Source organism: Pseudomonas sp. TAE6080, assembly GCF_018732265.1.
Classification (GTDB): domain Bacteria; phylum Pseudomonadota; class Gammaproteobacteria; order Pseudomonadales; family Pseudomonadaceae; genus Aquipseudomonas; species Aquipseudomonas brenneri.
In genome coordinates this window covers 1-115,343 of the sequence record NZ_JAHIDY010000016.1, presented here as the reverse complement: position 1 = coordinate 115,343, position 115,343 = coordinate 1, and the positions used below count along the sequence as shown (strand labels likewise).

Sequence of the window (115,343 nt, the reverse complement as noted above, 5' to 3'; positions counted from 1 at the left end):
TCGCCCTGGACACCGCCCAGCACCAGTACGTCGAAGGGGTGGTGGATTTCGTCAACGTGCTCACGGTGCAGAGCGCCTTGCTGGCGACCCAGGAGCAATGGGTGGAAAGCTCCACCGGCGTGTCTCTGGCCATGGTCGGCTTGTACAAGGCGCTGGGCGGAGGTTGGGAATCGGTGTACCCGTTGCAGACCGCCGGGCGGTAACTGATAAAGTTTTTTGCCAGTCGCGATACAAGCTGTAATGATAATTGCTCTCAATAGTGTATCCGGGCGATTCATGGACACCGCGACTGACGGCCAGCAACAGCTTCATCTCCTGTACCGCGACCATCATGGCTGGCTGCAAGGCTGGCTGCGCAAGCGCTTGGGTGACCGCGAGCACGCCGCCGATGTGGCGCAGGACACGTTCCTGCGCCTGTTGGTGTCTGGGCGTTTTCCCGGGGCCAGGGAAAGTCGCAGCTACCTGACGCAGATTGCGCGCAACCTGATGATCGACCAATGGCGCCGCCTGCGCATCGAGCGCGCCTATCTGGAAAGCATCGCCCACTTGCCGGAGCCGGAGTCGCCGTCACTGGAGACCCGCGCACTGATCCTCGAAACCCTGATGCAGATCGACGCCATGCTCGACCGCATGCCCGAGAACGTGCGCCGTGCGTTCCTGTTGTCGCAGTTCGAAGGCCTGACCTACGCGCAGATCGCCGAACGCCTGGGGGTGACGATCAGCTCGGTGCAGAAGTACATGACCCGCGCGATCATTGCTTGCTACCAGGTGGCCTACGAAGAATGAGAACCCGCCATGACGCACCGATTGCCCAGGCGGTGGTCGAGCAGGCCAGTGAGTGGTTAATGCTGCAATGGGGCGGCGAATTCGACGGGGCCCAGCGCCAGGCCTTTGCCCATTGGCAGGCCGCCGACCCGGAGCATCGTCGCGCCTGGCAGCGTTTGCAGCAGTTGCAGCAGACCTTGGGCGGTGTGCCCGCCGACAGCGCCCGTGCGGTGTTGCGCGACGCGCCAGATCCCCAGCGCCGGGCCGCGCTGAAACTGCTTGGGTTGCTGCTGGTGGCCGGTGGCAGCGGTTACTGGGTCCAGGGCAGCCAGTCCTGGCAGGCGGCCTTTGCCGAGCATCGCACTGCCACCGGCGAGATTCGCCACCTGACCTTGAGCGACGGCACCCACCTGGACCTCAACAGCGACAGCGCCATCGACCTGCGCTTCAGTGCCACTGAGCGGCGCATCCGCCTGATTCGTGGCGAGATCCTGCTGACCAGCGGCCACGACCCATCTCGCCCGTTGATCGTCGAAACCGCAGCGGGCGATATCCAGGCCCTGGGCACCCGGTTTGCCGTGCGCGAACTGGACGATGGTAGCCGCGTCGATCTGTATGAAGGGCGTGTGCAGGTGCGCCCGGTGCAGGGTGTGCCGGTGCTGATGAATGCGGGGGACAGCCTGTGGTTCAGCGCAACGCAGACCTCGGCGGTGACCGCGCTGGATGCCAACGCCAGCAGTTGGACCCACAATCGCCTGATCGCCGAGCGCCAGCCGTTGGGGCAGTTTGTCGCGGAACTGAGCCGCTATCGGCCTGGGGTTTTGCGTTGCGATAAATCGGTAGCGGGCCTGTTGCTGACCGGCGTATTTCCCCTGAATGACACTGACGCGATCCTTGCGGCGCTGGAGCGCTCGCTACCGGTGCAGGTACAGGCGGTGACCCGTTACTGGGTCACCCTCAAACCCAGGGCCTGATTCCCACAGGGTTTTGTGTCTGGGTTGAGGGCCAAGGATAAATTTTTGTTTTTCTTTTGTCGGTTTTCCATCCCCGTCCGGGATACCTCTTGAAAGCCAATCAAGAAGCGTTCTCACGGGGAGTCCTGCAATGCCGCACCACCCAATCCAACCTCTGGCCCGCGCCCTGCGCCGTGGCCTGTTTATCAGTGTGCTGGCGACTGTGCCGGTCGTCCCGAGCATGGTTCAGGCCCAGGAGAGCGCCGGCGAAGCCTTGCGCCAATACAACATCCCCGCCGGCAGCCTGGACCAGGCGTTGAACCGTTTCGCCAGCGCCTCGGGGATTTTGCTCTCGGTGGACGCGGCGCTGACTTCAGGCAAACGCAGCCCTGGCTTGCAGGGCCGTTATGCCACCGGGCCTGGGTTGGAGCAGTTGTTGGCGGGCAGCGGCCTGGTGGCGATGCAGTCCGGTGGTGGCTGGTCGGTGCAGGCCATTTCGGGGGGCGGCTCGGTGCAATTGGGCGCGACCCGGATCAGCGCCCAGCAGGCCCAGGAAAACGCCTGGGGCCCGGTCGACGGCATCGTCGCCACGCGGAGCGCCACGGGCAGCAAGACCGATGCGGCACTGGTGGAAATCCCCCAGACCATCAACGTCATCACCGCCGGCGAAATCAAGGCGCGGGGTGCGCAAAGCGTGACCCAGGCGTTGCTCTACACCCCTGGCATGAGCGCCGGTGGTTTCTCTGACCGAGTGAAGCTGTTCGATGAGCCGACCTCCCGTGGCTTCTCGCCGACGCCCCTGTACCTTGACGGCCTGCACCTGCCTTACGGTGGCGGCAGTACCGGCGGTGCGTTGCAGATCGAGCCCTATTCCCTGGAGCGCATCGAAGTGCTCAAGGGCCCGGCATCGGTGCTGTACGGGCACAACCAGCCGGGCGGCATCGTCAATATGGTCAGCAAGCGCCCCAGCGAGACCCCGGTGCGCCAGGTGGTGCTTGAAGCCGGCACCTACGAGCACAAGAGCGCGGCCATCGACCTCAGCGGCCCGCTGGATGACCAAGGCCAATTCTTCTATCGCCTCACAGGGCGACTCAAGGACGAACAGGGCGAGATCGACTACTTCGAAAACAAGCGGCAATTCATCGCGCCCAGCCTGACGTGGCGACCCAATGACGACACCAGCCTGACCCTGTTCGCCCAATATCAGAAAGACAAGGGCGTGCCCGAAGCCCAGGGGCTGCCGGCCTCCGGGACGATCTGGAACAACCCCAACGGCAAGATCGACCGTGATCTGTTTATCGGTGAACCGGGCGTCAACCAATACAACCGCGAACAGGTCGCCTTCGGCTACGAGTTGTCCCATCGTTTGAACGACACCTGGACCCTCAAGCAAAACGCACGCTATGCCGAAGTGGATGACCGCTACGTGGCGCCGTTGCACGGCTATCGGTTTGTCGCCAACCCGGCCACCGGGGCCATGGATCAACGCTACTTGCAGCGCTTTGGTGTGGACTGGAAGCAGAACAACAAAGTCATCGGCGTGGATAACATCGCCCAGGCCGAGTTCAACACTGGCGAGTTCTCCCATACGCTGATCGTGGGCCTGGATTACTACCACTCCAACTCCAGGTTCCTCGGCCTCTATGACCGCAACCCACCGATCATCGATCTGTTCAACCCGGTGTATGGCCAGCCGCTGAATTTTGGCCAGCCGTACCGCTGGGACAACACCATCACCCAGACCGGCCTGTATGTGCAGGACCAGATCAAGTGGGACAAGTGGGCGCTGGTGCTGGGCGGGCGTTATGACTGGGCCAACGTGGTCAACAAGGTGCCGCTGAGCGGCGACCGCACCAGCAGCAAGGACCAGGCATTCACCGGTCGCGCGGGCCTGGTGTACCTGTTCGATAACGGCCTGGCGCCGTTTATCAGTTACTCGGAATCCTTCCTGCCGCTGTCCGGCACCGATGCCAACCAGAAGCCCTTCGACCCGTCCACCGGCAACCAGTATGAAGTCGGCGTGAAGTACCAGCCGCCGGGCCAGGAAAGTTTTGTGCAGGTCTCGGTCTACCAACTGGACCAGGAAAATATCCTGACGGCCATTCCGCTGACCAACTTCAGCAGCCAGAGCGGGGCCATGCGTTCGCGCGGCGTCGAGTTCGAAGCCAAGGCGGTGCTGAGCGACGCTTGGGATGTGGTCGCTTCGGCCGCGCGCAACGACATCAAGTACACCAAGGACGACGAAGGTCGCGAAGGCCGCCACCCGGCGGGCATCTCACCCCTGACGGCGGCGTTGTGGGTCAACTACACGGTGATCGGCGACAGCCCCCTGGCCGGCCTCGGCGCAGGTCTTGGCGCGCGTTACTCGCGCAAAAGTCTTGGCGACTACTACGCCGGCGCGTTCAGTGTGCCGTCCTACACCGTCTACGATGCGAGCCTGAGCTACGACCTGGGCGCCTCGCCCCTGAAGCTCAAAGGCGTCAAGTTGGCGATGAATGTGCAGAACCTCGACAACAAAACCTACGTCTCACAGTGCACCAGCGACCTGGATTGCTACTACGGCGAAGGGCGCACGGTGGTGTCGAGCCTGACGTACGATTGGTAAGGCTCTCAAGGAGAGTCTGCTGTGGCGGCCGGGCAAGCTCGGCCTCTACATCGCAGGCGTACTGCAGGAGGCCACTGCACCTCTAGTCGGATTACGCGGCCATTCGCTGTCCTGCCGGTTGACGGTGTTGGCGAGTTTCTCCCAAGATAACTCATTGCAAACTTAATCTGGTGAGACCGCCCCATGAGCGCTCAACTTTCCCCCATTGTGTCCGAGTTCGAAACTGAAGATCAGGCGGCCAGTTACGACCGCTGGTTTCGTGAGAAAGTCTTGGAGGCAATGAACAGCGACAAGCCCCGCTTGCCTCATGACGAAGCAATGGCCAAGGTTCAGTCTGCTCTAGACGAGCGTAGGAAGTCCCGTGCAAGTAGTGCGCTGGACTGAAGAAGCTACCACCGACCTGGTGGAAATCATCGACTACATAGATCAGCGCAATCCTCTTGCAGCCGAGGTGTTGTATAGCACCATTTTGAGGGCAGTCGAAGGCCTGCCATCGGCCCCTTATTTGTTCAGGCCAGGTAGGGTTCCTGGATCTCGTGAGTGTGTGGTGCATCCCAATTACCTGGTGGTTTACCAGATAGTGACCGATAGCATCGACGTACTTCGCGTACTTCACGCCCGCCGTGAGTATCCCTGATCCACCGATCGTCTTTAATGACCGCGCTTAGGTTCATGGATTCTGCAAAAACACCACATACCCGCCAAACCACTCATTCTCCTTCAAATACTCCGGCTCCTGCCAATCCCCGCCCTGGATCAAGCCGATCTTGAACGGTAGCCCCAGCCGGTTCATCCGTGGCAGGTACGCCGCGTAATCGGGGATGCTGTGGCGCCCCTGGTAGGTCTGCACCACCACTTCATCCACCACCCCTTTGAGCTGGGCGATGGCGGCCGGGTCGGCGTTGCTGCTCCAGTCCATCAGGCCGGTGATGCTCAGGCGCAGATCCTTTGGCAGGCGCTGGCGCAGGTCCTTGAGGAAGTCGACGTATTCGTGCAGGTATTGGGTGCGGGCGTCGAAGTCGATCTGGATACCCACCACCGGGTTGCCCGCGGCTTTCCAGCGCTGCACCTGCCCCAGCAATTTTGTGTAGACCGGCTCTGGCCAACGCAGGGTGTGGGCGCGGTAGACCACCCACACCTGGCCCTGGCGGATACGCGGCACGCTCATGCCCTGGGCGATGAACTGCACGCCACGTTCGGGCTGGCGGCGGGTCGAGTTGATCTGGCCCTGGAGGATGTACAGGGTCCTGGCCTGCTTGAGCACCGGCTGTGGTGCAACGCCGCTCCACAGCCAGAAAGCGTCATAGTCGCGGGCGTCGACGGTGGCGAAGGCCGGGCTCGCCAACAGCAGCAAGCCTAGCCACAGGTGTTTCACCAGTAGTACTGCAGCGACTTGCCCCACTGCGTGTCGGCAAACCCGCTTTTCAACTGGCGGAACCAGCCCTTGCGCACCGCCTTGTCCACGTCCTCACCACCGCAGCTGTTATAGCCCGAAGGCGCGTAACAGTTGATCGCCCGGAACAGCGCATAGGCCTTGTCGTCACGGGGCGCCTTGGGGTTGGCGATCACCTGTTGATAACCATCGAGCCGCGAGAAGGTTTCACCGGTGAAGCCCGATGCGGTACTGCCCAGGCTGCCGGCCGAGCGCGCTTCTTCCAGGGGCATGCCGTCCAGGCCGTTACGCAGGATGAACTCACCTAGGCAGTTGAGGCCGTGTGGGTTTTTCGCGTCGTTTTGCAAGGTGCTGGCGGTTTGCGCGATGGTCGGGCACGCGTAGCCCGAGGCTGCTTTGTCGCCGCTCCAGCGGAACAAGGTCAGCGCCTGGCCGCCGTCGTACACGTAGCCCAGGCTGGTGCCGATCTTGTCTGCGGCAGGGGAGGCCGGCAGTTGCTGCAAATCCTCGGCGAAAGTTGCGAACTGGCCGCGCAGCAGGTCTTTGTAGAGCAACACAAATTGCGCGGTGCTGCGCTCCAGCGGGTCGCTGGCCTGGCTGATCTGCTGGCGCAACAACTCTGGGCCGGCCACGCTGCGCAGCAGGATATAGCGCACTTGCGGGGTCTGGATCGGCGAGTCGGCGGTGAACACCTTGGCCAATTGGCCGCTGCGCTCGTAGTTCATCGCCAGGGCCAGTTCCAGTTGCTCGCGCTGCAAAGGCAGCTTGGCGTGCGGCAGCAGTTGCAGCCAAAGGGTGGCAGCGCCTTGCCAGTCTTGCTTGGCTTCCAGGGCCAGGCCGCGCAGGGTTTGCTGGCTGAATGCCAAGTAATCCAGGCTTGCGGGTAGCGCTGGCGGCAGATGTTTCAACGCCGCGTCTGGCTGGTGCTCGACATACAGGGCAAACGCCGCCTGCAGGTAGTCGTACAGCGCAGGCTCATTGGCAAACGCGGCCTTTTGCCCGTCGAGGATGGCGCGGGTCAGCTTGGGCGGGTTGTTGGCGCGCATCCACATCAGGTCGTTGATCGCCAGCAGCAACGGGTTGCGGATGGTCTCGGCGTAGCTGGTCAGCAGCTTGTTGTCGGTTTCTTCCACCAGTTCATCGATAGACCCATTGCGCTCGGCATCGCTGGCCTCGGTCAGTTGCCAGGCGTAGTCGTCGGCCAGCCTGGTCGCATCGCCCGCCAGCCAGTGGACCCGACGCAGCAGGCCGCGAGCGGAGGCCGCATAGTCGCCCTGTGGATAAGTTTTCAGGTAGCTGAGGAAGCTGTGCTCGGCCTCGCCCAGGGCGGACTTATCCACAGCCTTGCGCTGGGGCATGCCGTATTCGTCGAAGGCGTTTTCCTGGGCTTGGTTGAGCGACGCGCGGGCGATCATGTACACCGCCGTTTCTTTCAGCCAGGGCAGCGTTGTGACGGTGACCGCGGCAAACCCGCGCTCGGCATACACAAAGCGCCCGCTGTAAAAGTCGGATGCGGCGAGCAAATAGGTGGTCAGTTCCCGACCCTGGGTCGATGTCATCAGCTGCGGCTCCAGTAGCACTTCGCCCTTCCAGTCACAGGTGCCAAGCAACTTCAAGCGTGCATTGGCCAGCAGCACCCGTTCATTTGCCGGCACATCGGCCTTGATCACTTGGCGTACAAAGTCGGTGGCACTCTGCACATTGTTGCTGCGACAGCGGCTGCCTTCGCCCCACAGGAACTGGTCGCCCGCTGGCGCCGTCGTGGTATCGCGCTGGATACCCAGCGAGGCCAGTAATTGCGTCAACTCGGCGCCTTGTTCCTCGGCCGATTCTGCGGCAACTGGGGCAGGGACTAGGCGATACACCGGGAACGGCACCGGGCCGAATCCCTGGGCCAGGTCATCTGCGCCCAGCGCATTGGGCGTCAGCGGCGCATTCTTTTTGGCCGCGAGCAACAGGCGCAAGTTGGTCCGACTGTCATTGCCGGGGCTCAGGAAGGGCACGTTGCTGCACGCGGTCAGCGAGTCCTGGGACACGCGCCAGTCGGGGTAGCACGAGTCGTCGACACTGGCCTGGGCCTGTAGGGATACGCCGGCACACAGTGCCAGGGTCAGGGATGACAAAAGACCGATGCGCATGAATTGTCCTTATTCCGGGAGTCCGCGAATGCCGCTGGGCGAAAGGTGAAGATGATAGCGTGAACATTGCAAAATGTTGCACAGAAGGCCGTCAATCTGTGGGTTTTATCGGTCTAGACTGTAGTCAATCACCTAGTCTCGGAGTTGTTATGGAATCGCCTGTCCACACCCTGCCGTCGTTGTTCAAACAGCTCGGGCTGCCCGATGACGCCACCAGCATTGAGCGTTTTGTCGCCGTGCATTCACCGCTCAAGCCGGAATTGAAGCTCGAAGATGCGTTTTTCTGGACGCCCAGCCAACAGGCGTTTTTGCGTGAAGAAATTCTGGAAGATGCGGATTGGGCTGAAGTGGTGGATGAGTTGAATCTGCTGTTGCGCCGCAGTCGTTTGTAGGAGCGAGCTTGCTCGCGAAAAACCTGAGAGCGCCGTGGGAATTCAGGCTTCCCGCGTTATCGTTGACGTTTTTCGCGAGCAAGCTCGCTCCTACAGGGGGGCCACCTATCTACAAAATTGTTTCAAAAGTTGACGAGATTCCATTCCTCGATCATATTGATAGTTAGCAAACTAACTGTATGCGAACTATCCCGTGTCCCAATCCCTCGAACACCTTCACATGAGCCTCAGCAGCAGCATGGTGGCTGGCGCCCGCCACTGGCGCAAAATCTGCCAGAGCACCCTGGTGAGCTACGGTATTTCCGAAGCCTGCGCAGTGCCTTTACTGATGATCGGCCGTCTCGGCGACGGTGTGCATCAAGTCAAGGTGGCCCAGGCCTCGGGGATGGAAAGCCCGTCCCTGGTGCGCCTGCTCGACCAACTGTGCAGCAGTGGTTATGTGTGCCGCACCGAAGATATCCACGACCGCCGCGCCAAGGCCTTGAGCCTCACCGCGCGCGGTCGTGAGCTGGTGCAAGCGGTGGAAGCACAACTGGTGCGCCTGCGCCGTGAAGTGCTGGCCGATATTGCGCCTGCCGATATGGAAGCCGCGCTGCGTGTGCTGCGCGCCTTTGAGGCGGCGACACTTTGAACGGATTTTTCAGCGGTTTCCCGCCCGCCCGCGACTGGTTCTACGGTGTGCGTACCTTCGCCGCCTCGATGATCGCGTTGTACATCGCCATGCTCATGCAGATGCCGCGTCCGTATTGGGCGATGGCCACGGTGTATATCGTCTCCAGCCCGTTTGTCGGCCCCACCAGTTCCAAGGCGTTGTACCGCGCCATCGGCACCTTGATGGGCGCGGCGGCAGCGGTGTTTTTTGTGCCGATGTTTGTGCAGTCGCCCTACATTCTGGTGGTGGTGATCGCATTGTGGACGGGCACTTTGCTGTTCCTCTCCATGCACCTGCGCACGGCCAATAACTACGCCTTGATGCTGGCCGGCTACACCCTGCCGCTGATCGCCCTGCCGGTAGTGGATAACCCCCTGGCGGTGTGGGATGTGGCCGAGGCGCGGACCGAAGAAATTTTCCTCGGCATCGCAGTGGCCGCCGTGGTGGGCGCGATGTTCTGGCCGCGCCGCCTGATGCCGGTGTTCGATGGCTCGGTGGCCAAGTGGTTTGCCGATGCCCAGGTCTACAGCCAGCGCTTTCTGATGCGCAATGTGCAGCCTGAAGAAGTCAGCAACCTGCGCGGCGCTATGGTCGCCACCTTCAACACCCTCGAATTGATGATCGGCCAATTGCCCCACGAAGGCGCACGGCCGCAGACAGTGCGTAACACCAAGGAACTGCGTGGGCGCATGATCCACCTGCTGCCGGTGGTGGATGCACTGGATGATGCGTTGTACGCCATCGAACATCGTGCCCCGCAGTTTCTCGATCGCCTCACGCCGATACTCCAAGCCACCCAGCAATGGCTGGAAGACACCCGACAAAGCGCACCGCCGGAAAGCTGGCGCGCCTTGCGTGACCAGCTAGACGCCCTGCAACCCCAAGGCGAAGCGCTGGACGATCGCCACACCCTGCTGTTTTCCAACGCGTTGTACCGCCTTGGTGAGTGGATCGATTTGTGGCAAGACTGCCGCAGCCTGCAAGCCGCCATCGAGTGCGAAAGCCAGGACACCTGGCGCGCCGTCTACCGTCACTGGCGGCTGGGCCGGCTCACGCCATTTCTTGACCGTGGCCTGATGTTTTACTCGGCGTTCTCCACCGTCACCGCGATCATCGTCGCCTCGGTGCTGTGGATTCTGCTGGGCTGGACCGACGGTGGCAGTGCGGTGATTCTGGCAGCGGTGGCGTGCAGCTTCTTCGCCTCGATGGACGACCCGGCGCCGCAGATTTATCGGTTCTTTTTCTGGACGGCGATGTCGGTGCTGTTCGCCAGCCTCTACCTGTTTCTGGTACTGCCCAACCTGCACGATTTCCCGATGCTGGTGCTGGCGTTCGCCGTACCGTTTATCTGCATCGGCACCCTCACCGTGCAGCCGCGTTTTTACCTGGGCATGTTGCTGACGCTGGTGAACACCTCGTCATTCATCAGTATCCAGGGGGCCTATGACGCGGACTTCCTCAACTTCGCCAACGTCAACCTGGCCGGTCCTGTGGGCCTGCTGTTTGCCTTTGTGTGGACGCTGATCGCCCGGCCCTTTGGCGCCGAACTGGCGGCCAAGCGCCTGACCCGCTTCAGCTGGCGCGACATTGTCGGCCTCACCGAACCTGCGACCCTGGCCGAGCACCGGCACATGGCCGTGCAAATGCTCGACCGCCTGATGCAGCACCTGCCGCGCCTGGCCCTCACCGGCCAGGACACCGGCATTGCCCTGCGTGATTTGCGGGTGGCGCTGAACCTGCTCGACCTGCTGGCCTACTCGCCGCGCATCCTTGGCGTACCACGGGTGTTGCTCAACCAAGTGGTCGAAGGCGTCGGGGCTTACTTCAAGGCCTGCCTTAAAGCCGGTGAGCGCTTGCCCGCGCCCAGCGGCCTGCTGATGACCCTCGATCGCACCCGCCGCGCGCTCAACGGCCAGGGCCTGCAAGGCGAGGACGATACCCGCCTGCACCTGTTGCACGCCTTGGCCGGCCTGCGCCTGGCGCTGTTGCCTGGGGTTGAATTCATTGGCGGCGCCGAGATGCAAGCGCCGCTGCCTGATGGAGCACCTCTATGATCGGTGACCTGGACATCAGCGGGGTGTTCCTGCCCACGCTGCTGGTGCTGATGGGCATTACGTATGGCTTTTACCTGGTGGTGCACGGGCTGTTGACCCGCGTCCACTTCTATCGCCTGGTCTGGCACCGGGCATTGTTCAATGTGGCTCTCTACGCGCTGTTGCTGGGCGCTGTGGACTCACTCAGTCGATACCTGATGACATGAAAAAACCTTTTTTGACGATTGGCCGTGTGGTCCTGACGCTGTTGGTAGTGACCTTTGCCTGCGTCGTGGTCTGGCGCATGGTGATGTACTACATGTTTGCCCCCTGGACCCGCGACGGGCATATCCGTGCCGATATCGTGCAGATCGCCCCGGACGTGTCCGGGCTGATTCAGCAAGTGGACGTGCGCGACAACCAGTTGGTGACCCGTGGCCAAGTGTTGTTTGCCGTCGACCAGGACCGCTTCAAGCTCGCCTTGCGCCAGGCCCAGGCCGCTGTGGCCGACCGCCAGGAAACCCTGGCCCAGGCCCAACGCGAAGCCAAGCGCAACCGTGGCCTGGGCAACCTGGTAGCCAGCGAGCAACTGGAAGAAAGCCAGTCCCGCGTGGCCCGCGCCCAGTCGGCCCTGGCCGAAGCGCAGGTGACGGTGGACAGCGCCCAGCTCAACCTTGACCGCTCGGTGATCCGCAGCCCGGTGGACGGCTACGTCAACGACCGCGCGCCCCGGGCCCAGGAGTTTGTCACCGCCGGGCGCCCGGTGCTGTCGGTGGTGGACAGCAATTCCTTCCATATCGACGGCTATTTTGAAGAGACCAAGCTGGACGGCATTCATGTCGGCCAGAGCGTGGATATCCGCGTGGTCGGTGATAACGCGCGCTTGCGCGGCCATGTGCAGAGCATCGTCGCCGGGATCGAAGACCGCGACCGCACCAGCGGCGCCAACCTGCTGCCCAACGTCAACCCGGCGTTCAGTTGGGTGCGCCTGGCCCAGCGGATCCCGGTGCGCATTGCCTTTGACGATGTGCCGGCGGACTTCCGCATGATTGCCGGGCGCACCGCCACCGTGTCGATCATCGCGGACCAGCCCAAACCCGGAGACCAGCCATGAAGCGACTGCTGGCGACCGCCGGGCTGGGGTTGTTGCTGTCCGCCTGCCAGGTGGCCGGCCCGGACTATCACCTGCCGGACGAAGCCGCCGTGAACCGTGGCGACCTGCAAGGCCAACTGGCCGGACAGGGCAACAACGTTGTGTCGGCCCCGGTGCCCGCCGACTGGTGGAAGTTGTACCAGGACCCGCGCCTGGATGAGCTGGTGCGCCAGGCCATGGCCTCCAACACCGACTTGCGCGTGGCGGCGGCCAACCTGCAACGGGCGCGTTTCCAGGTACAGGAAGCGCAATCGGCGGGCGGTTGGAGCGGTGGCGTCAAGCTTGGCGCCCAACGTTTGCAGGAGTCCGGCGAAGCCTTTTTGCTGGCGGACAAGGTACCGGTGGCCAATGTCGGTGATATCGGCATCACCACTTCTTATCAGTTCGACCTGTTCGGCACCTTGCAGCGCGGCATCGAAGGCGCCCAGGCCAATGCCGATGCGACCCAGGCCGCCGTCGATACCGCGCGCATCACTCTGGTGGCGGACGTGGTGCGCTCCTACACCCAGGTCTGCGCAGCCAACGAAGAGCTGGAAATTGCCCGCCATTCCCTCGACCTGCAAGCCCAAGGCACGCGCCTGACCCAGCGCCTGCGTGACGCTGGGCGCGGTGATGAAACCCAAGTCACCCGTTCGCAAACCCAGTTCAAGTCGCTGCGTGCCGAACTGCCACGCTTTGAGGCCGCGCGCCAGGCCGGGTTGTTCCGCCTGTCGATGCTGCTGGCCAAGCCCGTGGACCAACTGCCCGCCGGCACCCGTGAGTGCGCCGAGCTGCCGCATATTGCCCAATTGCTGCCGGTGGGCGATGGTGCGGCCCTGCTCAAGCGCCGGCCGGATGTACGCCAGGCCGAGCGCCGGCTGGCGGCCTCGACGGCGGGCATCGGCGTCGCCACCGGCGAGCTGTACCCGGACATCAGCATCGGTGCCTCCATCGGCACCGTCGGCATTATCGACAACCTTGGCAAACCGGCCACCAACCGTTGGGGCTTCGGCCCGCTGTTGAGCTGGACGGTGCCGTCCAACGGCTCACGCGCACGCATCCATGAAGCCGAAGCCGCGGCCCAGGGCGCCTTGGCGCATTTTGACGGGGTGGTGCTCAACGCTATCCGCGAGACCCAGACCGGCCTGGCGCAATACACCGCGCAACTGCAGCGCCGCGATGCCCTGGCCGAGGCCGAGCAGTCGGCGCAACAGGCCGCCGACCAGACGCACCGCTTTTTCCAGGCGGGGCGTGAGTCGTTCCTCGCCGACTTGCAAGCCACCCGCACCTACACCGACATGCGCGCCCAACTGGCGCAGGCCAACACCCAGGTGGCGATGAGCCAGATCGACTTGTTCCTGGCCCTGGGTGGCGGCTGGGAAAGCGGACGAACGCACGGTGCAGAACCCGGCAAACCCTGAGGCGATTGCTATGCTTTGATCAGACGGGCTTTCGTGATGGCCCGCTGATCACTGCCTGCGTTGTTCATGGGGATTCCAATAATGAAAAACCCTTATGCTCCCGCTTTCTGGTGCGTGCTTTTCGCCCTGGTGTTGTTATCGGCGACGTACTTCTATGGCGTCATGCTGGCCCATCAACTCGACAAGGCCATGGTGTTCCTCGACAGCGCCTGTGCGCTGATCGCCGCGTTATCCGTGGGCGTGGTGGCCTGGGCGTCCTACCAGAGCCAGCGCACCCAGAAAAAACTCCTCGACCAAGGCAAGACACGGGTGGCGATCTGGGATACCAAGGTCGCCCTGCGCCGGGTCGAGACTGTGTTCGACCGCTATTTCTGGGGCAGCTACTGGCAACCTGGGCGCACGTTCCAGGAAGTCATGGGCGAGCTGACCGGCACACCGCTGGAAAAAAGCCTCGAAGCCTTGAAAAAACAATGCGTGGTACTCGACCGGCAAGTGGCCGAAGGGCGGCATTGGCTGAACAACGCCCGGGAGCTGTCCGACGTCGCCACCGCCATGGCTCGTGAGCGTTACCAGTTGGACTTCTACGATCCCAAGGCCGACACGCCGGGCAATGCGGTGATCCATCGCGAGTTTGAAGTGCTGGTGTACACCTGGACCGCGCGCCTCAAAAGCTTCGACCACCAACTCGATGAGATCGAAACCGAATACCTGGAGCGCCCGTAGCCGGGTGGTCGGCCAGTCAAGGGCATTGCGCCATGCCCCCCTGCCAGTGCTAACCTTGCCCGGTTTCCGGCGGGCTTGAGCCGACACTCCACTTCGGAGGTCAGGGAAGACAGCCCACATCGCACAGGATTGGATCAGGTCACTTCATGAATAAATCAGCCGTTGTACTCTTGGGTTTTGTTGCCGCCGTCGGCGTGGTCAGTGCCGGTGGTGCCTGGTACACCGGCAGCCAGTTGGAAGGGGTGTTGAAAACCTCGATCGAAGACGCGAACAAGGAAATGGAACGCTCCCTGGCCGGCGTCGATGGCCGCATGACCCTGGAGATGGTCTCCCTGGATCGTGGCTGGTTCAGCAGCACCGGCCACTTCCGCCTCAAGGCGCAAGGCGCGGTGTTCGGTGAGCAGTTCAAAGACAGTGAGTTGTTGTTTGTCGACAATATCGAACACGGCCCGCTGCCGTTTTCGCGCCTGATGAGCCTCAAGTTGTGGCCGGTGCTGGCTTCCAGCCATCTGGCCCTTGAGAAAAACCCGACCACCGAAAAATGGTTCGCTGCCACCAAAGACGTATCGCCTATCAAAGGTGTGGCCAACATCGGCTTCAACCGTTCGGTGAACGGCACGCTGGAACTGCTGCCCCTGGAGTTCAAGGACGCCACCAACAGCGTCAACTTCTCCGGCATGAAGCTCGACTTCTTCAACACTGCCAAAGGCGAAGAGATCAAGGTTGACGGCTATATGGACGCCTTCAAGATCTCCCTGGTCGACCCCAAAGGCGCACCGTTCCAGGCCGAGCTCAATGGCCTGACGCTGGCGAGCAACCTGTCCAAGACCAACTTCGGGTTCTACATCGGCAAGAACACCGTCGGGCTGAGCAACAGCAAGTTCACTTTTGGCCCGCAGCAAGCTGTGCTGAACATCAAGGGCTTCGAGCAGAAAGACAGCAGCGACACCCAAGACAACAACATGCAGGGTCGCGTTGATTACAAAATCACCGAGATCACTTACCAGGGCAAACCCGTGGGTTCGGCAGCCATGGCGATCAGCATGAAAAACATCGACGTGCCGGCGGCGATGGTGCTGACCAAGCTGTATCAGGACAAGATGCAACCGGTGCAGGCCGCTCAAGCGGCTGGGCAGCCGATCCCCGAGCTGCAACTGAGCGAAGCCGAGCAAGCGCTGGCCCAGGCCAACGTCGAACAACTGTTGGCCGCCAAGCCACAAGTGGCCCTGGAAAACTTGTCCCTCAAGACCGCCAATGGCGAAAGCCGCTTCAGCCTGGTGGTGGACATGACCAAACCGACCACCATGGAGCTGCCACCTGTTGAGCTGGGCAAGCAGATCATCACGCTGCTCGATGCCAACCTGACCCTGTCCAAGCCGATGATTGGCGATGTTGCCGCCCTGCAAGCGCAGATCGATGGCGTGACCGACCCGAAAGCCATTGAGCAGCAGTCCCAGATGGCCAGCGAGATGCTCAGCGGCATGGCTGTCGGCACGCAATTGGCGACCCTGGAAGGCAACGACATCCTGGCCAAGCTGCACTACGCCAACAATGAAGTGACCTTCAACGGCCAGAAAATGACCGTCGAGCAGTTCATCGGCGGCGTACTGGGCAAGCTGGGTGCGGTCAGCGGCGCGCAATAAGCCCACCAACCCCTGTAGGAACACGGTTTGTGTAGGAGCTGGCTTGCCTGCGATGGCATCACCTCTGTCTTACTGACGCACAGAGGTGATGCCATCGCAGGCAAGCCAGCTCCCACACAAGCCCCACATCTGATCTCCATTGGCTTATAGGACGATTCTGAACAATTGTCCTGATTTGCCCTATTCCATACCCTTCTCAGGGATATTGCGCACAGGAAAGCTTGACCGGGTCATCAGACACCGGCGGCCTGATGCGTGTTGTACAGGCGAACCTATCGCTACAGCTTTCCAAGTAAGGAAGCTGACGACATGCTGCGTAACCTCTCACCCACCGGCCCTGGCCGATTGCGTCTACTGATCGGCGCTGCCTTGCTGCTGCCGACCCTGGCCGTGGCCGATCCTGCCTATGATTCCCTGATTCGCCAGGCCCGCACCGGCAACTACACCCCGGCACTCAACCTGCTGCGCCAATTGCCTGCCGAACGCCAGACCTCCGGCCAGGTCAGCGACCACCTGCTGATCGCCAGTTGGGCGCGCCAGGATGACGAAGTACTCAAGGTCTATGAGACCCAGGGTCGCCAGCGCCAACTGACCACCCAAGCATTGACCACCGTGGCCCGCACCTATCGCAATCAACAGCGCTGGGCGCCTGCCGAGGCTGTGTATCGCCAGGCATTGCTGCGTGAACCGAACAATCCGGACCTGCAACTGGGCCTGGCCCTGACCCTGGCTGACGGCGGCAAGACCCCCGAAGCCGTACAGCGTGCCCGCACTTTGGTAGCGGCCAAGCCCGAGGATGTGGAACGGCGCATGGCGCTGGGCTACGCGTTGTCCCGGGCCGGGCAGACCTTCGACTCATTGTTCGAGTTTGACCAAGCCTTTATCCGCGCAGGCAACCGGCCTGACGTGGTGCGCGAATACCTGATCGCCCTGCAACGTGCACGTATGCCGGAACCGGCCCTGCGCCTGAGTGCGCGCCACCCCGGCCTGCTGGACCCGGTGACCCAGCGCCGCCTGGAAGGTGACCTGGCGGCCGAACGCGTGCGCCTGGCTGAATTCCCTACGCGCAGTGAAAGCGAACGTTTTGTGATCGCCGACCGCGCCCTCAAGGATTACGACCGACTGATCGCCACCTGGGCCCCGGACGCCAGTGCCCATGACGATGTGGTGCGCTGGCGCATCGACCGGATGGGTGCGCTCAAGGCCCGTGCACGTACCGCCGAGGTGATCCACGACTACGAAGCCTTGCAAGCTCAAGGCGTGCAACTGCCCGGCTACGCCCTGCGCTGGGTGGCCGCCGCCTACCTCGATCAACGCCTGCCGGAAAAGGCTGCGCCGCTGTTTCGCCAAGCGGTGGCAGCGCCAGACGCCGACCCCAGCAACCAAGTGGTAGACAGCACCGCTTTGTACTACTCCCTGCTGGAAAACGATCAGACCGGCGAGGCCCGCGCCGTCGCAAACGACCTGGCGAGCACGCAAAAGCCTCGGGTTGAACTCAAGGGGCTGCCCCTCGGCAATCCCAACGACGCGTGGCTGGCCGCCCAGCAACTGGCGGCCCAGGCCGCGACCTACGGCGCCGATCTGCCCACCAGTGAAAAAAGCCTGGAGAACCTGGTGCGCACCTCGCCCGGCAATGTCGGCATGCGTGTGGCCCAGGCGGACATGTTCCGCGCCCGCGCCTGGCCACGGCGTGCCGAGATTGCCCTCAAGGACGCGGAAAACCAGAACCCTCGCCATATCGACCTGGAAGTCTCCCAAGGCTACAACGCGCTGGAGCTGCAGGAGTGGCGCCAGCTTGATGCGCTCGCCGATGACGTGGTCGAACGCGCCCCGGACAATCGCCAGGTCCAACGCCTCCAGCGACTGCGCAAGGTGCATGAGATGGCCGAGCTGCGCATCGAAGCCGAGACCGGTAAAAGTCATGGCGGCGGGGCGGTGTCGGGTAGCCGCGACTGGGGGATTGAAACCCTGCTCTACAGCCCGCCCATCGATGAAGACTGGCGGATATTCGGCGGTATCGGCTACGCCACCGCCGATTTTGAAGAAGGCACTGGCCACCACCGCTGGCAGCGCCTGGGTGTGGAGCGGCGCACCCGCGACATGACCCTGGAGGCCGAAGTCTCCAATCACTCCTACGGCAAAGGCACCAAGCAGGGCGCGCGCCTGGCGATTGCGCGTGACATCAACGACCACTGGCAGTACGGGGGCAGTCTTGACTACCTGGCCGCCAGCACACCGTTGCGTGCGCTCAATGCCAACGTCACGGCCAATGGCGGCAGCGGGTTTATCCGCTGGCGCGCCAACGAGAGCCGTGAGTGGAGACTGGCGCTGAGCCCGTCCCACTTCAGCGACGGCAACGACCGTGTCGAGGCGCTGCTCAGCGGCCGTGAGGGCGTCTACCGCTCGCCGGGCGTGCAAGTGGACCTTGGCCTGGAAGTCGCCGCCAGCCGCAACAGCAAGGAAGAAGCCGCGTATTTCAACCCGCGTTCAGACTTCAGCGTGCTCCCCACGGTGAGCGTCAACCATGTGCTCTATCACCGCTACGAAACCCAGTGGAGTCAGCAGTTCCAGGCCGGTGCGGGCACCTACAGCCAGCGCGATTACTCAACCGGCGCCATTGGTTTGCTCAGTTACGGCCAGCGTTATCGCTGGAACGACGTACTGGAAACCGGCGCCAACCTGAGCTGGATCAACCGACCTTATGACGGTCAGCGCGAAAGCGATGTGCGCCTGCTCGTCGACCTCACTTACCGTTTCTAGAAGAGTCCGATCATGACCCTTGTTTCCCGTTGCCTGCTGGCCCTGGGTTTTTTGCTGAGCAGTGCCTGTGCCCAGTCCCCCGCGCCTTTTACGCCACCTGCTGAACGACTCAAACCGGTCAACGAAGCGCCGTGGCCGAAAAACCATTTCCTGGGCATTGCCTACCACGATGTCAACGACCGTGATCCCGACCAGAGAGTGGTGGCGGTGCGTACCGAACGCCTGATCGAACAGTTGTCCTGGCTGCGCGAGAACGGTTACCAGGCGGTCAGCGTCGACCAGGTCCTCACCGCCCGCGCCGGCGGGCCACCGCTGCCGCCCAAAGCCGTCATGCTTAGTTTCGACGATGGCTATTCGAGCTTCTACACCCGCGTGATGCCAATCCTGCGTGCCTACCAGTGGCCGGCCGTGCTGGCGCCGGTGGGCAGTTGGGTCGACACGCCGTTGAACCAACCGGTGGATTTTGCCGGCGTGCCGCGTGAGCGCGGGGAGTTTTTGACCTGGCAACAAGTGCGCGAAGTGGCGCAATCGGGCCTGGTGGAAATCGCCGCGCATACCGACGCCCTTCACAAAGGTGTGCTGGCCAACCCCCAGGGCAACATGGAGCCGGCTGCGGCTACCCGGCGCTATGACCCGGTCACCCGCAGTTATGAGCCCGAAGCGCAGTTCCAGGCGCGGATGCGCGCCGACGTCGCGGCGATTTCCAATAAGATCCGCGCCGTTACCGGCAAGGCCCCGCGCGTGTGGGTCTGGCCATACGGGGCGGCGGACGGCACCTCCTTGGCGGTGGTGGGCGAGCAGGGTTACCAGATGGCCCTGACCCTGGAGGACGGCCTCGACAACCTCGGCAACTTGATGAGCAGCCCGCGCTTTCTGGTGGACAACGACCCGTACGGCGAGGACTTCGCCAACAGCATGGTCTCGGCGCAGGTCAAAGCGCCGATGCGCGTGCTGCATGTGGACCTGGACCAGGTCTACGACCCGGACAAGGCGCAAGAAGTGCGCAACCTCGACGCATTGGTCCAGCGCGTGCTGGATATGGGCGTCGACACCGTGTTCCTGCAGGCGTTCGCTGATCCCAAGGGCGATGGCCTGGCGCGTTCGCTGTACTTCCCCAACCGCCATCTGCCGATGCGTGCCGACCTGTTCAACCGTGTCAGCTGGCAGTTGCACACCCGTGGCGGCCTGGTCAAAGTCTACGCATGGATGCCGGTGCTCAGCTTTGCCCTGGACCCCAAGCTGCCCCGCGTCAGCCGTTGGGACCCGGCCACCGGCAAGGTGGCCGTCGACCCGAAACAGTACCAGCGGCTGTCGCCGTTCGATCCCAAGGTGCGCAAAATCATCGGTGAGATCTACGAAGACCTCGCCCGTACCAGCGCTATCCACGGCGTATTGTTCCACGACGACGCCGTGCTTTCGGACTTTGAAGACGCCAGCCCCCAAGCCCTGAAAACCTACGCAGCCAACGGCCTGCCGGGCAGCATCCAGGCACTGCGCGCCGACCCTGAAGTGATGCAGCGCTGGACCCGTTTCAAGAGCCGCTACCTGATCGACTTCACCCATGAGCTGACCGCCAAGGTCCGCACCCTGCGCGGGCCGGAAGTGCTCACCGCGCGCAACATCTTCGCCGAACCGATGCTCAACCCGGCCAGCGAAGCCTGGTTTGCACAGAACCTCGACGACTTCCTCCAGCACTACGACTGGACCGCGCCGATGGCGATGCCATTGATGGAAGGTCAGTCGCTGAAAAACTCCAACGCGTGGCTGGAAAAACTCGTGGCCACGGTCAAGGCCCGGCCCGGCGCGATGCAGCGCACGGTCTTCGAGTTGCAGGCCAAGGATTGGCGCACCCCGGCCGCACCGGATCTTTCCGGCGCGCAAATGGCCGAGTGGATGGGCGTGCTCAAGCGCCAGGGCGCCAGCAGTTTTGGCTACTACCCCGACAACTTCCTGGAGAATTCGCCGGATCTGAACACCGTGCGTCCGGCCCTTTCCAACAAATGGAATCCTTGACTCATGTTCGACAGAATCCTAGCTCTTCTCGTTTTGGCATTGGTGTTGGGTGTGCCCCTGGGCCTGATTTTCCTGGTCACCGGGCAGTTCCTGATGGAATTCGTGTTTTTCTACCCGTTGTTCATGTCCGGGCTGTGGATCGCCGGCGGCCTGTACTTCTGGCTGCACTGGGAACGCCACTGGCCATGGGCCGATGACACCCCGGCGCCGGTGCTCAAGGGCGAACCGCTGATCTCGATCCTGATCCCTTGCTACAACGAAGGCGACAACGCCGCCGAGACCATCGGCGCGGCGCTGGCCCAGCAGTACCGCAACATCGAAGTGATCGCGATCAATGACGGCTCCAGCGACAACACCGCTGCCGTACTCGACGCCCTGGCGTTGAATGAGCCGCGCTTGCGCGTGCTGCATCTGGCGCAAAACCAGGGCAAGGCCGTGGCCCTGCGCATGGGCGCCGTGGCGGCCCACAGTGAATACCTGGTGTGCATCGACGGCGACGCCTTGCTCGACCGCAACGCGGCGGCTTACCTGGTGGCGCCGATGCTCGACAACCCACGGCTTGGCGCGGTCACCGGCAACCCACGGATCCGCACGCGCTCGACCTTGATCGGTCGGGTGCAGGTGGGCGAGTTCTCTTCGATCATCGGCTTGATCAAGCGTACCCAGCGGGTGTTTGGGCGGATCTTCACCGTCTCCGGTGTGGTGGTGGCGTTTCGGCGGGCGGCCCTGGACCGGGTCGACTACTGGAGCACCGACATGATCACCGAAGACATCGACGTCAGTTGGAAGCTGCAACTGGACCACTGGAGCATCTTCTACGAGCCGCGTGCGCTGTGCTGGATTCTCATGCCGGAAACCCTCGGCGGCCTGTGGAAACAGCGCCTGCGCTGGGCCCAGGGCGGCGCCGAAGTGCTGTTCAAGAACATCCGTGGGATCTGGCAATGGCGCCACCGCTACCTGTGGCCGCTGCTGTTCGAATACTGCCTGTCCACCGGCTGGGCCTTCACCTTCCTGTTGTCGGTGATCTTCTGGGGCGTGGGCAAAGTCGTGCCGTTGCCCGAGGCGATTGCCGTCGGCTCGCTGATGCCACCGGCCTTCACCGGCTTGCTGCTGGCGGTGGTGTGCCTGGTGCAATTTGCCGTGAGCATCATGATCGACCGGCGCTACGAGCGCGGCCTGTGGAAAACCCTGTTCTGGACCGTCTGGTACCCGCTGGTGTTCTGGTTGGTGAGCCTGTTCACCACCCTGGTCAGCTTCCCCAAAGTCCTGTTCCGCCAACATCAGAAACGCGCGCGCTGGGTCAGCCCGGATCGCGGCATCAAGGCACCTGCCAAGGAAGTGAACCCATGAACCTGATCCGCACCCCACAGCGGCCTGTGATGCAGGCCATCGATATCTTCCTGACCCTGATGGCCTGGGCCGGCCTGGTGCTCCTGCTGGTGCGCGGGTTGGTGCCGATGCTCGATAGCAACGGCGGCCCACGTATCGATGCACCGATCTTCGCCGCGCTGAACACCTTGCAGATCTACCTGTGGATCGCCCTGTTCAATGCGGTGCTGCTGATCAGTTGGGCGCGTTATCAGCAACGGCGCGGCAAGCAGTTTGCCCAACGGCGTGCGGCGACCAAGGCGTTGAGTGATCACGGCTTGAGCGAGAGTTTCCGCCTGGCGGCGGGTGAGCTTGAGCAACTGCGCCGGCCGGGGGTGTTGGTGATTCATAACGATCAGGAGGGCGGGGTGCAGGCGGTGACGTCGCATGATTCCCGTGAGGTGCGGCGGCCAGAGTTGAAACTTGTAGTAGGGCAGGAAAATTAATATTTAGCCGTGGGAAATTTCCTAATTCTTTTAGGGAGTTTCCTATGTAGTTTTTTCAGCAATCCCAAGACAATTCAAATCGAGGGCTGATGCTGGACTGATTGCTCGTAAAAAAGCCCATCAAAAACTGTATCAGTTTTGATACCACTGGTCTGAAAATGGGTTTGAATTTCAAACGAAATTCTTTCCTATTTATAATTTATTGATATTTATTAATAAGTTATATGTTTTTAAGCTAGCAATTAAAGCTCAGCCAAAATATTGGCTCGCAATTCCTTCGATGTTATTTTGCCATCCCTCGCAATTCGATGGAGCGAATATGTCTTTTTTAGTGCCAAGGACTCGGCTGCTGCTGGGCGTCTGCTTGCTGGCGTGCGTTGCTCTGAATAGTGCAACGGCCGCCACGTTTGCTGGCGATCAAGAGCTGATCCGCGAGCGGCAAAATCGCTTGCTGGAAGAACAGCAACGCCGCCTTGAAGAGCTCAAGAGCCTGCCCGGTAAATCGGCTGAGCCGGCGGCTTCTGTTGTGCCAGTGGATACTCGCTGCTTCCCCATCAAGGACATCGAACTCAAGGGCGCCGACAGCCTGTCCGCGGCTGACCGCGAACGCTTGCTCAAGCCTTATATCGACCAATGCCTGGGCGTCTCGCAACTCAACGCCGTGCTCAAGGCGATCACCGATTACTACATCGACAAGGGCATGGTCACCAGCCGTGCCTATCTGCCACAACAGGACCTGTCCACCGGGCACCTGCAAGTGTTGGTGGTGGAAGGCAAGCTCGAAGGCTTGAAAGGCGCGGACAATAGCCAACTGTCGGATCGCGAACTGGCCATGGCCTTTCCTGGCAAAAACGGCGAGCTGCTGAACCTGCGGGAAATCGAGCAGGCCATCGACCAGCTCAACCGTTTGCCGTCCAACCAGGCCCAAATGGAACTGGCGCCCGGCGATGCCGTGGGCGGCAGTTCGGTGCTGGTGAAAAACACTCCGCAAAAGCCTTGGCGCGTCAGCCTGTCGCGCAATAACGACGGGCAGAAAAGCTCTGGTGAACAGCAATGGGGCACTGGTTTTGAATGGGACAGCCCTCTGGGGCTAGCGGATCAGCTGATCCTGCGCGGTGGCCACGACGCCATCAGCGATCATCAGAAAACCTCGAAAAACGCCATGCTGTATTACAACGTGCCGTGGGGCTGGTGGAACTTCAACTACAGCTACAACCAGAGCGATACCCGCTCGCTGATCCAGGGCGACGGGTTTGACTTCAAGCAAACCGGCGACAGCCAGAACCACCAACTGCGGGCCGAGCGGGTGGTGCATCGTGATTCTCTGAGCAAAACCTCACTCAGTGTTGGCTTGGCTCATCTGCGTACCAACAACTACATCGAAGGCAGTCGCCTGGCTGTCAGCAGTCATCGCCTCAGCGAACTGCAATGGGGCATCAACCACGGGCGGCGGGTCGGCAACGCCTTTGTCAACGTCGACCTGGGCATGCAAAGCGGTATCGGCTTGCTCGATGCCCAGGCCCAGGATGAACGTGGCGAATTCGGCAGTCGCCAGCCCAATTCGCGCTACCGCAAATACACCGCCACCGCCAGCTACCTGCAACCGTTCACGTTGTGGGGCGAGTCGTTCAGCTTCACTAGCCTTGCCACCGGCCAACGCAGTGAAGACATGCTGTTCAGCCCGCAGCGCATGAGCCTTGGCGGTTCGTCTTCAGTGCGCGGGTTCAAGGATCAGCAACTGACCGGCGACAGCGGCGGCTACTGGCGCAACGACCTGCGCTGGTCGCGCCCGGTGCTGGTGGACTGGCTGCGCCCGGCCTTCGGCGAATACGGCGTGAGCCTGGGTTACGACCAGGGCGTGATCCGCAACGACCGCTACAACCGCGAAGTACATGGCCGTGTCTCCAGCAACTCCGTGGAGCTGTTCGCCCGCGGCAAGCATGTCAGTACCAGCGTGACCTTTGCCCACTCTTTGGAACGTCCGGCCGCCATGAACGAGCGCGAAGCGCCGGTCTATTTCCGGATGGATTTCTACCTGTAATTCAACGCCTAGCCGCATCGAGAATTTGACATGGATGTCCGACAGTTTGCCTTCCTCGCCCGCCAGCCCTCTTCGGCCTTGAAGCGTCGTGACACCTTCTGTGGCGTGCCCAAAAGTGGCCTGGCGCTGATCCTGGCCAACGCGCTGTTCTGGCAGCCGCTGCTGGTCCAGGCCGAAGGCATCGTGGTCAGCGGCCCCGGCACCACGCTGGGCGCGGCAGGCAATGGCGTGCCGGTGGTGAACATCGCCACCCCCAATGGCAGCGGCCTGTCCCACAACCAGTTCAAGGACTACAACGTCGGCGCCAACGGCCTGATCCTCAACAACGCCACGGGCCGTACGCAAGAAACGCAACTGGGCGGGATCATCCTCGGCAACCCCAACCTCAAGGGCGGCGCCGCCAACATCATCCTCAACGAAGTCAACGGGGGCAGCCCCAGCCAGTTGCGCGGCTACACCGAAGTCGCGGGCCAATCGGCCAAAGTCATCGTCGCCAACCCCTACGGCATCACCTGTAACGGTTGCGGCTTTATCAACACCCCCAACGTCACCCTGACCACCGGCAAACCCATCCTCGACAACGGCCGCCTGGACCGCTACCAGGTCGATGGCGGCGCGGTGAGCATCGACGGCCAGGGCTTGAATGCCGACAACGTCGACCGCTTCGAAATCATCACCCGCTCGGCCAAGATCAACGCGCAGATCAATGCACGCAACCTGACCGTGATCGCCGGGCGCAATGACGTGAATGCGCAGACCTTGGACGCCACGGCGCGTGCCGATGATGGCAGTGCCAAGCCAACACTGGCGATCGACTCCTCGGCGCTGGGTGGGATGTATGCGGGGGCGATTCGGTTGGTGGGGACTGAGGCTGGGGTGGGGGTGAAGCTGGATGGCACCCTGGCGGCCAGTGGTGGTGATATCCAGTTGGATGCCAGTGGGCGGTTGACTATGGCGCAGGCCAAAACCGAAAGCGGCGCGATCAACATCAAGGCCGCCAGCGTGCAGACCCAAGGGGCGGTTCATGCTGCCACCACCCTGGATGTGCAAAGCGCTGGCGATCTGCACAACCAGAACAACCTGAGTGCCCGGGACCGCATTACGTTGACCAGCGGCGGGCAGCTGACTAACAGCGGGATTGTCGAGGCTGGGGTCAACCTGGACCTGAGTCGCAACACCTCCGGCGACCTCAGCCTCAGCGCGCAAGCGATCAATAACAACGGCAGTAGTCTGGTCGCCAGCCGCAACCTGAGCGTCAGCGCGGCACAAGCCCTGAACAACCAGGGTGCAACCATGAGCGCTAAACAGCACGCCACCATTAGCGCGGGGATCCTGGACAACCAGAATAAAGGCCGGGTACTGAGCACGGGCAACCTGAGCCTGAATGCCAGTCAATTGCTCAACGACCAAGGTGGGCTGGTCACCAGCAACGGGCCTTTGACCGCGACAGTCGGCCAGTTGAGCAATCGCAGCGGCGAAGTTTCAAGCCTGGGCGCGGCCACGTTGAACATAACCTCGCTGGACAACGTCGCAGGCCTGGTTACTGCCAACCAGGGACTGCGTATCACTGCCAGCGGAGCCATCAATAACCAAGGCGGGAAACTAACCAGCCTGGATACCTTGACCCTCACCGCAGGTGCTGTTGATAACAGTGCCACAGGGCTTATCACCAGCAACCAGGCGTTGACTGCCAACGTTGCCAACCTGAACAACCACACCGGTCAACTGACCAGCGTCAAGGGCCTGACCCTGGACGTGAACAAGGGGCAGTTGAACAACCAGGGCGGCTTGATCCGTGGATCGACGCTGGCCTTGAACAACCTCGTCGACGTCGGCAACCAGAGCGGTGAAATCTCTAGCGCCGAGGCGTTCACTTTCGCCGCCAATAGCCTGGACAACACTGGCGGCAAGTTGCTCAGCGATCAGGGCCTGACCCTGCGCCTGGACCAGGCGTTGACCAACGTCAAAGGCCTGGTCTCGGCCAACGGGCTTGATGTCCGTGCGTTCAGTGTGAACAACAGCACGGGTACGCTCACCAGTGATGCCAGCCTGTCGCTGAACCTGGACGGGGCCCTGGCCAACGACCTCGGCGAAGTTTCCAGCGCCAGCGCCACGCAAGTGCAGGCTGCAAGCCTGGATAACAGCGGCGGCAAGGTCACGGGCAATACCGCGTTGAACGTCGATGTACGTGGCGCGTTGAACAACCGCCAGGGTGTGCTTGGTAGCGGCCAAACGGCATCGATCAAAGCCGCCAGCCTGGATAACCGCGACACCGGCAAAGTGCTCAGTGACGGTAGCCTCACCACGCGTATCGCAGGGCTGCTGGATAACCAGAATAACGGCCTGCTTTCTGCCAAAAGCGCGATGGATGTGCAGGCGGGCAGCCTCGATAACCGTGGCGGTAGTTTGAGTGGCAAAGACCTGTTGACCCTGAACACGGCCAGCCTGGATAACCGTGGGGGCAAGGTCAGTGCCGACAAGGACATGCAACTCAATGTCGGTCAGTTGGACAACCAGGCAAAGGGCCTGATCAGTGGGCAGGCGGCGATCCATTACTTGGGCACGACCCTGCGTAACCAAGACGGTTTGCTCAGTGGTGTAGGGCCGGTACGCATCGACGCGACGACCGTGGAAAACGCCAGTGGGCGTATCTCCAGCCAAGGCGATCTAACGGCCAACGTCACCCATTTCAATCAGCAAAAAGGTGAGCTGGTTGCACAAGGCAATTTGCGCCTGACTGGCAGCACGCTCAACAACAGCAGCGGTGGCCTGATTGGCGCGACAAAAGCGCTAACCCTGACCGTCGATGACATCAACAACCAGGCCGGGGCAATCTCCAGCGCCATGGACGTGAGCCTTGCGGGCAGCCATTTGAACAACAGCAGCGGCAAGCTGTTGGCCGGTACCGACCTGGGACTCAAGGTGGCGCAAGTCATCAACCAGAGTGCAGGTTTGTTGTTCGGTAAAGGCAAGGTGACCCTGCAAGGCCAGAGCCTGGACAACAGCGGCGGCACGGTTTCTGGTCAGCAAAGCCAGAGCCTGACGTTGAGCGGTGATCTGAATAACACCGGCGGTCTGCTCACCAGCGAAGGCACTATCACCGTCACGAGCGCCGGGCTGAACAATACGTCGGGCCAGGTATCGAGTGCCGGGGCCATGGCGTTGAGCACCACAGGTACATTGACTAACCAAAAGGGCGCAGTGACCAGCGGCCAGGGCTTGACTCTTAACAGCGCGAGCCTGGACAACCGTACCGGCACAATCAGCGCCAAGGCCGCTGCGGGTATTACCACCGGGGCCTTTGACAATAGCCAGGCCGGCAAACTGATCAGCAATGACACCCTTGATCTGAAGGCCGCACAAGTAAGCAATGGTGCGGGCAGCCGCATCGCCAGCGATAACGCGCTGACCGCCAGTGTCAGTGGGTTCGACCAGCAGGGCGGGCAGATCTACAGCAAGACTTCACTGAGCCTGGACCTCAATAACGGCCAACTGAACAACCAGTTGGGCTTGATCAACGCGCCGTTGCTGATGCTTAAAAACCTCAACGGGGTCAACAACCAGGGCGGTGAGATTTCCAGCGCCCAGGCGTTCGCCCTGACCAGTAAAAACCTGGATAACAGCAACGGCAAACTCATCAGCACTCAGGCTCTGACGCTGCGCATCGATCAGGCCCTGAGTAACATCAAAGGCTTGATTTCTGCTGCTGCGCTAAAGGTCCATGGCGCCAGCCTGGACAACAGCAGCGGCATGCTCAGCAGCCGTGGGGAGTTGGGGGTTGCGGTCGGTGGCGCTTTCAAGAACCAAAGCGGCTCGGCGATTGGTGATGGCAACGTGCAACTTGCAGCTGCCAGTCTGGATAACCGCGATGGGAAGATTTCCAGCAAAGCTGATCTCACGTCGAACATCGCGGCAATCACCAACCAAAACGGCGCCCTGATCGCTCAAGGTGCGCTCGCCCTTACAGGCCAGACGCTGGACAATCAAAAAAATGGGTTTGTGGGCGCCAACCAACGTGCCGACATCAACGTGGGCGCTGTGGATAACCGCGGTGGTGAGATATCCAGCAAAGCTGCCGTACAGCTCACCGGTCAGCGGCTGGATAACAGTGATGGCGGCCTGGTGCTCGCGGCAACTGACCTGAAACTGAATGTGGACAACGTGCTCAACCGTAACAAGGGCCAACTCAGCGGCCAGAGCGGTGTGAGCCTGACAGGCGCCAGTCTGGACAACAGCGGCGGCAGCCTTGTCAGCCAGAAAGACCTTGGCCTTGAACTCAGTGGCGAGCTGAACAACAAACAAGGTCAGGTGAGCAGTGAAGGCCTCCTGACTGTTGACGCCGCCAGCTTGAACAACCGTCAAGGTCGCGTGTCCAGTGCTGGCGCGTTGAACGTCACCACCACAGGCGCCCTGGATAACCAAGGCGGGGAACTGGTCACCGATGCAGGCTTGACGCTGAACAGTGCCAGCCTCGATAACAGCCAGAAAGGCACCCTCAGCAGCACTTCAGCCCTGAACATCACCACCGGCGCGTTCGACAATAGCCACGCCGGCAACGTCAGCACCAGTGACACCCTCGACATCAGTGCAGGGCAATTGACCAACCAGGATGGCGGCCGCCTGACCAGTAACAAGGCCCTGACCGCCAAGGTAAGCGGCCTGGACCAACAGGGCGGAAAACTGTTCAGCAATACCTCTGTTGCGCTGGACCTGAACCACGGTCAATTGAACAACCAGGGCGGTCTGATCAACGGCCCGCTGTTGATGCTGAAAAACCTCAAGGGCGTGAACAACCAGGGCGGTGAAATCTCCAGTGCCCAGGTGTTCACCCTGGCTGCAAACAGCCTGGATAACGCCAGCGGCAAACTGCTCAGCAACCAGGCGCTGACCTTGCGCATCAACCAGGTGCTGAACAACGTCAAAGGCCTGATCGCCGCCCAGTCCATCGACGGCCGCGCCGCCAGCCTGGACAACGGTGGCGGCACCCTGACCAGTCGTGGCGACACGTTGTTGAATGTCGACGGCCAGTTCAGCAACCAGAACCAGGGACTGATCAACGCGGCTAACGTTCTGACCCTCAACAGCACCGGCCTGAACAATCAGGGCGGCTCTGTACTGGGCAAGTCCATTGCCATCGACCTTGGCAGTGCCACCGGCGACTTGAACAACACGTCCGGCCTGATCACCACCGACGGCCTACTGACCATCAAGCACCTGCGGGACCTGAGCAACCAGGGCGGCGAAATCTCCACCGCGCAGAACCTCAACCTCAGTGGTCGCACGTTGGATAACAGCGCCGGCAAACTGATCAGCAACAACCTGCTGACCCTGAGCGGCAATAAGCTGGTCAACCAGGGCGGCCTGATGTCCGGCTGGCAGGGTGTCAGTGTCAGTGGTGTCGACCTGGACAACCGCAACCAAGGCACCGTTTCCAGCCGTTATGGCAACGTCGATGCCACCCTGAGCAACAGCCTGCTCAACAGCGGTGCCGGTGCGCTGGTCAGCCAAAAAGTTCTGAACGTCACCGCAGCCAGCCTCGACAACAGCGACAAAGGCATCCTTTCCAGTGCTGGCGGGCAAACCGTCACCGTCACCGGTCTGCTCAACAATGCCCAAGGTGGGCTGATCGACAGCGGCGCCGCCCTTGACCTGCAAGTGCAAACGCTCAACAACGCAGGCGGCACGGTCAATGCGCAACAGGCCCTGGGCCTGACCGGCACCACCCTCGACAACAGCGCCGGCGCCCTGATCGGCAACGGCGCTGTGACCCTCGACCTGCTTGGCGACCTGACCAACACCAACGGCAAACTCGCCAGTGCTGGTGCGCTGCTGCTCAAACGCGCCAGTCAGATCAACAACCAGGGCGGTCAACTGGTGAGTCAAAGCCTGCTGACCCTGTTCGCGGGCAGCCTGGACAACCGCAACCGTGGCACCGTCGCCGCCAACGGTACAGTGACCGTCACCACCACGGGCGTCGTGCAAAACAACAATGATGGCCTGATCTACAGCCAGAACGCCGACCTGAAACTCAAGGCCGCCAGCCTTGACAACGCCAAAGGCTCGATCCAAAGCCAGACCGCCCTGAACCTCGACATCAGCGGCGCCCTCGACAACCAGAGCGGTAAAGTCATCGCCCAGACCGGCGATGTGGACATCAGCGCCGCGACCATCGACAACCGTGGCGGTACCCTGGCCAGCCTCAAAGGTGCCCTGCAAGCCAAGGCGCTTGGCGGCTGGTTGCGCAACGACTTTGACCTGAACAACAACCGCCAGGCTGGCACCATCCAGGCACAAAGCCTGAACCTGAGTAGCACCAGCCTCAATAACAACGGTGGGCGCATTGCCGCGCAAACCGGCGACACCGACGTCACCACCGGTGCCTTCGACAACCGCGATGGCGGGCTGTACGCCAAAGGGATGGTCAAGGTCATCGGCAGCAGTTTTGATAACAGCGGTGATGTACGCGGCCAGGTGGCAGGCGGGCAGGTTGACCTCAAGCTCAATGGCGGGGCGCTGAACAACCAGAAAGGCATTATTGAAAGTGACACCACCCTGAGCGTCAGCGCGGGCAGTGTGGATAACCAGAAGGGCCAGTTGCGGGCGCTGGGGACGAGTGGCAAGACCGGGTTTCAGATTGGCGGGGTGTTTGATAACCGTGATGGCAGCCTGGAAACCGCCAACAGCGACCTGACGTTGAACGCTGGCAGCTTCCAGAACGTGGGCGGCAGTGTCTTGCACGTAGGGGCCGGTACGTTTGATATCAGTACCGCCAACCTGACCAATACGGGCGGCAACGTTGTCACCCGTGGCGGCCTGACCCTGACGGCTGACAACTGGACCAACAGCAGCGTGATCCAGGCGGGACGGTTGATGGTCAACGTCAACACCCTCAACCAAACGGCAGGGGGCCAGTTGCTGGCTTCCAATAGCTTGGTAGGTAACGGCGGCAACTGGAGCAACGACGGGCTGATTGCCAGTGACGGCAGCCTCCAGTTGACGTTGGGCGGGACCTATAGCGGCAGTGGCCGGGCCAGCAGCCAGGGCACCTTTGGGTTGAGTGCCACGCAGGTAAGCCTGGCCATTCCTGGGAGCCTGGCGGGGGGCGGGACTACATCGATTGATGTGGGACAACTGATTAACCGTGGCCGGATCACTTCTGTCTCTGACCTGAATATCAAAGCCGGTACCGTTCAGAATATTGGCACCTTGGGTGCGGCTGAAGACCTCACTATCACTGCCCAAAGCCTGATCAATGATCGCGACGCGGCAGATCTCAATATTCGTGGTTTCGCCTTCAGTGGTGAAAGCTCGACGTTCAACGTCAATGACTTCACAAATAATTACGGTGAAGTCGTCAGCCTGGGTGGCCTGACAGTGGCAGGTTTTTCCGCAGGTACCTCGGCACAAAGTTTTCGTAACACATCGGGTAATATTCAAAGCACGGGTGATATGACCCTTGCAGCGAATGAAGTGGTGAACGAGCGTGAGAAGTTCCAGCTCAATCAGAAGCTGACATCCGCCAGTCTCAGCATCACTTGCATACAACATTGCGGAGGAGGCTGGAGCGACAGGAGAACCCAGTTAACCCTGAACCGCACAATTGACAGTGTGATCGAGGAAGACTCTCCGTCGGCGACCCTTAGTACCGGGCGTAACCTGAGTATCACCAGCCAAAACTTTTCCAATAAATACAGTGTGGTATCCGCTACCAATGATCTCTCTATTCAGGGCGTAAACATTGTTAATCAGGCGGCGATAGGGGGTTCTGGAACGGGCAATGGTGTGTACACGGCTGCGCCGAAGATTCCCAAGGGCCAGCACAATGCTCTGGTTCAAGCGGTCGCGATCTACAATCGTGATCACCCGCCCAGCTCACCGGTGGATGAGGCCGCCCTTGCAGCACTCCTGGCGAAATTCAATCCGGTGATCTTTGCCGGTATCAATAATCCCATTGAAATAAAAACCAACGGGGTCATCGCCGCCCCCGCCATTATCCAGGCTGCTGGCAACGCCAAACTCAGTGCCAGTAACGACATCAGTAACATCAACGTGCTCAAGACTGCTCTGGCAGTCAACGGTCGCGCGCTCGACACCGCTGTGGGCGATCACAAGACCGCTGTGGTAGTTGTTAATGCACAACTTCCTCCAGATCTTGCCCAGCAACAAATCAACCCAATAACGCTTCCCGGTTTCGATTTGCCCTCGGGCCAGAACGGGCTGTTCCGCCTGAGTCAGCAAGAGAGTAGCGCGCCGGCCACCCTTGCCCCACAAAGCTGGAGCATGGGCAGTGCTGTCATCAATACCGAACAGCGTCAGCAAGCATTACCTATCAGTCCTGGGCGCGAAATTCAGTTGAGTGACGCCAGTCAGGCATCGGCCAGCACCCTGGAGCAGGTTCAGGCCATTCGTCAAAAGATCGATGTTGTCGCAGGTATCGATTCACTCAACGTTGTCGCGCCGGCTGCACCGCTTAGCGACGCTGAACTTCCAGGTCGCACGGTTGCGGCCGATCCTCTGCAAGCGGCGCCCGTAGGGATTCTGGCAACTGCTGCTGATACACAAACCATCAACCGTGTTCAGGGCCTGCCCACCAACCTAGTGTCGTCGCAGCCGCACAAGTACCTGATCGAAACCAATCCGGCCCTTACCAACCTCAAGCAGTTCATGAGCTCGGACTACTTGCTGTCCAAATTGGGCTACAACCCTGATGACAGTTGGAAGCGTTTGGGCGATGGCTTCTATGAGCAGCGACTGATCCAGCAGGCCGTAGTGGCCCGTACCGGGCAACGTTTCCTGGCCGGTGTTAACACCGACGAGCAGTTGTTCAAGTACTTGATGGATAACGCCCTCAAGAGCAAACAGACGTTGGATTTGGCCGTGGGCGTAAGCCTGATGTCAGAGCAGGTTGCAGCCCTGACCCATGACATTGTCTGGCTTGAAAAAAACCTAGTGAACGGTGAGGAAGTGTTGGTCCCGGTGCTGTACCTGGCGCACTCCAATAACCGTCTGGCACCTAACGGTGCGTTGATTGCCGGTAATGACCTCAGCTTGATTGCCGGGAAAAACCTTGATAACGCCGGCACCCTGCGTGCGAGCAACAACCTATCTGCCCAAGCCGATAACGATCTGACCAACAGTGGGCTGATCGAGGCCGGTAATCGTCTGGATCTGCTGGCGGGCAACAACATCGTCAACAAATCTGGCGGCATTATTGCAGGCCGTGATGTGAGCCTGAAGGCGATCAACGGTGATGTGATCAACGAACGCACGATTACCACCTACCGGGAAGATCATGGTAACAACCGCCAACTTCAGCAAGGTTATGCAGACAGCGCGGCGCGGATTGAAGTGGCTAACAATCTGAGCGTTGGGGCGGGGCGCGACGTCAACAACCAGGGTGGTGTTCTGAGGAGTGGTGCCGACATCACTATTCAGGGCGGGCGTGACGTCAACATAACCTCGGCTGAACAGATGAGTCGGGTGAACCTGAACAGCAAAATCAGTAGCCAGGACATCAAGCAATTTGGCTCCGCGCTAGAGGCTGGGCGCGACCTGAAGGTCGGTGCCGGTCGTGATATCAATGCCATCGCCAGCCAGATCGACGCCAAGCGCGACATTGCCATGGCGGCTACGGATAACCTGACCTTGGCGTCGGCGGCGAACGAGCAGCACTCTGGGTATAACTCCAAGAAGCTCAAGATCCAGGAAGACCACGTTCAGCAGGTATCCACCACGCTGAAGGCCGGTGGAGACGTGGCGCTGAGCGCCGGGCAGGATTTGGCACTGATCGCCAGCCGGGTCACTGCGGGTGATGAAGCCTATCTCGTGTCTGGGAAAAACCTTGAACTCAAGTCCGCTGAGGACCAGGACTACAGCTTCTACAGCAAGACCAAGAAGAGTTCATCGGGTAAAAAATTCCGCCTGGATGAAACCGACAGCACCACCAACATTGGCAGCCTGGTGACCTCCGGTGGCAACAGCACGCTGGTTGCCGGGGAAAACCTGCTACTGGCCGGTAGCGGGGTGAATGCCGAGAAAGGCACGGCGAAGTTGGTCGCGGGTGAGGATGTACAGATCCTCGCGGTGAGCGATTCCGACAGCGCCCGCCATGAGCGCAAGCAGAGCAAAAGCAGTTGGGGCGGCTTCAAGTCGAGCAAGGTCCAGGACAAGGTCGCCGAGACGCGTACCACTGCAGTGGGCAGCATGGTCTCCGGTGAAACGGTCAGTGTGGCGGGCGGGCAAGACGTAACAGTCACCGGCTCGGCGCTGGTCAGTACCGCTGACCTGACGGTACAGGCCGGGCGTGACCTGACCATCGACGCAGCACAGAACACCTTCTCGCGCACGGACATGCACAAAGAGAAAAGCCGCGACCTGACCGGGGTGTTGACGGGTAACAAGTTGGGCCTGGACGACATCACGGGCAATCAACACCTGTCGATCAGCAGTCAGAAGCGCAACGGGACGGCACAGGAAACAACCCTGACCGGCAGCACTGTCGGCTCCAGCGCCGGCAACGTCTCGCTGACGGGCGGGCGTACGTTGAGTGTGGTGGCCAGTGATTTGGTCAGCACTAAAGATATGGCACTGGGTGGCTCTGATGTGACCATTGCCGCAGGCACGCAGACGGCCAGCCAAACCACCCAGGAAAGCTCCAGGAGCCTGGCTGTGGGACGAGTTATCGGTGGAACGGTTGTAGATACTGCCAGAAGCATTCGTGACGGAATCGAAGCCGCCAAGGATGCCGATGATCCGCGTCTCAAAGCCGTGAAGCTGGCCCAGGTGGCCTTGAACGCCTACAACCTGGGTGGCCAGGCCATCGATGCCAATGGTCAGAGCTCGGGTTTCAAGGACAAGCAAGGCGGCACGGCCAGCAACGGTTCGCTGATCAAGATCGGCACCGAACTGAGCAATACCCGCAGCAAAAGCAGCAGCGAGTACCACAGTGAAACGGCACGGCAGAGCACGCTCAATGCAGGCCAGGCACTGTCGATTGTGGCCACCGGCAAGGCTGCTGAAACGCAAGGGGATATCCATGTCATTGGCAGTGAGCTGAAGGCGGCCAATACCACGTTGGAGGCTAAAAACGACATCACCCTGCAAAGCGCTCAGAACATCAGCGAGCGGAAAAACGACAGTAAAAACGACAAAACCAGCATCGGCGCCAGCTTCAACATTGGCGAGCAAAACGGCTTCACCCTGGATCTTGGCGCACAAATCGCCAAAAACATGGGCTCTGGCAGCTCCGTGACCCAGGTCAACACCACGCTGGAGACCGGCGCGCTGGTGCTGAACAGCGGCCAGGACACCACGCTGGCTGGCGCCCAGGTACGTGCGGACAGCATCAAGGCGGATGTCGGCCGCGACCTCAACATCGCTTCGCGCCAGGACATCGACACGCAGAAGAGCAAGCAAAGCAGCGCCGGCGCGGGGGCGAGTATCTGCGTGCCGCCGTTCTGCTATGGCACGACAGTCGCGGCGTCCGGCAGCGTGGCAGCCGGGAACATGAACAGCGACTACAAGGCGGTTACCGACCAGACCGGGTTGTACGCGGGCCAGGGTGGTTATGACATCAACGTTGGCAAAACCACCACGTTGCAAGGTGCTGTGATTGCCAGTGAGGCCAGTGCCGACAAGAACCACCTCGACACCGACCGCCTGCTGACCAGCGATATCAAGAACACCAGCAAGATCAAAAGTACCTCGGCGAGCGCGGGCATCTCTGGCAGCAGCAGTAGCGGGCTTTTGATGGCCCCGCCGATGGGCGCCGTGCTGAGTGAATCCGACAGCAGCAAAACCCGGGCAGCCGTCAGCGAAGGCACGATTGTGGTGCGCAACCCCGAGGGCGCCAGCGACCTGGTCGGCCTCAACCGCGACACGCAAAACGCCAACAAGCACCTCGACAAGCCGGATGAAAAGGCCATGCGCGAACGCGTGGACCTGATCAACAGCTCTGCGGACCTGGCGCGCACCATTGGCAGCACCATCGCCAAGGCAAAAGTTGACGAGTCTGAAGACCCCAACAGCGACATCGGCAAAGCGGCCCGGCAGAAGTTGCGGGAAAGTGGGATCACCGAGCCCACCACCTTGCAAGTGAGGCAGCAGGCCGAGCGTGATTACGGTATGGGGAGCAGTTTCCAGCGCACGACGCAAACCGTAACCGCCATCGTGCAGGGGATTGCCGGCGGCAACGTAGGCGCGGCCATCGCGGGCGCTAGTGCGCCCCACCTGGCGCAGTTGGTCAAGGACATGACGCCGGACGATGACGCCGCCAACCTCATGGCACACGCGGTGTTAGGGGCGGTGTTGGCCAGGGCCAGTGGTAACTCGGCACTGGTTGGGGCGAGTGGTGCGGTGGCGGCTGAGGCTACGGCGAAGTTGATCCGTAATCAGCTGTATGGAGATGTGAGTAATGACCAGCTGACAGCGGAGCAGAAACAGACGATCTCGGCGTTGTCGACGTTAGTGGCAGGGGTTGCGGGTTCTGCGGTGGGCAAGGATGCGCTGAGTGCGGTGGCGGCGGCGCAGGTTGGGAAGAATGCGGTTGAGAATAATGCGCTTAGTGATTTGGTGGACGCGGCATCGCAGGGTAAGACGCCCCAGCAGGTCGCTGACGAGCGCGTCGAAGCACAAAACGAACGCTACAAGCAGCAAAACTGTGCCGGAATGAGCGCGGAAGCGTGCTCGGTGAAAATGTATACCCAGCGCCAGGAAGAACTGAAAGATATCCTCACTACAGGTGCGGATTTCGTGCCGGTGGTCGGGGATATCAAGAGTTTTGCCGAAGCTCATAGCGCTCTGGATTACCTAGCAGCAACGATTGGTATAATACCTGGCGCCGGTGATGTTGCCGGAAAACTCATAAAAGGTGCAGAAAAGGCCCTGAAAGCTGGAGATATCGATACAGCGTCGAAACTGCTTAATCGGGCCAGTAATGAGATTCAGGGTGCAAAAGGCGCAGGGCAAGCTTTACGGGAAGTTGAAATTAGTTCTGGTGGTAAAGGTGCGTGGAATAAAGAGTTGAATAAGCCTGTGCCGAATACCGTATATAAAGTCGATGGAAATAAAACCTTCCAAACAGATGGCTTGGGCCGCGTTGAGAAAGTCGAGTCAAATCTTTCATTGACTAAAAATGATCGGAATACATATCAGCAATGTGTGGCAGGAAAGTGTGGCGTCACTGGGGACGAGGGTGGGCACTTGATTGCTAGTATATTCAACGGACCTGGGGAGAGATTGAACCTCCTTCCCATGAATGGGAACTTGAATAAAGGTACTTGGAAAACTATGGAGAATACATGGGCGTCCGCACTTAAGGAGGGCAAACAGGTTAGCGTGAAGATTGAGCCTGTGTATTCTGGCAAAAGTGTTCGGCCAGATAGCTTTAATGTCGAGTATTCAATAGGCGGTGCTCGTCCAAAAGAGATTGTATTTAAAAACTCACCAGGTGGAAATTGATGCGTAATGATGATGATATCTACAATGACATTGGGGGAATTTTATTTGAGATTGCTCCCGACGGAGCCTGTAAAATTATAATGCGCGCACAGCTATCCCAAGAGCTAGATAGCTGTGAGTATGAGTATGACTACGTTGATGAACAAGGTAACGTTGCCTGGTTCACGGCAGGCGGGCGAGCCAATACAGATATTTTAGACCTTTTAACAGAACTGCGTAGTTGGTATGTTGAGAATAAACTTACAGGAGGGCTGCCAGCGTGGAGTGGCTGTGAGGTGACCTTGGACTTAGTTAAAGTTAAAATTAGTATAGACTTTATTTATCCTTGAGAACTAAGTGGCAGGTTTAGATGTAGGGGCTGAGGCTGAATGTGGGGTGTTTTTGAAGTAGAAAAGAGAAAAGGGGACGGATTTATTTTTGCTTCGAGGGTGGCGGAGTCTGATTACGATTTTTCTGGGGTTGTTTTTAAGGGAGATGATTGTCTTGCGGCTTGCGTAGCTTTGCTCTTTAATAATTTGGTTTTGTTTTTGTGTATTCGGAGGTTTATTTTAACTAAGCCATTCGACTAAAATCCGACCTTTTTTGTGATGCTTATATGCTGTAGCAGAAAAAGAAAAATTTATTTTTGTCCCTTTGCTAGGCTATAAGCTCTTAAGGAAGGAGGTTCATTATGCCTAGGATGGGACGTGTCGTTCTACCAAACTATCCGCACCATATTGTTCAACGTGGTCACAATCGTCAGGTTGTATTTGCCGCGCCAGAAGATTACCAACGCTATGTAGGGGATCTTCGGGAACTGAAGGAGGCATTTGGCGTAAAAGTATATGCCTATTGTTTAATGACCAATCATATTCATTTGTTAGTCGCACCAAGCGAGTCGGTTGCTGGTTTGGGGCAGCTTATGAAGGCGCTTGCAGCACGAGCTACTCGTTATCGGAACCGGATAGAAGGGCGGACAGGTACTTTATGGGAGGGTCGCTATAAGTCGAGCGTGGTGCAGTCCGAAAGTTATTTTCTGGCGTGCTGTCGATATATCGAGCTGAATCCTGTTCGTGCCGATATGGTGGCGAGTGCGGCAGACTACCCATGGTCAAGTTATAACGCTCGAGTCGGCTGTTCTCCTGATAACGATTGGTTAGATATTGATGATTACTTTGATGTGCCGGGTGATACAAAGCAGGACAGGCATGAAAGTTACAAGAGCTTCGTAAATCAGGCTGTTTCAAACGATGAGTTGAAAACGATACGTCTGGCTCTACAGCGCGGGCAACTTACTGGAACTACTCGCTTCACCGATGAGGTCGAGCGTATCGCAGGAATCCGAATCGCATCTCGAGGGCAAGGTAGGCCACGGCGCGATAGATAAAAATAAATCTGTCCCCTTTTTTCTGCTTTTTTCTGTCCCCTTTTTTCTTTTTTGTCCAATACATCTTGCCTGATGGTTCGCGAGTTCGGGTGATGCAGGCGGATGGTCGAAGTCCCCAGCGCGCATCATTCGAGAACGCTAATGGCGGACCTGTTGATCCGACTACTGGAAAGCCGCCGCAGCCCCCGCAAGGTTTATCGAAGGCTGAACGGAAGCAGTGGATTAGAGAGCGTACGCATATTGAACAGGTGGACTAAATGATGAATACACTCTTGCAGGCTGTGGCTCTTTTGTTGCCTATGAAAATTGAAAGAGTATTTTGGGATGGCGATACTTTTATGCTTTTTTCGGCGGGTTGGAGCTTTCGGACTGAGAGTGCGTGGCGTGTGTCTAAGGGGGGGAGTTGCTGTTCGCTTGTTGGGATGACGATGCCCTTGACCATGTTTCTGAGTTTTTAGGCTTATCCATTGTTGAGGTAGGTTGGCTTATTGATGCTCAGCCAATTGATCCATTTTTTAAATTATCTGACGGCCGCGTCTTGAATGCATTTTGTTCGTCATCAACTGAGCCTTGGCTTATGGAGTTCTCGGATGGGGCCGTTTATTTAGGGAATACTTAATTTTATAAAGTTTTCTTGGTGCAAAAGGCGTTAACACACCACTAGGCTTGGACTAAAAGGGGACAAGGGGACAGATTTATTATTAGGAGTAAGAAAAATTATTTTATGGAGTGGGATTTTTCCTTAATTTTTTAGGAAATTTCCTATTTTGCTTGCTCGTCATTCCTACGACAATCGCGCGGTTAACCCGCCTTCCCAAGCGTATTTTTAACACTGAATTATGATTTTTGTTATTAATCAATCGGTTAGTTGGCTCTCCGGATGAGCCTTTCACGAGATTAAAAAACGCAGTGCCAACAACCTGCCCGCCACTGATCGCGAACCAATTGTGCAGGCCATTGATCAGCTCAATACACAGGTCGCCGGGTAGCGGCAGGCGAGGGCCAATTAGGCCATTACGGTTTTACACCTGCAACCACCGAGATAGTGGGCGGATTTGCCCGTCATACATGGAGTTTTACATGAAGCCAAAGCCGTTTAAAAAAAGCCTGCTGGCTTTGATCGTTGGGGCAATCAGTACCCAAGTGCTGGCCGTTGAAGTGGATGTTGGCCAAGGCAAAAGTACCTTGAGCGGCGGGATATTTAGTGAATCACTGACCTTCACCGGAACGGTGACTCAGCCCACGAACGTGACCGCTAGCCAAGGCATTAGCAATTGGATGGGAGTGAGTGTCGCCGATACGAGAATTCAGGGTTCGTTGATCAATCGTGCAGATATTATTTTGGATGGTCAGGGTCGCGATATCCGAGGGTTTGCCGTGGACCCATCGCTGCAACTGACTGCCAATCCAGGGAGTAGCACCGTCACTGGTGATGTTATCCAGGCAGCTAACATCACCCAGAGTAACGGGGCGTTTCAAGCTTTTGAGATTGGTGCTACTACGATTGGCGGGAGCGTGATCAACTCCGGGACCATCCAGTCCACAGCCCCAGTATCCAATCCCTGGACTTTTCGCGATGGTATTCGGTTGCATGGCACCACGGTGGCGGGGGACGTTTCCAATACCGGCGTGGTACGAATGACGGGCGTTAACTCGCTTGCTATGGTGCTGGACCGAGGAGGCCTCTCCCCAATCAGCATCGGCGGCAAGATTCTCAACTCCGGTACGTTGTCTGTCACGGGCGACGACTCCTGGGCTTTCGAGGTGGAAACCCCTACATCTCCCTTGAGGATCGAAAACAGTGGCCTGATTTCCGCGAACGGCGCAGCTACCGCTGGAGTGGTGTTTTATGACGGCACTGTCGATTACATCCTCAACACCGGCACGATCGAAGCAAAAGGCGAAAAGGCTGATGCTTTTGACTTCCACGGAGCAACTTTCGCTCAGAACAGTGCGCCCGGCTCTCGCGGTATCGTCAACCGAGGCATCATCAGTGCCGATGGCGTAGCCATTTATGCCGATATTGACGAGCAAACCTCCCCCTTCGAAATCAACCAGCAAGCCGGTGAAATTCGCAGCAATTCCGGCACGGCCATCGATGCTGCCAACCTGGCGAGCCTGAACTGGAGTGGCGGTAAAATCGTCGGTGATGTGCTCGGTGTCACGGGTGTGAATATCACCGGTCAGGCGGACTTTACCGGCAAGAGTATTGCCAGCCCGGTGTCGATCAATGCAGGTTCGTTGAACCTGTCTGACGCCGGCACCGCGATCACTGGCGGCCTGAATGTGGCCAGCGGTGCCGGGGTGGATATGCGCCTGTCCAACAGTGTCGTGCCGACCACGCCTTATTTGACGGTCAACGGCGCGGCGAATTTCGCCCAAGGCTCCAACGTGACCTTGAGCGCCAAGCCCGGTGATTTCACCGCCGTGCCTAGTGGTATTGAATACACCCTGCTGCAAGCCTCCAGCGTGCAAAACAATGGCCTGACGGTCGCCAGTAGCTCGTCGTTGCTGGATGTATTCAGCTACTCGGCTGATGCGCAAACCGTCAAGGCGGTGGTGGGCTTGAAGAGCGATGAGCAGGTGCAGGAGGATCTGGGGGGCGTAGGTGCTGGCGCGGCGTCGGTCACTGCACTCAACGAGCTGAAGAACGAGGTGTTGGGGCAACTGAGCGAGGACGACGCGGTGTTCCAGGCCGTGGCCAACGCCGGCACTGCCCAGCAACTGGCGCAGATTGGCGAGCAGCTCAAGCCGGACGTGAACCGTGGCGCGCTGGACGTGGCGTTGTCTGGGCAGACCGTGATCAACGGCGCGATCCTCAATCGCCTGGCCGGTCAGCGCGATGGCAGTGAGCGTGGCGGTGTATGGGTGCAAGGCCTGAGCAGCAACATGGACCAGGACGGTCGCGGTGGCGACAACGGCTACTCGGCCAACAGCAGCGGTATGGCGGTAGGTGTGGACGGTCGCTTGAACGACGCCACCACTGTGGGGGCGGCGTACAGCTACCTCAACTCCAACATTCACTCGGACCTGGGCAACAAGACCGAAGTGCAGGGCAATGCCCTGTCGCTGTACGGCAACTGGTCGCTGCAAAACTGGTTTGTCGATGGCAGCCTGAGCTACGGCTTCAACGACAACGACAGCAAGCGCCACGTTGCTGGCACCACGGCCAAGGGCAGCTACGACAGCCGGGCGTTGTCGGCCAGCGTGCTGGGCGGCTACAGCTTCAAGCCGTCGGACAGGGTGCTGATCGAACCGCGTGTAGCGGCGCGTTATTCCAGCGTGCGTATGGATGGTTTCAATGAGAAGGGCTCTTCGGCAGCGCTCAGCACTGGTTCGCAGCGCTATGAAGTGGGCGAGTTGGGGGCGGGCGTGCGCTTGGCGGGCAACCTGCCGTTGGGCGCCGGTACCCTGCAACCGGAAGCGACCTTGATGGCCTATCACGACCTGATGGGTGGTCGCGTGGCGCAGACGTCGAGCTTTGTGATGGGTGGTTCGGCGTTTACCGTCACGGGCGCTTCGGTGGCACGCAACAGCTACGAAGCCAGCCTGGGCCTGAATTATCAAGTGTCGGCGCTGACGGTGGGTGCCAGCTATACCCGTCAGGCGCGTAGCGGGTTTGACGCGGATGGGGTGATGGTCAAGGCGCGGTATGCGTTTTAAATAGACAGCGGGGAGCAGACCACGGTTGAGTTTTGACTCGTGGTCGGATCCCTGTTTTCGCCCCGTTGTAATTCGTTGGAAGAAGCCAACAAAATGCCGAGTCCACCGGTGGACCCGTCATCGTTACGGAAAACCCTCATGAGAAAAGTTGCCTTTATCCTCTCGGCCCTGATCCTCGCGGGCTGTCACTCCAATGCCCGTGACTCGTCGCCCAGCCTGCTCAAAAACGGCGTGCAGTTGCAGCAAGATAAGGTCGTGGCCGATGCCGAGCACGCCAAGGTGATCATGCGGGCCACCGGTTTTACCTACCCTGTGCAGTTCTCCGTGCGCCGTGGCGGTGATGCCGATCAGCGGCCGGAGATCCTCGGCACGGTGGTGGATTCGGGCCGGGGCAAGGTGTTCGGCTGGATCGCCAAGATGAGTGAGGTGGCCAATAGCGCGGCGGTCAAGCGCTTCCCGCAGTTGGAAGTGCTGGCCGATCCGGGGCAGACAATCGAGGTGTTGGGCGAGTCGCGGGTGTATGACCCGAACAACTACCACTACGGCGTAAAGATTGTCTATTCCTGTGGCCCTATGAGCTCGGCGTTCAAGCCGCAGAAGCAGAAGGTTTACCTGGTGGAATTCGTGATCGTCGGCGCGGGCTGTGAGCAGCATGTGTATGACGTCACCGACCCTGCGCAGCGCATTCCCGTCCCCGCAACCCTGTAGGAGCGAGCTTGCTCGCGAAGAACGTAAACGATAACGCTCACTTGTCGAATGCACGCGTCGCCTGGGCGTTTTTCGCGAGCAAGCTCGCTCCTACAGGAATCTGCCCGCTGCACCTACCAGGACGAAACAACTTGAGAACCGCTCTCAACTCCGTAAAATGCCACAGCACTTAATCAGGGATGAATTCGAAGATGCGCGTTTTTGCCTTACTGCTGGCTCTCTCCTTCCTGGCTGGCTGTGCTTCCAAGCCTGCGTACTACATCTCTCCAGCGCCCGTGACCATTCCCAAGAACGCCACGTATTGGCTCGATACCTTCGACGTTGAGGTGGTGGGCAAGAACGAACGCTTCCTGTCGGATGACAAGGTTCGCCAGCAACTGGGTATCGACCTGGTCGACCGCTTGCTCAAGGCCAAGCGCTACGCCACGAGCAAGGAAAAGGCCGACTACCTGTTGGATGTGAGCGTTATCTATACGCGGCGTATTCAAGATACGAAGGGCGGTTTCATGACGACCATCGTCGATGACAACACCATCCTGGCCAGTGTCGATTTCAACTATCAGGTCAAGGTCAAGAAGGCCGATGCCCAGGTGCTGCATTTTTCCCAGGCTCGCCAAGGGCTGATGCCATCTGGGTACAAGGGCGACTGGCAGAACATGAAAACCATGGCCGGGGTGCTGACCAACAGCGGCAACTCTAATGTAGAGACCTTCTACACCGGCGCGCTTAGCCGTTTTATCGTTGACGATCTGCGCGGTATTCCATCGCGATAGCGTTACCTGCGGCCTCGATTTACCACTTAGGAGCACTACGTGAAATCACTCTCAAAAATCCTGCTGTCAGGCTTTGCCGGCGCAGCGCTGCTGGCGCTGGCCGGTTGCGCCACTGAAAGCTCCCGCGCACTGCCGATCGAAAAAGTCGCCAGCGCCAGCGTTGTCTATTCGGGCGTACGTGTGCCGATCGCCGTGGGCAAGTTCGATAACCGCTCCAGCTACATGCGCGGGATCTTCTCCGACGGCGTGGACCGCCTCGGTGGCCAGGCCAAGACCATCCTGATCACCCACTTGCAGCAGACCAACCGCTTCAGCGTGCTGGACCGCGACAACATGGGCGAAATCTCCCAGGAAGCGAAAATCAAAGGCACTGCGCAGAAGCTCAAGGGCGCTGACTTCGTCGTGACCGGCGATGTGACCGAGTTCGGCCGCAAAGAAACCGGCGACCGCCAACTGTTCGGCATCCTCGGCCGTGGCAAGACCCAGGTGGCCTACGCCAAGATCAACCTGAACATCGTCAACATCAGCACCTCCGAAGTGGTGTATTCCACCCAGGGCGCCGGTGAATACGCGCTGTCGAACCGTGAAGTAGTGGGCTTTGGCGGCACCGCCAGCTACGACTCCACCCTCAATGGCAAGGTCCTGGACCTGGCCATGCGCGAAGCGATCAATCGCCTGGTCGACGGCATCAACGCCGGCGCCTGGAACCCGCGTAACTGATTCACGTGTTTTCAAGGAGCAGTACACGGATGAGCAAGGCAGTGAAGTTATCGCTGATGCTGACAGCAACCGCGCTGGTTGCAGGGTGCCAGACGGCACCCAAGCCCCTGTATCAATGGGAAAGCTATCAGCCGCAGGTTTATGAGTATTTCAAGGGTGAGCCCAAGGAAGCCCAGGTCGAAGCGCTGGAGCGCGACCTGCAAAAGATCAACGCCAGTGGCCGCCAGGCCCCGCCGGGCTACCACGCCCACTTGGGCATGCTGTACCTGAGCATGGGCAAGGATGACCAGATGGTGCAGCAGTTCCGCACCGAGAAGGCGTTGTTCCCCGAGTCTGCTGCCTACATGGACTTTTTGCTGAGAAACGCCAAGGCCCCGGAGGTGAAGAAATGAGCCTGTTGAAACTCACCGGTGCCTTACTGGCCCTGGCGTTGCTGGGCGGCTGCGCGGCGCCCAAGACTTTTGATTACGCGGCGTACAAGCAGGCGCGACCGAAGTCGATCCTGGTCTTGCCACCGATCAATGAATCCCCTGAAGTGCAGGCGTCCTACAGCCTGGTATCGCAGGTGACCTACCCATTGGCGGAAGCCGGCTACTACGTGATGCCGATTGCCCTGGTGGACGAAACCTTCCGCCAGAACGGCCTGACCACCGCCAACGATATCCAGGCCGTGGCACCGGGCAAGCTGCATGAGATCTTCGGTGCGGACGCGGCGTTGTACATCACTGTCAGCGAGTACGGCACCAAGTACATGCTGGTCACCAGCGACACCTCGGTGACGGCCTCGGCCAAACTGGTCGACCTGCGTACCGGCACCACCTTGTGGACCGGTTCTGCACGGGCTTCCAGCGAGGAAGGCAACAACAACGGTGGCGGCCTGGTGGGCATGCTGATCACGGCAGCGGTCAAGCAAGTGATCAACAGCTCCACCGACGCAGCGCACCCGATTGCCGGCATCACCAGCGCACGCCTGCTGTCGGCCGGGCAACGCACCGGTATCCTGTACGGCCCGCGCTCGCCCAAATACGGCTCGGACTGATCCGCGCAAATCCAATGTAGGAGCGGGCTTGTGTGGGAGCTGGCTTGCCTGCGATAGCGGTGGCTCAGTCGATACATACGGCGACTTGACCCACCGCTATCGCGAGCAAGCCCGCTTCCACCTGGATCGAGTGATCGCACGCTAACCCGAATCCCGACGCTCTTACGTCTGACCTTGTGAACGGATCATTCACTCACGAGGTTCAGCCCATGTCCCGTCCTCTTCTCTTCCTACGCCCCGCTGCCCAGGGCTTTGCCGTGACCTTGCTGGTGGCGCTTGCCGGGTGTGGGCTGTCGTCTCGTGACGAGGCCAAGGCGCCCGAAGCGGTGGCTATCCCCGAACTGCAAAGTGCGCCCATCCAGGCTCAGGGCGCCATGCTCAAACGAATGGCGATGCCGGCACCGATGGCCATGCATGACGCGGTGGCCATGGAATATCGCGCCGAGCCGCGCGAGCAGTATCAGAACCTGCCGGACAACCCGGTGCACAGCGTTGCCCAAACCCCGGTCTCGACCTTCAGCGTCGATGTCGACACGGGCAGCTACGCCAACGTCAGACGCTTCCTCAATCAAGGTCGCCTGCCGCCCGAAGGTGCCGTGCGACTTGAGGAAATGGTCAATTACTTCCCCTACGACTACGCGCTGCCGACCGATGGTTCTCCCTTCGGCGTGACCACTGAAGTCGCCTCGACCCCCTGGAACCCCAACACGCGCCTGCTGCGTATTGGCATCAAGGCATCCGAGCGGGCCGTGGCCGAACTGGCGCCGGCCAACCTGGTGTTTCTGGTGGACGTTTCCGGCTCCATGGACCGTCGCGAAGGTTTGCCGTTGGTCAAAAGCACCCTCAAGCTGCTGGTGGACAAACTGCGTGCTCAGGACCGCGTGTCTCTGGTGGTGTATGCCGGCGAATCGCGGGTAGTGCTCAAGCCCACATCCGGGCGCGACAAGGCAAAAATCCGCAACGCCATCGACCAGTTGACCGCCGGCGGCTCGACAGCCGGTGCATCGGGCATCGAACTGGCCTATCAAATGGCCCGCGAAGGGTTTATCGACCAGGGTATCAACCGCATCCTGCTGGCCACCGATGGTGACTTCAACGTCGGCATCAGCGACTTCGACAGCCTCAAGCAAATGGCCGTGGACCAGCGCAAAAGTGGGGTATCCCTGACCACCCTGGGGTTTGGCGTGGATAACTACAACGAACACCTGATGGAGCAACTGGCCGACGCGGGCGATGGCAACTACGCCTACATCGACAACCTGCGCGAAGCCCGCAAGGTGTTGGTGGAGCAGCTCAGCTCGACCCTGGCCGTGGTGGCGCGGGATGTGAAACTGCAGGTGGAATTCAACCCGGCCCAAGTCAGCGAATATCGCCTGCTGGGCTACGAAAACCGGGCCTTGAAACGTGAGGATTTCAACAACGACAAGGTAGACGCCGGCGAGATCGGTGCCGGGCATACTGTGACGGCGTTGTATGAAATTGTACCGAAGGGTACAAAAGGCTGGCTGGAACCGCTGCGCTATACGTCGGCACCTGCTGCCGAGGGCAATGCCGCAGAGCTGGCCATGTTGCGGGTACGCTACAAGCCGGCGGCGGGCGGCAGCAGTCGCTTGATCGAACACCCGATCAATAACGCCCGGCACGCGGCCAGCGACGACCTGCGCTTCGCCGCTGCCGTGGCTGCTTTCGCCCAACAGCTCAAGGGCGATGGCCGCTACACTGGCAGCATGAGCCTGAAGGACACCGCCACCCTGGCCCGCTCGGCCCGTGGTGATGATCCCTACGGCCTGCGCAATGAATTCGTACAACTGGTGGAGCTGGCCCAAAGCCTCAAACACTGATCTTGCCCATGACCGAGATCCCTGTTGGAGCTGGCATTAGTTCAGCCCGGCTCCCACAGGTAATCTGCATTGATCCATCGAAAGGAGTTCGTCACCCACTATGCCCGCTCCAAATGATCCACCCAGCGACGAATCGCTGCTGGCCCGCTACCGCACCGGCGATGCCGCTGCGTTCGAGGTCCTGTACGCCCGGCACCGCCAGGGCCTCTACCGGTTTCTCGTGGGCTTGAGCAACAAGGCCGAACTGGCTGAGGAAATCTACCAGGACACCTGGCTCAGCCTGATCCGCAGCACCACCCAGCCACAGGGCCGGGCGAGTTTTCGTACCTGGTTGTTCCAGATTGCCCGCAACCGCCTGATCGATCACTGGCGCAAGCACGGCATCCACAACCCGTTGCACGACAGCTACGACGAACAGCTTCATGCCCAACTCGACGACAGCGCCGGCCCCGAGCAGCAACTGAGCCTGAGCCGTGACCAGGGCCGCCTGGAGGCTGCTCTGCAAGACCTGCCTGAAGACCAGCGCGAAGTGTTCATGCTGCGCCTGCACGGCGACCTGGAACTGCCACAAATCGCCGCCCTGACCGGCAGCCCACTGGAAACGGTAAAAAGCCGCTTGCGTTACGCCCAGCAGAAACTGCGTCGGCTGCTGGCCGAGGAGGTACCCGTATGACTGACTCCCGACACTCCCAGGATCCGATTGACGAAGGACTGATCCAGCACTTTCGCCAACATACCAGTGGCGAACCGCCTGCGTCCCTCGACGCCTTTATCCTCGCCGCCGCCCGCCGCGAAGCCCCAGCGCCCGCGCCGAGCTTGTGGCAACGCTGGCTGCAAGCCTGCCAACGGCCACGCTGGCAGATGGCTTTTGCTACCGTCGCCGGGATCGCGCTATTGATTGGCGTGGTGATGCGCTCGCCAGTGCCGGACATCAACCTGCCTGAAACCGCCCAGTACGCCGCCGCGCCACCGCCACAGGCACTGTCTGCCCCGGCCGCTCCTGCGCCGATGGCTCGTCTGGCGATGGCACCGCAGGCGGATAGCGCGCCAATCCAGGCCCAGGCCCAGGCCGAGATGGCGATGGCCGATGAGCCTGTGGCAACAATGAGCAAGCAGATGGCCGCCAAACCGCAGTCCCTGGAACAAGGGCTTGAGGAAATTGTGCGTCTGCGCCAGGCGGGTGAGAGCAGGGCGGCGGATGAGAAGCTGCTGGCCTTGTACAAGCGCTTTCCCGACGAAAACCTGCCAGCCCGGCTGGAGGCGCTGCAAAAGCGTTGAACCAGCGCCCACAAAAAAGCCCCAGGTCTTGCGACCTGGGGCTTTTCGTCTGTATCTACTGTCCCCGGCCTGGTTTGAACTGAGACCTACAGGCACCAGTTTTATAGGCTGTCTTGATACGTCACGACTTGGTCTTTGAGCCAGCTGTGCAGGGAGGTTAATTGCGCCGAACGTTTAATCCCCAGTGGCCAGACCAGGTAGTAGCTCGAAGAATGCGCCGGTTCGATGTCGGTGAGTTTGACCAGCTCCCCACGTTGAATCAGTGAATGGGCTATCGAGCGGCGCGTCAATGCGACGCCGTGCCCGAGCCGTACCGCTTCGAGCAGCAATGTTGAATCGGTGAACTCCAGCGAGGCGTGAGGGCGTTGCCCCTCCACGCCCGCTGCGCACAGCCAGGTTGCCCAGCTTTCACTGGCGTGCAGCAGTGGCTGCTCCAGGATGGCGTGCGGCGTGTCTGGCAGTACACCGTGGTTGAAGTCGCGAGCAGCGACCACCAGCAATGAGTCGGTCATCAGTGTTTCGCAATGCATATCGGGCCATTGGCCGTGGCCGAAGCGGATTGCGCAATTGACCAGGCCCTGTTCTAAACCAGCGAACGCCATGGTCGATTCCAATTTCAGGCGCAGCCCGGGATGGGCACTCATGAAACCGTGCAAGCGTGGCAATAACCAGTGCATGGCATAGGAGGGCAGCACCGACAGGGTCAGTTGCGGGAAATTGGTTCTCGTCAGAAATTTCTCTGTGACCCCGGCTATTTCACCCAGCGCCTGCCTGATCTGGTAGGCATAAATGCGGCCCTCTTCCGTCAACACCAGGGAACGTCCGCTGCGCATCACCAAGGCAATACCCAAATACTCTTCAAGAGAGCCAATCTGATGGCTGACGGCACTGTGGGTGACGTGCAACTCAATGGCCGCCAAATTCACCTTGCCCAGCCGGGCCAAAGCCTCGAAGGCGCGCAATGCGGCGAGTGGAGGGAGCTTCAATAGGTGAATTCCTTTCACGGAAAAGTCTAATAATAGCCGCTATACGTGAAGTGAGCGAGATGCCGATAATAGCGACGATTTAATTATTTAAATAACGTCGTGCTTATAAAGCGGGAGTTGTTCGCCATGATCAATGAAATCCAGTCGTTTCTGAAAAACTACTTTGATGTGCTGCAAACCCAGGACTTGAATCTGTTCGATCGGGTCTTTCATCGGGGTTGCGTGTTATATAGCGCGCAAGATTCGACCGTGATCGTCCGGTCTTTTGATGAGTACAGGGCCATGGTTCAAAGCCGTCAGTCGCCAAAAGAAGGTGGTTTTCCACAACTTGATGAAGTGTTGATGATTGATGTGATGTCTGCGGAAATGGCCATCGTTAAAGTGCGTTTGCGCCTATTCAATAACGTCATGGTCGACTACTTGAATTTGATGAAAGTCGATGGCCACTGGATGATCTTCGCCAAACTCTTTCACAAGGCTGATTAAGTGACAACTCGGTAAGCTAACCGCCAGATGCAAAATGAGAACAATTTTATGTAGTGCAATCTTCGCGTCGCCAGTTTACTCACTCCGACTTACAACGGAAAAGCGCTTTACCTAGTTGGATATGGCCGTCAGAAGAGTCTTTGTGATGGAAGTGAAACCAACTTCCTCGCCTTCCCACCGCTATCTGAAACCATTGCTCCCTCCTGAAGATAGGTCAGAAGGTGTAAACCTTATTCAGGACGGGACAGCGCCCACAAAAAAGCCCCAGGTCTTGCGACCTGGGGCTTTTTATCTGTATCTGGTGCCCCGGCGTGCTTATTACACGATCAGTAAGCTATTGATATTTATAGAATTAATTATTTATTTTTTTTTGGGGATACACCTGGGGATACACCTCGGCAGTCACCAACGACAAATCCACGCCAACGCAGAGGCTATGCAGTAGGTGACGCACGTACAGATTTATAGAGATGCTGCTTCACTGCGATGTCAAAAAGAGCTCAACGTGTGAGTTCGTCGATGAAACGAGATCTTCTTTGAAGCTTGACATCACCCCACGGCATCATCCTTCGAATTGGGTACGTTATATATATCCAACGTCGCGCCCTGGTGATTGCCACAAATGCGTTGTTCCGTTCCTCATCAATTTCCTGTTTGCTTTTCGCTCGGTAATCGGGAAAGATTCCGTCACACATCCCAATCACAAAGACTATGTCTTTTTCAAGGCCCTTCATGGTGTGTACAGTGCTTAGGGTTAGTCCGGTTTTTTGCACAGGCTCTGATAATTGTCCCAAAGCCATCGCGTTTCGGAACGCAATTAAGCTAGTGCCTAAACCTTTTCGCCTAAAAGTAGTCCAGGAGTCTCTAAAGTCAACTAGATCGAACAAGGAAAGCTCTATCTCTATTCCTATGTCATCTGAGTTGTTTGTATGATGGTTTTTTAGCTCGCTTTCAAATGCAAGAACAAGTTTTGGTATGTTTGGTCCTTCAATGTCCAAGCTTGAAACGAACATTAAAAGCTTTGAGTATATGTCTGATAGTGGCGCAGAAGGTATGTCTGAGGCGAGTTTTTCTAATAGTAGACGGTCTCCCCAATCTTGAGCTGTGTTCAGATTAAGTAGCGCGCATAGTTTTTGGCCATCAATCCAGTCTTTTGGATTTAATTTTAAGCGAATTGCTAAGTCTAGCGCTTTGCCAAATCGTGAGGAGGGAGGTTGACGTAGCTCTCCTTTCTTCAAGAAGTAGGGGATTTGTAAGGTTTTTAGCTTGCTTTCTAATGTCTTAAATACAAATCGGTTTCTTCCGATAACAACAATATTGTTAAGCGTTATATCCCCTTCGATTTCGGCGTGTTGTTTGAGGTCAATAATTTTATTAACCACGTCGCATATTACAGCCGCTTCATGCTCTTCATCAGCGCATTCATGAATCTGACTGTAACCAGGTAGAGCGGCGGTCATGCCGAGTTGTGAGCCTGGTTTGAGTTTGTTAGCCCATTCTACAACTGCTATAGAACTGCGGTAGTTTTCTACAAGACTATATTTTACTGCGGGGAAATCTTCTAGAAAAGCTGTGCACAAAAACTCTTGAGACGAGCTATTGAAACCGTAAATCATTTGGTTCGGATCGCCCACCATCATCACGCTTGTAAGCTTGCCGCCTGCTAAAGCTTTAATGAACTCATACTGGGCCTTGTTTAAGTCCTGTGCTTCGTCTACGCATATGTGCTTGTATTTTGCTCTATATATGTCGCCGCACCATGGTTGCTCTATCAATATTTTGTGAGCATATACCAAAATGTCGTCAAAATCGATTCCGCCGCTGTTGAGTAGGGCTTCTTGATACTTTCTGTATATGGAGATAAATGTTGGATTTTGCGCGTGCCGGGAGATAATGTCACTTTCGCTCAGCAAGCTTCTCTTTATACTTGAAAAAGCATCCATATATTTCTGGATTATTTTTGATCTATCTGCCGTTCGTTGGTGCGTGTCAAAAATCTCATCAATATCGATACCGTCATCGATGAGTGATTGGATAAATACTGTTTTTCTATCCTCATCCCGCTCATATAGATGCAGTTCGGAGGGTAGCCCTATCACATGACCGTATTGATCTACTATCCGCTGTGCAATAGAGTGTATCGTAGCTATCCAGCAGCGCTCTTGGATGTCTGGTAGGTCATCCAATCGTTCATTCATTTCCTCGGCTGCTTTATTGGTGAAAGTTAGACCGATAACACCTTCTTTTTTAGTGCTATTAAGTATGTGGCGAATTCTTTCAGTCAATACTCGTGTTTTGCCAGATCCCGCCGATGCCAGTACTTGCATGGCCTCGCCTATAGGAGCAAATACTACCTTCGATTGGGCCTCAGATAAGTTTATCATCTTAACCATTCCTTAAGTTTGTCGAATGTCTCAATAGCTGCATTAGGTAGTATTTGCTCAGGGCTTCTTTGTTGTTTGTTTTCGATCAAAATCTCCCCAAGATAACCAGCATACGATGCTTTTAACGACCGCAGCTTATCAATTAGGGCGGCATCATCTAAACCAGAAATTTCGCGATGTTTAGCCTCCAAAAAACGTTCATTGCTGGACCCCTTCGTTTCGCATAAAACTAAAGCGTCAATGACTTCCGGTCGCAGTGATAACGTGTTTAATAGCTCGGCTTCAAAATCATTTGTGGCGGTTAGGTAGGAAATTCCAAATACGTCATTGTTCAGTTTTAGTTGAGTTTCCTTTTTTATTCTTCTTATTTGCGCTTCGATTTCTGATAAAGTGGAGCCGTCGTTGTCGCTGAATATATAAACTGGTATGCCTAGGCTGCACGCGAGTTTTATAAAAGGGGAGTATGTTTTTCCGCCGACACTGACACAGGAAATGCCTAGTTCATGAAGGGATGTGTTTGCGTAAATTTGGAACATGGCTGGCAATATTTGTTCTTCTGTAACGCCTTCGCAAAGAATGATCGCTCGCGAAAAGATTATATCTGCACGCTTATTGTTAATTTCTCGCGTGAGTATGTTTTTTTCTTCTGTCGTGATTTCATATAAAAGCTGGCTGGCCGCGCAACCATTTGGAGTTCTGCGGATAGAGCGAATGTTCGTCACATCTGTCATGCCTGCTAGATATGGCGAGTGCGTGCTGACGAGAATTTGTCCATTTATGGTAGACAATTGTTTGTAGAGAGTCTTTTGTGCGTTGGGGTGGAGATGAGCTTCAGGCTCTTCAGCGGCAAGTATTGGAAAGAAAGGTTCAGCCTCAATTTCGTGTTTCTTCTGTGCGATTTCAGTAAACGCTTTTACTGTCAACATCGAAGCCCAGCTTCGAGTGCCCATTCCATGATATTCCATGGAGAATGTCTGATCTTCGGTATCACCAAAATGAACCGTAAAGTTTTTCGAGAGGTCTCTTACTTTTTTCGGGAAAGGAGTTAGTTCGGCACTACCACTCCCCGCAAATGACTGGGTTAAACTGTTAAGTTGAGCCTTGAGGCTAGATAGGTCTTCACTTTTAGCGATTGCTTGAGCGTTAACTGCCTTAATCAGTTTTTCGAGTTCAAGCACGTCATCTCTATCATAGCTCACGCCGGCGAGAATTTTTCCTACAAAGGAGGAGCGTTCTCTTAACTCCTGATGTATATCACGCTGTGCTTCAATTGAGATCATTGGAAGACAAAGAAGTCTGGATGTGATTTTTGATTCTTTATTTGGTTCTTTATACCAGTCTTCACTATCGCTCCATTTTTCTAATGACGATCTTGCGGTATCAAAGCCCCCCTTCACAAGATTTTGGCTTGATTTGGTTCTAAGAGCTAAAAACTGATTGCCATCAGGCGTTGAACGAATTTTGTCGCCAAATTCTGTTGCCCATTGATCATTAAAAACCTTTGCCCGATTTCCTCCTGCTTCGACAGGAACAATTCTTACGTCCACCAGGATCGTGTCCGTTTTTCCTTTCTCCGGAGAGATATAAAAATCTTCGTCAGTTAAATATCTTGCGTAATCGCCTAGTGCTAACTGTAAAGCCTTAAGGATAGAGGTCTTGCCAGCATTATTGGTGCCAATCATGACCGTAATTTTATTTAAAGAAAGCTCAAGGGTGTGAATACCCCGGAAGCCAAAAATCCGTACGGTGTCGACAAGTATCATGTGGACTTCCTTGTAAGTCTCAAAAATTACGGTCAAGGCCAAGTCAAGCTCTATGAAGCCTTTTCAAGCACAGCTTGGAATCATCAATCAAGCTATGCAAGCCCTTGCACATCTTATCTTCCATGAATCGGTAAATCAGCTACGTGGATAATTGCCTATGCGCAGGGATTTGCAGGGAAATAATCTCTCTGAGATCGTGTTGGGGCCGTGTAGCGGTAAGGGCTATGGATACCTGAAGGTGTGCGGGGAATTTTGTACATTTAGAGCGCAGGTGTGGTGGGGGGACAACAGCGCGCGCCGGGGTGGAGGCTCGCCATCCAGCGCCGGGAGCTCGATCAGTGGGACCAGCCAGAAATTGGCTCTCAGGAGCTCACCTGGCGCCATGGCCAACGCTTCCATTGAGCTAGTGGGGAATCTCATCGAAAACGAAAAAGCCGCCCTAAGGCGGCTTGCATGCTGTGTGTGGGATCGAATTCAGGACGTTTGCGTTTCAGTGTGTTGCTCAATCATTGCATTCAACTCCGAACGGCGGCGCGCTCGATAGATCGGGCTCTTCAACTCTTTCTCGCCGGTGGTGAAATCGTCACGCGGAACGATAGAAAGCGCCTGCCACACGGCATTGTCATCGACGGATAACGCAGCACTGGCTCGATCAATAAAACCGAACAAGGCTTCTCCTAGGCGTCGTGCTTCCTCGCTGCTGACGGCCTTTTTTTCGTCGCTAAACGTCGCCTCTTGATAGAACGCATCCTTCTCTATATCCCGTTGGATGATGAGCTTTTTGCGCTGTAATGCTTTAAGAAACGCTTCTGCTTCGGGCAGTGCGAAAAGAGCGGTCGCAGAGGTGTTGAGGCAATGATCGCCATAGAGCGCAAACGCCGTCTCGCGACTACTCAGATAGCGCTCACGGGCTTCATAGGTATCTATCTGGCACAACTCCATTGCCGGTTGCAGTTCGCCGGCCAGGCAAGCGTACTCCAATGCCAATTCGCGGCTGTCCAGTTCCTGGCGCTTGAAGTTGCGAATATCTTTGGTCAGCACGCCATCGCTTTCCCGGAAAAGCTTCCGCCAGGTAGCTCCATCTAGCATCGCTTGCTGTTCGGCCGCGCCGGCCGTTTTGCGGTGCTTTTCTTCTCGCGCTCTCAAGCCTTCAAAGCGCTCGCGTATAGACAAGTAGGTTTGTTTGTATTCGTCGTGGATTTTGAGTGCCGTCTGAATTTCATCGGGCAGAGACAAGTGATGCTCGTTCATAGGTTTCTCCGGTGGTGATTGCAGGCCGACGCCGGCCAGGGTTGATGGTGCGAGTCGGCAATCAGTGAGAGTTGATTGCTCGTAGGGATAGGGCGGGGTGAAAAACTCGGAACGAGTGCTTCGAGTTCTGTCAACAAAAACAGCACATACCCCCCCTTGTTCACACGACTGAATTCAAAATCGGTGGGAACGCGGGAACGTGGGTACAAAGGCTCTAAAACGGGCCTTTCAGCGTGGCAACTTGTTCCCGGCGTTTTTTGAGCGGGAACAAGGTAGGGGGGGAGGCTCTCTATTAAACAGAGTTGTGTTCCCTTGTTCCCACTCTCATGTCTTATAAGGGAACGCTGAAGGCCACGGCTTTGCTGGGCCGTTCCCGCTGTTCCCGTGTTCCCGCTGAAAAACGTCGAATGTCGATAGCTGCACAGGTTGAGCGTCATTGACTTTCTCCCTCACTTTCGAGCAGGTCGGGGTCAATTACGTAAAAGCGGGAACTACCACCGCCTGGCGTGCGGTACTTTTTGGCCCGCCGGCTGCCCTTGGTTTCTTCGTCAACCTTGGCTAGCGCGCCGGCGCCTACCAGCGTCCGTACGATCCGCTCTTTACCGAAACCTGAAGCCGCCTCAAGCAATGCCGGTGTGTTGAACAGGTACAGGCGTTTATCGTCATTCACCTCATAAAAACCTGCTCGCTCGCGGACAGTGAGGTTGGCGTGTTCGGCGCGCACATCAGAAAAACGGCTGTCACCGTGTAATGCGATGAAGTCAGCGATGCCGCGCAGTATCTGGCGGTCTTCTGCGTTGCCATCTCCCATACGAGCTAGCCATTCGTTGAACAGCAGCAGACAAGCTTGAGTGGCTGAACCCGAGGGCCAGCCAAGCAGATTATGTTCAATGGCTAATTCGCCGGCTAACGCCATAATGGCGAACCGATCAGCTACTCGGCCAGCTTGTGAACTCTTGGTTTCGAAGGCATCACGGACTTGTGAAAAGGCGCTATACAGCTCCTTTGGCTGCTCAATCAGTGCCTCCACGAAAGTGGGGCCGAGATGCCCATAATGTTGCGTGACCGCGTCGTTTAGGACGCGGTGGAACTCCTGCCCTGTCATGCCATGCACATCATCAAAGGCGCGATGAGTTCGGGTGCCGGCATTCACATCGACCATGCGCAACTCGGCGCCGGCATGTGCGCCGTTACCTCCAATGGCGGCATGCTCTGACAGCGACCGTTCGCCGCTGGAAAGGGCCAGCACGCGCCAGGTCAATTTAGCCCGCCCTTCACGCTCGCGGGTCATGGTGCTTTTGCCCATGCCATTGGCGATTGCGTAGGCCATTTCCTGCACGCGCTTGGGGTCTGCCCGCTTGATTTCATCAAGGATCAGCACGGTATCGTTACGAGACGCTGCCTCAATCTCCACCCCACCTTTTGACACGTCCCAAGAGGCTGCGAAGGTGCCAGGATTGCCCCAGATGGATGCCGCCAACAGTTGCGCGAGTGACTTGCCGCTTGATGAGTCGCCGACCAAGTGAATACCGCCACCGTTGACGCCTACCTTGGCGAGTAGCGGTCCTGCCAATGCACAGCACACCGACAAAATCAGTACTGGATTGCCGAGGCAGCGTGCGGCTATCTCGGTCTGCCACCCACTGAGAGAGCCTTTGCAGGTGAAGATGTTTGCTGCACGACCTGAGTCCTGAAAACGAACGTTGTCGCCGCCAATGACCCGTGAGGGCAGCACAAATGCTCCTGATTCATGCCAGCCCGGTTTCGTGGTGGTGGCAATCACCACGTCAGGAGCGTGATGGCTCGCCAGGTACGGCGCGATATGACGACGCTGGTGGTATTCGATTGCGAGTCCCTGGCGCATGAGTGCCTTCATTACCTCATCTGCTTTACCCGCAAGGGATTCCATGGGCATCACCCATTCAATACGCCGACCCCTGTAGTGAAAGGACAGCAGACGGCCAATGCTGCCGTCTTCTGAGTTGACCGTTTCGGCTTCGACGTTCAGTGGCGCACAGATCCAATGATCGACTGGAATGGCTTTTTCTTCCGGCCCGCTTTGCTTCACGCTGTGATACCAGGTGCCGGCCTTGTAGACCTTCCCTTCAACCGTGCAGGCATGTTCATAGACAGCGAAACGGGGCCGGTCGAGTTTGTCGGGCTCCGGCGCCTTTGGGTCTCCTACAAGACTCAAATCAGCGTGTTTTTCCTTGAGCTTGCTCACGGCTGTGCCTCCCATAGCTGGTTGCGCCAAAGGTGCAAGTCGTTGAAGTCGGATAGCTCAGGCGGTGCCTGTTGGGGCCACTCTGGAAATACCACCAGAGCGCCGGCATCGAACGCTGCACGGTTGGCGGCAGTGCGCCCGGGATTGCCCCGCGTTTGGCGATCATCGTCACCAGCGATCACCAGCTCGACGCTCTGACCATGAAGCGCTCGCATGGCTAGTGCCACGGCGCGCAAGTTGCCGGCGTTCATGGCGCACACCACCGGTTGGCCGGTATGGATATGCAGCGTTGCTCCCGTCGCCCAACCTTCACAGACGTACAGGCGACTGCCCTCGATGACCCGCCCCAATGGCGAGTAACAGCCCAGGACACGGCCACCACTAAGGAAACGTTTAGTGCCGGCACAGTCGATGACTTGCAGGTTTACCAAGCGACCATCAAGGCATAGAGGGACCAGCAATTTTCCCTGAGACATTTGACGCAGTTTGAGTGGGCTCATGCCCTTGGCCACCAGATACGGATGCAGTCGATCAGCAGGCTTTGCGTGCTGCCACAACTGCACTGCCTGCCGAGTCGCTGCTTGCTGCTTTTCCTGTTGTACCGCATCGGATCGGCGTCGGTTTTCTTCCGCCTTGGTGCGGGCAGCTTTGAGCGCTTCTGCTTGCTGGGCGCTCGGTGCGCTCGGGACTCCAGATGACTCAAACAAACCGAGTGCTAGGCGTTGATCGATTTCCCGCGCAGCTTCGACCTGGCGGCATTGGCGTAGGTACGCCAGAAGTGAAACCAGATCACCACCGTGCGCTTGATCGTCGGCAAAGTCATTCCACCGGCCAGAGTCGAGGGACACACCAAACGATCCGGCTTGGCGGTCTCCCCGAACATCGTTTCGAGCAACCCATTCACGTCCGTTTGGGCGCCCCTCTGGCAGCCATTCTTTAAGCAGAATGGAGGCGGCAGGAAGGGCACGAAGTGCCACCAAACGAATCAGGTCTACAGTGTCGTGATCAGTCATGGAATAGGCCCTCTGACGATACAAATGAAGCGTCAGGCAAGCTGATAGCCGCGGCCAGATCCGCTGTTTTTACTAGGTGCTGCGCGGCTTCTTCGGTACAGGCCCGAAGCTCCCCTTTGTTGGCGAGTTGCAGCGTGCTTTCCAGACTCAAGCGCATCATTGCAGTGGCGCGGCTTCCCAGAGCGAGGGCTCCGGTGAACTGCTCGATGTTTTTACAAGGTGTCGGATTTTGGCTGCGGAGCCGTTGTTCTAGGCGGTGTAAGAACCCAAGTTCAAACGCGTCAACGATCCGGCCGGGAAGGCGCTGTTTGTGACTGTTTAGGCACCTGGCCAGCGGTTCATTTTGGTCGGCCAACCATCGTTCGAAAGCATCAACGCCACCGTCGATTACTTCTTGGTATTTAGCGGACCACTGCGTGTCGATTGCGGGCTGGCCGTCTGCAGATGGCAGCACGGCGTTGAGTGATTCAGGCATTTTGTACCCCCTCACGTTCCGCTGCTTTGCGGGCGGCATTGAAGAGGTCGCTGGCGTCCTCTAGGAGCAAGTAGGCGGCATCTGCAATGCCGTTCACATCCTTTGCGTCTGCCCGGTTGATGCCCATGCAGGACAGGCTGAAAAGCAGTGCTTTGGCCGCACAAAGTCGCTGCTCTGCGTACTCCTGAATGTCGGCGTACGTGGCGCTTGTATCAATCAGCAGCACAGGGGTTTGGCTGGGGTTTGTTGTGAGCGGAATGAGCTTATTCATGACCCACCCCCACAGAGGTCAGAATGCCCTCTGAGCAAGCGTCAACAGTGGCTTTCGCCATGTCGATCAGGTAGACGATCACATGACAAAGCTGTTGGCTGTTTTCAGTGAGAGCCGCTTGCTCGGCCATCTCCTGGGCAAGGTCAAGTAGGCAGTAGGTGCGATCGAGGGCATCCGTTACAGGGACGTCAGGCTGCACAGCGAAGAGCGGCAATCGTGAGAGAGGAATGTGGCTGAAGGTTTTGACGGTGGTCTTAAGCATGATGCACCTCCAGAACCATCGCTTGCTCTGAGGCGGCGAGTTGGGCGAGCTGCATATGGTGGTTGTAGCGTTTGAGGCGAGTGGAAAGGCTGGAGTTTGCGCGAAGGGCTGCGAAGGCCATGGCCTTGTGTGCAGCGGCGCGGGTAGAACGTGCGGACGGATTGAGGGCGTGCATGAGTAGAGCTCCTTGATTTGAGGAGCTGCCACGTTCGTTACCAAGCGAATGGGTGGCAGCTGTGCGCAGGTTGGTAAACCGGGAATCAAGGAACCCGGCAGACCCGAAGGTCTCCCACGCACAGCCGCCATAACACGTAACTGCGGGCACAAAAAAAGCGCCTGCAATCATGATGGGGGCGCTGTTGCGCCTTGATTTCATCGGGTTACCAAGCCCGGCCGCTGAATTTGCAGCGACAGGCAAACTATAGGCCCGACCGGATGCACATTGCAAGTCGATCTGACTACCGAAAATGCTCACCCCGTTGCTCGAGGTGATAAACTTCGGCCTGTGTGTGGTGTGGTATGTGACCCTGGCAGCGTTGGCGCGCTTGCCGGGGTTTTGTCTTTTTTTAGGCATGAAAAACTCCAGACCACCCGGCGTTAAACTAGGCAGCAGCGTGAATACTCAGTGCAGTTAGGGGTTAGCAGTCGGTTAGTTGAATCGCACCGCTACCACTTTCATTGAAGTGATGTTGCCCGCTTGGGTTGGCTGTACTGGTCATGCCGGACTTGGCGGTATTGAGTTCGACGATGGCCGTCATGCGTCCACTCGTGGTCGCGCAAAAAGCCTCCTGACCAGGGCGACGTGCCGCGTTGAGGAGAACCGTCTCCAGGCTGCGCAAGTCGTCCAGGGAAAAACGGATCGACTGCCCATCGACAGATAATGTGATTGTGGTCATGAGTGAGTCTCCGAAAGTAATTGAGCCGAATGCGTCCCCCGCATCGCTTTTTTCTTTCGTGTTTGGCTGCGCTCCTCCAGGCGGTCAGCAATCCACTGATCGATCTCTGCCTCCAGCCAGGCCACGCTGTTGATGCCAATTGGAATAGGTTCCGGGAAGGTGCCCGACCGGATATCGGCATAGATCGCGGCTCTGCTTTTGCCCGTCTTTTGCTCTACGTCACGACGACGCAGCAGCCGGTTTCCCAGGTCCAAACGTTTCACCGGTTGGAATAGCTTTGGCATCGCCTTGCTCATGCTCGTTGCTCCCGTGCCTCAATGCGCCCGTTTATCCAGGCTTGAACCTCGCTCAATACAAACGCCACAGGTGCGTTTCGAGCGCCGCTATCGTTCAGCTTTACCGGCCGGGGAAATGTAGGGTCGCGCTGAATCATTTTGTAGACGGTGGGCCGCGCAAGGCCGGTAAGCATCTGTAGTTCAGGCATGCGTACCAGTGCGACGAGTGCGCTATCTCTCCGATCTAGTTGCTTGCTCATGACCGTACTTCGCTTTTGTTTTGGGAGAGGCTGAGGGGTGGTAATTGTGTGTCCTGTGTAAGTAGACCTAGCTCTTTGAGTACGCTGCGACGAATTGCGCTTGGGGCATATGGCAGTTGGATCTCTGGATTTGGCCGACTGGGCGGGCTTAGGCGATGCGTTATTTCGTCAATGCCGGTGAAAGTGGCGCCACAAACAGCGTTCTTGCATACAAGTAAGGTTTTGGACATAAGTGCGTGCTCACTGTTGGAGCTGCGCTTAATCAGCGCCGCACCGCAATCAGGGCAACGGCGTTTCGCTTGGACTTGTGGACGTGCTTTAGGGGTGGTGCTCACGGGCAACAGGCCTCCAAATCTGGATGGCCCAAGCATCATTGATCCCGCCCAAGACTTGTATCTCTGTAGGTTGTAAGAGGCGCGCTTACAATCTCTCTCGTTGTTGGTAGGTCGCGGGTTAACAGTTGAGGTGGCCATCAATCCATCCCCTTCCCGCAATGAAGATTGGACTGCAACCAGTCGGCGATATCGCTTGTCCTGTAGCGCACAAGGCGGCCGAGCTTCACATAGGGAAGGTCGTGACGACCATTGCTGCGCCAGGCCGCCAGCGTGCGAATGGAAACGCTCAGGGCATGAGCGGCATGCTCGGGTGTCATGAGGTCAGCGCTATGCGCTGTGGGACTTTGTGGATGCATCTTTGTCTCCGTAGGACTGTCTGCGACTACGGGGTGAAGATTGGCATCGAGGTTTTTACGATTGGGGATTTTCCGAATTCGTAATTCGTAAATCCTTTATTCGACCTCCCGAAGTGCTGCGCTCAATAGCTTTTGAAAGCCTTCTCCCGTCGTGCCGTGTCCTGTGTGTCGAAGGTCACTTGCCACTTTTGTTAAGGTTCTCGCGATAGCGGATACGTTGGGTTTTCCGCCGCGCATGAAGTTTTTGCGATTGCTGGCTATGGTTTCTTTCGCGTCTAGGTGGGCGCCTATTTCAGCAATGACGTGTGCGGCGAATCCGAGAGCCCGCAGGACTGGCAAGGTCCCTTTTTCATCTGAGATATCAGCCTGCTTAATTGCATCGGGATAGCTAAACCAGTTAGCCGAGCTTCGACTTCTGATAATGGTCTTGTTTGTTCCGGCTAGCCTGCTGGTTTCTATGTACAGGTTGTGCGAAGGGCGTTGAGGTGGCAGCGGTAATCCCTCCTTGAACTCCTGAAGGTCAGCTAAGTGAATGAGCACTTGAGAGCTCCCCGTAGTGATACAGGCGGGTCGTTCGTTTTCGTCAATGCGATAGCAACCGTTCAACTCGCCGTCACCTGTAGGTGTGAATATCCCAATTGGTCGGGGAAAATGGCGTGCTTGGTTTTCGCTGAACAATTCGTAATTTGGTAGCGGAACTGGGCCGTCGACCACGTACGACAGTGAGCATTGGTCTGTATCCAGGTGGAGTGGGGATTCTGGCAGGGGTGTTAATCCAGAGGTTCGCCAGTCGCTCTTTCCAGGTCTCAAGGTCAGAGCAAAGAGGCCAATCTCTGCATTGTCGGTTGGCCAATAATGAGCAGGTAGGCGAAAGGTGTTTAGCGCCCTCTGGATACTGGTCTCTGTGTAGTTCTGTCCCGTTTGATCGGATAACCAGCAAGCAGCTTCATCCAGTGTGAGCCATTCTTTGAGTAGATAGTCAGCCATCGATTATTTAGCTCGTTGCTTTGAGTTTTATTGAGACGACATTGCCCTTTTCGAGCGTGTCCAATTGGTCGGCATACCACTGCATCATTTGCCGGCGTTGCTCCAGGTAGATCGCTTTGTTGTAAACCCCTGAGACACCGCCCTCAACGTGCGCTAGCTGAGCCTCTACATGTTCACGCGGGAAGTTGTTTTCGCGCAGCATGGTCGAGGCGACATGTCGGAAACCGTGGGCCGTTTGGCGCCCCTCGTAGCCCAGTCGCCGTAACGCCATATTGAATGCCATATTGCTGCGTGGTTTTTTTCGGTCACTGCGTCCGGGAAAGAGCAGCGGGTAACGACCATTTAGCGTGTGTAGCTCTCGAAGCGCTTTAACTGCCTGCTTTGACAGCGGTACTAGGTGGTCGCGCCGCTTTTTCATGCGAGCAGCCGGGATGCTCCAAAGTGCGTTGTCCAAGTCAAACTCCGACCAGGGCGCCTCGCGTAGCTCACTCGGACGGACGCCAGTCAGCGTTAATAGGTGCAGGCCAAGGCGCAGATCTAAAGCATGGGGGTAGGTCCGAATGGCGCGTAGCAGCTCAGGAAGCTCTTGCGCTGTGACGTGGGCGTAGTTCTCGGCTGGTTTGGATTGCAGGAAACGACTAAGGCCTTCCAGCGGGTTGTGAATGGCTCTGCCTGTCACCCTCGCCAGATCGTAGATTTCCTTGCAGGAGCGGCGAACGCGGCTCATTTGCTCAAGGATGCCCTTTCGCTCAAGCGTTTGTAGAAAGTCCATCCATTGCTTTGGGGTTATCTCTGCATATGGTCTTTTGCCGAATACAGGGAAGACGTGGAGCTGGAGAGCGCCGACTGTGCGTTTTGCGGTGCTGGCTTCCCAGCCAGGGCTGCGAATTTCGATCCACTCGCGCGCCAGGATCTCGAATGTGTTTGTTGCTGCTTCGAGTTCGGCCGCTTTTCGGGCCTTGCGTGCAGCGATAGGGTCGCCGCCGTTGGCAATCTCCTTGCGATACTCGGCTGCTTTTTTCCTGGCCAGTGCGCCACTGACTTCGGGGTAGCCGCCCAGGCCAAGCCAGCTCCACTTGGCTGCTTGGTTTTTGTACCGAAGCTGCCAGGACTTCTGGCCATCCGGCTTAACGCGCAGATACAGGCCATTACCGTCGAGCTCACGATATTCCCCGGTCTCGGGTTCGATGCTTGCCAGCGCGGTGTCACTGAGTGGTCTGCGTTTGATTTCTGACCGTTTCACGCCCTTGTATCCCCTCGGTTCTAGAGATGCCTGAGGATACACCGTGGGATACACAGAGCTACAGTATGAGGGGAGATAAAGGTAGACAAGCAGAAACAACAAAGCCCGCACAGGGCGGGCTTTGCGGGGCGTTTCGTAGTCATCAGGAGACAACCAGAAACATCATTTTGGTGCACCCGGCGGGATTCGAACCCACGACCCCTGCCTTCGGAGGGCAGTACTCTATCCAGCTGAGCTACGGATGCTTGTGCGGGCGCCATCATACCCATGTCGACCTTGGGCGTCCATGCTGGTTTTTGGCCGGCTGGCGGTGGGATTCTGGAGCAGGGAGGCTCTGTACCGGGCAGTGTGTGCCATGGGCGTTGGGTCTGGCGCCGATACGCTTGTCAGAATAATCCGGCTAATGCGCCGTTTTCGTTCTTTTTTTCGAACAGACTATTGCCCTGAACCCCCATTGATCCTAGGATTCGTTTGAGATTTCAAACGCTCTGTCTCCCGTGCGCGATTGCGCCCAGTGACTGATTTCCCTGACGGCAGCCTTCGAGGCGCCTTTCAACAACTCTAATTTGCCCCGCGCGCGCGCGGTGCTGTTAAGGAAAGCCGACATGCAGCTTAAAGATACCCAGTTGTTTCGCCAGCAAGCCTTTATTGATGGCGCTTGGGTCGATGCGGACAACGGTCAAACGATCAAGGTCAACAACCCCGCGACTGGCGAGATCCTGGGCACCGTGCCGAAGATGGGCGCCGCCGAAACCCGTCGTGCCATCGAAGCCGCCGACAAGGCCTTGCCGGCCTGGCGCGCACTGACGGCCAAGGATCGCGCGAACAAGCTGCGTCGTTGGTTCGAACTGATCATCGAGAACCAGGATGACCTCGCACGCCTGATGACCCTGGAGCAGGGCAAGCCGCTGGCCGAAGCCAAGGGTGAAATCGTCTATGCCGCTTCGTTCATCGAGTGGTTCGCCGAAGAGGCCAAGCGTATCTACGGTGACGTAATTCCTGGCCACCAGCCGGACAAGCGCCTGATCGTGATCAAGCAACCGATCGGCGTCACCGCCGCCATCACGCCGTGGAACTTCCCGGCCGCGATGATCACCCGTAAAGCCGGCCCGGCCCTGGCCGCCGGTTGCACCATGGTGCTCAAGCCAGCATCGCAAACCCCGTTCTCCGCGTTCGCCCTGGCGGAATTGGCGCAGCGTGCCGGTATCCCCAAAGGTGTGTTCAGCGTGGTCTCCGGCAGCGCCGGCGATATCGGCAGTGAGCTGACCAGCAACCCTACCGTACGTAAATTGTCCTTCACCGGCTCGACCGAGATCGGTCGCCAGTTGATGGCCGAATGCGCCAAGGACATCAAGAAAGTGTCTCTGGAACTGGGCGGCAACGCGCCGTTCATCGTGTTTGACGACGCTGACCTGGATAAGGCCGTCGAAGGCGCGATCATTTCCAAATACCGCAACAACGGCCAGACCTGCGTCTGTGCCAACCGCTTGTATATCCAGGACTCGGTGTACGACGCGTTCGCTGAAAAACTGAAGGCGGCCGTGGCCAAGTTGAAGATCGGCAACGGTCTGGAAGAAGGCACCACCACCGGTCCCCTGATCGACGAAAAAGCCGTGGCCAAGGTCCAGGAACACATCGCCGATGCCTTGAGCAAAGGCGCGACGTTGCTGGCTGGCGGTAAGGTCATGGAAGGCAACTTCTTCGAGCCGACCATCCTCACCAACGTGCCGAAAAACGCCGCTGTGGCCAAGGAAGAAACCTTCGGCCCGCTGGCGCCGCTGTTCCGCTTCAAAGACGAAGCCGAAGTGATCGCCATGTCCAACGACACCGAGTTCGGCCTGGCGTCCTACTTCTATGCCCGCGACCTGGGCCGTGTGTTCCGTGTGGCCGAAGCCCTGGAATACGGTATGGTCGGCGTCAACACCGGGCTGATTTCCAACGAAGTGGCACCGTTCGGCGGGATCAAGGCTTCGGGCCTGGGCCGTGAAGGCTCCAAGTACGGGATCGAGGACTACCTGGAAATCAAATACCTCTGCCTGGGCATCTAAAACCGGCAAGGCATTGCGTGAAACGCAAAGGGCACGAGAGCGCTGACCCTTTGCGTGTTTTGAATGTTATTTCGCAAGTGGCCGGGAAAGCTGTGGCAGTCGATCATCGCATGCTGCCGTAGTTGCCTCCCCGCCACGTATTCCTTGGACCACGCCGCCCGATGAGCGGCGAATGAGGACTTTATGAGCAACAAGACCAACGCATCCCTGATGAAACGCCGCGAAGCCGCTGTACCACGCGGTGTGGGCCAGATTCACCCGATCTTCGCCGAATCCGCGAAAAACGCCACGGTAACCGACGTTGAAGGTCGCGAGTTCATCGACTTCGCCGGCGGTATCGCCGTACTGAACACCGGTCACTTGCACCCGAAAATCATCGCGGCCGTGACCGAGCAACTGAACAAGCTGACCCACACCTGCTTCCAGGTCCTGGCCTACGAGCCTTACGTGGAGCTGTGCGAGAAAGTCAACGCCAAGGTCCCGGGTGATTTCGCCAAGAAAACCCTGCTGGTCACCACCGGTTCCGAAGCCGTGGAAAACGCCGTGAAAATTGCCCGTGCCGCCACTGGCCGTGCCGGTGTGATCGCCTTCACCGGCGCCTATCATGGCCGCACCATGATGACCCTGGGCCTGACCGGCAAAGTCGTGCCGTACTCGGCCGGCATGGGCCTGATGCCAGGCGGTGTGTTCCGCGCGCTGTACCCGAACGAGCTGCACGGTGTGAGTGTCGACGACTCCATCGCCAGCATCGAACGCATCTTCAAAAACGATGCCGAGCCGCGTGACATCGCTGCGATCATCATCGAGCCGGTACAGGGCGAGGGCGGTTTCTACGTCGCGCCTAAAGCCTTCATGAAGCGCCTGCGCGAACTGTGCGACAAGCACGGCATCCTGCTGATCGCCGACGAAGTGCAAACCGGCGCCGGTCGTACCGGTACCTTCTTCGCCATGGAACAGATGGGCGTTGCCGCCGACCTGACCACCTTCGCCAAATCCATCGCTGGCGGCTTCCCGCTGGCCGGCGTGTGTGGCAAGGCCGAATACATGGACGCGATTGCTCCAGGCGGCCTGGGCGGCACCTATGCCGGTAGCCCGATCGCTTGCGCCGCTGCGCTGGCGGTCATGGAAGTGTTCGAAGAAGAACACCTGCTGGATCGCTGCAAGGCTGTCGGCGAGCGTCTGGTCACTGGCCTGAAAGCTATCCAGGCCAAGTACCCGGTGATCGGCGAAGTGCGTGCCCTGGGCGCGATGATCGCGGTCGAGCTGTTCGAAGATGGCGACAGCCACAAGCCGAACGCTGCTGCCGTGGCTGCTGTGGTCGCCAAGGCGCGCGACAAGGGCCTGATCCTGCTGTCCTGCGGCACCTACGGCAACGTGTTGCGCGTACTGGTCCCGCTGACCTCGCCGGACGCGCAGTTGGATAAAGGCCTGGCGATTATTGAAGACTGCTTCGCAGAGCTATGAGTGGCAAGCTACAAGCTGCAAGTGATGTAACACTTGCAGCTTGTAGCTTAAAACTTGCCGCTCAAAGAAGCCGCCCCATGAGTAAAAAAAACCGCCTAAGCGGTTTTTTTTTACTCATGGGGCGGCTTCTTTGTCTAATGTGCAAGGATTGCCGATGGAGCGTGCTGCATGACTGCTGTTGATTTACCTGCTGTACCCCGTGTGTTGATTGCCGAGGCCGACCCCTGGTCGCGGGATCTGCTCAAGCAGGTGTTGTTGAATGTGCGCTGCGACGCGCGGCTGGATGTGTGCGCCGATGGGCAGCAGGCCGCCGGCTTGCTGCGAGACAAACCCTACGATTTGATCATTGCCGATTGGGAGCTGCCGGGCGTCGATGGCTTGAGCCTGCTGCGCAGCGTACGCCAGCAGCGGCGGGTGCCGGCGTTGCCGTTTATCCTGTTGAGTACACGCAATGACAGCGCCAGCGTGCGCGAAGCCCTGCCCCTGGCTCCCACCGCCTACCTGACCAAACCCCTGGACATGGAAGGCCTGACCCAGCGGTTGCAGGACCTGCTGCTCAACGAAGGCGAAACGGTGTTCTGCGAAGTGCCGGCCCTGGCCGAGGGGATGACCCTGTCGGTGTTCCTGGAGCGTCGTCGGGAGTTGTCGGACGGCGCGCCGTTGCGGGTTGACGTCAAGGTTGCCGTGCAAAAGAGCCTGGCGCCGGAAGGCCTGGACCTCAAGCAATTGGAAGAACAGGTCAGGACCGACCCGCAGATCACCGCCGTGCTGATCGCCGCCGCCAACAGCGCTGGTCATCACGGCACGCCGGTGCAGACCCTGTCCATGGCCCTGCACAAGCTGGCAGCAGGGCAGAGCATGAACCTGATCCTCGGCCTGGCGCTCAAGCACAATGTGATCCTCAGCGATGCCAGCCTGAAGGAGCATGCCGAGCGCCATTGGCAACTGTCCCAGCAAACCGCGCAATACGCCCGCTCTTTGGCGCGCATGCTCGACCTTGACCATGAACGCTGCTACAGCGCCGGTATTCTCCATCGCCTGGGCGACCTGGCTCTATTGCGCAGTTTGCAGGAGTGGCGCCAGGGCGGTGGCGAACTGGATGATGAGTTGATCGGTGAGTCGTTGGTCACCTATGGCGCCAGCTACGGCTCGGCGTTGCGCACGCGGTGGCGTTTGCCCCTTGAGCTGCGCCAACTGATCGCGGCGATCTATTCCCTGGAAGGCGGAGTGTATTCCCGTGAAGCGTTGGTGATGAACATAGCAGCGCAACTGGCAGGGCTGACCGAGCATGAAGGTATCGAGGCGTTGGCCAAGGGCAAGACGGCGCGGCTGCTGAAGGTCGGACTTTCAGAGCTGATGCGCATCCGCAAGCCTGCGTAGGTACTGTGTCAGGCAGCCTACGGGCCTTCAGCCGACAATTACCCGGTTCTTGCCTTGGCGCTTGGCCTCATACATGGCCGCATCGGCCCGGGCGAATAGGCTGTCGAGGGTTGTGTCTTCGGCGCTCAGGCTGGCCAGGCCCTGGCTGACAGTCACCACATAGGGCTGGCCTTCGTGACTGAACCCCAGTTGCTGGATTTCCTGTCCCAGGCGCTCGGCGACCTGTATGGCTGTTTCCGGCGCGCATCCAGGCAGCACGGCGGCAAACTCTTCGCCGCCAATGCGTCCGAACAGGTCGCCACGGCGCAATATGCCTCGCCCGCTCTCGGCGATACGCAACAGCACCTGATCGCCCTCCAGGTGGCCGTAGGTGTCGTTGATGGCCTTGAAGTCATCGATGTCCAGCAGCAGGAACGCCAGGGGCAGGCCCTGGGCGCTGGCCCGTTCGAATTCGTGATGGGCGCATTCAAAGAAGTGTCGGCGGTTGCTGCTGCGGGTCAGCACATCGGTGGTGGCCAGGCGTTGCAGTTCGAGTTCCAGGTGCTTTTTTTCGGTGATGTCTTCAGCGATGCCCACCACAATCAGCGGTTTTCCCGGGGTGGCCTGTTGGTTGGTAAAGCACTTGTCGCTGAGCCAGCGGATCTGCCCGTCAGCGGTGATGATGCGGTACTGGCGATCCTCTATCGCCCCCAATTCCAGCACCTGGGCCAGGCTTCGCTCTGCGTATTCCTGGTCTTCGGGGTGGATGCTGTCGCGCCAGCCACGGTGGTCGGCCAGCAGCAGGCCTGCCGAAAGACCAAAGATGCGCTCATACGCGGGGCTCACGTACAGCACGCGCCGGGTTTCCCACTCGATGGCCCAGAGCACGGCGTTGACGCTCACCAGCAGCGAACTCAACAGCTGCTCACGCTCGCTCAGGCGCTCCACTTCGCCTTGGGCATGCATCAACGCCAGCAAGGTAGCGGCAGCGGCCGGGCGCGACGTATCCGCCGAGTCGGGGGTGGTGGGGGTCGGGGAGTCCTTTTCGTGGACCATCGGCACAATTCTCTCTGGACATGCCGCAGCATCGAACAGCAGTCAAAACAAAGCCCGCCAGGATGGCGAAGTGTTGTTTGAGAGAGGGGAATTGCAGCTAAGTTCCGTTATCAGTCGCGATTGAGACGGAATGTTCGGTGACTGTGAAATGGCGCCAAAAAACTGGAGATCGGCTTGGAATATACCTGGGCCTTGTAGGCGCTGGCTTGCCAGCGATGGGGCCTTGAATGTGGAGTGCAGTTCAAGGCCTCATCGCCGGCAAACCGGCTCCTGCAATGTCAGGCGGTGGGGCGCAGGGAGTAGGTTTTCAGCTGGTGGGCAAAGTCGCGCAGGGACTGGATCCCGCTGGCTTCGGCTTCGTGGACCCATTCCTTGATCGCCGCGAGCATGTCATGCCCGTTGCTGCTGGTCTTGAGCCAGATCTGCTGCAGCGCCAGGCGCTTTTCGTAGATCACTTTCAAGGCCTGGCTGTGCTCCAGCATGTTCTGGATGCGCACGTGATGGCGGTCATCCAGCAGGCTGGTCTCGCGCGACAGCAGACGTTTGGCACGGTGGAACTGGTGGCGTACCGAATGATCGACCTTCTCCAGCTCCTGCTTGACCAGCGGCGCAATGACCAACTTGCGGTACTGAGCCATGATCTGGAAGCGGTTGTTGAGGATCGCCATGGCGGTGTCCATGTCCAGGTGACCCTTGCCTTCGACCCGGTGGGCGATAGGTGCAACCCGTTGCACCTTGGCCAGGCGCAGGAAGCTGAACACCTGGATCCAGGCCCAGCCCAGGTCGAATTCCCACTTCTTCACCGACAACTTGGCGGAATTGGGATAGGTGTGATGGTTGTTATGCAGCTCTTCGCCACCGACGATGATGCCCCACGGCACCAGGTTGGTCGCCGCGTCGCGGCATTCGAAGTTGCGATAGCCGATGGCATGGCCCAGGCCGTTGATCACGCCGGCAGCCCAGACCGGGATCCACATCATCTGGATCGCCCAGATGGTGATACCGATGGTGCCGAACAGCAGCAGGTCGATGACCCCCATGATCGCCACGCCCAGCAGCGGGTAGCGGGTATAGACATTGCGCTCGATCCAGTCGTCCGGGCAGTTCTTGCCGTAGATGCGCAGGGTCTCGGGGTTTTCGGCCTCGGCGCGGTACAGCTCGGCGCCTTTGCGCAGGACTGTGGACAGACCCTTGATCACCGGGCTGTGCGGATCGTCGACGGTTTCGCACTTGGCGTGGTGCTTGCGGTGGATGGCAGTCCACTCGCGGGTGTTCTGCGCCGTGGTCAGCCACAGCCAGAAGCGGAAGAAGTGTTTCAGGCCAGCATTGAGCTCCAGGGAGCGATGGGCTGAATAGCGGTGTAGATAGACCGTGACCCCGATAATGGTCACGTGGGTCATCAACAGAGTGACTGCCACCAGTTGCCAGGCTGACAAGTCAAGAAAACCGTTGTACCACATAGGCTGTATGGCCCTCAGATAAAGAAAAGAACAGCTCACGCATTATCACTAAGCCTACAGATAAAACCAGTCACCCTTTTGAATAGGAGTGACGAGATGTTACTTATCCTATAATCCGCAGCCTTTGTAGGGCGATTCTGTTTTTTAGTAAGGATTACTAGTCATATGCTGCTTTCATACCGAGGTGCCCTACGCGCAGGGCTGGTGTACTTGCTGATTTCCATCTTGTGGATCCAGCTCAGTCAGCAGGTTTTTATCACATTCCTCGATGAACCCAGCGAGGTGGTGCACTGGCAGATGCTGCGTGGTTATCTGTGGGTGACCCTCAGTGCCCTGTTTATTTTCCTGTTGTGTGCCCGCTGCGCGCGCGTCCATCGTATCCAGCAACCCTTGAAGGAAAACCGCGAGCGCCTGCGCCAGGCGGCGGCGGTGTTCGATTGCACGCGCGAAGGGGTGCTGGTCACCGACGCCCGGGGGCGGATTGTCCACGTCAACCGCGCCTTTATCGAAATCACCGGTTACCAGGTAGAAGACGTGATGGGCCGCCAACCGAGCCTGTTCAAGTCGGGGCGGCATTCGCCGGCTTTTTATGAACAGATGTTTCGCACCCTTAATCAAGATGGGGAGTGGAGCGGTGAGATCTGGAACCGGCGTAAAAGCGGGGAAATTTATCCACAGTGGCAAACCATCCGTGTCATCCATGATGACCAGGGCCAGATCAGCCATTACGTAGCGGTGTTCTCCGACATCAGCGCGATCAAGCATTCCGAGCGCGAATTGGCACATCTGGCTCACCACGACCCGTTGACCGACCTGCCCAACCGCCTGCTGTTCACCGACCGCGCCGAGCAGGCGCTGGCTTCGGCGCAGATCCACAAGCGTGGCTGCGCGTTGCTGCTGCTGGACCTGGACCACTTCAAGATCATCAACGACAGCCTTGGCCACAATGTCGGTGACCAGTTGCTCAAGGCCGTGGGCGAGCGCCTGCAGGGCCTTTTTGGCCCCGGTGTGACCCTGGCACGCCTGGGCGGTGATGAGTTCGCAGTGCTGGCGGAAAGTTGTCCACAGGTGGTCCAGGCTGCCGCGCTGGCCCAGCGCATCATCGACAGCATGAAACAGCCGTTCATGTTCGACGGCCATCAATTGTTCATCAGCGCCAGCATCGGCATCAGCCTGTTTCCCAGTGATGCCTTGAGTGCCGAGCAGTTGCTGCGTAACGCTGACTCCGCGCTGTTCAAGGCCAAGAGCACCGGGCGCGAAGGCTATGCCTTGTACACCGAAGAACTCACCGCCCATGCCCAGAACCGCATCGAGATCGGTAATGAACTGCGCCGCGCTCTGGATCAGCAGGAGTTGCGGGTCTACTACCAGCCGGTCCATGACCTGCAAACCAGCAAGATGATGGGGGTAGAAGCCCTGGTGCGCTGGCAGCACCCGCAACGTGGCCTGGTGCCGCCGGCGGAATTTATCCCGATTGCCGAACGCACCGGGCTGATCGCCGAAATCGACGCCTGGGTCATGGACCAGGCTTGTCGCCAGATGTGCCAGTGGCTGGCAGAGGGTAGGGACCTGTCCTTCCTGGCGGTGAATATTTCCAGCCGCCTGTTTGCCCGTCATGAACTGTATGAGCAGGTGGCCAAGGTGCTGCATGACACCGGCCTGGCCCCGTCGAAGCTGGAGCTGGAAGTCACCGAAAGCGCGGTGATGGATGACCCGGAAGTGGCCCTGGAGCAAATGCATCGCTTGCGCGAGCTGGGCTTGAGCCTGGCCATCGATGACTTCGGCACCGGCTATTCGTCACTGCTGCGCCTCAAGCGCTTGCCGGTACAGAAGCTGAAAATCGACCAGGGCTTCGTTGCCGGGTTGCCGTGGGATGAAGACGATGCGGCGATTGTGCGGGTGGTCATCGCCTTGGCGCAGAGCATGGGCATGCAAGTGCATGCCGAAGGCATCGAACAAATAGAACAGGCGCGGTTCCTGCTCAATCACCAGTGCGACCTCGGCCAGGGCTACTGGTTTGGGCGGCCGATGCTGGCGGCGGACATTGATTGGGCCAGGGCCCCCGCCATCCGCTGACCTCTATCCGGGGTCGAAATACAGTAAATGTGGGAGCGGGCAAGCCCGCTCCCACATTTATATGTGCGCACGCCGTAACGTCATGCCCTGCCTGAAAATTCTTTCTGGTTATATAAACATTCTTAAATAGTATTTTTAAGAATATCCGCGCTTATCTACTATCGCTCTCACGCCGCAAGCAGTGCCGCCACTGCCAGGCACTTCTCATTTCAGGAGCACGACCATGAGCGCATCTCTACGCAGCGTTGACGGCCAGGACGAAGCAGCCATTTTGCGCGAGATCCAGAGCGCATTGCGTGACCTGCGTTTTGGCGCAGTGGAAATCACCGTACACAACGCCCAAGTGGTGCAGATCGAACGCAAAGAGAAATTCCGCTTGCAGAGCCCGGGCAACAAACCGAGCTGAGGCAACACGGCGCTTCGATTGCGGGACCCGTACTTATAAGAAAAGCCAACACCCAAGAATTTCAGGAGCTTGTCTATGTCGTCGATTCGCCGTTATGCCCTGGCCGCCCTGGCCAGCGCCGTGTTTTCCGGTTCCGCAGTGGCCAAGGATTACGAGCTGCTCAACGTTTCCTACGATCCGACCCGTGAGCTGTACCAGGACTACAACGCCGAATTCACCAGCTTCTGGAAAAAGGCACACCCTGGCGACAACGTGAAGATCCAGCAGTCCCACGGTGGTTCGGGCAAGCAAGGCCGGGCGGTGATCGACGGCCTGCGCGCCGACGTGGTAACACTGGCCCTGGCCGGCGACATCGACGAAATTGCCAAGCTGGGCAAGACCCTGCCGGAGAACTGGCAGACCCGCCTGCCTGAGGCCAGCACGCCCTACACCTCGACCATCGTGTTCCTGGTGCGCAAGGGCAACCCCAAAGGCATCAAGGACTGGGGCGACCTGATCAAGAACGACGTGTCGGTGATCACGCCAAACCCGAAAACCTCCGGCGGTGCCCGCTGGAACTTCCTCGCCGCCTGGGCCTATGGCCTGAAGGCCGGTGGCAGCGAAGCCAAGGCCCAGGAATACGTGAAGGAGCTGTTCAAGCACGTGCCGATCCTCGACACCGGCGCGCGCGGCTCGACCATCACCTTCGTCAACAACGGTCAGGGTGACGTGTTGCTGGCCTGGGAAAACGAAGCGTTCCTGGCACTCAAGGAAGATGGCGGTGCCGACAAGTTCGACATCATCGTGCCGTCCCTGTCGATCCTCGCCGAGCCACCCGTGGCCGTGGTCGACAAGAACGCCGAGAAAAAGGGCAATACCGAAATCGCCACGGCGTACCTCAACCACCTGTACAGCCCGGCTGGCCAGGAGATCGCGGCAAAGAACTTCTACCGCCCGCGTGACAAGGATGTGGCCGCCAAATACGCCCAGCAGTTCCCGAAACTGGAGCTGGTGACTATCGACAAAGACTTCGGCGGCTGGAAAACTGCCCAACCGAAATTCTTCAATGACGGTGGCGTGTTCGACCAGATCTACACGGCGCAGTAAGCCACACTGCTGCCAGGCGTGAGCTTTCTGTGGGAGCCGGGCTTGCCCGCGATAGCATCACCGCGGTGTAACTGATACACCGAGGTGCCTGCATCGCGGGCAAGCCCGGCTCCCACAAAGGTTTGTTCTTGCAGTGGTATCTACCTGTTAACCAAGGACTTTTATGTCGCGTCGTATCTCCCCCGTCATACCCGGCTTCGGGCTGACGCTGGGCTACACCTTGGTGTACCTCAGCCTGATTGTGCTCATACCGCTGGCGGCCATGTTCGTCCACGCCGCCCAACTCACCTGGGATCAGTTCTGGGCCATCATTTCGGCGCCGCGCGTGTGGGCGGCGTTGAAGTTGAGCTTCAGTACGGCCCTGTACGCCGCGCTGATCAACGGCGTGATCGGTACGCTGCTGGCCTGGGTGCTGGTGCGCTACACCTTCCCCGGGCGCAAGATTATCGACGCGATGATCGACTTGCCGTTCGCCCTGCCCACCGCCGTGGCCGGTATCGCGCTGACCGCGCTGTACGCGCCGTCCGGCCTGGTTGGCCAGTTCGCCACGGACATGGGCTTCAAGATTGCCTACACCCCCCTGGGCATCACCCTGGCCTTGACCTTCGTCACCCTGCCCTTTGTGGTGCGCACCGTGCAGCCGGTCTTGGCCGATATCCCCCGGGAAATCGAAGAAGCCGCCGCCTGCCTCGGCGCCAAGCCCTTGCAGGTGTTCCGCTATATCCTCGTGCCGGCGCTGCTGCCGGCATGGCTGACCGGGTTTGCCCTGGCGTTTGCCCGAGGTGTGGGTGAGTACGGCTCGGTGATTTTCATCGCCGGCAATATGCCGATGAAAACCGAGATCCTGCCGTTGCTGATCATGGTCAAGCTCGACCAATACGACTACACCGGCGCTACCTCCATCGGCGTGCTGATGCTGGTGGTTTCCTTTGTCTTGCTGCTGCTGATCAACTTGCTGCAGCGGCGCATCGAACGTCCATAAGGAGGCGCGGAACATGTCCCAATCGTCTATTTCCGCCGCGTCCTCGGCCAACGCTGCCCGTCGTGGCAGTGCGGTTTCGCGACGTATCCTGATCGGCCTTGGCTGGCTGATTTTCGCCCTGTTCTTGCTGTTGCCACTGTTTATCGTGGTATCCCAGGGCCTCAAGCTCGGCCTCGGCGCATTCTTTGCCGCGATCTTCGAGCCGGACGCGCTGTCGGCATTGAAGCTGACGGTGATTGCGGTGCTGATTTCGGTGCCGCTCAACCTGGTATTCGGCGTCAGTGCGGCCTGGTGCGTCAGCAAGTACTCGTTCCGTGGCAAGAGCATGCTGGTGACCCTGATCGACCTGCCGTTCTCGGTCTCGCCGGTGATCGCCGGCCTGGTCTATGTGTTGATGTTCGGCGCCCAGGGCTTCTTCGGGCCGTGGTTGCAGGATCACGATATCCAGATCGTCTTTGCCTTGCCGGGCATCGTGCTGGCGACCATCTTCGTCACCGTGCCATTCGTGGCCCGCGAGTTGATCCCGTTGATGCAGGAGCAGGGCACCCAGGAAGAAGAAGCCGCGCGCCTGCTGGGCGCCAATGGCTGGCAGATGTTCTGGCATGTCACCGTGCCGAACATCAAGTGGGGCCTGATCTACGGCGTGGTGCTGTGTACTGCGCGGGCAATGGGTGAGTTCGGCGCGGTGTCGGTGGTGTCCGGCCACATTCGCGGCGTGACCAACACTTTGCCGCTGCACGTCGAGATTCTCTACAACGAATACAACCACGTCGCTGCGTTTGCGGTGGCGAGTCTGTTGCTGATCCTGGCGCTCTTCATCCTGCTGCTCAAGCAGTGGAGCGAGAACCGAATTAACCGCCTGCGCGCCGGTGCGGCTGAGGAATAAGTCATGTCGATCGAAGTCCGTAACGTCAGCAAGAACTTCAACGCCTTCAAGGCCCTGGACAGCATCAACCTGGATATCCAGAGTGGCGAGTTGGTGGCCTTGCTGGGCCCCTCCGGCTGCGGCAAGACCACCTTGCTACGCATCATCGCCGGCCTGGAAACCCCGGACGCCGGCAGTATCGTGTTCCACGGCGAGGACGTGTCCGGCCATGATGTGCGTGATCGCAACGTCGGGTTTGTGTTCCAGCACTACGCGCTGTTCCGCCACATGACCGTATTCGACAACGTCGCATTCGGCCTGCGCATGAAGCCCAAGAACCAGCGCCCGAATGAAACCCAGATCGCGGCCAAGGTCCATGAATTGCTGAACATGGTGCAACTCGATTGGCTGTCGGATCGCTACCCGGAACAACTCTCCGGCGGTCAGCGCCAGCGTATCGCCCTGGCCCGCGCCCTGGCGGTGGAGCCCAAGGTGCTGCTGCTCGACGAACCCTTCGGCGCCCTGGATGCCAAGGTGCGCAAGGAGCTGCGCCGCTGGTTGGCCCGCCTGCACGAGGACATCAACTTGACCTCGGTGTTCGTGACCCACGACCAGGAAGAAGCCATGGAAGTCGCCGACCGCATCGTGGTGATGAACAAGGGCGTGATCGAGCAGATCGGCTCACCGGGCGACGTCTACGAAAACCCGGCCAGCGATTTCGTCTACCACTTCCTGGGCGACTCCAACCGCCTGCACCTGGGCGAAGACCAGCACGTGCTGTTCCGCCCGCACGAAGTGTCGCTGTCACGCCATGAACTGGAAGATCACCATGCCGCGCAAGTGCGCGACATCCGCCCGCTGGGCGCCACCACACGGATCACACTGAAGGTCGAAGGCCAGAGCGAACTGATCGAAGCCGAAGTGGTGAAGGATCACGACAGCCTGACCGGGCTGGCGCGGGGCGAGACGTTGTTCTTCAAGCCTAAGGTCTGGCAAAAAGCCTGATTTTTTAGCCTGCCCGATCAACTGTGGGGGCTGGCCAGCTCCCACATTGGTTTGTTGGTGCTGGTGAAAAGGGTGTTCCAGCCCGTCTGGGACATGTCCGAAGCCATCACCGCCGCCAGTGGCCTGAGTGCTCTTGGTCGGGAGTCTTTAGGGGAGATTTGTAGGTACTTTTTCTTCGCTGTGTGGGCAGCTTCCGAAACTTAAATTCCTCCCCGTTTTATGCCCCGCCAGCTTGTGCGATACGCCTTTTAGTTACTTATATTCCGACGCCATATTCATTACATCAAGGATGTAGGAGATGGCGCAGGCGTACATCAATGAGCGCACCATTGATTATCACAGTTTGAAAGCCCAGCTTTTGCGCCTCACCAGTCAGCAGTCGGCGGAGCAGTTCGATGCGCTGAACCTGCACCTGCGTCATGGCTTGGTAACGCCTGGGCAAATGGTGATTGTGCCTGACGAATACGCTGTTTCCTGCACCCTCAATGACGCGTGGTTGATGCGCCATGCACAGGAAATCCGTCGTGCCCTGGAGTTTAATTCCGCGGCTGGGATTGCCGTCATCAATAACTACGATTTATTGCAGAGCCTGTTGGGGTATACCTCGCTGGGTGTGGGGGCCGGCAGTTCGGGTTGGGCGCGGCATCTGGATGAGGTCCGGCATACGCTGGAGGAAGTCGAGCGCCTGCATCAGCAACTCAAGAGTGGGGCCCTGGATCGGGAGGCGTTCATTCGTCAGCGCCAGGGGTTGTTCCAGCGCCTGGACACTCAACTGAAGGGCGCGGCACGGTTTGGTACGAGCTTGCAGGGCAATAAGTCGTTAAAAAAAGTGCTGGGGATATCGACCAAAAGCTATCTGCACAAGAGTGAGATAGCGGGCTATGCGCAGCGAATCCGGAGCATTGCGCAGACGTCGCGGTTCTTGGGCAAGGGCACGTATGTGGGGTTAGCGCTGGATGTGGGCGTGGCGGGGTTGGCGATCAAGGAGGGGTGTATGACGGGGCGGGAGGCGCAGTGTCGGCGGGCGCAGTATGTGGAGGGCGGGCGGTTGGTGGGGGGGGTGGTGGTGCTGCGATAGTTGGGGCTGGGGGGGCGCGCTTAGGACGTTATCTTTGCACCACTGTTTTGGGGGTTGTAACGAGGGGGAAAGGGGATCTTGTTTGTGGCGTTATCGGTGCCGCTCTGGGTGGGGCGGCAGGAGGGGAGGCGGGAGGTAATGCGGTCGCTAAATACGGCGATGTTCTATATGAAAAAACCGGTCAATGATTATGGACAGTGAGCTCTTTTTTGCAGGCTTGACGGTATTTGAAATAGTAGTTCTTGCAGGCATTTTATTATTTGTTGATTACACAAAGCTGGATGAGCTGGAAAGTTATTTCAGCGAAAATGAGGTTGTTCAGAGAAGTAAGCGTTTCTGGTCGAGAAGTCGCCGAATCGACAAGATGATGCGTATGAGCGTGATTGCCTGCTTCCTGGCTCATCCCTCGGTTTATATCAAAAAGGGCGACGTCACCCGTGAAGAGCTTGCCGCCATCCCATTAGGGCTTAAACGCTGGGTTGTATGGCCGACTTATTGGAGTGTTTTTTGGGTGTTTCGTGTGGTGGCGATGCTCCTGTGGGACCCATTCCACTGACGTCACGGACTCAAACCACCAAATCCTTACGCTTCACCCGCACCGGCCCCGACCGCTCCTCGATCTGCCGCTTGAGGTCATGGCGCAACCCCACCAGGAACGCCAGTTCCGCCACCACAAACAGCGGCCCCACGATCAGCCCGGACACGTCGTCGACAAAGGCCGGTTTGCGCCCTTCGTAGTAATGGCCGACAAACTGGATCACCCAACCCACCACAAACAGGCCGATACCGCTGCTGAGCCACACCAGCGTGCTTTGCGCCGCCAGCACATGCCCAGCCCATACCGACAAGCCCATCAGCACGCTCATCAACACCCCAAGCGCCAGTTCCAGGCGCAGGTAGAACCCCGCAGAAAACAACGCCAGCAACACCGCCGGCGACAGCCACAGGCCGGCCACAGTCCATTCGGGGCGTGACAGCAGCACGGCGACGGCGACGACGATCATGGGGATGCCGATAAAGTGGCTGGCGATGTTGCGCGGGTCGCGGTGGTAGGCGGCGTATTGGCTCAGATGGTCGACGAGGCTTTTCATTGTTATTCCTCCTGTAGGATGCTTGATCATGCCCTGTAGGACTGCGACAAACTGTCAACTGGGCGACAATCTTTGGAGTTCTCATGGACGCAGAGTCTTGGCATGGACGGCTGTCCAGCGGCCACTGGTACCGCCATCTGCCTGCTCCCTTGCAGCATAGTCTGCTGGCCCATGCCCGTGTGCGGCAGCTGACGGCGGGGCAGGTGCTGTTCAAGCGTGGCGACCCACCGTGCGGCCTGTACGCGGTGCTGGAGGGCAGCCTGCGCATCAGCGCCGTGAACGAGCAGGGTAAGGAGGCGTTGTTGAGCCTGGCGCAAGCGCCCTTCTGGTTTGGCGAAATCGCCGTGTTCGACGGCCTGCTGCGCACCCACGATGCGTGTGCGGTCGGGCCTTGCACCCTGTTGCAGGTACCGCAGGCGGCGATGCTGCACTTGCTTGCGCAAAGCCCGGCCTATTGGCGGGACATGGCCTTGCTGATGAGCCAGAAGTTGCGGCTGAGCTTTATCAATATCGAGCAGTTGAGCCTTGCGCCCGCGTCGGTACGGGTGGCCCATCGGTTGTGGATGATTGCCGAGGGGTATGGCGAGATCGATGGCTCGCGGCGTGTGGTGCAGTTGGCACAGGAGGACTTGGCGGCGATGCTGGGGGTATCACGGCAGACGACCAATGCGCTGCTCAAGGCGTTGCAAGAGCAGGGGGTTGTGCGGTTGGGGTATGGGGAGATTGAGATACTTGATGTAGGGCGGTTGCGGGAGATGGCGCAGGGGTAGGCGGTGCCTGTTAGGGCCCCTTCGCGAGCAAGCCCGCTCCCACATTCGACCGAGTACATTCTTTGGAGTGCGATCGAATGTGGGAGCGGGCTTGCTCGCGAAAAGGTCCTACCAGGCACTACAAAACCTCAGTCCGGCTGAAACGGCGAAGCACTGAGCACCACCCCCGTCTCCTCCACATACTGTTGCCAGTGCCCAATCAAGGTCGCCAGCTTTTCCGGCTGGCTCACGGCCAGGTCATGGATCTCCCCAGGATCACGCCCCAGGTCGTACAGTTGCCAGGTCGCCGGCCCTACGGGCCCCGGGATATACACCGCCTTCCATTGCCCCTGGCGAATCGCCCGGCGCCCGAACAGCTCCCAGCCGGTGACGGTATGTTCGTCGTGTACCTGTGCGGTTTCCCCAGACAAAAAGCCCAGCCACGATTTGCCCCGCAGCGGCGCAACCGGCTTGCCGCGCCACTGTTTGCCGGGGTGGCGCACGCCGGCCAGGTCGAGAATGGTCGGGGTGATGTCCATCACCGTGCCGAAGCCATGGCTGACCTGCCCCTTGAGTGCCAACTGCGGGTAATGCACCAGCGCCGGCACACGAATCCCGCCTTCGGTGGTGAAGGCCTTGAACAGGCGTGAAGGTGCCGTCGCCACCTGGGCCCACGATGGCCCATACCAGACATAGGAGTTGGCGCGGCCGATATTGCCCAGGCTGTTGTCGTAATGCTGGTTGAGGTAGGTCAAAAGCTCGGGGCCGAATTTGGGAAAAGCTTCGAGCAGCGCGCCTTCGGCACCGTTGTCGGACATGAACAGGATGAATGTATTGTCCAGTTGCCCCTGCTGGCGCAGGTACGTCACCACCCGGCCGATGTTCCAGTCCATGCGCTCGACCATCGCGGCATACACCTCCATGGCCCGCGCCGAGACCTGGCGTTGCTCATCGCTCAGCGCCGCCCATTGAGTGTTCAGCTCGACCAGCGGATGGGGTTCCACGTCGGCATCGATCAGCCCCAGGGTCTTGAGTTTTGCCAGGCGCTCCAGGCGCAGCACTTCGGGGCCGGCGTCGTAGCGGCCACGGTATTTATCGACGATCTCCACCGGCGCCTGCAACGGCCAGTGCGGCGCGGAAAACGGCAGGTAGGCAAAAAATGGCCGGGTCTGATCACGCTCCTTGAGGTATTGCAGCAGCTTGTCGCCAAAGGCATCGGAGGAGTAGAAGCCCTCGGGCAATTGCTCGACGAAGGTGTCGTCCTCGATGTACAGCGCCGGGGTGGATTTGAGCAGCCCGGGCGTGCTGTCGTCGTAGGGCGGCTCGAAACCATAGTGGTTGGCCGCCCCCGGCAACAGCGAGAACGAGCGCTCGAAACCACGGGCATGGGGCGCCAGTTCAGCCGTCAGCCCCAGGTGCCACTTGCCGCTCATCAAGGTCTGGTAACCGGCCTCGCGCAGCAGTTCGGGCAGGGCCACCACCTTGTCGTTGAGGTAGCCTTCGTAGCCCGGCTTGCCGATCAGCTCGGGGGTCAGCGCCTCGGCCATGGTGCCGATCCCGGCGATGTGGTGGTCGGTGCCGGTGAGCAGCATCGAACGGGTCGGCGAGCAGGTGGGTGCGGTGTGAAAGTCGGTCAGGCGCAGGCCGTTCAGTGCCAGGGCATCCAGGTGCGGCGTGGCGATTTCCCCGCCAAACGCGCCGAGGTCGGAGAAGCCCATGTCATCGGCCAGGATCACTAGAAAGTTGGGACGTTGCGGCATCAAGACACTCCTCAATCAGCAGGCAATAAAGGCCAGGGGCAGGTCACGGATCTGTTCACGCAGCGGCGGCTGGTAGTGGTCGTCGCTGATCAGTTCGTGCAGCAGTTCTTCGCGCAATTGGTGGAAGTCAAAGCTGCTGCGCTGGCGCGGATGGGGCAGGGCGATATCTACCACCTGCTTGATCCGTCCGGGACGGGGCTCCATCACCACCACGCGGTCGGCGAGGAAAATCGCTTCCTCCACATCGTGGGTCACCAGCACTGTGGTGATCTTCGCGCGGGCACGGATCGCCAGCAGCTCATCCTGCATCTGTTGGCGGGTCAGGGCATCGAGGGCGCCGAAGGGCTCGTCCAGCAGCAGGATGCGCGGGCTGGCCACCAGGCCACGGGCGATCGCTACCCGCTGCGCCATGCCGCCAGACAATTGATGCGGGTAGGCGCGGGTGAAATCGGTGAGGCCGACCAATTCGATAAAGTCCGTGATGCGCTGTTGGCGCTGGGCCTCGCTCAACGGCTCGTTGACCAGGCCCAGGCCGATGTTTTGCGCGACCGTCAGCCATGGGAACAGACGGTGTTCCTGGAACACGATGCCGCGCTCGCCGCCGATGCCTTCCACGGCCTTGCCATCGACGCGGATCTCGCCGCGAAACTGCGTGTCCAGGCCGATCAGCAGGCGCAGCAATGTGGATTTTCCGCAGCCGCTGGAGCCGACAATCGCGACGAACTCGCCTTCGGCGATATCCAGGTTGAATTCGCGGATGGCTTCCAGCTCGAAGCCGTCGACGTCGAAGGTCTTGCCCACATGGTTGAAGCTGACAATAGGTGCAGTCATGCGTGTCTCCAGCGCGTGGCGCGGGTTTCGATGCGTTGGCCGAGAAGGTTGAGTGCCGCGCCGGTGAGGCCGACCAGCAGCATGCCGCTCATGATCAGGTCCATGCGCAGCAACTGTTGGGCGCCGATCATCAAACTGCCGATGCCACCGTTGGACGGCATGAAATACTCGGCGCCGATGGTGCCCAGCCAGGCGTAGATCAGGCTCAGGCGCAGCCCGGCGAAAATCCCCGCTGCCGCCCCTGGCAATACCAGACGACACAGGCGCAGGGCCAGGCCCAGGCGCAGCACCTGGGCGGCTTCATTGAGCTGCGGCGAGAGGTTCAGCACACTGCGTTGAGTGGCGATGAACAGCGGGAAAAACGCGGCCAGGGCGATAAATACCGACTTGGCCAACTCGCCCAGGCCGAACCAGGCGGTGAGCAGCGGCACCCAGGCAAAAATGGCGATCTGACGCAGGGCCGCCAGGGTCGGGCCGAGCACTCGCTCACTGCGGCGTGACAGGCCCAGCCACAGGCCAAGGGCAAAGCCCAGGCCGCCGCCCAGGAGCAACCCGCTCAAGGTCCGTCCCAGGCTTTTGCCCAGGGCGCTGAGCAGGCTGCCATCGAATACGCCGCTGGCGGTGGTGTGCAACACGGTCCAGGGGCTGACGAGGATATTGGCATCGACCCAGTCCAGGGCGGTCGCCGACTGCCACAGCGCCAACAGGCTCAAGGGCAGTAACCACGGTTGCAGGCGTTGCCAGCCTTGGTAGCGCGGGCCACGGCGGATCTGCGCGGTAGCCGGATGGGGCCAATGCACCCACTTGCGATCCAGCCAGCCAATACCGCGATCCATCACCACGCCCAGCACCCCGATCACCACGATGCACACAAACACGATATCGAGCATGAACAACTGCCGCGCCCAGACCATCAGGTAGCCGATGCCTTCGCTGGAGGCCAGCAGCTCCACGGCCAGCAGTGAGGTCCAGCCGGCGGCCAGGGCCAGGCGTACCCCGGCCATGAACGCGGGCAATGCAGCGGGCAGGATCAGGCGGTGGATCAACAGATGGCTGGGCAAGCGCAGCACGCGTGCAGCCTCACGCAAACCGGGCTGGGCATCGCGCACGCCGACCAGGGTGTGCAGGGTCACGGGCACCACAATGGCCTTGACCAGCACCACCAGCTTGAGGGTTTCGCCAATCCCGAAAAACACCATGAACAGCGGGATCCAGGCCAGGGTCGGGACTTGCGACAGGGCGCTGAACGTCGGGAACACCAGGCGTTCGGCACGGGCACTGAAGCCCAACAGCGCGCCCAGCAACGCCCCGGCCCCGACGCCCGCCAACAGCCCCCAGAACAGCCGTTGCAGGCTGATCGCCAAGTGGCTCCACAACTCGCCGCCGGCCAATTCCACGGCACTGCTCCAGACCAGCGAAGGCGCCGGCAGGATCTGCTCACTCATCCAGTGATTGCGGCTGGCCAGCCACCACAGGGTAAACAGCGTGAGTGGCAGCAGCCATGGCAGCAGGCGTTCACTCAGGTTTGGCCAATGTGCCCGTCCACCCTTGGCAGGGGCGGCGAGCGGCAGGCTCAACAGTGAAATTCGGGCCATGGAAGACCTCCGGTGTCGGCGAGTGCGTTATGTGATTTTGATCTTATAAACAAACAATCAAGATTATTTAGGGATAAGAGAAACCATTTAAAGCCTCTGCCCGACACGCATCCAATGCATTTGGAGAATATTTTCCATGCTGTTGATGCATAACCCTCTGGCGCCGGGGCCGCAGTGCGCATAGATCAAAAAGCTATTAAATTGTGAATTTATAGTATTTAAAGTTTTTACCGCGTTGTGCGTACTTTCTGCTCCCCAGGCCACCGTCGCCCACAGGAGCACACTCTATGAAATTGCCCTTCAAACGCTTGATCACCCTGGTAGCAGGCACAGCGCTCGCCGGGCTGGTACATGCCGCCGACCTCAAGGAAATCCGTATTGCCGTGCCCGACCTGAGTGCCGGCACCCAGAACAGTGGTGGTGGCCTGACGGATGTACTGAGGAGCCAGCAGATCTTTGAAAAAGCCTTCGCCGACCAGGGCATCAAGATCCAGTGGAACTACTTCAAGGGCGCCGGCCCCGTGATCAATGAAGCCTTCGCCAACGGCCAGGTAGACCTGGCTTACCTGGGCGACCTGGCGGCGATCATCGGCCGTTCCAATGGCCTCGATACCCGTCTGCTGAGCGCCACCGCTCGCGGGGTGAAACAGTACCTGGGCGTGGTACCGGGCTCCGGGATCAAAACCTTGCAGGACCTGAAGGGCAAGCGCGTGGCGGTGTTTCGCGGCACGGCCACCCAACTGTCCCTCAACGGCGCCCTGGCCAGCCAGGGCTTGAGTGAAAAGGACCTGAAAATCATCAACCTGGACTTCAACGCGGCCGTGGCTGCCCTGGCCGCCAAGCAGATTGATGCGACCTGGGGCGGGTCGAACTTGAGTTCACTGCAGGCCAAGGGCCTGGCCGAAATCCCCCTGACCACCAAGGACCTGGGCGGCGCAGGCAGCGTGCAGGCGGTGTTGGTGGGCAGTGGCAAATTTGTCGACGCCCATCCCGAGGTGGTGGCCAAACTGCTCAAGGCCCAGCAGCAGGCGGTGCAGTGGTTGACCGATGACAACAACAAGCAGGCGTATATCGAACTGGTGTCTGGGCTGGCGAGTTATCCGCCGGTGATTTTGACCAATGATTTGAAGGACCAGAAACTCAGCGAGATTTTCCCGTCGACCCTGGATCCGGTGTTCCTGGGCAAGCTGCAGGATGCGGTGGATCTGGCGTCGAAGGAGCGGCTGATTCGCAAGCCGTTCCAGGTCAGTGATTGGGTGGTGCCGGGGTTGGCGGCGGCGGGGATCTGAAATCTACAGTGCATGAACGGGCCTCATCGCAGGCAAGCCAGCTCCCACATTTGAATGCGGTCAAATGTGGGAGCTGGCTTGCCTGCGATGGCGCCCTTCAGACCGCCACATCCACTTCCTGGCGATCCACCGCCACCAACGTCTCGATCATCGCCTTGGCCGCCGGCGACAAACGCGAACCGGTGCGGCTGACTATCCCGCACCGCGCACTCATGGTCTCCATGTTCTGTGGCAGGTTGCGCCAGTGCAGCAGCACCAGCGCGCCCCGGGCGATGTCCTCGGCAAAGGCCTCCTCGGTGCCCACGCCAATGGCGTTGGACTGCAACACGATCCTCACCAGCGCCGGAAAGTGTTCGGTCTGTATGCTCGGTGAGAAATCCATGCGCCCGCTCAGGTTCGCCAGCAGTTTGCGAATGCCCTGGGAGATCAGCGGCGACGCCAGCGGGTAGTCGAACATGTCGTTGGTCGAGAGGCTGTCCTTGGCCAGCAGCGGGTGCCCCGGCCGGCAGAAAAATACCCCGCGCTTGGCCGTCAGCGCCTGGGTTTGGAAATTCGGATCGGCTTCGAACTGGCGGATGTCGGCGATAAAGAATTCGATCTCTTCCCGGCTCAAGCTACGGCTCAGCGTTTCCCAGTTATCCACCTGCAAGCGCGTACGGATTTTCGGGTGCGCGTTGACGAATCGCGCCACTGCATCCGGTACCAGTTTCACGGCGGGCGCCGGGCCGCAACCGAAGCGCAGCTCACCAGCATCGAGCTTGGTCATGCGCGTGACTTCACTGCTCAACAGGGCGGCGCCATGCACCAGGCTCAAGGCATGTTGCAGCACCACCTGGCCCTCCGGGGTGGGGCGCAAATCCTTGTGGCCACGGTCCACCAGCACGCAGCCGAACTCCTGTTCCAGGCCCTGGATGCTGCGGCTGAACGCCGGTTGCGTGATGCCCATGGCGTCGGCCGCGCGGACAAAACTGCGGTGTTCGTTAAGGGCGATGAAGTAGCGCAGTTGGCGAAGATCCATATGCTTTCCCGGCATTTTAAAAATAGGTCGAAGGCATTTGCGACCAGGGGAGCTGAGGTTTTAAATGCAAGCTCTTATTCCGTCAACGAAGCATGCGTTCATTTGTTAGACCTAAATTGCATATGAATAGAGCGTTGGCGCAGCGTCACCCCACCGTAAGCAGACACATGAGGGTCATCCAATGAGCAATGCCGCACTCGCTGTTCAACCCGTCGCCCTGGCGCTGGATATTCACCCGGTCGCTGGGCGTATCGGCGCCGAGATCCGGGGCATCAAACTGTCCGGCGACCTCGACGCCGCCACGGTCGAAGCCATCCAGCACGCGCTGGTGCAGTACAAGGTGATCTTCTTTCGCCAGCAGACCCACCTCGACGACCAGAGCCAGGAAGCCTTCGCCCACTTGCTCGGCGAGCCGATTGCCCACCCCACGGTGCCGGTGCGCGATGGCACGCGTTTCTTGATGGAACTGGACGGCGGGCGCGGCCAGCGTGCCAACTCCTGGCACACCGACGTGACCTTCGTCGATGCGTACCCCAAGGCCTCGATCCTGCGTTCGGTGCTGGCGCCGGCATCGGGTGGCGACACGGTCTGGGCCAACACCGCCAGCGCCTACAACGACTTGACCGCCGAAGTGCGTGCCCTGGCCGACACCCTGTGGGCGGTGCACAGCAACGAATACGACTACGCCGCGCGCAAGCCGGATGTGGCGCCGGAAAAGCTTGAGGAGTACCGCAAGATCTTCACCTCGACGGTGTACGAGACCGAGCACCCGGTGGTGCGCGTGCATCCGGTCAGCGGCGAAAAAACCTTGCTGCTGGGGCACTTTGTCAAACGCCTGAAGGGTTACTCGCAGGCCGATTCCGCACACCTGTTCAACCTGCTGCAAAGCCACGTCACCCGCCTGGAAAACACCGTGCGCTGGCGCTGGAACACCGGTGACGTGGCGATCTGGGACAACCGCGCCACCCAGCATTACGCAGTGGATGACTACGGCACCCAGGAACGCATCGTGCGCCGCGTGACCCTCAAGGGCGATGTGCCGGTGAGTGTGCAGGGGCAGCGCAGCCAGACCACCAAAGGCCTGTAGCCCACCGCAGATCAAATGTGGGAGCGGGCTTGCTCGCGTCCCACAGGGGATTTGGGGGGTTACCAAACCCCGATCTGCACCACCTTTTCCGTTTCTGGCTCACCATAGCGAAACCGTTGGCCACGCAGATCAATCTCGGCGTGGCTGATGGTGGTCCTGCGTTTCAACCCCCGCAGCCATTCGAACAGATACCCCTGATGCACTTCGCGCACCTGGACATACGCCGGGTCTGCACCCAAATCGTGCAATTCCTGCGGGTCGTTTTCCAGGTCGAACAGCTGGGCGCGAAAGCCGTCATACGCCAGGTATTTCCAACGTTCGCTGCGCACCATAGTCATGCGGCAACGGTCGATGGGTTGCGCCAGGCGTTCGCGGGCGGGGGCCTGGAACGCATAGTCGTATTCAGCGATGGCGTAGCGGCGCCAATCCGTTTCTACGCCATGCAGCAGGGGGATCAATGAACGGCCTTCCAGGCGATGCTCGGCGCTCGGCAAGCCCAGGGCCTCAAGGAAGGTCGGCAGGGCGTCGATGGTTTCCACCAGGCGCCTATCCGCCGTGCCCCGGCTGATATCGGCCGCGGCGCGTGGGTCGCGCACGATCAGCGGAATGCCCACTGCCGGCTCCAGCAGAAACTCTTTTTCGCCCAAGTGGTGATCGCCGAGGAAGTCGCCATGGTCGCTGGTAAATACAATCAGCGTGTCATCCCAGCGGCCATTGCTTTGCAGCACATCGAACAGGCGACCGAGCTGGTCATCGACCTGCTTGATCAGGCCCATATAGGTAGGAATCACCCGCAGCCGCACTTCGTCGCGGGAAAAATTCACGCTCTCCTGGTGTTGGCGAAACGCCTGGTACACCGGGTGATCGCTGGCCTGCCCGGGCTTGGCGCGAATCGGTGCCTGCACCTGATCGACGCCATACAGCGCGTGATACGGCGCGGGCGCGATATAGGGCCAGTGCGGCTTGATGTACGACAGGTGCAGGCACCAGGGTTGCTCGCCTTGTTCGTGGATAAAGTCGATGGCGCGGTCGGTGGTGTAGACCGTTTCCGAATGCGCCTCGGCTACTCGTGCCGGCAAGTGGGCGTTGCGCATGTGCCAGCCGCTCAGGACTGCCCCGTCTTCGCCGGCTGCGGCGTTGGCCCATTCATGCCAGGGGTTGCTCCCGGCATACCCTTGCGCGCGCAGGTAATGGGTGTAGGGCGCGGACTCGCGTTTGTCTGCGAACAGCGGGCTGTCTGGGAAGATCCCGTCATGGCGCAAATACGCCTCGAAACCGACCTCATTGAGGGGCTCCGCTTGTGCGCTGTCGGGGTCGATATCCAGGCGTTGCAAGGCGTCGAGATTGGGCGTGGCGTGGGTCTTGCCCACCAGCGCGGTACGGATGCCATGTGGGCGCAGGTAGTCGCCAATCGTCAGCTCTTCGAGTGGCAACGGCACCGCGTTCCACGCTACCTGATGGCTGCTGACATAGCGCCCGGTATAGGCCGACATCCGCGACGGCCCGCAAATCGTGCCCTGGGTGTAGGCGCGGCTGAAACGCACGCCGGCAGCGGCCAAACGGTCGATATTGGGCGTGTGCAGGTGGGCGTGGCCGTAGCAGGAGAGGTAATCGCGACGCAGTTGGTCGCACATGATGTAGAGCACGTTGCGTACGTGGGGCATGGGGGTCACCGGATGAGGGGCAGGTGAGGGTTTTCGCCGGTTGGATGGGGTTGAGGCAAGTGCATTTGGGGAATGGGGTTTATGCAGTGGGTGCATGGTGACGCTTTCGCAGGCAAGCCAGCTCCCACAGGTTGATCGCATTCCACTGTGGGAGCTGGCTTGCCTGCGATAGCGGTTCCTCAGACCGCAAAGTTCTCCAGCGAACACACCTCGTCATCCTGCTCATCCACCTGCTTGATCTGCTCGATCATTGCCTCGGCCAACGGTGACAACCGATACCCGGCGCGGCTGACGATGCCATAGCGGGTGTAGCGCTCCTCCAGGTCCTCGGCCAACCCCTCGATCGTCAACCGCACAAGCTCGCCCCGGGTCAGGTGCAGCGCATCGCTGTTGGCGCTGACGATGCCGATGGCGTCGGAACGCAGCACCACCCCCAGCAGGCTGTAGCCGTTCTCGCACTCGACATTGGGCGTGTAGTCAGGGCGGCCGCTGAGGTCGACGATGACCTTGCGCAGGTTCGGCGGGCGGATGGTCACGGCCAGGGGATAACTCATCAGCTCGGCAGCGCTGACAGTTTCGCGCTGGGCCAGCGGGTGGCCGCTGCGGCAGCAGAAGTGCCACTTTCGCGGGCGCAGGCGGTAGGTCTGGTAGTCCGGGTTGGCTTCGAAGTGGCGGGTGTCGGCGACGAAAAACTCGAACTCTTCACTGAGCAGGCGCTTGCCCAGGCTTTGCCAGTCGTCCACCTGGAACTGCACCCGTGCCTTGGGGTAGCGCCCGATAAAACTGCCGATGGCCCGTGGCACCAACCCGGAGGCCGGTGCGGGGCCGCAACCAAAGCGCAGCTCGCCGGCTTCCAGGCCATTGAACTGGCTGATCTCGTTGGCCAACTGCTGGGCACCGCTGACCAGCCGCCGCGCATGTTCAAGCAGCACCTGGCCTTGTTTGGTCGGGGCCAGGTCCTTGCGCCCGCGATCCACCAACTGGCAACCGGCGCTGTGTTCCAGGGCCTGGATGCTGCGGCTGAAGGCCGATTGCGACAGGTTCACCGTGGCCGCGGCGGCGACAAAGCTGCGTTGTTCGGCGAGGGCGATGAAGTGGCGGAGTTGGCGCAGATCGATATGCATTTTTCACATTAAAAATATCGGGGAAATGCATTGGCTATGCATTAGGTCGACTCCTTATAAAGGCTATCTCTTATGCAGTAAAAGTTTGTAAAAACATAAATAAATAACTTTAAAGAATATGTGATTGTGCATATTCCTCGATTCCGGAGCCGCTCATGAGTGTGTCGAAGCCTGCTGTACCGTCCTCTGCCTGGCGGCTCAAGCGCCTACCCCTGGCGTTATTGCTGGCGGGCAGTGCCAGTTGGTCACCGAGCCAGGCGGCTGAAGAGCCAGCACCCGCGAGCAAGGGCGAGAGCGCCAGCGGGCAATTGGAAACGGTCACCGTGACTGCACGCCGACGCACCGAAAGCGCCCAGGACGTGCCCACGCCCATGAGTGTGGTGGGTGGGCAGGCCCTGGAGAGTCAGCGAATTTATCGGATCCAGGATCTGCAACAGCTGGTGCCCAGCGTCAACGTCGCCTACATGCATGCGCGTCAATCCAGCGTGTCGATTCGCGGGCTGGGCAATAACCCGGCCAGTGACGGCCTGGAGGGCAGCGTCGGCCTGTACATCGACAACGTGTACCTCGGGCGCCCGGGCATGGCGGTGTTTGACCTGATGGACATCGAGCAGCTTGAGGTATTGCGTGGCCCGCAAGGTACGTTGTTCGGCAAGAACACCACGGCCGGGGTCATCAATATCAGCACCCGCGCGCCAAGTTTTACCCCGGAGCGCAGCATCGAAACCTCAGTGGGCGAGGACGGTTATTTCCAGACCAAGGGCACGATTTCCGGGCCGCTCAATGATGAACTGGCCGGGCGTTTTTCCGCCTATCGCACGCGCAGCGATGGCGATATCAAGAACGAATACAACGGTCACGATCTCAATGGTGGTTCACGCCAGGGCTTTCGCGGGCAACTGCTGTACAAGCCCAACGAGGCATTCAACCTGCGCTGGATCGGCGACTACAACGAAGAAGCTTCCAGCGCCGGCACCCGTGTGTTGTACAGCACCGGGCCGACCATCAATGGCGTCAACCAATATGAGTCCAGGGCGCGGGCGGCCGGGGCGACCCTGGTCGACGGTTCCCACCGCAAGGTCAACCTGGACAACGACCAACGTGTCACGGTGTTCCAGGGCGGGACGTCCCTTGAGGCCAATTGGACCCTGCCCAGCGACTTCACCCTGACGTCGGTCAGCGCCTATCGCTGGTGGAATTTCACCCCGCGCAACGACGACGGCCTCAACGTGCCGGCGTCCTATAACGCTGGCGTGTCGGTGGAAGATAAGCAGTGGTCCCAGGAGTTTCGCCTGGCGTCACCGACCGGTGGCTTCTTCGATTACGTGCTCGGGGCCTACTACTTCGGCTCTGACCTGGACAATAAATCCTTCGCCTATTACGGGCCCCAGGCTGATATCTGGAACGGCACGCCGACGGGGGCCTTGAGCAATGTCACCAGCATTGGCAACGGGCATATCCGCACCGACAGCTTTGCGCTGTTCGCCCAGGGCACCTGGCACCTGACCGAACGTCTGGATTTCACCGCTGGCCTGCGCGGTACCTATGAAGAAAAAAGTGCCTGGGTCAGCCGCAACGCGCCAGAGGGTGGTGCAACGGTAGCCGGCGCGGCGGCTACCGCACGCCGTGGTCGTGCCGGTGCCTACGATTCCGGCGATCTCAGCCAGTACAGCACCAGCCCCTCCGGCTTACTGAACCTCAGCTACCGTTTCAGCGATGACCTGCTGGGCTATGCGACCTTGTCCCATGGCGAGAAGTCCGGCGGGGTCAACCTGGTGGTGGGCTCTGCACCGACCGCTGGTGCGGACTCACTGTTGATCGGCACCGAGCGCGCCAACAACGCCGAACTGGGTTTTAAAAGCACGCTGTGGGACCGCCACCTGCAGCTCAATGCCAACCTGTTCTGGACCCAGGTCAACGGCTATCAGACCAACGCCTACGATGCCGGCAACCGCGTGCAGTACCTGACCAACGCCGGTTCTGTGCGCTCCCGTGGGGTCGAGTTGGAAAGCACCCTGGTGCCGATCCGGGGGCTGACGCTGAATATCAATGGCTCGTTCAACGACGTGCGCTACCTGTCGTACAAAGATGCGCCATGCCCACCGGAAGTCAGCCTGCGCCCTGGTGCACCGGCCTCGTGCGACCTGAGCGGGCATCAGGTGGTAGGCGCCTCGAAGTGGATTGCCAACGCCAACGGTGAGTACAAGTGGAACCTGGACAACGGCTTCGAACCCTATGTCACCGCCAGCTATGCCTATCGCTCGAAGGCGGTGGGTACGGTCGAGGATTCGGACTATGGGCAGATTCCCGGTTATGGGCTGGTCAACCTGTCCACGGGTTTGCGTGGCGACTTCCAGCAGGGCCAGTGGGATGTGTCGTTGTGGCTGAAAAACGCCTTCGACAAAACCTACTACACCACCCTGTGGACAGGCGGCAACGGTGGCTATGAAGGGCTGCTGGGCACCCCGCGCACACTGGGTGTGACCGGGCGCTACGACTTCTAGCCACCCATCACCTGTAGGAGCGAGCTTGCTCGCGAAGAAAGCCCAGACAACACGGTTAACCTGATGCTGCGCGTTATCGTTAACGTTTTTCGCGAGCAAGCCGCTTTCTAGCCGGGGACTGCGGCGGTGCGGTAGGTGGCCGGGCTGAACACCCGGGTCACCACCAGCATTGCGATCACCGTCACGGTCAGTACCACCCAGGCGCTGACAAAACTGCCGGTGAGTTCGCGCAGCCAGCCGGTCATCCATGGCGACACGGCATTGATCAAGAAGCCCACGCCTTGTACGAATGCCGCCAGTTGCCCGGCTTCGCGCGGGTCGCGGCGATGGTCCAGGGTCAGCAGCAGGCTCAGGGCAAAGCACGCCCCCAGGCCGAAGCCGATCAGCGCCACCCACAGGTGTGGGTATTGCAGCGGCGCCAACAGCAGGCCGAGGTAACCCACGGTCTGAGCCAGCAAGCTGATGGTCAGCAAGGGCCGGCGGTCGATGCCGCGTTGCGCTAGCGCCGGCATCAACAGCGCGGCAATCACCTGGAAAATCGTCATGAACGCCAGCAGCGAGCCGCTGGGCAGCACGCCCCAACCCAGTTGCTGGTAGTACGCCGGCAGCCACGCCACCATGCTCATATACCCGCAGTTCACCAGGCCGAAATACAGCGCCAGCAACCAGGCGCGGCGATTGCGCAGGCCCTGGAGCGGCGCCGTCACCTGTAGGTTTTTCGCCGCGCCTAACGGCAGCCATGCCCACAGCAATAAAGCGCCGAGCGCTGGCAGCAGCCAGATGCCCAGGCCTGCCTGCCAGTGCTGGAAATGGCTGGCGACCAGCGGGCTGAGCAGCGCCGCCAAACCACCGCCACCCATCAATGAGGCCGAATACACCCCCATCGCCAGCGGCACCCGCTGGTGAAACTGACGCTTGATCATCGCCGGCACCAGCGCCTGGATCAGCGCCACGCCAGCCCCGCCCAGCAGCGCCGTGGCCAGCAATGCGGGCGCCTGTGCCAGCAGCCAGCGCGCCAGGCACGCCAGCAGAATCATCATCAAGCCCAGGGCGATCCCGCGTCGTTCGCCCAACTGCGCTTCGACCCGGATGCCCACCAGCGCCACCAACCCCATGCACACCACCGGCAGGCTGGTGAGCAAGGCACTGCTCTGGAAACTCAGGCCGGTGGCCAGGCGGATTTCCCCGAGCAATGGGCTGATTGAGCTGAGGATCGGCCGCAGGTTCAGGCCCAGCACCACCAGCAGGCCCCAGCCGGCGAGGGATTTATTGAGCGTCATGCAAAGCCTTCCATTGCGCATAAAGCGTTTGCATTGCCGCTTGTGGCAGGTGCTGTACGGGCAGTTTCTGCGCGGCCAGCGGTAACGCCACTTGCTGGTAAATCGCCGCAGTCGACAGACCGAAAGGCGCCGCCATTTCATTGCTCGCGGCAAACACCACGCGGGACACACCACACAAGTACATTGCACCCAGGCACATCGGGCACGGCTGGCCGCTGGCGTAGATCACGCAGCCTTCAAGGTTGGTGCCGAGGGTTTGGCTGGCCGTACGAATGGCGAGCATCTCGGCGTGGGCGGTAGGGTCCTGGCTGAGATGAATCTCGTTGACCGCTTCTACCCGCACTTCACCGTCCTTGACCAGGACTGCACCAAACGGCCGTCCACCGCGGGCCACGTTGTCCTGCGCCAGGGCGACGGCACGTTGCAGCCAGGTTTGATCGTGCTGTGGGCTCATTGGGCACCTGCTTCTTTCAGAAGTTTGGCGATGGCAACCTGGCCGCGTTTTTGCGCCTGTTGCAGCGGGCTGGCGCCGTTGCGATCAGGCAGGTTCACGTCGGCGCCCGCGGCGATCAACAGGGCGACGATCTGCTGGTGCGGCGGCCCGCCGTCCGAGAGCACGATGGCCTCCATCAGGCCGGTCCAGCCCAGGCGGTTGACATGGTTGACGTCGACGCCGGCATCGATCAACAGGCGCACAGTTTGCACGTGCCCACGTTCACACGCCGGAATAAGGGCGGTGCCGCCGTAGCGATTGGTGCTCTTGAGGTCGGCGCCATGGGCCAGGGTCATGGCCAGGATTTCGTTGTGGCCGCTGGCTCCGGCCAGCAGGTAAGGGCTGTCTTGCATCAGGTTCTTGCGGTTCACGTCGGCCCCGGCCTCGATCAGGACACGGGCGATATCGACGCGATTGGCCTCGGTGGCCAGCAACAATGGGGTGCTGCCGTCGATGGCGCGGGCATCCCGATCGGCGCCCTTGGCCAGCAGTTGCTCGACCTGGGGCAAATGCCCGGCGCGTACGGCATCGAGCAGGCTTTTTTCGGCCGCCATAGTGCTACTTGCCACTATCAAACCCAGCGTCAGAACGGCCGTTTTGAAAGGAATACGCCATGCCATGAGAACCTCGTTTCAGTGCAATGAGCGGGAAGTATGGCCACCGCCTGGGGTATTCTGAAATTAAATATAACCATGCCAACCAGTGGCTAATGCGATGGTGATGCCCATGTTCGATCCCGTGCTGTTGCGCAGTTTTATCACCGTCGTCGATTGCGCGAACTTCACTCGTGCGGCCGAGCGGTTGCACCTGACTCAATCCACGGTCAGCCAGCAGATCCGCCGTCTGGAAGACAGCACCGGGTGCCAGTTGCTTGACCGCGACCAGCGCCGGGTGGTGGCGACGGTCGAGGGTGAGCGCTTGCTGGCCTATGCGCGGCGCATCCTGGCGCTCAATGAAGAAGCCGCCGACGTGCTGATCAACCAGCAGAGCGATGGCGTACTGCGCCTGGGCGTGCCCGAAGACTTCGCCGCCGAGCGCTTGATGCCGTTGCTTTCGGCGTTTGTCGTGGCCTATCCACGGGTGCGCCTGGAGGTCACCAGCGGCCTGGGGCCGGCGCTGCTGCGCCAGTATCGCGGCGGTGAGTTCGATGTGTTGCTGGTCAAGCAGATGGGCGACAGCGACGACTGCCTGGCCTCCTGGCCGGAGCCATTGTGCTGGGTCGACAGCCGCCGCATGCCGGCCCTGGGCCGCGACCCATTGCCGTTGGTGGCGTTCCCGGTGGGCGGCCTGTACCGCAATGAAATGCTCCAGCACCTGGAGGTGGGTGGCTGGCGCTGGCGCATTGGCTATTCCAGTGCGAGCCTGGCCAGTGTGTGTTCGGCGGTGGCGGCGGGGTTGGGCATCAGCCTGTTGCCGGAGCGGGTGGTGCAGGCCGGGCATGTGGTGCTCGGCGCCGACAGCGGTTTACCCGCAGTGCAGGGCGTGCGGTTGGCGCTGTATGGGCGCAATGGCATGGGGGCGGCGGGGCAGAGCCTGCAGCGTCAATTGTGGGATTTATGTGAGGCTAACCCGCGCTAAGGCCATGCCCTTGAGGAATATTTTGCATGCCTGCAAGGCATCATGATTTTGCCTCTCGCCGCCAGGCCACGTGGGGCGTGGCTTTGCAGGTGCCGTTGTTTTTTAATATTCCCGTTCGGTCTATGTATAACTTTAAAGATTACTTTAAGAGATAAGCGTCTGCCCCCGATGATTCAGCTCTAGACGGTTGCCCCCGCAGGCCCGTCGGTTTTTTCGCTGAAGAAAGCAGGGAGTTAATCAATGGGCAATGTCCAGACCGCCGCCAGTGCACATGAGGCGCAGTGGCGCCAGGCACCGAGTGGTGAGTTGGTCGACCTTGGCCGGCCGCACCGCGCGCCCTTGGGGCAGTTGCGTTTGCAGAAAACCCCCAAGGGGATCTTGAGCCGGCGTGAAGGCATTTTGTTGGGCCTGCTGGCACTGGCGCTGCATGGCGCGGTGATCTATTGGGTCAGCCAGAAACCGCTGCCGGTGCTGCCGATTGTGCCGCCGGAAATTCCACCGATGACCATCGAGTTTTCCCAGCCGGCGCCGCCGGTGGTGGAACCGCCACCGCCTGTACCGCCGCCTGCGGTCGTGGAACCACCGCCACCTGTGGTGGATGAGTTGGCGGCCAAGCCGGCGCCACCCAAGCCGATTTCAAAGCCCAAGCCCAAGCCCAAACCGGTGCCCAAGCCCGAACCCAAGCCGGTCGAACAGCCACCTGCGCCGCCTGTGCCTGCACCGCCCGCGCCCAAGCCTGCACCACCTGCGCCAGCGCCGGTAACCCCAGCTTCGGCCAACGCCGCGTACCTGAAGAACCCGGCGCCCGAGTATCCCTCACTGGCCCAGCGCCGTGGTTGGGAAGGCACGGTGTTGCTGCGGGTGCATGTCTTGGCCAGCGGCAAGCCCGGTGAAATCCAGGTGCACAAGAGCAGCGGTCGCCAGCAACTCGACGACGCCGCACTGACCGCCGTGAAGCGCTGGAGCTTCGTCCCGGCCAAGCAGGGCGACGTGGCGCAAGACGGCTGGGTCAGCGTGCCCATCGATTTCAAGATTCATTGAGCCTGTGCTCGACACTTTATCGCTTACACCGAGGACCACATCATGACGTTACTGGCATCTCCACTTGAATCCATCGAAAGCGCGGTGATCTGGCTGCTGGTGGTTTTTTCCGTCGCCACCTGGGGCCTGGCCCTGCTCAAGGGCGTGCAGTTCGGCCGCCTCAAGGCCCAGGATCGCAAGTTCCACAAACAGTTCTGGGCGGCGTCGAGTCTCGATTCGGCCGCCGAGCTGAGCGAAACCCACCCCGGCGCTGCCGCTCGTGTGGCCCAGGCCGGTTACGCCGCGATCCAGGTGGGTGATGCACCGCACGCCGCAGACCTGAGCCAGGCGATCAACCATCAGGATCGCCTGGAACGTGCCCTGCGCCAGCAGATCGTGCGTGAACGGCGCTCCCTGGAAACCGGCCTGGCGGTGGTCGCGAGCATCGGCAGTACTTCGCCGTTTATTGGTCTGTTCGGCACGGTGTGGGGGATCATGGAAGCGTTGAAAGGCATCAGCGCCGCCGGCTCCGCCAGCCTCGAAACCGTGGCCGGCCCGATTGGCGCGGCGTTGGTCGCGACCGGTGTGGGGATCGCCGTCGCCGTGCCGGCAGTACTGGTCTACAACTACTTCCTGCGTCGCCTGAAGCTGACCGCTGCCGACCTGGATGATTTCGCCCATGACTTCTACAGCCTGGCGCAGAAAAATTCGTTCCGCGTGCTGGTCCACCCGGCGCTGCATAAAAACGCCGCCCAGGGCAGCGCGCAAAAAGTGAAGGAGGCGTCCTGATATGGCCTTCTCCACCCAAGACAGCGACGAGGTACTGAGTGAGATCAACGTCACGCCCCTGGTGGACGTGATGCTGGTACTGCTGGTGGTGTTTATCGTCACCGCCCCGCTGCTGACCAATGCGATCCAGATCAACCTGCCCAAGACCGAAGCCGTGGCCCCGGTGGAGCAGAAAGACCCGCTGGTGGTGAGCATCGACGGCGCCGGCAAAGTGTTTATCAACAAGGATGAAATCCAGCCGGACCTGCTGGAATTCAACCTGCAGGCCGCCAAGGCGAAGGACCCGCAGGTGCGGGTACAGCTGCAGGCTGACGATGGCGTGAATTATGGCGAAGTGGCCCGGGCCATGGCGTCGATTGAGCGAGCGGGGATTACCAAGCTGTCGGTGATTACAGCGCGTTAGTGTCAAAAGCCTCGACAATTTTTTGGCCGTCTCCTTGGCAGGGTGCGGCCTTTTTTTTGCCTGGGATTTAAGTTACGGCACAAAAAATTATGGGAGTGAGCTCATGTGGGAGCGGGCTTGCTCGCGAAGACGTCGGCCCAGCAAACATTGATGTTGCCTGACCCACTGCTTTCGCGAGCAAGCCCGCTCCCGCATTATTTGATCGATGTGGCTGTGTTTTTGGTTATTAATAAATAGCTTCTTATTCCTTAACGAATATATGCCCCGTCCCTATACTGGTCAGCAACGTTAAACGCTGCAGGAGGGCACACCCATGCACAGCGAGTTGATCCGTTACCTGATCGTGCCGGGCTGGCAAGGATCGCCAGAAGATCATTGGCAAACCCATTGGCAGAACAGCCTGCCCAACAGCGCTCGCGTGGAGCAGGCCGACTGGCTGACCCCACGCCGCGAAGATTGGGTGGCGGCCTTGGCCGAAGCCATTGCGGCCGACAGCACTCCGGTGATCCTTATCGCCCATAGCCTGGGTTGCATCACCGTGGCGCACTGGGCTGCCAGCGCGCCATTGCAGTTCCTGCGCCAGGTGCGCGGTGCGTTGCTGGTGGCCCCGGCGGATGTCGAGCGCCCCGCGTGTGCGCCGGCATTGCGCAACTTTGCACCGATTCCCCGCGACCTGTTGCCGTTTCCCAGCCAGGTCGTCAGCTCCGACAACGACAGTGCAGTCAGCGCCCCTCGGGCCCTGGAACTGGCACGTAACTGGGGGGCGGAAGCCGGGATTCTCGCAGGCGCCGGGCATATCAACGTGAAGTCCGGCCACCAGCGCTGGGAGCAGGGTTTCGCCTACCTCTATCGTCTGCAAAACCGTCTGGAGCATCACTCCCGGCGCCGCGCCTAATATTTTTTCAACGCCCCGTCCCTATGAGTGGAATTGGGGCGGGAGCCTGCCATGAGCCTGCATGAAACCTTTGGCCAGCCATTGCTGACCTTCCCCGACGCTGAAAAAAGCCCCCTGAGCATTCGCGCCAAGGCGCTGGTGTTTGTCGACCCCCGTTCAAGGCAACTGCGCGAAGACCTCGAAAGCCTGGCCCCGCGAGCCTTGCCGGTGTTGATTCGTGGCGAAACCGGTAGCGGCAAGGAATTGCTGGCGCGCCATATCCATCGCGGCAGTGACCGCAGCGGCCTATTTGTTTCGGTCAACTGCGGCGCGATCAGCCCTACTTATGCCGATGCCGAATTGTTTGGCTATGCCGCCGGCAGCCACAACGGCGCCGCCAGCAGCCGGGCTGGCTGGTTCGGCTCGGCCAACGGCGGCACCTTGTACCTCGATGAGATCGGCGACTTGCCGTTGCCGATCCAGATCAAGCTGCTCGCCGCCCTGGAAAACCACGAAGTCACCCGCGTCGGCGCCCATCAACCGAGCCCGGTGGATGTGCGTCTGGTTGCCGCCACCAGCATCGACCTGGCCCAGGCCGTGGCCGTGGGTAAATTCCATGAGCGCCTGTTCCATTACCTCAGCGAAGGCCAACTGGAGCTGCCGGCGCTGCGCGAGCGGGTGGGTGACATCCTGTCGTTGGCCGAGTACTTCCTGGGCATCTACAGCCAGCGCCTGGACTTGCCGGTGCCGTTGATCAGCGAGGCCGCGCAGCAGGTGCTGGAGCAGCACAGCTGGCCGGGCAATACGCGGGAACTGGAGAACGTGATCCACTTTGCACTGCTGGTCAGCAGTGGCGATGAGATCTTGCCGGAGCATTTGAACCTGCCGGTGGCCTCGGTGGTACAGATTGAGCAGCAGGTGCGTCAGATCCTGAGCAGCGGCAGCGAAGTCGAGCGCATCGCGTTGACCCGTCTGTTTCAAGGATTAGGCTCTGTATGAACAAAATGGAATATCAACGTGAATAAAAGGTATTGTTCGGGAATAAAAAATATCGGTATTGTCACTTTCACGCCGCGATAGCACATCGCTGGCACTCCCCTATAAGAAGTGGCCGTCACCGACGTCCCGGATTTTCGATTAAGGACACTGCATGAAAAAGGTTCTGTTGTTCACCGCACTGGCGGCTGCCCTGACTGCCGGTATCGCTCAAGCCAACGAAAAACTGGTGATCGCGGCCACGCCGGTGCCGCACGCCGAGATCCTTGAGCTGATCAAGCCGACCCTGGCCAAAGAAGGCGTGGACCTGGAAATCAAGGTCTTCACCGACTACGTGCAGCCGAACGTGCAAGTGGCCGAGAAGCGCCTGGACGCCAACTACTTCCAGACCCTGCCGTACCTGCAGAACTTCAACAAGGGTAAGGGCACCAACCTGGTCACCGTGGTTGGCGTGCACGTTGAACCGTTCGGCGGCTACTCGAAAAAGATCAAGAAAATCGAAGACCTGAAAGATGGCGCCACTGTTGCCATTCCCAACGAAGGCTCCAACAGCGGCCGTGCCCTGTTGCTGCTGCAGAAGGCCGGTGTGATCACCCTCAAAGACCCGACCAATGCCCTGTCCACGCCAAAAGACATCGCCAGCAACCCGAAGAACCTGAAGTTCAAGGAGTTGGAATCGGCCCTGCTGCCGCGCGTCCTGGACCAGGTTGACCTGGACCTGATCAACACCAACTACGCCCTGGAAGCCGGCCTGAACCCGGCCACTGACGCGCTGATCATTGAGTCGTCCGATTCGCCGTACGTGAACTTCCTGGTAGCCCGTCCAGACAACAAGGACAGCGTCGCCATCCAGAAACTGTCCAAGGCCCTGACCAGCCCTGAAGTCAAAGCCTTCATCGAGCAGAAGTACAAAGGTGCGGTGGTGCCGGCGTTCTGATTGAGCAAACCCCCTTCAAGGTTTGAACGCCGACGGCTGATACAGCGTCGGCGTTTTTTATTGGGCAATGATGGTCAAAATTGTGGGAGCTGGGCTTGCCCGTGATGCAGGCACCTCGGTGTGTCAGTGACACAGAGGTGATGCTATCGCGGGCAAGCCCGGCTCCCACACAAGCCCGCTCCCACATGGGTGGGTGTTATGCCTGTTAATCCCGGCTGTTGATCGCCCGGCGCAACGCCACCAACCACTTCACCAATTCCTGCGGATCAATCGGTTTCGCCTCGCTCATCTGTCATTCCCTCGCTGGTTAAATGGCCCTCAGTCTGGCCATGCGCTGTCCATCCCTGTCGTTCAGCGCTGAAAAATAGACCCTTCCTACACGCCCCAGAACCATAGCTGTCATCTGCCAACCCGGCGAACCCACAGGTTAGTTTTTTGGGCGATATCAATATGCTATTTCGGTATTTAAATTTTATTTTTTATACCTTTAAAGTCAGCGCTTCCCGACGTTACCCACGTCGAATCGGACTGCGTTTACGCCGCATTACCCCTGCGGCGCCCAGGACTAGAAATGACCTTCGATTACGCCTTTATCCTCAGCACCCTGCCGGCGTTTCTCAAGGCCGTGGGGGTGACCTTGCAAGTGGGCTTGATCGCCATTGCCACCTCGCTGCTGGTGGCGCTGATCAACTCGGCCTTGCTGGTGTTTCGCACCCCGTACCTGTCGCGCCTGGTGGCGCTGTACGTGGAGTTGGCGCGTAACACGCCGCTGCTGATCCAGCTGTTCTTCGTGTACTTCGCCTTGCCGGCCCTGGGCTTCAATATCTCCGGGTTCTGGGCGGCGATCATCACCATGACCTTCCTCGGCGGTGCCTACCTCACTGAAGTGCTGCGTGCCGGGGTGGAAGCGGTGCCGCTGGCGCAGATCGAGTCGGGCAAGTCCATCGGCCTGTCCGACTGGCAACTGCTGCGCCATGTGATCCTGCCCCAGGCCGGGATCCTCAGCCTGCCGGCGCTGTTTGCCAATTTCATTTTCCTGCTCAAGGAGACCACGGTGGTCTCGGCAGTGGCAGTGCCGGAGATTCTCTACACCACCAAAAGCTACATCGCCCTCTACTACAAGACTTACGAAATGCTCGCCGTGCTCACGCTGATTTGCGTGCTGTTGTTCTTGCCGCTGTCGCTGTTGCTCAGCCGCCTGGAAAGGAGGCTCCAGCATGGCCAGTTCGGGTCTTGAGTTGTTGTGGGTGTCGTTGCCGCAACTGGGCAAGGGGGCCGCGCAAACCCTGTCGATTTCCTTTTTGAGCATCGCCTTCAGCACGGTTGGCGGGGTGTTGTATGGGGTGCTGCGCACCTTGAATGTGCGCGCGATCAACCTGCTGCTGCGTATTTACCTGGAGTTGTTCCGCGCGATTCCGGTGCTGGTGTGGCTGTATCTGCTGTTCTTTGGCCTGCCGATTTTCACCGGCCTGAGCATCCCCAGTTTCTGGTGCGCGGTGCTGGTGCTGTCGCTGTGGGGCGCCAGTGAAGTGGGCGAAGTGGTGCGCGGCGCCTTGCATTCGCTGCCGCGCGGGCAGCGGGAGGCGGGCCTGTCGATAGGTTTGTCGGCGCCACAACTCTACGGCTATGTGCTGTTGCCCCAGGCGCTCAAGCGCATGACGCCGCCGACCATCAACGTCTACACGCGGATCATCAAGACCAGTTCCCTGGCGGTGCTGATCGGTGTGGTGGACGTGATCAAGGTCGGCCAGCAAATCATCGAGCGCACCTATGAGTCGGTGTTGATCTACGGCGCGCTGTTCCTGTTTTTCTTCTTTATCTGCTACCCGTTGTCGGCCGCCTCCAAGGTGCTGGAACGGCGCTGGGCCCAAGCATGAGCGCATTGATCGAGTTCCAGGGTTTCAACAAGTTCTTTGGCGAACAGCAGGTGCTCAACGGCATCGACCTGAGTGTGCAAAGCGGCGAAGTGGTGGTGATCCTCGGCCCCAGCGGCTGCGGTAAAAGCACCTTGCTGCGCTGCCTCAATGGCCTGGAAGTGGCCCACAGCGGCAGCCTGCGGTTTGCCGGCAAAGAGCTGCTGGATAAACACACCGACTGGCGCCAGGTGCGCCAGGACGTGGGCATGGTGTTCCAGAGTTATCACCTGTTCCCCCATATGAGCGTGCTCGACAACATCCTGCTGGGCCCGCTGAAAGTGCAAAAACGCGAACCCCGCGAAGCCCGTGAGCAGGCGGAAAAACTGCTGGAGCGGGTAGGGCTCGCCGACAAGCGCGATGCGTTCCCGCGCCAGTTGTCCGGTGGTCAGCAGCAACGCATCGCCATCGTCCGCTCGTTGTGCATGAACCCCCAGGTCATGCTGTTTGATGAAGTCACCGCCGCCCTTGACCCGGAAATGGTCAAGAAAGTGCTGGAGGTGATCCAGGACCTGGCGCGCGATGGCATGACCCTGCTGATCGTCACCCATGAAATGGCCTTCGCCCGCGCCGTCGCTGACCGCGTGGTGTTTATGGAGGCCGGCCGCATCCTCGAACACAACACCCCCGAGGCATTCTTTACGAACCCGCAGACCGCACGCGCGCAGCAGTTCCTGGAGAAGTTCTCCTTTGTTTCAACACTGCCCAAGAAAATCAAGGAACTGGAGCTGTCATGAAAACTGCCAAGTTGTTACTGCCGCTGCTCGGCCTCGCCTTACTGGCCGGCTGCAACAAAACCGAAGAACCGGCCAAACCCGCCGCTTCCGCGCCGGCGGCGGTGAGCTACATCGACAAGATCAAGGCCCGCGACAAGCTGATCGTCGGCGTATTTACCGATAAGCCGCCGTTTGGCTTTGTCGATGAAGCCGGGCGCTACGTGGGTTTTGATACCGATATCGGCCGCCAGTTTGCCAAGGACCTGCTGGGCGACGAGAACAAGGTCGAGTTCGTCGCCGTGGAGCCGGCCAGTCGCATCCCGTTCCTGCAGAGCGACAAGGTCGACCTGATCCTCGCCAACATGACCGTGACCCCGGAGCGCAAGGAAGCGGTGGAATTCACCAACCCCAACCTGAAAGTCGCGGTCCAGGCCCTGGTGCCTAACGACAGCACGGTGAAAAGCCTCGACGACCTGGCGACCCGCACCACCATCGTCACCACCGGCACCACGGCCGATATCTGGCTGACCAAGAACCACCCGGACTGGAAACTGCTCAAGTTCGAAAAAAACTCCGAGTCGCTGCAAGCGCTGTCGGCCGGGCGTGGCGATGCCTATGCCCAGGACAACCTGGTGCTGTTCAGCTGGGCCAAGCAGAACCCGGGCTACCGCGTGCTTGAAGAAAAACTGGGCGATGAAGCGCCGATTGCGCCGGCGGTGAAGAAGGGCAATATCGAACTGCGCGACTGGGTGAATGCCGAGTTGGCGAAGTTGGGTGAAGAGAAGTTCTTGCTCAAGCTGTATGACCAGTACGTGCGTAAAGAACTGAGCGATGACACCAAGCCTGAGAGTGTGATTGTTGAAGGCGGTAAGTGGCAGGGTTGATCCTGTACTGAATGCTCCACCGCTATCGCAGGCAAGCCAGCTCCCACAGGAGAATGCATTCCAAATGTGGGAGCGGGCTTGCTCGCGATGATGGCAGTACAGGCGCCGTCTAACTCGGCCAATGCCAAGCCGGCTCATCCAGCACCCGCTGCCCCACAATCTGCGTCTGCCCTAGCACCTTCTCCAGCACAATCGAATTGCACCCCTCATCCTGCTGCAACGCTGCGATCAAGCGGCTGGCATGGGACACCACCCACACCTGGCAGTGCTTGGATGCCTGGATAATCAGGCGCGCCAAGGCCGGCAGCAGATCCGGGTGCAGGCTGGTTTCCGGCTCGTTGAGCACCATCATCGTTGGCGGGCGCGGCGTCAGCAGTGCGGCGATCAGCAGCAGGTAGCGCAAGGTGCCGTCCGAAAGCTCCGCCGCTGACAGTGGGCGCAGCAAGCCTTCCTGATAGAACTCAATGGCGAAACGCCCGCCCTGCAATGGCTCGATATGCAACCGCGCGCCAGGAAACGCATCACTCACTGCCTGTTGCAAGGCTTCGGGATCGCCGATTTCGCGGATGGTCTGCAACGCCGCCGCCAGGTCACGGCCGTCGTGATGCAGGACCGGTGTACGGGTGCCCAGTTGCGGCTGGCGTACCGGCGCATCGGCGTCGCTGCGAAAGTGATCATAAAAGCGCCAACCGCGAATGCTTTCGCGCAGCATCAGCACCTCCGGCGAGCCGCGCAGGCTGCCGACTTGATCAAACAGGCTGTGGTAGTTGGGCGTGTGCTGGGCCAGTACATCCCAGGCGCGGCCGGCACGGGCACGGACCATCGGCCCGGAGCGCTGCACCAACAGGCTTGCCGGGCGGTAGACATGGCCGGCCCAGATGCATTCTTTCTTGATCTCGGGATCCAGGGAAAAATATGACTCGCTGGGTTCTGGCAAACCCAGGGAGATCGCGTAGCTGAAATCCTCCCCGGCAAACCCCAGGCGCAGGCGCTTGGCGCCACTGCGTACGCTCAGTTGCACGGCGACTTCGCCATTGAGCATGCGTCGGCTGATATTTTCTGGGCCGGCCCAGAAGGTTGAATCCAGCCCACCTTCGCGGGCCAGGGCATTGATCACACCGCCCTGGGCGGTTTCCGCCAACAGACGCAAGGCGCGGTACAGGTTGGATTTGCCGCTGCCATTGGGGCCGGTGATCAGGTTCAGCCGATCCAGCGGTACCACCAATTTATTGATCGAGCGGTAATTGGCCACCGCTAAGGTTTTCAGCATCAAGGGCGTTCCCGGCCGACATGGACCGCCATCTTACCCTGTGGGAGCCGGCTTGCCGGCGATCAACCGACGCCACGTAATTCACATAGGCGAAGGCGGAACCCTGAACTAAGCTCACAGTCGCATACACACTGGCACGTCGGTATCACGCAAAAGGAGTCTGCATGGGCGGTCCCACTTCAACCGTTATTTGTGGCGTTGCCCTGCTGGCATTGCTGAGCGGCTGTGGCCAGGAAAAACCTGAAGCCAAGGCCCATTCCAGGGTGTTTGTGCAAACCGTGCAGCCCACCGATTTTGCGGCGGCGGTGACCCTCACCGGGGATATCCAGGCGCGGGTGCAGACCGATTTGTCATTTCGCGTCGGTGGCAAGATTATCCAGCGCATGGTCGATGTCGGCGACCGCGTGACGGCCCGGCAAGTGCTGGCCAGGCTCGATCCCAAGGATTTGCAGACCAATGTCGATTCCGCCCAGGCCCAGGTGGTGGCGGAACAGGCGCGGGTCAAACAGACGGCGGCGGCTTTTGTGCGCCAGGAAAAACTCCTGCCCAAGGGCTACACCAGCCGCAGCGAATACGACGCCGCCCAGGCCGCGCTGCGTAGCAGTCAAAGTGCCCTGGCCGCCGCGCAGGCTCAACTGGCCAATGCCCGCGAACAACTGGGCTACACCGCATTGATCGCCGAGGCACCGGGGGTGATTACCGCGCGCCAGGCCGAAGTCGGCCAGGTGGTGCAGGCCACCGTGCCGATTTTCAGCCTGGCCCGCGACGGCGAGCGTGACGCGGTGTTCAACGTCTACGAATCGCTGCTGGCCGAGCCACCGCCGGATGCGCCGATCACCGTCAGCCTGTTGGATAACCCGAGCATCAAGGCCGTGGGCCGGGTGCGTGAGGTGACTCCGGCCGTTGCGGCCAACAGCGGCACGGTGCAGGTGAAGATCGCCCTGGATGCCTTGCCCAAGGGCATGCAACTGGGCTCGGTGGTCAGCGCCACCGCCAACGGGCAAGCCAAGGCCAGTATCGAATTGCCTTGGGCGGCACTGACCAAGGATCTCAGCGAGCCCGCCGTTTGGTTGGTGGATGGTGACGGCAAGGCGCAACTGCACAAGGTCACTGTCGCGCGTTACCTGACCGGCAAGGTGATCATCAACGATGGCCTCAAGGGCGGCGAAAAAGTCGTGGTGGCCGGTGGGCAATTGCTGCACCCAGGCATGTTGGTGGAGATCGCCCAGGCGCCGGATCAGGCCCAGGCCAAGGGCGTGCAGCCATGAAGCGCCTGACGCTGGTCCTTGCCGGCAGCCTGTTGCTGATCGCCTGTTCCAAGGAAGAGCCGGCGCCGGAGCCTGTGCGCCCGGTGCTTTGGGTCGAGGTGAAAGCCGAAGACCAGGCACACCTCGGGCGCTTCGCCGGCAGTATCCAGGCGCGCTATGAAAGCAACCTGGGCTTCCGGGTGCCAGGGCGCATTGCGCGGCGCGCGGTCGATGTGGGCGCCGAAGTCGAAAAAGGCGCCTTGTTGGCAGTGCTCGACCCCACTGACCAGCAGAACCAGTTGCGCGCCGCCCAGGGCGACCTGGCACGAATCCAGGCGCAATTTATCAATGCCCAGGCCAATGCGCGTCGCCAGCAGGAGTTGTTCAACCGTGGTGTTGGCGCCCAGGCACAACTGGACGTTGCCCAGACTGATCTGAAAACCACCCAGGCCTCCCTCGACCAGGCCAAGGCGTCGGTGGACCAGGCCAGGGATCAGCTCAACTACGCCGAGTTACGCACCGACCACGGCGGCATCGTCACGGCCTGGAATGCCGAAGCCGGCCAAGTGGTGAGTGCCGGCCAACAAGTGGTGACGCTGGCCCGCCCGGATATCAAGGAAGCGGTGATCGACCTGCCCGCCGGCCTCGCCGAACGCCTGCCGGTCGACGTAGTGTTTGTGGTGGCCAGCCAGTTGGACCCCAGCATCAACACCACCGCCACCGTGCGCGAGATCGAGCCCCAGGCGCAAAGCGCAACCCGCACCCGTCGCGCACGCCTGACCCTGGCCCAGACGCCCGCGGCATTCCGCTTGGGCACGGCGATCAGCGTGACCCTGAGCTCGGCCATCGCCCCGCGCATCGAACTGCCTGCCAGCGCGGTGCAGGATGTCGAAGGCAAGACCCGCATCTGGGTCATCGATACGCAACAACAGAGCGTGCAGCCCCGTGAGGTGACCCTGGTCAGTCGCGATGCCAGCCATGTGGTGCTCAACGGCGGGGTGCAGCCTGGCGAGCGCGTGGTCAGCGCCGGCATCAACAGCCTCAAGCCCGGACAAAAAGTCAAAACCGACGAGGACAGCCCGCGATGAAAGGGAGCTTCAACTTATCCGACTGGGCACTCAAGCATCAGTCCTTCGTCTGGTACCTGATGTTCGTCGCGCTGCTGATGGGCGTGTTTTCCTACATGAATCTGGGGCGTGAAGAAGATCCGTCCTTCACCATCAAGACCATGGTGATCCAGACCCGCTGGCCGGGCGCGACCCAGGAAGAAACCCTCAAGCAGGTCACCGACCGCATCGAGAAAAAGCTCGAAGAGCTGGACTCTCTTGATTACGTGAAAAGCTACACCCGGCCCGGTGAATCCACGGTCTTCGTGTTCCTCAAGGACACCACCAGCGCCAAGGCGATCCCCGAGATCTGGTACCAGGTACGCAAGAAGATCGACGATATCCGTGGCACCTTCCCCCAGGGCTTGCAGGGGCCGTCGTTCAATGACGAGTTCGGTGACGTGTTTGGCTCGGTGTATGCCTTTACCGCCGACGGCATGTCGATGCGCCAGTTGCGCGATTACGTCGAGCAGGTGCGCGCCGAGATCCGGGCTGTGCCGGGGTTGGGCAAGGTCGAGATGATCGGCCAGCAGGACGAAGTGATTTACCTGAATTTTTCCACGCGCAAACTGGCCGCCCTGGGGATCGACCAGCGCCAGGTGGTGCAGAGCCTGCAATCGCAGAACGCGGTGACCCCGGCCGGGGTGATCGAGGCCGGGCCGGAGCGGATTTCGGTGCGTACCTCGGGGCAATTCGCCTCGGAAAAGGATCTGGCCGACGTCAATCTGCGGCTCAATGATCGTTTCTATCGGTTGGCGGATATCGCTGATATCAGCCGTGGCTATGTGGATCCGGCGCGACCGATGTTTCGTTTCAACGGTCAGCAAGCCATCGGCCTGGCCATCGCCATGCAGAAGGGCGGCAACATCCAGGAATTTGGTAAGGCGCTGCACCAGCGCATGGACGAGCTGACGGCCGACCTGCCGGTGGGCATTGGCGTACACAAGGTGTCGGACCAGGCCGAAGTGGTGGAAGAAGCGGTCGGCGGCTTCACCAGTGCGCTGTTCGAAGCGGTGATCATCGTGCTGGTGGTGAGCTTTATCAGCCTCGGCCTGCGTGCCGGGTTGGTGGTGGCATGCTCGATCCCGCTGGTGCTGGCGCTGGTGTTTGTGTTTATGGAGTACAGCGGCATCACCATGCAGCGGGTGTCACTGGGCGCGTTGATCATCGCCCTTGGTTTGCTGGTGGACGACGCGATGATCACCGTGGAAATGATGATCACCCGCCTGGAAAAAGGCGAGACCCTGGAGCAGGCTGCGACCTACGCCTACACCTCCACCGCGTTCCCGATGCTCACCGGCACCCTGGTGACCGTGGCCGGGTTTGTGCCTATTGGCCTCAACGCCAGCTCGGCTGGCGAATACACCTTCACCCTGTTTGCGGTGATTGCGGTGGCGATGCTGGTGTCGTGGGTGGTGGCCGTGTTGTTTGCGCCGGTGATTGGCGTGCATATCCTCAGCAGCAAGGTCAAACCGCACAATGAAGAGCCGGGGCGTATTGGCCGGGCCTTCAATGGCGGCATGTTGTGGGCCATGCGCAATCGCTGGTGGGCGATCGGCCTCACGGTGCTGCTGTTCGTGGCGTCGGTGTTTTCCATGCAGTTTGTGCAGAACCAGTTTTTTCCGTCGTCCGATCGCCCGGAAATCCTCGTCGACCTCAACCTGCCGCAAAATGCCTCGATCAATGAAACCCGCAAGGCGGTGGACCGGCTTGAAGCGATCATCAAGGACGACCCGGACATCGCACGCTGGAGCACCTACATCGGCCAGGGTGCGATCCGTTTCTACCTGCCCCTGGACCAGCAACTGGAGAACCCGTACTACGCGCAGTTGGTGATCGTCAGCAAAGGCCTGGAAGAGCGCGGCGCGTTGATCGAGCGCCTGCAAAAACGTTTGCGTGATGACTTCGTGGGCGTCGGCAGTTTTGTCCAACCCTTGGAAATGGGCCCGCCGGTCGGGCGCCCGATCCAGTACCGGGTATCGGGCAAGGACATCGACCAGGTGCGCAAACACGCCATCGAACTGGCGACACTACTGGATAAAAACAGCCACCTGGGCGAGATCATCTACGACTGGAACGAGCCGGGCAAAGTGCTGCGGGTCGATATCGCCCAGGACAAGGCGCGCCAGCTCGGGCTGTCGTCCGAAGATGTGGCGCAGTTGATGAACAGCGTGGTCAGCGGCTCGTCCGTGACCCAGGTGCACGACGATATCTACTTGATCAACGTGGTCGGCCGCGCCGAAGACGCCGAACGCGGTACCCCGGAAACCTTGCAGAACCTGCAGATTGTCACGCCGAGCGGTACCTCGATCCCGCTGTTGGCCTTTGCCACCGTGCGCTACGAGTTGGAGCAACCGCTGGTGTGGCGGCGCGATCGCAAGCCAACCATCACCATCAAGGCCGCCGTGCGCGACGAGATGCAGCCGACCGACCTGGTCAAGCAGCTCAAGCCTGAAATCGACAAGTTCAGCGCCGCGTTGCCGGTGGGCTACAAGGTCGCAACCGGCGGTACCGTGGAAGAAAGCGGCAAGGCCCAGGGCCCGATTGCCAGCGTGGTGCCGTTGATGCTGTTTTTGATGGCGACCTTCCTGATGATCCAGTTGCACAGTGTGCAGAAGATGTTCCTGGTCGCCAGCGTGGCTCCGCTGGGGCTGATCGGCGTGGTCCTGGCGCTGATTCCCACGGGTACGCCCATGGGCTTTGTGGCGATCCTGGGGATCCTTGCGCTGATCGGCATCATCATCCGCAACTCGGTGATTTTGGTGACGCAGATCGATGCCTACGAGTCGGAGGGCTACACACCGTGGGATGCCGTGGTGCAGGCCACCGAGCATCGGCGCCGGCCGATCCTGCTGACGGCGGCGGCGGCCAGCCTGGGCATGATCCCCATCGCCCGGGAAGTGTTCTGGGGGCCGATGGCCTACGCGATGATCGGCGGCATCATCATCGCCACCTTGCTGACGTTGCTGTTTTTGCCGGCGCTGTATGTGGCCTGGTACAAAATCCGCGAGCCTGTGTAGGCGCCGGTGGGGGCCGTGGGAAACGTCTCAAAGTCTTAATGGGTTGCTTTTCGGGTAACCAATTGTTTTACCCTCTTGGCTTTCACTTGTGTGAAGGTCTTTGCCATGCCTCGTTATTTGCGCCATACCTTGATGGTTTGCATGCTGTTGCTCTCGCCCCTGGCGGCTGCCGGTACCGTGCTGGAAAACGCCCTATGGCGCATTGAGCTCGACCCGGCGACCCTGGCCGTGCGCGTCACCCCTGCTGGCGGCGAGCCGGTGCAGGCCTCCAGTGGCGTGGCGGCCCATGGGGTCAGCCAGTTGCAACAGTCCAGCCGACAGGCCAATTGGCAATGGGATAACGGGGCCTATCGCCTGAGTGCCACCCTGGATCAGCGCGACCTGATCCTCACCGTCACCGCCCGCGAGGCCGCTGAGCTGGAAATCCTCCGGCAACCGGCCAGTGCCATGGGCAAGGGCTTGATCTGGCCGCTCGCCGAAGGGCATTACATCCCCGCCGGCAATCGCCTGTGGCAAGACTTCCTGCTTGAATATGGCGATGTGAACAGCACTCAGGACCTCAGCCTGCCGTTATGGGGCGTCGACCATGGCACGTTTACCCTCAACTGGCTGCTGACCAACCCGTACAACAATCGCTTGCAGTGGCAGGCCGAGGGGCAGCGCCTGGGGTTGTCGGTGCGCCATGAGTTCACCGCACTGGACCCAGCCGCGCCCATGAGCCTGCGCCTGAACCTGGGCGAGGCCGACTTGCTGGCCGGTGCCAAGCGCTATCGCCAGTGGCTGGTGGAACAGGAGCTGTACGAGCCGCTGGCAGAAAAGCTACAACGCCTACCTGCCGGCGAAAAACTGTTGGGCGCGAGCCATGTGTACCTGTGGGGCAATGACTTGCTTGGCCTTGGCGATGTACGCGACTGGGTGCAGTTACGCGCATTGCTGCGCGCACCGGATGGGTTGGGCGCGCAACTCAATGGCCTGCTGGATGCCGAAGCGGCGCAGGTGGTGCAAGCCAGACAGCCGTTTCTGGATCGCTACCAGCAAGCCGTGCTGCTGCGAGGACTCAACGCGGCGCTTAACAAAAAGGCGCGCCAGGGCTGGCAAGCCAGGACCGAGCCCGACATGCACGCGCTTGCCGAAGGCTATGGCACTGTCCGCCGGCAACTGGCGCTGGCGTTCTCTGGCGCCTTGAGTGTCACCCCCGAAACCTGGGGTAGCACGTTGTCCGCTGCGACGATAAAAACCCTGCAGGACAGCGGCCTGCAACGCCTGCTGCTGACCCTGGGTGAAGGCTGGGAGGGCGGGCTCTGGCACCCGGAGGTGGTGCGCAAGGGGGTCGAGGCCGGGTACTTGATGGCGCCTTACGACTCCTACGAGACCGCACTGGCAGATACGGAAAACCCTGACTGGACCACCGCGCACCTGGGCAGCCGTGCCTACCGTGACTGCGCGATCATGTTGAAGAATGGCCAGCTCAAGACCGGCTTCCAGAAGTCCGGGCACTACACCGACCCACGCTGCGTGCGCCCGCTGCTGCAAGCACGGGTGGCGGCGGTGCAGGCCAAGGCCGGGTTCAATGCCTGGTTTCTCGATGCCTACGCCACCGGCATGCTGTTTGACAGCTATCGCTCAGTGCTGGGCATGACCCAGGCGCAGAACGCCGAGGGTAATGTCGACGCGGCGCGCTGGATCGCCAACCACCTCCAGTTGCCGGTGGGTTCCGAAGACGGCAACGCCACCACCGCCCGAGGCGTGCTGTTCGCCCATGGCATGCAGACGCCGGTCATGGGCTGGGGCGACCGCGAGATGACCCAGGATAAACAATCGCCTTACTACGTGGGGGCCTGGTACCCACCGGAACAGCCAGCGGTATTCTTCAAGCGCGTGCCACTCAAAGAGCCGCTACGCACTGTGTACTTTGCCCCGGCGATGCGCCTGCCGCTATATCAGGCGGTGTTCCATGGCTCGGTCATCACCACCCATCACTGGCTGTTCGATAGCCTTAAACTGAGCAATGTGCAGGCGGAAAACGAACTGACCCAACTGCTCTACAACGTACCGCCGCTCTATCACTTGAGCGCTGCTACGTTGAAACAGCGCTTGCCAATGATCCAGCGTCAGGATGGGTTCTTCCGGCCGTTGCATGAGCGTCTGGCGACCCAGGCACTGACAGATTTTCGCTGGCTGAGCGGCGACCGGCTGCTGCAGCAGACGACCTTTACCGATGGCACGCGGTTGGTGGCCAATTTTGCGAGTGAGCAGAGGGAGGGGTATGCGGGGCGCAGTGTGACGGCGTTGGTGGTGGGGGCAGAGCCGGTGGTGTATCAGGTGGATTAGCGGCGCCTGTGAGTCCATCGCGGGCAAGCCCGCTCCCACATTTTGGACTGCCCCCAAGAAGTTGGACACCAATCCAATTTCTTGGGGTGTTCACATGA

At 59.6% G+C, this 115,343-nt stretch carries 93 protein-coding genes, 1 tRNA gene and 1 pseudogene (1 of these 95 running past the window's edge); 62 read left to right on the top strand and 33 right to left on the bottom strand.

The genetic code is table 11. The features are described 5' to 3' along the window. The 6 genes from KL786_RS14320 to KL786_RS14295 all read left to right on the top strand — a co-directional run. Positions 1–203, top strand: the 3' end of a protein-coding gene (locus KL786_RS14320; protein ID WP_215518023.1) for an efflux transporter outer membrane subunit. The gene continues 1,243 nt to the left of window position 1, outside the view; 203 of the gene's 1,446 nt are visible here — the last part of the coding sequence; its start codon lies off the left edge, out of view; it ends in the stop codon at positions 201–203. A 73-nt stretch (positions 204–276) separates the two neighbouring features. Continuing rightward, on the top strand, positions 277–786 hold the full coding sequence (locus tag KL786_RS14315) for a sigma-70 family RNA polymerase sigma factor (protein ID WP_215518022.1): 510 nt from the start codon (positions 277–279) through the stop codon (positions 784–786). Further along, on the top strand, positions 783–1,739 hold the full coding sequence (locus KL786_RS14310; RefSeq protein WP_215518021.1) for a FecR domain-containing protein: 957 nt from the start codon (positions 783–785) through the stop codon (positions 1,737–1,739). Before KL786_RS14315 ends, KL786_RS14310 begins: the two co-directional genes overlap by 4 nt. A 130-nt stretch (positions 1,740–1,869) precedes the next feature. After that, complete coding sequence (locus tag KL786_RS14305) at positions 1,870–4,323, top strand: TonB-dependent siderophore receptor (RefSeq protein WP_215518020.1); 2,454 nt, start codon at positions 1,870–1,872, stop codon at positions 4,321–4,323. Between the two features lie 183 nt (positions 4,324–4,506). Beyond that, on the top strand, positions 4,507–4,707 hold the full coding sequence (relB, locus tag KL786_RS14300) for a type II toxin-antitoxin system RelB family antitoxin (RefSeq protein WP_032856486.1): 201 nt from the start codon (positions 4,507–4,509) through the stop codon (positions 4,705–4,707). After that, positions 4,685–4,960, top strand: a complete 276-nt coding sequence (locus KL786_RS14295) for a type II toxin-antitoxin system RelE/ParE family toxin (RefSeq protein WP_082445496.1) — start codon at positions 4,685–4,687, stop codon at positions 4,958–4,960. The genes relB and KL786_RS14295 overlap by 23 nt, the downstream gene beginning before the upstream one ends. A 33-nt stretch (positions 4,961–4,993) precedes the next feature. Here the strand turns inward: KL786_RS14295 and KL786_RS14290 are convergent, their stop codons facing one another. After that, positions 4,994–5,698 (bottom strand): DUF3142 domain-containing protein, encoded by a 705-nt coding sequence (locus tag KL786_RS14290; RefSeq protein WP_215518019.1) that lies wholly within the window; start codon positions 5,696–5,698, stop codon positions 4,994–4,996. Continuing rightward, positions 5,695–7,854, bottom strand: a complete 2,160-nt coding sequence (locus KL786_RS14285) for a PA5441 family protein (protein ID WP_215518018.1) — start codon at positions 7,852–7,854, stop codon at positions 5,695–5,697. The genes KL786_RS14290 and KL786_RS14285 overlap by 4 nt, the downstream gene beginning before the upstream one ends. 149 nt (positions 7,855–8,003) lie before the next feature. Between KL786_RS14285 and KL786_RS14280 the strand changes: the two genes are divergently transcribed. From KL786_RS14280 to KL786_RS14160, 25 genes are all read left to right on the top strand, one after another. Then, on the top strand, positions 8,004–8,246 hold the full coding sequence (locus KL786_RS14280) for a DUF2789 domain-containing protein (protein ID WP_032856489.1): 243 nt from the start codon (positions 8,004–8,006) through the stop codon (positions 8,244–8,246). A 220-nt stretch (positions 8,247–8,466) separates the two neighbouring features. Continuing rightward, positions 8,467–8,877, top strand: coding sequence for a MarR family winged helix-turn-helix transcriptional regulator (locus KL786_RS14275; protein ID WP_215518017.1), 411 nt, complete (start codon positions 8,467–8,469; stop codon positions 8,875–8,877). Further along, positions 8,874–10,952, top strand: a complete 2,079-nt coding sequence (locus KL786_RS14270; RefSeq protein WP_215518016.1) for an FUSC family protein — start codon at positions 8,874–8,876, stop codon at positions 10,950–10,952. The genes KL786_RS14275 and KL786_RS14270 overlap by 4 nt, the downstream gene beginning before the upstream one ends. Continuing rightward, a complete protein-coding gene (locus KL786_RS14265) occupies positions 10,949–11,158 on the top strand; it encodes a DUF1656 domain-containing protein (protein WP_057438946.1) in 210 nt (69 codons plus the stop codon). The genes KL786_RS14270 and KL786_RS14265 overlap by 4 nt, the downstream gene beginning before the upstream one ends. After that, positions 11,155–12,045, top strand: a complete 891-nt coding sequence (locus KL786_RS14260; RefSeq protein ID WP_032856493.1) for an efflux RND transporter periplasmic adaptor subunit — start codon at positions 11,155–11,157, stop codon at positions 12,043–12,045. The genes KL786_RS14265 and KL786_RS14260 overlap by 4 nt, the downstream gene beginning before the upstream one ends. Continuing rightward, entirely contained in the window at positions 12,042–13,484 is a 1,443-nt protein-coding gene (locus KL786_RS14255) for an efflux transporter outer membrane subunit (protein ID WP_215518015.1), read from the top strand. The genes KL786_RS14260 and KL786_RS14255 overlap by 4 nt, the downstream gene beginning before the upstream one ends. Positions 13,485–13,565: 81 nt before the next feature. After that, positions 13,566–14,207, top strand: a complete 642-nt coding sequence (locus tag KL786_RS14250; protein ID WP_032856495.1) for a hypothetical protein — start codon at positions 13,566–13,568, stop codon at positions 14,205–14,207. Between the two features lie 146 nt (positions 14,208–14,353). Further along, entirely contained in the window at positions 14,354–15,850 is a 1,497-nt protein-coding gene (locus KL786_RS14245) for a YdgA family protein (protein WP_215518014.1), read from the top strand. A gap of 309 nt (positions 15,851–16,159) precedes the next feature. Next, complete coding sequence (pgaA, locus tag KL786_RS14240) at positions 16,160–18,610, top strand: poly-beta-1,6 N-acetyl-D-glucosamine export porin PgaA (RefSeq protein WP_215518013.1); 2,451 nt, start codon at positions 16,160–16,162, stop codon at positions 18,608–18,610. A 12-nt stretch (positions 18,611–18,622) separates the two neighbouring features. Continuing rightward, a complete protein-coding gene (gene pgaB / locus KL786_RS14235; RefSeq protein WP_215518012.1) occupies positions 18,623–20,623 on the top strand; it encodes a poly-beta-1,6-N-acetyl-D-glucosamine N-deacetylase PgaB in 2,001 nt (666 codons plus the stop codon). Positions 20,624–20,626: 3 nt separating this feature from the next. Next, the gene (pgaC, locus tag KL786_RS14230) at positions 20,627–21,973 is read left to right on the top strand and encodes a poly-beta-1,6-N-acetyl-D-glucosamine synthase (RefSeq protein WP_065943951.1); all 1,347 of its coding nucleotides are present in this window, start codon (positions 20,627–20,629) and stop codon (positions 21,971–21,973) included. Beyond that, positions 21,970–22,437 (top strand): poly-beta-1,6-N-acetyl-D-glucosamine biosynthesis protein PgaD, encoded by a 468-nt coding sequence (gene pgaD, locus KL786_RS14225; RefSeq protein WP_215518011.1) that lies wholly within the window; start codon positions 21,970–21,972, stop codon positions 22,435–22,437. The genes pgaC and pgaD overlap by 4 nt, the downstream gene beginning before the upstream one ends. Positions 22,438–22,756: 319 nt before the next feature. After that, the gene (locus tag KL786_RS14220; RefSeq protein ID WP_215518010.1) at positions 22,757–24,478 is read left to right on the top strand and encodes a ShlB/FhaC/HecB family hemolysin secretion/activation protein; all 1,722 of its coding nucleotides are present in this window, start codon (positions 22,757–22,759) and stop codon (positions 24,476–24,478) included. Between the two features lie 30 nt (positions 24,479–24,508). After that, positions 24,509–37,936 (top strand): two-partner secretion domain-containing protein, encoded by a 13,428-nt coding sequence (locus tag KL786_RS14215; protein WP_215518009.1) that lies wholly within the window; start codon positions 24,509–24,511, stop codon positions 37,934–37,936. Then, entirely contained in the window at positions 37,936–38,265 is a 330-nt protein-coding gene (locus tag KL786_RS14210) for a hypothetical protein (protein WP_215518008.1), read from the top strand. Before KL786_RS14215 ends, KL786_RS14210 begins: the two co-directional genes overlap by 1 nt. Positions 38,266–38,606: 341 nt before the next feature. After that, the gene (locus KL786_RS14205) at positions 38,607–39,302 is read left to right on the top strand and encodes a transposase (protein ID WP_215518007.1); all 696 of its coding nucleotides are present in this window, start codon (positions 38,607–38,609) and stop codon (positions 39,300–39,302) included. A gap of 1,080 nt (positions 39,303–40,382) precedes the next feature. Further along, positions 40,383–42,965: an autotransporter family protein gene (locus KL786_RS14200; RefSeq protein ID WP_215518006.1), complete on the top strand. Its 2,583-nt coding sequence runs from the start codon at positions 40,383–40,385 to the stop codon at positions 42,963–42,965. A gap of 138 nt (positions 42,966–43,103) precedes the next feature. Next, positions 43,104–43,673: a hypothetical protein gene (locus KL786_RS14195; RefSeq protein WP_215518005.1), complete on the top strand. Its 570-nt coding sequence runs from the start codon at positions 43,104–43,106 to the stop codon at positions 43,671–43,673. A 191-nt stretch (positions 43,674–43,864) separates the two neighbouring features. Continuing rightward, the gene (locus KL786_RS14190) at positions 43,865–44,446 is read left to right on the top strand and encodes a hypothetical protein (RefSeq protein ID WP_215518004.1); all 582 of its coding nucleotides are present in this window, start codon (positions 43,865–43,867) and stop codon (positions 44,444–44,446) included. A gap of 39 nt (positions 44,447–44,485) precedes the next feature. Further along, complete coding sequence (locus tag KL786_RS14185; protein WP_082627355.1) at positions 44,486–45,166, top strand: CsgG/HfaB family protein; 681 nt, start codon at positions 44,486–44,488, stop codon at positions 45,164–45,166. A gap of 29 nt (positions 45,167–45,195) precedes the next feature. Beyond that, positions 45,196–45,558, top strand: coding sequence for a DUF4810 domain-containing protein (locus tag KL786_RS14180; protein ID WP_032856505.1), 363 nt, complete (start codon positions 45,196–45,198; stop codon positions 45,556–45,558). Then, entirely contained in the window at positions 45,555–46,205 is a 651-nt protein-coding gene (locus KL786_RS14175) for a DUF799 domain-containing protein (protein WP_032856506.1), read from the top strand. The genes KL786_RS14180 and KL786_RS14175 overlap by 4 nt, the downstream gene beginning before the upstream one ends. 209 nt (positions 46,206–46,414) lie before the next feature. Continuing rightward, the gene (locus KL786_RS14170; protein WP_215518003.1) at positions 46,415–48,046 is read left to right on the top strand and encodes a vWA domain-containing protein; all 1,632 of its coding nucleotides are present in this window, start codon (positions 46,415–46,417) and stop codon (positions 48,044–48,046) included. A 100-nt stretch (positions 48,047–48,146) separates the two neighbouring features. Further along, on the top strand, positions 48,147–48,719 hold the full coding sequence (locus KL786_RS14165; RefSeq protein ID WP_215518002.1) for an RNA polymerase sigma factor: 573 nt from the start codon (positions 48,147–48,149) through the stop codon (positions 48,717–48,719). Further along, on the top strand, positions 48,716–49,324 hold the full coding sequence (locus KL786_RS14160) for a hypothetical protein (RefSeq protein ID WP_215518001.1): 609 nt from the start codon (positions 48,716–48,718) through the stop codon (positions 49,322–49,324). Before KL786_RS14165 ends, KL786_RS14160 begins: the two co-directional genes overlap by 4 nt. Positions 49,325–49,425: 101 nt before the next feature. On the opposite strand, the gene KL786_RS14155 is transcribed toward KL786_RS14160, so the two are convergent. Continuing rightward, positions 49,426–50,310, bottom strand: a complete 885-nt coding sequence (locus tag KL786_RS14155; RefSeq protein ID WP_032856510.1) for a LysR substrate-binding domain-containing protein — start codon at positions 50,308–50,310, stop codon at positions 49,426–49,428. A gap of 126 nt (positions 50,311–50,436) precedes the next feature. On the opposite strand from KL786_RS14155, the gene KL786_RS14150 reads away from it, so the two are divergent. Beyond that, entirely contained in the window at positions 50,437–50,796 is a 360-nt protein-coding gene (locus tag KL786_RS14150; RefSeq protein WP_215518000.1) for a nuclear transport factor 2 family protein, read from the top strand. Positions 50,797–51,296: 500 nt separating this feature from the next. Here KL786_RS14150 and KL786_RS14145 read toward each other — a convergent pair whose 3' ends face one another. The 17 genes from KL786_RS14145 to KL786_RS14065 all read right to left on the bottom strand — a co-directional run bounded on the left by KL786_RS14145 (position 51,297) and on the right by KL786_RS14065 (position 65,036). Further along, on the bottom strand, positions 51,297–53,180 hold the full coding sequence (locus KL786_RS14145) for an ATP-dependent helicase (protein ID WP_215517999.1): 1,884 nt from the start codon (positions 53,178–53,180) through the stop codon (positions 51,297–51,299). After that, positions 53,177–54,943 carry an ATP-dependent nuclease gene (locus tag KL786_RS14140; protein WP_215517998.1) on the bottom strand — a complete coding sequence of 589 codons (1,767 nt, stop codon included), beginning with the start codon at positions 54,941–54,943 and terminating at the stop codon, positions 53,177–53,179. The genes KL786_RS14145 and KL786_RS14140 overlap by 4 nt, the downstream gene beginning before the upstream one ends. A 474-nt stretch (positions 54,944–55,417) precedes the next feature. After that, positions 55,418–56,194: a hypothetical protein gene (locus KL786_RS14135; RefSeq protein WP_215517997.1), complete on the bottom strand. Its 777-nt coding sequence runs from the start codon at positions 56,192–56,194 to the stop codon at positions 55,418–55,420. Positions 56,195–56,627: 433 nt separating this feature from the next. After that, positions 56,628–58,418, bottom strand: coding sequence for a DUF927 domain-containing protein (locus tag KL786_RS14130; RefSeq protein ID WP_236455228.1), 1,791 nt, complete (start codon positions 58,416–58,418; stop codon positions 56,628–56,630). After that, positions 58,415–59,431 carry a toprim domain-containing protein gene (locus KL786_RS14125; protein ID WP_215517995.1) on the bottom strand — a complete coding sequence of 339 codons (1,017 nt, stop codon included), beginning with the start codon at positions 59,429–59,431 and terminating at the stop codon, positions 58,415–58,417. Before KL786_RS14125 ends, KL786_RS14130 begins: the two co-directional genes overlap by 4 nt. Continuing rightward, entirely contained in the window at positions 59,424–59,906 is a 483-nt protein-coding gene (locus KL786_RS14120; protein WP_169863862.1) for a LasR-specific antiactivator QslA, read from the bottom strand. Before KL786_RS14120 ends, KL786_RS14125 begins: the two co-directional genes overlap by 8 nt. Then, positions 59,899–60,177, bottom strand: a complete 279-nt coding sequence (locus tag KL786_RS14115) for a hypothetical protein (protein WP_215517994.1) — start codon at positions 60,175–60,177, stop codon at positions 59,899–59,901. The genes KL786_RS14120 and KL786_RS14115 overlap by 8 nt, the downstream gene beginning before the upstream one ends. Continuing rightward, positions 60,170–60,439, bottom strand: coding sequence for a DUF3077 domain-containing protein (locus KL786_RS14110; protein WP_065933462.1), 270 nt, complete (start codon positions 60,437–60,439; stop codon positions 60,170–60,172). Before KL786_RS14110 ends, KL786_RS14115 begins: the two co-directional genes overlap by 8 nt. Next, on the bottom strand, positions 60,432–60,614 hold the full coding sequence (locus KL786_RS14105; protein ID WP_215518033.1) for a hypothetical protein: 183 nt from the start codon (positions 60,612–60,614) through the stop codon (positions 60,432–60,434). Before KL786_RS14105 ends, KL786_RS14110 begins: the two co-directional genes overlap by 8 nt. A 463-nt stretch (positions 60,615–61,077) precedes the next feature. Further along, a complete protein-coding gene (locus KL786_RS14100) occupies positions 61,078–61,335 on the bottom strand; it encodes a hypothetical protein (RefSeq protein ID WP_169990536.1) in 258 nt (85 codons plus the stop codon). Next, positions 61,332–61,631, bottom strand: a complete 300-nt coding sequence (locus tag KL786_RS14095) for a helix-turn-helix transcriptional regulator (protein WP_215517993.1) — start codon at positions 61,629–61,631, stop codon at positions 61,332–61,334. Before KL786_RS14095 ends, KL786_RS14100 begins: the two co-directional genes overlap by 4 nt. Then, on the bottom strand, positions 61,628–61,819 hold the full coding sequence (locus KL786_RS14090; RefSeq protein ID WP_099170295.1) for a helix-turn-helix transcriptional regulator: 192 nt from the start codon (positions 61,817–61,819) through the stop codon (positions 61,628–61,630). Before KL786_RS14090 ends, KL786_RS14095 begins: the two co-directional genes overlap by 4 nt. A gap of 47 nt (positions 61,820–61,866) precedes the next feature. Next, positions 61,867–62,241, bottom strand: coding sequence for an ogr/Delta-like zinc finger family protein (locus KL786_RS29865; RefSeq protein WP_215518032.1), 375 nt, complete (start codon positions 62,239–62,241; stop codon positions 61,867–61,869). A 101-nt stretch (positions 62,242–62,342) separates the two neighbouring features. Then, positions 62,343–62,561 (bottom strand): helix-turn-helix domain-containing protein, encoded by a 219-nt coding sequence (locus KL786_RS14080; protein ID WP_099170291.1) that lies wholly within the window; start codon positions 62,559–62,561, stop codon positions 62,343–62,345. 96 nt (positions 62,562–62,657) lie between these two features. Then, positions 62,658–63,548, bottom strand: coding sequence for a hypothetical protein (locus KL786_RS14075; protein ID WP_215517992.1), 891 nt, complete (start codon positions 63,546–63,548; stop codon positions 62,658–62,660). A 7-nt stretch (positions 63,549–63,555) separates the two neighbouring features. Next, positions 63,556–64,791: a tyrosine-type recombinase/integrase gene (locus KL786_RS14070; RefSeq protein ID WP_215517991.1), complete on the bottom strand. Its 1,236-nt coding sequence runs from the start codon at positions 64,789–64,791 to the stop codon at positions 63,556–63,558. Positions 64,792–64,959: 168 nt separating this feature from the next. Beyond that, a tRNA-Arg gene (locus tag KL786_RS14065) sits at positions 64,960–65,036 on the bottom strand. Between the two features lie 360 nt (positions 65,037–65,396). On the opposite strand from KL786_RS14065, the gene gabD reads away from it, so the two are divergent. From gabD to KL786_RS14050, 3 genes are all read left to right on the top strand, one after another. Beyond that, positions 65,397–66,839, top strand: a complete 1,443-nt coding sequence (gene gabD / locus KL786_RS14060) for an NADP-dependent succinate-semialdehyde dehydrogenase (protein ID WP_032856525.1) — start codon at positions 65,397–65,399, stop codon at positions 66,837–66,839. Between the two features lie 183 nt (positions 66,840–67,022). Then, on the top strand, positions 67,023–68,303 hold the full coding sequence (gene gabT / locus KL786_RS14055; RefSeq protein ID WP_215517990.1) for a 4-aminobutyrate--2-oxoglutarate transaminase: 1,281 nt from the start codon (positions 67,023–67,025) through the stop codon (positions 68,301–68,303). 168 nt (positions 68,304–68,471) lie between these two features. Next, positions 68,472–69,683, top strand: coding sequence for an HDOD domain-containing protein (locus tag KL786_RS14050; protein WP_215517989.1), 1,212 nt, complete (start codon positions 68,472–68,474; stop codon positions 69,681–69,683). Positions 69,684–69,710: 27 nt separating this feature from the next. On the opposite strand, the gene KL786_RS14045 is transcribed toward KL786_RS14050, so the two are convergent. Both KL786_RS14045 and desA read right to left on the bottom strand, forming a co-directional pair. After that, positions 69,711–70,718, bottom strand: a complete 1,008-nt coding sequence (locus tag KL786_RS14045) for a GGDEF domain-containing protein (RefSeq protein ID WP_215517988.1) — start codon at positions 70,716–70,718, stop codon at positions 69,711–69,713. Between the two features lie 278 nt (positions 70,719–70,996). Further along, positions 70,997–72,178: a delta-9 fatty acid desaturase DesA gene (gene desA / locus KL786_RS14040; RefSeq protein WP_032856529.1), complete on the bottom strand. Its 1,182-nt coding sequence runs from the start codon at positions 72,176–72,178 to the stop codon at positions 70,997–70,999. Between the two features lie 165 nt (positions 72,179–72,343). Between desA and dibA the strand changes: the two genes are divergently transcribed. The 8 genes and pseudogenes from dibA (at position 72,344) to KL786_RS14000 (ending at position 80,232) form a co-directional block, all read left to right on the top strand. Then, positions 72,344–74,254 carry a phosphodiesterase DibA gene (dibA, locus tag KL786_RS14035; RefSeq protein ID WP_215517987.1) on the top strand — a complete coding sequence of 637 codons (1,911 nt, stop codon included), beginning with the start codon at positions 72,344–72,346 and terminating at the stop codon, positions 74,252–74,254. Between the two features lie 223 nt (positions 74,255–74,477). After that, positions 74,478–74,660 carry a sulfur starvation response protein OscA gene (oscA, locus tag KL786_RS14030; RefSeq protein WP_029299482.1) on the top strand — a complete coding sequence of 61 codons (183 nt, stop codon included), beginning with the start codon at positions 74,478–74,480 and terminating at the stop codon, positions 74,658–74,660. Positions 74,661–74,735: 75 nt separating this feature from the next. Then, positions 74,736–75,746 carry a sulfate ABC transporter substrate-binding protein gene (locus KL786_RS14025; RefSeq protein WP_215517986.1) on the top strand — a complete coding sequence of 337 codons (1,011 nt, stop codon included), beginning with the start codon at positions 74,736–74,738 and terminating at the stop codon, positions 75,744–75,746. Positions 75,747–75,909: 163 nt separating this feature from the next. After that, entirely contained in the window at positions 75,910–76,728 is an 819-nt protein-coding gene (gene cysT, locus KL786_RS14020) for a sulfate ABC transporter permease subunit CysT (protein WP_032856532.1), read from the top strand. A 13-nt stretch (positions 76,729–76,741) separates the two neighbouring features. Beyond that, positions 76,742–77,614 carry a sulfate ABC transporter permease subunit CysW gene (gene cysW / locus KL786_RS14015; protein ID WP_029299486.1) on the top strand — a complete coding sequence of 291 codons (873 nt, stop codon included), beginning with the start codon at positions 76,742–76,744 and terminating at the stop codon, positions 77,612–77,614. A gap of 3 nt (positions 77,615–77,617) precedes the next feature. Next, the gene (locus KL786_RS14010; protein ID WP_215517985.1) at positions 77,618–78,598 is read left to right on the top strand and encodes a sulfate/molybdate ABC transporter ATP-binding protein; all 981 of its coding nucleotides are present in this window, start codon (positions 77,618–77,620) and stop codon (positions 78,596–78,598) included. Between the two features lie 298 nt (positions 78,599–78,896). Continuing rightward, a pseudogene (locus tag KL786_RS14005) lies at positions 78,897–79,864 on the top strand (hypothetical protein). A 2-nt stretch (positions 79,865–79,866) separates the two neighbouring features. Continuing rightward, on the top strand, positions 79,867–80,232 hold the full coding sequence (locus tag KL786_RS14000) for a hypothetical protein (protein ID WP_090293244.1): 366 nt from the start codon (positions 79,867–79,869) through the stop codon (positions 80,230–80,232). Positions 80,233–80,242: 10 nt separating this feature from the next. On the opposite strand, the gene KL786_RS13995 is transcribed toward KL786_RS14000, so the two are convergent. Next, positions 80,243–80,767, bottom strand: a complete 525-nt coding sequence (locus KL786_RS13995; protein WP_215517984.1) for an Mpo1 family 2-hydroxy fatty acid dioxygenase — start codon at positions 80,765–80,767, stop codon at positions 80,243–80,245. Between the two features lie 83 nt (positions 80,768–80,850). Between KL786_RS13995 and KL786_RS13990 the strand changes: the two genes are divergently transcribed. Continuing rightward, positions 80,851–81,537: a Crp/Fnr family transcriptional regulator gene (locus KL786_RS13990; RefSeq protein WP_215517983.1), complete on the top strand. Its 687-nt coding sequence runs from the start codon at positions 80,851–80,853 to the stop codon at positions 81,535–81,537. Between the two features lie 128 nt (positions 81,538–81,665). Here KL786_RS13990 and KL786_RS13985 read toward each other — a convergent pair whose 3' ends face one another. The 3 genes from KL786_RS13985 to KL786_RS13975 are packed head-to-tail and all read right to left on the bottom strand — an operon-like array spanning position 81,666 to position 85,702. After that, a complete protein-coding gene (locus KL786_RS13985; RefSeq protein WP_215517982.1) occupies positions 81,666–83,276 on the bottom strand; it encodes an arylsulfatase in 1,611 nt (536 codons plus the stop codon). 15 nt (positions 83,277–83,291) lie between these two features. Beyond that, positions 83,292–84,107 carry an ABC transporter ATP-binding protein gene (locus tag KL786_RS13980; protein ID WP_032856539.1) on the bottom strand — a complete coding sequence of 272 codons (816 nt, stop codon included), beginning with the start codon at positions 84,105–84,107 and terminating at the stop codon, positions 83,292–83,294. Beyond that, complete coding sequence (locus KL786_RS13975; RefSeq protein WP_215517981.1) at positions 84,104–85,702, bottom strand: ABC transporter permease; 1,599 nt, start codon at positions 85,700–85,702, stop codon at positions 84,104–84,106. The genes KL786_RS13980 and KL786_RS13975 overlap by 4 nt, the downstream gene beginning before the upstream one ends. Positions 85,703–85,989: 287 nt before the next feature. Between KL786_RS13975 and KL786_RS13970 the strand changes: the two genes are divergently transcribed. After that, positions 85,990–86,991, top strand: a complete 1,002-nt coding sequence (locus KL786_RS13970) for an ABC transporter substrate-binding protein (protein WP_215517980.1) — start codon at positions 85,990–85,992, stop codon at positions 86,989–86,991. 97 nt (positions 86,992–87,088) lie between these two features. Here the strand turns inward: KL786_RS13970 and KL786_RS13965 are convergent, their stop codons facing one another. After that, on the bottom strand, positions 87,089–88,009 hold the full coding sequence (locus KL786_RS13965; RefSeq protein ID WP_215517979.1) for a LysR family transcriptional regulator: 921 nt from the start codon (positions 88,007–88,009) through the stop codon (positions 87,089–87,091). A 181-nt stretch (positions 88,010–88,190) separates the two neighbouring features. Here KL786_RS13965 and KL786_RS13960 point away from each other — a divergent pair, with 181 nt between their 5' ends. Continuing rightward, positions 88,191–89,096, top strand: coding sequence for a TauD/TfdA dioxygenase family protein (locus tag KL786_RS13960; RefSeq protein WP_065944456.1), 906 nt, complete (start codon positions 88,191–88,193; stop codon positions 89,094–89,096). A gap of 59 nt (positions 89,097–89,155) precedes the next feature. Here KL786_RS13960 and KL786_RS13955 read toward each other — a convergent pair whose 3' ends face one another. Then, positions 89,156–90,760 (bottom strand): alkaline phosphatase family protein, encoded by a 1,605-nt coding sequence (locus KL786_RS13955; protein WP_215517978.1) that lies wholly within the window; start codon positions 90,758–90,760, stop codon positions 89,156–89,158. Between the two features lie 179 nt (positions 90,761–90,939). Then, entirely contained in the window at positions 90,940–91,884 is a 945-nt protein-coding gene (locus KL786_RS13950; protein ID WP_215517977.1) for a LysR family transcriptional regulator, read from the bottom strand. A gap of 155 nt (positions 91,885–92,039) precedes the next feature. Between KL786_RS13950 and KL786_RS13945 the strand changes: the two genes are divergently transcribed. Further along, positions 92,040–94,388, top strand: a complete 2,349-nt coding sequence (locus KL786_RS13945) for a TonB-dependent receptor (protein WP_215517976.1) — start codon at positions 92,040–92,042, stop codon at positions 94,386–94,388. 107 nt (positions 94,389–94,495) lie between these two features. Here KL786_RS13945 and KL786_RS13940 read toward each other — a convergent pair whose 3' ends face one another. The 3 genes from KL786_RS13940 to KL786_RS13930 are packed head-to-tail and all read right to left on the bottom strand — an operon-like array spanning position 94,496 to position 96,715. Continuing rightward, entirely contained in the window at positions 94,496–95,668 is a 1,173-nt protein-coding gene (locus KL786_RS13940) for a CynX/NimT family MFS transporter (RefSeq protein ID WP_215517975.1), read from the bottom strand. Continuing rightward, positions 95,655–96,122 (bottom strand): nucleoside deaminase, encoded by a 468-nt coding sequence (locus KL786_RS13935; protein ID WP_215517974.1) that lies wholly within the window; start codon positions 96,120–96,122, stop codon positions 95,655–95,657. Before KL786_RS13935 ends, KL786_RS13940 begins: the two co-directional genes overlap by 14 nt. Then, a complete protein-coding gene (locus tag KL786_RS13930; protein ID WP_252193728.1) occupies positions 96,119–96,715 on the bottom strand; it encodes an ankyrin repeat domain-containing protein in 597 nt (198 codons plus the stop codon). Before KL786_RS13930 ends, KL786_RS13935 begins: the two co-directional genes overlap by 4 nt. A 172-nt stretch (positions 96,716–96,887) precedes the next feature. Here KL786_RS13930 and KL786_RS13925 point away from each other — a divergent pair, with 172 nt between their 5' ends. The 11 genes from KL786_RS13925 to KL786_RS13875 all read left to right on the top strand — a co-directional run bounded on the left by KL786_RS13925 (position 96,888) and on the right by KL786_RS13875 (position 106,271). Then, the gene (locus tag KL786_RS13925; protein WP_215517972.1) at positions 96,888–97,739 is read left to right on the top strand and encodes a LysR family transcriptional regulator; all 852 of its coding nucleotides are present in this window, start codon (positions 96,888–96,890) and stop codon (positions 97,737–97,739) included. 240 nt (positions 97,740–97,979) lie between these two features. After that, positions 97,980–98,780 carry an energy transducer TonB gene (locus KL786_RS13920; RefSeq protein WP_215517971.1) on the top strand — a complete coding sequence of 267 codons (801 nt, stop codon included), beginning with the start codon at positions 97,980–97,982 and terminating at the stop codon, positions 98,778–98,780. 42 nt (positions 98,781–98,822) lie between these two features. After that, on the top strand, positions 98,823–99,548 hold the full coding sequence (locus tag KL786_RS13915; RefSeq protein ID WP_169953930.1) for a MotA/TolQ/ExbB proton channel family protein: 726 nt from the start codon (positions 98,823–98,825) through the stop codon (positions 99,546–99,548). Between the two features lies 1 nt (position 99,549). Beyond that, entirely contained in the window at positions 99,550–99,951 is a 402-nt protein-coding gene (locus KL786_RS13910; RefSeq protein ID WP_215517970.1) for an ExbD/TolR family protein, read from the top strand. 313 nt (positions 99,952–100,264) lie between these two features. Further along, positions 100,265–100,846 (top strand): alpha/beta hydrolase, encoded by a 582-nt coding sequence (locus KL786_RS13905; RefSeq protein WP_032856553.1) that lies wholly within the window; start codon positions 100,265–100,267, stop codon positions 100,844–100,846. Between the two features lie 51 nt (positions 100,847–100,897). Further along, on the top strand, positions 100,898–101,824 hold the full coding sequence (locus KL786_RS13900) for a sigma 54-interacting transcriptional regulator (protein WP_032856554.1): 927 nt from the start codon (positions 100,898–100,900) through the stop codon (positions 101,822–101,824). A gap of 151 nt (positions 101,825–101,975) precedes the next feature. Next, positions 101,976–102,758, top strand: coding sequence for a MetQ/NlpA family ABC transporter substrate-binding protein (locus KL786_RS13895; protein ID WP_215517969.1), 783 nt, complete (start codon positions 101,976–101,978; stop codon positions 102,756–102,758). A 571-nt stretch (positions 102,759–103,329) separates the two neighbouring features. Then, positions 103,330–103,995 carry an amino acid ABC transporter permease gene (locus tag KL786_RS13890; RefSeq protein WP_032856556.1) on the top strand — a complete coding sequence of 222 codons (666 nt, stop codon included), beginning with the start codon at positions 103,330–103,332 and terminating at the stop codon, positions 103,993–103,995. Next, a complete protein-coding gene (locus tag KL786_RS13885; RefSeq protein WP_065944467.1) occupies positions 103,976–104,635 on the top strand; it encodes an amino acid ABC transporter permease in 660 nt (219 codons plus the stop codon). Before KL786_RS13890 ends, KL786_RS13885 begins: the two co-directional genes overlap by 20 nt. Next, a complete protein-coding gene (locus KL786_RS13880) occupies positions 104,632–105,408 on the top strand; it encodes an amino acid ABC transporter ATP-binding protein (RefSeq protein ID WP_215517968.1) in 777 nt (258 codons plus the stop codon). The genes KL786_RS13885 and KL786_RS13880 overlap by 4 nt, the downstream gene beginning before the upstream one ends. Next, positions 105,405–106,271, top strand: coding sequence for a transporter substrate-binding domain-containing protein (locus tag KL786_RS13875; RefSeq protein WP_215517967.1), 867 nt, complete (start codon positions 105,405–105,407; stop codon positions 106,269–106,271). The genes KL786_RS13880 and KL786_RS13875 overlap by 4 nt, the downstream gene beginning before the upstream one ends. Positions 106,272–106,380: 109 nt before the next feature. Here KL786_RS13875 and KL786_RS13870 read toward each other — a convergent pair whose 3' ends face one another. After that, positions 106,381–107,541, bottom strand: a complete 1,161-nt coding sequence (locus KL786_RS13870; protein WP_215517966.1) for an AAA family ATPase — start codon at positions 107,539–107,541, stop codon at positions 106,381–106,383. Positions 107,542–107,705: 164 nt separating this feature from the next. On the opposite strand from KL786_RS13870, the gene KL786_RS13865 reads away from it, so the two are divergent. The 4 genes from KL786_RS13865 to KL786_RS13850 all read left to right on the top strand — a co-directional run bounded on the left by KL786_RS13865 (position 107,706) and on the right by KL786_RS13850 (position 115,245). Next, positions 107,706–108,809 (top strand): efflux RND transporter periplasmic adaptor subunit, encoded by a 1,104-nt coding sequence (locus KL786_RS13865; protein ID WP_215517965.1) that lies wholly within the window; start codon positions 107,706–107,708, stop codon positions 108,807–108,809. Then, positions 108,806–109,876, top strand: a complete 1,071-nt coding sequence (locus KL786_RS13860; RefSeq protein WP_215517964.1) for an efflux RND transporter periplasmic adaptor subunit — start codon at positions 108,806–108,808, stop codon at positions 109,874–109,876. Before KL786_RS13865 ends, KL786_RS13860 begins: the two co-directional genes overlap by 4 nt. Next, positions 109,873–112,914: an efflux RND transporter permease subunit gene (locus KL786_RS13855; RefSeq protein WP_215517963.1), complete on the top strand. Its 3,042-nt coding sequence runs from the start codon at positions 109,873–109,875 to the stop codon at positions 112,912–112,914. The genes KL786_RS13860 and KL786_RS13855 overlap by 4 nt, the downstream gene beginning before the upstream one ends. A 105-nt stretch (positions 112,915–113,019) precedes the next feature. Continuing rightward, complete coding sequence (locus KL786_RS13850; protein ID WP_215517962.1) at positions 113,020–115,245, top strand: glycoside hydrolase; 2,226 nt, start codon at positions 113,020–113,022, stop codon at positions 115,243–115,245. Positions 115,246–115,343 lie beyond the last annotated feature (98 nt).

Coding starts and splice junctions, on each gene's coding strand:
- KL786_RS14315 (WP_215518022.1), top strand. CDS start 277: ATGGACACCGCGACTGACGGCCAGCAACAGCTTCATCTCCTGTACCGC.
- KL786_RS14310 (WP_215518021.1), top strand. CDS start 783: ATGAGAACCCGCCATGACGCACCGATTGCCCAGGCGGTGGTCGAGCAG.
- KL786_RS14305 (WP_215518020.1), top strand. CDS start 1,870: ATGCCGCACCACCCAATCCAACCTCTGGCCCGCGCCCTGCGCCGTGGC.
- relB (WP_032856486.1), top strand. CDS start 4,507: ATGAGCGCTCAACTTTCCCCCATTGTGTCCGAGTTCGAAACTGAAGAT.
- KL786_RS14285 (WP_215518018.1), bottom strand. CDS start 7,854: ATGCGCATCGGTCTTTTGTCATCCCTGACCCTGGCACTGTGTGCCGGC.
- KL786_RS14280 (WP_032856489.1), top strand. CDS start 8,004: ATGGAATCGCCTGTCCACACCCTGCCGTCGTTGTTCAAACAGCTCGGG.
- KL786_RS14275 (WP_215518017.1), top strand. CDS start 8,467: ATGAGCCTCAGCAGCAGCATGGTGGCTGGCGCCCGCCACTGGCGCAAA.
- KL786_RS14265 (WP_057438946.1), top strand. CDS start 10,949: ATGATCGGTGACCTGGACATCAGCGGGGTGTTCCTGCCCACGCTGCTG.
- KL786_RS14260 (WP_032856493.1), top strand. CDS start 11,155: ATGAAAAAACCTTTTTTGACGATTGGCCGTGTGGTCCTGACGCTGTTG.
- KL786_RS14255 (WP_215518015.1), top strand. CDS start 12,042: ATGAAGCGACTGCTGGCGACCGCCGGGCTGGGGTTGTTGCTGTCCGCC.
- KL786_RS14250 (WP_032856495.1), top strand. CDS start 13,566: ATGAAAAACCCTTATGCTCCCGCTTTCTGGTGCGTGCTTTTCGCCCTG.
- KL786_RS14245 (WP_215518014.1), top strand. CDS start 14,354: ATGAATAAATCAGCCGTTGTACTCTTGGGTTTTGTTGCCGCCGTCGGC.
- pgaA (WP_215518013.1), top strand. CDS start 16,160: ATGCTGCGTAACCTCTCACCCACCGGCCCTGGCCGATTGCGTCTACTG.
- pgaB (WP_215518012.1), top strand. CDS start 18,623: ATGACCCTTGTTTCCCGTTGCCTGCTGGCCCTGGGTTTTTTGCTGAGC.
- pgaC (WP_065943951.1), top strand. CDS start 20,627: ATGTTCGACAGAATCCTAGCTCTTCTCGTTTTGGCATTGGTGTTGGGT.
- pgaD (WP_215518011.1), top strand. CDS start 21,970: ATGAACCTGATCCGCACCCCACAGCGGCCTGTGATGCAGGCCATCGAT.
- KL786_RS14220 (WP_215518010.1), top strand. CDS start 22,757: ATGTCTTTTTTAGTGCCAAGGACTCGGCTGCTGCTGGGCGTCTGCTTG.
- KL786_RS14215 (WP_215518009.1), top strand. CDS start 24,509: ATGGATGTCCGACAGTTTGCCTTCCTCGCCCGCCAGCCCTCTTCGGCC.
- KL786_RS14210 (WP_215518008.1), top strand. CDS start 37,936: ATGCGTAATGATGATGATATCTACAATGACATTGGGGGAATTTTATTT.
- KL786_RS14205 (WP_215518007.1), top strand. CDS start 38,607: ATGCCTAGGATGGGACGTGTCGTTCTACCAAACTATCCGCACCATATT.
- KL786_RS14200 (WP_215518006.1), top strand. CDS start 40,383: ATGAAGCCAAAGCCGTTTAAAAAAAGCCTGCTGGCTTTGATCGTTGGG.
- KL786_RS14195 (WP_215518005.1), top strand. CDS start 43,104: ATGAGAAAAGTTGCCTTTATCCTCTCGGCCCTGATCCTCGCGGGCTGT.
- KL786_RS14190 (WP_215518004.1), top strand. CDS start 43,865: ATGCGCGTTTTTGCCTTACTGCTGGCTCTCTCCTTCCTGGCTGGCTGT.
- KL786_RS14180 (WP_032856505.1), top strand. CDS start 45,196: ATGAGCAAGGCAGTGAAGTTATCGCTGATGCTGACAGCAACCGCGCTG.
- KL786_RS14175 (WP_032856506.1), top strand. CDS start 45,555: ATGAGCCTGTTGAAACTCACCGGTGCCTTACTGGCCCTGGCGTTGCTG.
- KL786_RS14170 (WP_215518003.1), top strand. CDS start 46,415: ATGTCCCGTCCTCTTCTCTTCCTACGCCCCGCTGCCCAGGGCTTTGCC.
- KL786_RS14165 (WP_215518002.1), top strand. CDS start 48,147: ATGCCCGCTCCAAATGATCCACCCAGCGACGAATCGCTGCTGGCCCGC.
- KL786_RS14160 (WP_215518001.1), top strand. CDS start 48,716: ATGACTGACTCCCGACACTCCCAGGATCCGATTGACGAAGGACTGATC.
- KL786_RS14150 (WP_215518000.1), top strand. CDS start 50,437: ATGATCAATGAAATCCAGTCGTTTCTGAAAAACTACTTTGATGTGCTG.
- KL786_RS14145 (WP_215517999.1), bottom strand. CDS start 53,180: ATGATAAACTTATCTGAGGCCCAATCGAAGGTAGTATTTGCTCCTATA.
- KL786_RS14140 (WP_215517998.1), bottom strand. CDS start 54,943: ATGATACTTGTCGACACCGTACGGATTTTTGGCTTCCGGGGTATTCAC.
- KL786_RS14135 (WP_215517997.1), bottom strand. CDS start 56,194: ATGAACGAGCATCACTTGTCTCTGCCCGATGAAATTCAGACGGCACTC.
- KL786_RS14125 (WP_215517995.1), bottom strand. CDS start 59,431: ATGACTGATCACGACACTGTAGACCTGATTCGTTTGGTGGCACTTCGT.
- KL786_RS14120 (WP_169863862.1), bottom strand. CDS start 59,906: ATGCCTGAATCACTCAACGCCGTGCTGCCATCTGCAGACGGCCAGCCC.
- KL786_RS14115 (WP_215517994.1), bottom strand. CDS start 60,177: ATGAATAAGCTCATTCCGCTCACAACAAACCCCAGCCAAACCCCTGTG.
- KL786_RS14110 (WP_065933462.1), bottom strand. CDS start 60,439: ATGCTTAAGACCACCGTCAAAACCTTCAGCCACATTCCTCTCTCACGA.
- KL786_RS14105 (WP_215518033.1), bottom strand. CDS start 60,614: ATGCACGCCCTCAATCCGTCCGCACGTTCTACCCGCGCCGCTGCACAC.
- KL786_RS14100 (WP_169990536.1), bottom strand. CDS start 61,335: ATGACCACAATCACATTATCTGTCGATGGGCAGTCGATCCGTTTTTCC.
- KL786_RS14095 (WP_215517993.1), bottom strand. CDS start 61,631: ATGAGCAAGGCGATGCCAAAGCTATTCCAACCGGTGAAACGTTTGGAC.
- KL786_RS14090 (WP_099170295.1), bottom strand. CDS start 61,819: ATGCCTGAACTACAGATGCTTACCGGCCTTGCGCGGCCCACCGTCTAC.
- KL786_RS29865 (WP_215518032.1), bottom strand. CDS start 62,241: ATGCTTGGGCCATCCAGATTTGGAGGCCTGTTGCCCGTGAGCACCACC.
- KL786_RS14080 (WP_099170291.1), bottom strand. CDS start 62,561: ATGCATCCACAAAGTCCCACAGCGCATAGCGCTGACCTCATGACACCC.
- KL786_RS14075 (WP_215517992.1), bottom strand. CDS start 63,548: ATGGCTGACTATCTACTCAAAGAATGGCTCACACTGGATGAAGCTGCT.
- gabD (WP_032856525.1), top strand. CDS start 65,397: ATGCAGCTTAAAGATACCCAGTTGTTTCGCCAGCAAGCCTTTATTGAT.
- gabT (WP_215517990.1), top strand. CDS start 67,023: ATGAGCAACAAGACCAACGCATCCCTGATGAAACGCCGCGAAGCCGCT.
- KL786_RS14050 (WP_215517989.1), top strand. CDS start 68,472: ATGACTGCTGTTGATTTACCTGCTGTACCCCGTGTGTTGATTGCCGAG.
- KL786_RS14045 (WP_215517988.1), bottom strand. CDS start 70,718: ATGGTCCACGAAAAGGACTCCCCGACCCCCACCACCCCCGACTCGGCG.
- desA (WP_032856529.1), bottom strand. CDS start 72,178: ATGTGGTACAACGGTTTTCTTGACTTGTCAGCCTGGCAACTGGTGGCA.
- dibA (WP_215517987.1), top strand. CDS start 72,344: ATGCTGCTTTCATACCGAGGTGCCCTACGCGCAGGGCTGGTGTACTTG.
- oscA (WP_029299482.1), top strand. CDS start 74,478: ATGAGCGCATCTCTACGCAGCGTTGACGGCCAGGACGAAGCAGCCATT.
- KL786_RS14025 (WP_215517986.1), top strand. CDS start 74,736: ATGTCGTCGATTCGCCGTTATGCCCTGGCCGCCCTGGCCAGCGCCGTG.
- cysT (WP_032856532.1), top strand. CDS start 75,910: ATGTCGCGTCGTATCTCCCCCGTCATACCCGGCTTCGGGCTGACGCTG.
- cysW (WP_029299486.1), top strand. CDS start 76,742: ATGTCCCAATCGTCTATTTCCGCCGCGTCCTCGGCCAACGCTGCCCGT.
- KL786_RS14010 (WP_215517985.1), top strand. CDS start 77,618: ATGTCGATCGAAGTCCGTAACGTCAGCAAGAACTTCAACGCCTTCAAG.
- KL786_RS14000 (WP_090293244.1), top strand. CDS start 79,867: ATGGACAGTGAGCTCTTTTTTGCAGGCTTGACGGTATTTGAAATAGTA.
- KL786_RS13995 (WP_215517984.1), bottom strand. CDS start 80,767: ATGAAAAGCCTCGTCGACCATCTGAGCCAATACGCCGCCTACCACCGC.
- KL786_RS13990 (WP_215517983.1), top strand. CDS start 80,851: ATGGACGCAGAGTCTTGGCATGGACGGCTGTCCAGCGGCCACTGGTAC.
- KL786_RS13985 (WP_215517982.1), bottom strand. CDS start 83,276: ATGCCGCAACGTCCCAACTTTCTAGTGATCCTGGCCGATGACATGGGC.
- KL786_RS13980 (WP_032856539.1), bottom strand. CDS start 84,107: ATGACTGCACCTATTGTCAGCTTCAACCATGTGGGCAAGACCTTCGAC.
- KL786_RS13975 (WP_215517981.1), bottom strand. CDS start 85,702: ATGGCCCGAATTTCACTGTTGAGCCTGCCGCTCGCCGCCCCTGCCAAG.
- KL786_RS13970 (WP_215517980.1), top strand. CDS start 85,990: ATGAAATTGCCCTTCAAACGCTTGATCACCCTGGTAGCAGGCACAGCG.
- KL786_RS13965 (WP_215517979.1), bottom strand. CDS start 88,009: ATGGATCTTCGCCAACTGCGCTACTTCATCGCCCTTAACGAACACCGC.
- KL786_RS13960 (WP_065944456.1), top strand. CDS start 88,191: ATGAGCAATGCCGCACTCGCTGTTCAACCCGTCGCCCTGGCGCTGGAT.
- KL786_RS13955 (WP_215517978.1), bottom strand. CDS start 90,760: ATGCCCCACGTACGCAACGTGCTCTACATCATGTGCGACCAACTGCGT.
- KL786_RS13950 (WP_215517977.1), bottom strand. CDS start 91,884: ATGCATATCGATCTGCGCCAACTCCGCCACTTCATCGCCCTCGCCGAA.
- KL786_RS13945 (WP_215517976.1), top strand. CDS start 92,040: ATGAGTGTGTCGAAGCCTGCTGTACCGTCCTCTGCCTGGCGGCTCAAG.
- KL786_RS13940 (WP_215517975.1), bottom strand. CDS start 95,668: ATGACGCTCAATAAATCCCTCGCCGGCTGGGGCCTGCTGGTGGTGCTG.
- KL786_RS13935 (WP_215517974.1), bottom strand. CDS start 96,122: ATGAGCCCACAGCACGATCAAACCTGGCTGCAACGTGCCGTCGCCCTG.
- KL786_RS13930 (WP_252193728.1), bottom strand. CDS start 96,715: ATGGCGGCCGAAAAAAGCCTGCTCGATGCCGTACGCGCCGGGCATTTG.
- KL786_RS13925 (WP_215517972.1), top strand. CDS start 96,888: ATGTTCGATCCCGTGCTGTTGCGCAGTTTTATCACCGTCGTCGATTGC.
- KL786_RS13920 (WP_215517971.1), top strand. CDS start 97,980: ATGGGCAATGTCCAGACCGCCGCCAGTGCACATGAGGCGCAGTGGCGC.
- KL786_RS13915 (WP_169953930.1), top strand. CDS start 98,823: ATGACGTTACTGGCATCTCCACTTGAATCCATCGAAAGCGCGGTGATC.
- KL786_RS13910 (WP_215517970.1), top strand. CDS start 99,550: ATGGCCTTCTCCACCCAAGACAGCGACGAGGTACTGAGTGAGATCAAC.
- KL786_RS13905 (WP_032856553.1), top strand. CDS start 100,265: ATGCACAGCGAGTTGATCCGTTACCTGATCGTGCCGGGCTGGCAAGGA.
- KL786_RS13900 (WP_032856554.1), top strand. CDS start 100,898: ATGAGCCTGCATGAAACCTTTGGCCAGCCATTGCTGACCTTCCCCGAC.
- KL786_RS13895 (WP_215517969.1), top strand. CDS start 101,976: ATGAAAAAGGTTCTGTTGTTCACCGCACTGGCGGCTGCCCTGACTGCC.
- KL786_RS13890 (WP_032856556.1), top strand. CDS start 103,330: ATGACCTTCGATTACGCCTTTATCCTCAGCACCCTGCCGGCGTTTCTC.
- KL786_RS13885 (WP_065944467.1), top strand. CDS start 103,976: ATGGCCAGTTCGGGTCTTGAGTTGTTGTGGGTGTCGTTGCCGCAACTG.
- KL786_RS13880 (WP_215517968.1), top strand. CDS start 104,632: ATGAGCGCATTGATCGAGTTCCAGGGTTTCAACAAGTTCTTTGGCGAA.
- KL786_RS13875 (WP_215517967.1), top strand. CDS start 105,405: ATGAAAACTGCCAAGTTGTTACTGCCGCTGCTCGGCCTCGCCTTACTG.
- KL786_RS13870 (WP_215517966.1), bottom strand. CDS start 107,541: ATGCTGAAAACCTTAGCGGTGGCCAATTACCGCTCGATCAATAAATTG.
- KL786_RS13865 (WP_215517965.1), top strand. CDS start 107,706: ATGGGCGGTCCCACTTCAACCGTTATTTGTGGCGTTGCCCTGCTGGCA.
- KL786_RS13860 (WP_215517964.1), top strand. CDS start 108,806: ATGAAGCGCCTGACGCTGGTCCTTGCCGGCAGCCTGTTGCTGATCGCC.
- KL786_RS13855 (WP_215517963.1), top strand. CDS start 109,873: ATGAAAGGGAGCTTCAACTTATCCGACTGGGCACTCAAGCATCAGTCC.
- KL786_RS13850 (WP_215517962.1), top strand. CDS start 113,020: ATGCCTCGTTATTTGCGCCATACCTTGATGGTTTGCATGCTGTTGCTC.